A 111,641-nucleotide genomic window follows, 5' to 3' on the forward strand; every position below is an offset into this window, starting at 1 on the left:
GCTTTGAGCGAGAAGCACAAGCAGGGTCTGGTCGGGTGGTGGCAACTCCTCCATGTGAGTTTTGGTATCCATACTTGTGAGAGAGCAGTCTAAGAATAAAAGTTCGGTTCCCGCGAATAAATAATTACGGCTACAAGAGCCGCAGCTGGCGGATGCTCAGAAGGCCGCGAAGAAGAAAACCCGCAAAGTGCGGCGCAATGGAAGAAGAAGCCACCGGCTGAGCGGAACGGGAAAAGCCTAGTGAGATCAATGAATTGGCCCTATACGTGACGCTGTGCATCTAAGCGTCTAAACAGGTGACTTGCGCACAGCTTGCGCGGATTGCCATATAGGGGCCGAGTATTGGACCAGGGAAAGAAATCCTTTTTTCGCAGGCACAGGTGGATTATGTGGCTGGCCGGCGTAGTTGTCGTGGTGCTGATTGCCATCAGCGTGGCACTGACCATAGTGGCGCGGCGGTTTGAGCCGTATGTCCGGGCGCGGATTGTGCAGGGTCTGGAGCAGCGGTTCCATACGCATGTGGAACTGGACGGGTTTCATGTACAGGTGAACAACATCCGCAAGGGCGAGTGGGGCCTTTGGGCCGCAGGACAGGGCTTGCGCATCTGGCCGCCGCATCCGGTCAATGGCGTGCAGCCGTTGGACACGAGCGTCAGCAGTGGATCGCCGCTGATTTCTCTCAATGAGTTCAGTTTTCACGTGCCATTGCGCTGGGACCAGACCAAAGAGATTCACATTGGCGAAGTGCGGCTGAAGGGAATGCACATCGTCGTGCCTCCGCGAGTGAAGAATCCTGAGACCGGAGAGCAATCGCCGGGGTCGCTCTCCCAGCTTGCCAAATCCGCGTCCGGCAAAGAGCCGTCTGTGACGGGCGAAACAGGTACGGCTGAAACCGATTCAGAGCCAGGCGGCAAAAAACCTCACCCGTTGCTGATAGATCGCGTAGTTTGCGAAGATGCGGACCTGCTTCTTGAAACAAACAAGCCGGGCAAGCTGCCGATGCACTTTCCCATTCCGCATTTGACGCTGACGAAAGTAACGCCGGGCGGAGCGATGGGCTATGTGGCGGACGTGCTAAACCCCAAGCCGCTCGGCCCGGTACATGCGGAGGGCAGTTTTGGTCCGTGGGTGACGGCGGATCCCGGCATGAGCGATATCAGCGGGACCTATCACATGGAGAAGGCCGAGATGGGGGTCTTCAAGGGCATTGCCGGGCTCATCACGTCGGATGGAAAGTTTGCGGGAACGATGCGCAATATTTCGATCACCGGCACGGCGAATGTGCCGGACTTCAGGCTGCTGCATTTCGGTACACCCGTGCCTTTGACGACGCGATTTGATGCTCGCGTGGACGGCACAGACGGCGATACCTGGCTGGACCGGGTGGATGCCACGCTCGGCCACTCGCAGTTCGTGACATCCGGCAAGATAGTGCGGGTGCGCCTGGATGTGAACGGCAATGTAACGACGGCGCAGAGCGGCCAGGTGGTGATCGACGGCCATGCCATTGACCTGAACGTGAACGTGGCGCATGGGCAGATGGAAGATTTCATGAAGCTGACGAGCAAAAACGGCACTTCGCTGCTGACCGGCATAGTGCAGACGAAGGCGCATCTGCTGATTCCGCCCGGCCATGACACGGTGGAGCACAAGATCAAGCTGGATGGTACGTTCGATCTGAGCAATGCGCAATTTACCAGTGAAAGTGTTCAGACCAAAATTCAGCAGTTAAGCCTGCGCGGCCAGGGAAAGCCGGGAGAGCTGAAGACAGCTGATCCGACGCAGGTGCGATCCGAAATGCGCGGCACGTTTCACATGGCGAATGCGGTGATTACGCTGCCTGATCTTGATTACAGCGTGCCGGGCGCGGATATTCAACTGAAAGGCAGCTATGCTCTCGATGGCACGCTGGACTTTGGCGGTACGGCGCGCATGGATGCTACGGTCTCCAAGATGGTGGGCGGCTGGAAGGGAATCCTGCTGAAGCCCGCGGATAAGTTCTTCAAGAAGGACGGCGCGGGAACGCTGGTGCCAATCAAAATCAGTGGCACGCGTGAAGCGCCGCAGTTTGGTGTCGATTTCAGCCGCGTGAGCATTAAAGGCACAAGACCTGAACGGCCGGACCAGAAGCAGCCGGACACGAAGGCGCCGGACGCAAAACAACCGTGACCGAGGTTTATTTCGAGCGGGCGGAGTAAGGCAAATTTTGTGCCGACCGCGAAACGCAGGGCGTCCTTCTATCACCATTGCGGTGTAAGAGCCTGCAAGCAGGCGCGGTAAGGGTTAAGTTTCTCCGCGACAGCATTTCAGCAGGCATCTCGAAATCTCCGAGGAAATTGCCATGCCGAACGCCAGTGTCAGAATGCCGTCAGTTTCAACACTCAACCTCCCCGCTGCCTCAAACAGGCTGGCTATCACTGTGTATGAAGGCACGGGCTGCGTTCCGATGCGTTGTCCGACGTTCACGGGTGCTGTTTTTACCACCACGATTGGTGGAGTGGCGGTGGATGATGGCGGCTCGATCATTATTAATGGTGTTCCGCACCCGGTGGACCCGTGGGGTTCCCTGACGGTGGCGCTGGTACGCTCCTCGCTTGTGACTGCGGGTTCCGCGGCGGCGGCTCCGCAACTGGCTGCGGCAGGACGCAGGCTGGCGGCAACTGCGGCACTGGAATCGATCCGCGCCGCGCTGCCGGCGATTGAAAAAGAGGCGGCTGGCGGCGAATAACATTGGATTTGCAAGCCTCGATGGACGAGGTGAAAGGGCCCGCTCGGCATACCAGCCGAGCGGACCCTTGCTTTTATGCGCTGCACAACAGTTACCGGAGTGTGAAGTTATCCTCAGGCAGCGGACGACTTTCAACTTGTATTGATGATCTATTCATAAATTGTTCGCAATAGCTGGCTACGGTTCAGCTATGAAAGTGAAATTATTATCTATTTTCTTTACCGTCATTTGCGTGGCGGTTTTTGGAGTGCCGGCTTGGGCGCAGTTTGACAACGGGAGCCTTGTTGGCACGGTGAAGGATGCCTCCGGCGCGGCAGTATCCGGAGCGAGTGTGACGGCGGCCAACGCCGCCACGGGCATTTCGGCCCACACGGTGACGAATAGCGCAGGCGATTATGAATTTCCCGATTTAAAAGTAGGCAGCTACTCGGTCACGGCCACCTCCGGCAGTTTTTCGCCCGCCGAAGCGCAGAATATCAATGTCTCTGTGGCCAGCCGCGTACGTATTGACCTGACCCTGAAGGTGGGCAGCACGGAGACAACGGTTGAGGTAGTGGGCCTGGAAGTTGCGCCCGAAACGGAAACCAGCGAACGCGGCCAGACGATCTCGAATTACCAGACGGCGAGCCTGCCGCTGGTGAGCCGCAACTATTCTGACCTGCTGGCACTGGTGCCCGGTTCGCGGCAGGCGCCCACAGCCGCAACGACAACCGCTGTCACCAGCCTGGTACGCGCAGGCGCGTACAACGTGAACGGCCAGCGGTCCATGTTCAACAACTTTCTGCTGGACGGCCTGGACAACAACGCCTACGGCGAGAGCAACCAGGGTTTTGACAACCAGATCATTCAGCCGCCGCCGGACTCCATCTCGCAGTTCCAGGTGGTGACGAATAACGAGAGCGCGGAATACGGACGCTCCTCCGGCGCAACGATCAACGTGGCAGGCCGCAGCGGCACAAACAAGTTTCATGCCACCCTGTACGAGTATCTCCGCAATACGGACCTGAACGCCTTTGGATTCATTCATCCCATCAGCGGCTCGCACGTCTTTCCCAAGCCTGGCTTTAACCGCAACCAGTTTGGAGCCAATTTCTCGGGCCCGGCGATCAAGAACAAGTTTTTCTGGTTCCTGGATTACGAGGGCTTCCGGCAGACGCTGACACCGACAGTAGTGTTGACGGTGCCGACCCAGAACGAAATCAACGGCATCCTGGCTGTTCCGGTACAGGACCCGTACACCGGCACGCAGTACGCGGCTGGCACGTCGATTCTCAGTTCGCCGAATATCAGCTCGGTAGCAAAACAGATTCTCACCTATTACGGCCAGCTTCCTTCGCAGTGCCTGACTGCGCCGGGTAACCCGGGCATCAATACGTCCACGGGCATTGCGGTGAACAACTGCGCGACGAACGCGTCGTTCACGGACAACGCCGACAAGGGCGATCTGCGCTTGGATTATCAGCAGAACGAGCGCAACTCGTGGTTCCTGCGCATCAGCGACCGCAAGGAGACGGGCATCAATTTCCGCACGCTTCCAGGCCCGCTCGATGGTCAGACCAATGGCCGCATCAAGATTCTGGATCAGCAGGTTGTGCTGGGCTATACCGGACTCTTCGGCAACAATAAGGTGCTCGACGCGCGGCTGGGCTTGAGCGGCACCCAGGCCGGCAAGTTCACGCTCTCGATTGGCGAGAACGACATTACGATTCCGGGCCTGCCGACGGATCCGACCGTGGCCGGCGGCATTCCTTCCATCGGCGTCAGCGGCGGTTTCAGCGGCTTTGGACGCCAGAGCACCAACCCCCAGTGGCAGAACCCCTCGCTGCTGGACCCCAAGGTGAACTTCACCTGGGTCAAGGGCAGGCACTCATTCAAGTTCGGATATGAGTACGAGAAGATCTGGATGGAAGTGCAGGACTCCAACCCGCTCTTCGGTTCGTTCAGCTTTGGCAAGGGATATAGCGCCGTCGGAACGACAGTCGCTGACAGTTACTGGGCGGACTTCCTCTTCGGCGCATCCAACAACTACGCGCTGGCCACCTACTTCAAGGCCCATCTGCTGGACAGCATGGATAACGTCTATGCGCAGGACGATTGGAAGGTTACGTCGAAGCTGACGCTGAACCTGGGTTTGCGCTGGGAGTATGGCGCGCCCTACTCGGAGAAGTACAACAATCTTTCGAACTGGGTTCCGGGATCGGTCTCCATGCTGACGCTTACGCCGGGCTACACGGGCGCCAGTTTATTCAGCCGTACAAAGGCGGCGGCGTCTACGGCAAAACGCTTGTGAATCCTGATCTGAACGACTTTGCCCCGCGCATCGGCCTGGCATGGCAGTTTCTGTCGCAGACGGTGCTGCGCGGCGGCTTTGGCATCAGCTATGCGCACTACACGCGCGCCGGTTCGGGCGATATTCTGCCCATCAATGCTCCCAACGCGCTGTTCGTCTCCGTCAATCAGCCAGGCACTGCAACCTCTACAGGCTACCGACCGGTGGACCAGGGCTACCCGACGGGGCTGGCGACGAACTTCTCGCCGGGCACCGACAATATCACGTATGTTCCCAAGAACACGCGCGACAGCTACGTGGAGAACTGGTACTTAAGCGTTCAGCGGCAGCTCAGCAAGAACGTTCTGGTTGACCTGGCTTACGTGGGCAATCACGGCCTGAAGCTGCAGGGCTTCTTTAACGCCAACCAGGGCAACCCGGCACTGGGCCTTGCGAACCCGCTCACCGATCAGGCTGCGGGCGCAGGCTTTGTGCGGCCTTATCCCACATGGGGTGGCGACGTGGGTACTACATTTACCTACGGCGACATTACCGAAGCCGGCAACGTCTTCTGGTCGCACTTTAACGCGCTGCAGCTCAAGTACGAGCAGCGGTTTGTCGAGGGGCTGACGCTGCTGAACTCATTTTCCTGGGAGCGCGCGGCAGACAACGCTTCGGCGTCTCTGGAAGGCAACACGCCCAGCCCGCAGGATGCCAACAATCTGGCCGCCGACTACAACCAGAGCGATTACAACCTGCCCGTGTCCAACGTAACCAGCCTTGTCTACGAGCTTCCCGTGGGCCATGGCCGCAAATATCTGGGCTCTGCCAATTCAGTAGTGGATGCGGTGCTGGGCGGCTGGCAGGTGAGCGCGGTCAACACGATGCAGGGCGGCACGCCGTATAACATCGGCTACACGCCGAACTCGGCGCAGGCGGTGAGCCCGCAGATATCGGCCACCTACCGCGGCGCCAACGAATACCGGCCAAACAGAGTTCCCTCGGTAGGCGTTAACAACTGCCATAGCGGCCGCTCGTGCATTCAGAAAGTGAGCGCGGTGAACGGCACTGTGCAGTATGTCAACCTGGCGGCATTCTCACTGCCGGCCATCAAGGATGCAAACGGCACCCCGCTGAATCCCTTCGGCGATGCGTCGCGCAACCCGGCCCGTACGCCCAACTTCTACGAGACTGACCTGGACTTCAACAAGAAATTCCACGTGACGGAACGGGTAGGTATGGAGTTCCGCGCCGAGCTGTACAACATCTTCAACCACACCAACCTCTACCTGCCCTCGAGCGGTTTGAGCGGCACGCAAGGCGGCCCAGCCACCGGCGGCGGTACGGTCTCCGGCACCTTTGAGCCGCGCCTTGTGCAGTTCGGACTGAAGGCCACCTTTTAGTGGTTAGTTGTTCGTGATCGGTGATTCGTAAAAGTATGGGCCCGGCCTCGCCGGGCCCATGCTTTTGCCCCTAAAGCTGTTGGAGATTGCGGAAAGTGATGAAGTGGCCGCTCTGCTGGGCAAGGTCCGAGAGGAACCAGCCGAGAATAAAAAGCGCGGCAATCGCGCCGAGTGACCAGAGATAGAGCCGCACAGGCGGCGTCTGCGAGAGAGCAAGGTCGCGATCGGGATTGGTGCGCGCGGGCACAAGAAAGAGTATTCCGCTGAGCAGGCAGATGCAGGCGGCAAAGGCCAGCCGCACCAGCGCAAATACCAGCCGCTCGCGCCAGTGCGTGCCGGGAAGAAAAAAGGTGTGAATGGCCGCATGGTACAGGCAGACTATGCATAGGAAGAAGGAAGTCGCTTTGGCGATATCCAGAAGCATGGCAGGCCACCGAAAATAGTTTAGTTCCGATTGCGATGGAATGGGAGTATCTGTTCGCTTGTTTCGCGATTAGACTCGTAACTGACTTTTTACCCCTACACGAAGGCTCTGACGAAGGAGAGGCACCCCGATGTTTCCCTACGATGCCGCGCTCGAAACAGTACTACAAACGACGCCGAACTCCATTGCAGATGTGTTGGGCCTGATGAAGACCATCGATTCGATTTGCGCGGCGAGTGATGGCTTGCGGTGGTTTAACTGGCTGTACATGCAGGTGACGCAGGCGGTGGAGCAGGATGTCGCAGCTGGGGGATTCAGCGATGCGGCGTGGCTGACTGCGCTGGATGTTGCATTTGCGACGTACTATTTTGACGCGCTGCGTGACTACCTGAGCGGGGCATCGTGCCCGGGATGCTGGGCAGCGGTGTTTGCAGTGCGTGACCAGGCTCCAATTGCACGGATTCAATTTGCATTGGCTGGCATGAATGCGCATATCAATCACGATCTTCCCCAGGCCATTGTGCAGACCTGCCGCAGCACAAACATAACGCCGAAACATGGCACACCGCAGTATGCGGATTACACGTCATTGAACACATCGATGGATGCGCTGGTAGAAACAGCAAAGCAGACACTGGATGTGCGGTTGCCGGGTGACGCGCTGCCTCCGGTTACGCACCTGGAAGACACGATTGCTGCGTGGAACCTGGCTGCCGCGCGGGAAAGCGCATGGCTGGCTGCGGAGGCGTTATGGCAGGAGGATGCACTGATTGCCGCAGTTCATCTGAGAATCCTGGATGGATTGACGACAGTAATCAGCAAGACCCTGCTTGTGCCGGTGCCGTGAAAGGCGTAGGTTGGCGTGTTTCGGATTGTTGAGATACAAGCTCAATCTGGCGTATCTGCGGCTGAATTGTGTACGTTTACATTGGAGGAAAGCATGAAAAGTTTCGCGGGACGATTGGGCTGGATGGTTTGTCTATGCCTCATGCTGGCGCAAGGTGCAGCGGCTCAGGAGACATCGGCGCGCTGGAGCGAGGCCGATGCCAATGCCTGGTATGCTCGGCAGCCGTGGCTGGTGGGCGCGAATTTTCTGCCTTCCACTACGATCAACGAGCTGGAGATGTGGCAGCCGGATACCTTTGACGCGCCGACGATTGACCGCGAGCTGGGCTGGGCTGAGGGCATCGGCATGAACACCATGCGCGTCTTTCTGCACAACCTGCTATGGGAGCAGGACCCTGCGGGCTTTAAGAAGCGGATGGATGTGTTTCTGACCATCGCGGCGAAGCACCATATCCGTCCGGTTTTTGTGCTCTTTGATTCTTGCTGGGATCCGAATCCCAAGCTGGGCCCACAGCATCCGCCGATCCCCGGCGTGCATAACTCCGGCTGGGTGCAGGCGCCGGGCAACGATATTCTGCGCGATCCGGCACAGTATCCGCGCCTCGAAAAATATGTAAAGGGCGTGGTGGGAGCCTTTGCCAACGATGACCGTGTGCTGGCATGGGATCTGTGGAATGAGCCGGACAACGGGAACGACAGTTCCTACGGCAAGAACGAAGGCCACACCAAGGAGCAGCTTGTGCGGGCGCTGCTGCCGCAGGTCTTTGCATGGGCGCGCAGTGCGCATCCGCGCCAGCCGCTGACCAGCGGCATCTGGCAGGGTGACTGGAGCTCACTGGACAAGATGTCGCTTATGTCGCAGGTACAGATTGAGCAGTCGGATGTGATCAGCTTTCACAACTACGGCTGGCCGGAGGATTTTGAGGCGCATGTGAAGATGCTGGAGCAGTTTCACCGGCCGCTGATCTGCACCGAATACATGGCGCGCGGCGCGGGCAGCACCTTTGACACGATTCTCCCGATTGCAAAGGAGCATCATGTGGCGGCCATCAACTGGGGACTGGTGGTGGGCAAGAGCCAGACGAATCTCCCTTGGGACTCCTGGCAGAGACCGTATGTGAATATCCAGCCGACCATCTGGTTTCACGACGTGTTTTATGCCGATGGGCGGCCCTACCGGCAGCACGAGGCAGATTTGATTCGGCAGTTGACGGGCAGGCCGTAAAGATTTTTCTGGACCCAAAGATTTTTGTGGAATTGCCCGGCGGCATGGGCCTACAGTCTGAGTTATGACTACCAGTAGCCGCCGATCTTTCCTGCGCAGCACCGCCGCATTGGCGGGCGCGTTTTCTTCGAGCAGCCTCTTCCTTGAGGCGCATGCCGCTGAGTTAGCCTCGGCGTCGTCCGCTATTAGTGGCCTGAGCCACGCGGACGCCGCGCAGAATGAAGACTACTGGAGCGTGATTCAGCGGGCGTATTCGGTGGACCCGAACCTGATCAATCTCAACAATGGCGGCGTCTCGCCCGCGCCAGTGGTGGTGCAGCAGGCCGTGGAGCGTTACAACCAGCTTGCCAACGAGGGGCCGTCCTACTACATGTGGCGCATCATGGATCAGGGCCGAGAGCCGCTGCGTGAGAAGCTGGCGCACCTGGCTGGGGCTGATCCGAACGAAGTTGCCATTAACCGGAATTCGACCGAAGCGCTGAACACTGTCATTTATGGAATGGACCTGAAGGCCGGTGACGAAGTCATTGGCACCAAGCAGGACTATCCCAACATGATTAACGCCTACAAACAGCGAGCCATGCGCGATGGGATCGTCTACAAGCAGATCAGCTTCGATTTTCCGATCGAAGATGACGAGGTCATCGTGAAGGCCTACGAGCAGGCCATCACGCCCCGCACCAAGCTCATCCACGTAACGCACATGGTCAATTGGGTTGGGCAGACGATGCCCGTGGCAAAGATCAGCGCCATGGCGCATGCGCGAAATATAGAAGTGATTTGCGATGGCGCGCACTCTTTCGGGCTGATGGACTTCAAGGTTCCCGATCTTGGCTGTGATTACTTCGGCACCAGCCTGCACAAGTTTCTTTCCGCGCCCATCGGCACGGGAATGTTGTGGATCCGCAAGGACAAGATCGAAAAGATTTACCCGCTCACCTGCAACGACCACCCGCACAGCACAGACATTCGCAAGTTCGAAAGCCTTGGCACGCGCAGCTTTCCACTGGAGCAGGGCATTGGCGAGGCGATCAACTTCCACATGGGCATTGGGCCCAAACGCAAGGAAGAGCGCATTCGCTATCTCAAGAACTACTGGGCCAGCCAGGCGCGCGAGGCGAAGAAGGTGAAGCTGCATACTTCGCTCGATGCGCGCTACTCATGCGCCATCTGCGGCGTCAGCATTGACGGCATGACGCCCGGCGAGCTCGACAGCGCGCTCTTCAACCAGTACAAGATTCACACCGTGGGCATTGTGTGGGAGAACATCAGCTGCGTGCGCGTTACGCCGCATGTGTATACATCGATTGCTGATCTCGACAAACTCGTCGGCGCGATTCACACGCTGTCTGCTTGAGGAGCCACATGAACCTCGAATTTTTCTTCAGAATATTAGGAGGGGTATGGCTGGTGGGAGAAGTTCTCATCGCCATCCTCACCTATACACGACAAGGGAAAGGCAAGATATCAGACCGTGGAACGCAAATCCTTCTCTGGATCGTGATCGTTGGATCTAGCTTGATAGACGGATGGATGCACAAGTTTTTCCCTTCCGATATGCCAGGACGAAATAGCTGGTTGCTGCCGGGGGCTCTGGGAATTCTGATTCTCGGTTTGGTCATTCGCGCCGTAGCAATCATTACGCTGGGCAAAGCCTTCAGCGCCAATGTTGCAATGCGTGAGGGGCAGGAGCTACAGCGAAGAGGGCTTTATCGCCTCGTCCGTCACCCCTCTTATCTCGGCCTGGAGCTGATTCTGCTGGCCTATGCCCTACATACCCGCACATGGGCGTGCTTCGCTGTTTTCTTCGTTCCAACGACTCTGGCGCTCTTATATCGCATTCATGTTGAAGAGATAGCCCTCCGCAATGCTTTTGGAGCCGATTACGAAGACTATAGCCGTAGTACGAAGCGGCTTATTCCGGGCATCTATTGAGCGTATTCGCATATCCAGGGCGATCATCAGGATGTGGCGCAGTCATAATTTTCTGCCATGGACCAACTCGCTCGTTTGCGCACCCTCAGAGGTCCAGCTTTAACACGCAACCTATAGAATTGAATCTGGCTACTGCCGCTGAGAGAGCACGATGAGCGAGTTTCCCCATGCCATGCTACGAGAGATTTATGAGCAGCCTGAAGCTATCGGGCGCACGCTCGATCTGTATCTTGAGGGCGACAAGCTCAAGACTGAGGCATTTGGGGCCATTGCCCAGTGGTTGAATCCGCGCGGCGAAGTGCTGATTGCCGCCTCTGGCTCAAGCCGCCATGCGGGCCTGGCGGCCGAGATACTGCTTGAAGACCTCTGTGGTTTGGCCGTGGACGTGGAATACGCCAGCGAGTGGGGCACGCGCGTAAACGCAAACCCGCGACGGCCTTCTGTGCTGGTGATATCGCAGTCGGGCGAAACGTCGGACACGCTTGCCGCACTGCGCGTGGCGCGCGAGGCCGGTGAGCCGACGCTGGCGATTGCCAACGTGCCGGGAAGTTCCATGCTGCGTGAGGCCGCTGCCGCCATGCCGCTGGCCGCGGGCAAAGAGCTGGCGATTCCGGCCACAAAGAGCTTCACGGGGCAGTTAACTGCGCTCTATCTGCTCGCGCTGTATGAGGCCGAGCGGCTTGGAGTGATGGATGCCGCGCAGATTTCTTCCAGCATTCGCGAGCTGCGCGCTCTGCCAGGGCAGATCGCTCGCCAGCTCGATGGCTGGCGCGATACGGCGAAGACTCTGGCCCGCAAATATGCGGATGCGAATACCTTCCTCTACCTTGGCCGTGGTATTCACTATGCCATTGCTCGCGAAGGCGCACTGAAGATGAAGGAATCGAGCTATGTGCATGCCGAAGGCTATCCCACCGGCGAGCTGAAGCACGGGCCTAATGCGCTCGTTGGCGACCACGTTCCGCTCGTGGTGCTGGCCACGGTGGATAGCGGGCTTGAAGACTCGGTGCTTCGCTACGAGAAGACGGTGCAGCTGCTCGAAGACATGAAGAAGCAGGGCGCACGCGTGATTGCGATTGCCAATACCGGCGATACACGCATTGCCGCGCTGGCCACGGATGTTATCGAGGTTGAGCCGACGGGCGAGTATCTGCTTCCGATTGCCGAAGTGATTCCAATGCAGCTTTTCAGCTACTTCATGGCGCTCGAACATGGCGTGGATGTGGACAAGCCGCGCAATCTATCGAAGGCCGTCATCGAAGTTTAGTTAGAGTCCGCGCTTTGCACGGAACTGGCGCACTACGTCGCCGGGATCGCGGTGCTGGCCATCGATGGCTTCATTCATGGTGCGCATATCTTCGGCAGTGATTTTGCCAGCCAGTACATCAAGGGCTTGCTGCATCTGCGGCCAGCGCTGCAGCGCAGCCTGACGTACCAGAGGCACCGCTTGATATGGCGGAAAATAATGGCGGTCGTCTTGAAGCGCTGTAAGACCGAACGCCTGAATCGGGCCGTCCGTTGAATTGCCAGCAATCATATCCACCTGATGTGCATTGAGCGCGCGATACAGCAGTCCCAGATCCATCGTGCGCGGCGGCGCTGCGAACTTGAGCCCATACGCCTGACTCAGGCCCGGCAGGCCATCGGGCCTTTGCTGAAATTCATACCCAACGCCCAGTTGCCATTTTGGCGTGTACGGCGCTGCGTGGCTCAGCATGGTCAGATGCAGTTGCCGCGAATCCTCACCACGAATCACCATCGCGAATGTGTTCTCAAATCCAAGTGGTGCGGCAACGGTGACGCCGTAGCGCGAAGCATAAAGGCTGCGCACCGTATCGAGAACACCCTGCGGGTTGCGATCCACGGGCTGCTTGAGGATGGCCGTGAGCGCGGTGCCGGTGTATTCCACATACGCGTCAATGCGGCCTGAAACCAGCGCCTGGTGGCATATGTAGCTGCCTGCGAGATAAAAACGGCGCTCCACCTTGAGATTTGATTTTGCCTCAATCTCCTGCGCCAGCAATTCACCAAGAACGACCTGCTCGGTGAAGTTCTTTGCGCCGATGACGGGATGATCTGCGCGTGGAGGTTCGCATGCTGTGAGCGCAATCATTAAACAGCACATCAGTGTGTTTTGTAGAAATTGACGCAAGTTTGGATGACTCCGGCTATGTGATCAAGTCAGGTTGAACATTACCCATTTGCCCGCGTTGCGCACAATCAAAGATTCCGAAATCGAATAAGGTTCGGTGCGGCATAACTCTTGTGATTTTGCGCGCATCCCTGAAAGGCCCTCCTCTGATTCCGACCCAGTAAACATAAGCACATCACGAGTCGGCACGGTCGCAACTATGTTACCGGAAACCATATCCGCAACCTGCTCCCAGATGTTGTTGAAAAGAAGCAAGCTTGCTACATAGTCGGCCCCTGCCGTCAATAAATACCAGGGGCCACCTCCGTGGCATTCTGCAGCAGGCAAAATTCTACTCAGGTTCTCCACTGCAAGATTACGAAGCTCGTCTTCTTCGAGTCCAACCGCTGTTATGGATTCGAGCGATAAGGTCTTAATTGTTTCCGGCTCATCTACTGCATAAACAATCCAAAGATCACCGCAAAGATGCTCCGCCATGGTGTTTCCGTTTCCAGGAATCTTTTTCGCGTACTCAGAGTCTTTGATCATCGCCACTATGTTCTGCTTTTCAATGGGCGGATCTGACTTTCCGATATTCTGGACCATTCGCACATGCTTCTTGATTAACTCGGCGCGATCTTCGCCTCCATCCGAGTATTTGAGCCATAAGTTATCCAGGTATGAGAAGGACTCTTTTCCCACTGAATTCACGATTCGAATAACTGACTCGCCCGAAAATTCAATTGTGGAATCAGGCATATTCTCTTGTAATAACTTCACATAGAGAAGGAAGAATATGTCTTTGGTGCATTCTTGTTCAGTGAGCCGTTCTAATGTTGAAGGTTCTGAGTCGGGGCGCTCTATATTAATTTTTGAATCAAAAGGCCAGAATTTCATCGTTTCACCGTTAAGAGTCTTTCAAAAATCCCAAGTACAGCATCCGCTACCAGCGCCAGTCCTGCAGCCGGAATGGCTCCTGCAAGCACCAGTCGATTGTCGACAGAGGCCACGCCGCGGAAGATCAGCTCCCCAAGTCCGCCTGCGCCCACAGCTGCTGCAATTGTGGCAATGCCGATGCATGTGACCGTGGCCGTGCGAAGGCCGGTGAGAATGAACGATGCCGCCAGAGGGAGCTCCACTTTGAAGAGACGCTGCGTACCGGTCAAACCCATGGCGCGCGCCACATCCATTACCGCAGGATCAATGCCGCGGATGCCTGCGTACGTATTGCGGAGAATCGGCAACAGCGCGTATGCCGTGAGCGCCACAATTGCGATGCGCGCCGCGCGGTCTCCGAGCCATGGAAGCGGCAGCAAAAATCCAAACATCGCGAGCGATGGAATGGTTTGCAGAATATTTGCCAAACCGATGACAGGCCGCGCCCATGCTGGCGAGCGCGTGAGCCATACTCCTACAGGTACCGCAATGGCCGCAGCAAAAAGCATGGCGGCTGCGGTCAGCCAGAGATGCTCGATGGTGAGCGAGAGGATCGTTGCGCCGTTCTGCTGAAGAAAGGACGAACTCATGCGCTTCTCCCATGAGCAGCGTTGCCCACTCCACGACGAAAGGCATGTAGATAGGCTTGCACTTCCGGCATTGTGGATTGCATGAATGCTTCCGGCGCGAGATCGGCAATCACTTTGCCGCTGCTTAACAGCACAATGCGATCGGCGAGATACAGTGCCTCGTCCAGATCATGCGTAACAAGCACGACAGTTTTCTGCATACGCGCCATCAGATCGCGCATCATCTCCTGCATCTCCGCCCGCGTGAGCGGGTCCAGCGCGCCGAAAGGCTCATCCATGAGCAGTACCTTCGGTTCCGCTGCAAGCGCGCGCGCCACACCTACGCGCTGACGCTGCCCGCCGGAAAGCTGATGCGGATAGCGACTGCTGAATGTCGTTGGATCGAGCCCGACTGTTTCCAGCAGTGCGTGACTTCGTTGGACGCGCTCCGCTCGCGAATGCCCCTCCGCTTCAAGAACAAGGCCGACGTTGCGCTCAACGGTGAAGTGCGGAAAGAGCCCAGACTCCTGAATCACGTAGCCAATGCCGCGGCGCAGCGCAATCAGGTCTGTATCGCGCACACTCTTGCCGCTTACCAGCACATCACCGCCGGTTGCCTCCACCATGCGATTCACCGTACGCAGCAGCGTGGTCTTGCCGGAACCGCTGCGACCCAGGATCGCGGTTGTGGTTCCGGCTTCGAGCGCGAGCGAGATGCCGTCCAGCAGCAGCCTGCCCTGCCGCGTGGCAAAGAAGAGATTCCGGAACTCGATCGCAGTGCTCATAGCCTCGCCACTTAGTGTACGCGGGCTTCGAGAGCGATCAGGCTGCGCCGCTCAGGCGGATTCAAGAATCACGTTCGAATACTGCGCCGTGCCCGCCGTGCGAATCAGTCCAATCGCCGCAGGCACACGCAGCTTGAATTCGATATGCGGTTCAAATTCAATGGACGGCAAAGCGCTCGCAAATTTTTGAACCAACTCTGGCGGATTATGCTCGCGGAACTCTGCTGCCATCCATGCCTTGCCTATGATGAAGTTCGGCGCAAGGGCCTCAAGCACCTGCAACACCGTCGGCAAATCGTCCACCAGCGTAATGTCCACTGTCTCAATCTGCGGCCAGAAGGGAAACCCGCGGTCCGCAATGACCAGCGCGTTGGTATGCCGCACGCGGCTCAGCAGGGAGTTGATCCGCGGGTTCAGAATTCCTGTACGAAGCATTGCTGTCCTTTCGCGTTATGCCTGCGCTGTTTCCTGCCTTGTTCGATTGCGCAGCGAACCTATGCCATCAATTTCGATGACCATCTCTTCGCCATCGCGCAGCCAGCGCTGCGGCGTGCGGCCTAGACCCACTCCCGGCGGCGTCCCGGTGCTGATAACATCGCCTGCTTCCAATGGGACAATGCTCGAAATGTATGCAATCAGTTCAGGAATGTGAAAGATCAGGTCCCGCGTGTTTGCATTCTGCATTACTTCGCCACTCAGTGTTAGCCGAATGCCAAGCGCATGCGGATCAGCGATCTCTTCGCGCGTGACAATCACCGGTCCCATCGGCGTAAACGTGGGAAAGCTTTTGCCCAGCGTCCATTGCGATGTAGCAAGCTGCACATCGCGCGCACTTACGTCATTCACAATTGTGTAGCCAAAGACATGCTGCTCCCAGTCTTCCGGCTTGATGCGAAATCCTGGCTTGCCAATCACCACCGCCAGCTCCGCCTCGTAGTCCGTCTGCGTTGCATTCGCAGGTAACACCACATCAGCATCCGGACCACAGATCGACGACGTTAGCTTCAGAAACACGGTCGGCACAGCCTGCACTGCCATCTTCGATTCTGCAGCATGCTCGCGGTAGTTGAGGCCGATGCCAAAGATCCTCGGCGGATGCAGCAACGGCGCAAGCAGGGTCACCTCGCTCAACAGTATCGTCGTGCCGTCAAACTTCGGCTCCGCGTTGCCGCTTGCAATGAGCGCAAGCGCATCGTCTCCGCCGGAGCGGATCAGCGGCTTGATCCTCTCGCCCTCGATCACTCCACTCCGCACCTCGCCGTTATGCCGAAATGTGATCAGCTTCACTCGCTTCTCCCTTCCACTCCGCGCCTTCCGGATAGGCGAATCTTTCCAGTGACTCCTTGAGAACGTCGCCGTTGTATCCCGGCGCCTTCGGCAGCATGTAGCGGCCTCTGCGAATCACAACCGGATTCACAAAATGCTCATGCAGGTGGTCCACAAACTCCAGCACACGATTCTCCAGCGTTGCTGAAACGCCGAGATAGTCAAAGATCGCCAGGTGCTGCACAAACTCGCATAGGCCCACGCCACCTGCATGCGGACACACCGGAACGCCAAACTTGGCGGCCATCAGAATGATTGCCAGGTTCTCGTTGATGCCCGCCACGCGGCAGCTATCAATCTGGCACACGTCAATCGCGCCCGCTTGCAGTAGCTGCTTGAACATCACCGCATTGTGGCAGTGCTCGCCGGTGGCAATGCGTACCGGCGCGGCTTCACGCCGAATCCGTGCGTGGCCCAGGATGTCATCGGGGCTGGTCGGCTCCTCCATCCACCATGGGTCAAGCTCGCTCAGCTGCCGCGTGCGGCGAATCGCTTCTTCGACTCCCCACTTCTGGTTCGCGTCCACCATGATGCGGTTCTGCGGGCCAATCTCCTCGCGCACAATGCGCCCGCGCCGCAGATCGTCTTCCGGCTCGCCGCCCACTTTCAGCTTAAAATGCGTCCATCCATCGGCAAGCGCCTCATGGCACAGCCTGCGAATCTTCTCTTCGCTGTAGCCGAACCAGCCCACAGAAGTCGTATATGCGGGGTAGCCGTTTTCTTCGAGAAATGCAATCCGCTCCGCTTGTCCCTGCTTTGCCTTGCGCAGAATTCCCAATGCTTCGTCGGGCGAGAGCGCGTCGGCAATATAGCGAAAATCAATCGCCGCCACAATCTGCTCCGGCGTCATATCCGCCAGCAGCCGCCATACCGGCTTGACCTCTGCTTTAGCGTACAGGTCCCACACGGCATTCAACACCGCGGCCACAGCCAGGTGAATCACACCCTTCTCCGGTCCCAGCCAGCGGAACTGCGTATCGCCAATAAGCCTGCGGTAAAAGCCGTTCATGTCTGCGGTAATTGAATCGAGGGTCCGCCCAACGGCAAAGCGCGAAAGATGCTTGAGCGCGGCGGTCACAAGTTCCGTGCCACGACCCAGCGTAAAGGTCAGTCCGTGACCCTCAAGCTCTGAGTCCGTCTCCAGCACGCAGTAAGCCGCCGAATAATCGGGGTCAGTATTCACCGCATCGGAGCCAATCTGCTCGCGCGATGTGGGAAAGCGCAGATCGACGATGCGAGCCCCGGTGATGGTAATCGATTTCAAAAAGCTCTCCTCAGATTGGCTTGCAGGCTATCGAACGAAGTCTACCGTGTTTGAGCAGATCATGTCAGTTGGCATCACTCTCATTTGACAAGCTCCAAACTTCGCTTTACAACTCAATCGAAGCCGCGCTGAAATCGAGTCGAGGAGCATGCGAGTGTTCAGTCTAACGGGAAGGCGGGTCGTGGTCACCGGCGCCGCCAGTGGAATCGGACTTGCCATTGCCAGGCTCTTTGCTTCTTCCGGAGCCTCGGTTGCGCTCATGGATCTCAACGCTGAAAAAGTTGCCGAAGCCGCTGAATCCATCGCTGCAGACGGCGCCGTCGCTGTGGGCATTGCCTGCGATGTCTCGAACCCGGAAAGCGTCGAGCAGGCTTTTGCGCAGGTGTCGCAGCTTCTCGGCGCTCCCGCGGACACGCTCGTCAACTCGGCAGGAATTGCGCACATCGGCACAATAGTCACCACCACGCCTGCCGATCTCGACCGCCTCTACAACGTCAATATTCGCGGAACCTACCTCACCATGCAGGCTGCGCTTAAGCCCATGCTTGCCGCCGGCCGCGGCGTCATTGTGAATATGGCTTCCATTGCCGGCAGCTCCGGCATTCCGGACCGCTTTGCCTACTCCATGACCAAGGGTGCGGTCCGCTCTATGACTCTCTCGGTCGCCCGCGATACCATTGCGCAGGGCATCCGCTGCAACTGCATCTCACCGGCACGTGTGCACACGCCCTTTGTCGATGGCTACCTGGCGAAGAATTATCCCGGTCATGAAGCCGAGCAAATGAAGGTTCTGGCCGCTGCGCAGCCCATCGGCCGCATGGGAGAACCGGACGAAATCGCACAGTTCGCGCTATATCTCGCCTCTGACGAGGCTGGCTTTATTACCGGCCAGGACTACTACATCGACGGCGGCTTCATGAACCTGCGCTGAACACTCGCGCAGGCAAAAATTATATTTAAACCAGGAGCGACTGTGGACCTCGGACTGGAAGGGCATCTCATTCTCGTCACCGGCGGCGGAGCGGGCATTGGCGCGGCCATCACGCGCGCCTGCCTTGCCGAGGGTACGCGTGTCGTCTCACTCGGCCGGATCTCGGAACATGTTCGCCAGTTTCGGGCTGAGCTTCACGCCGCGGGCAGTCCTTGTGAATTCGTTCACGCAGAGTTGGCGGACACAACGCAATGCCGCCGCGCGGTTGAGCACATTCAAGAGAAATACGGCCGCCTTGATGGGCTGGTGAACAACGCCGGAACCAATGACGGTATCAGCCTGGAACATGGCAGCCCAGACCGCTTTACTGAAAGCCTCCGCCACAACCTGCTGCACTACTATGCGCTGGCGCACTATGCGCTTCCGCTGCTTAAAGCCCACAAGGGCGCAATCGTCAACATCAGCTCCAAGGTGGCACTCACGGGCCAGGGGGGCACCAGCGCCTATGCCGCCGCCAAGGGCGCACAGCTTGCCCTTACGCGTGAGTGGGCCGTGGAACTCTTACCCTTTGGCATTCGGGTCAACTGCGTTTTGCCGGCGGAGGTTATGACTCCACAATACCGCCAGTGGGTCAGCACACAACCTGACCCCGAGGCTGCGCTCAAGCGCATCGCGGAGCGCATTCCACTCGGCCATCGCATGACGGACGCGGCAGAAATTGCCGCCATGACCGTCTTTCTCCTTTCGCCCACGCAATCCGGACACACCACCGGCCAGCAGCTCGTTGTCGATGGCGGCTATACGCATCTCGACCGCGCCATCACTTAACCGTTTGTCATCGCAGAGTGTGTTACTCTGCCCTTCCGTGAGGAGGATATGGGAATGCGTTCCACGAAAACTCTCGCGATTCTTTTTCTGCTTGCTGGGTTCGCCGGATCGGTCGCGGCACAGCAGCCAGGCCAGCCGCAGTTCAAGATCGACTCCACCAACCGCACTCTCTCCGTCTCCGCGTCAGAGACTGTCTCGGTCGAGCCGGAAGTGGCGATTCTGCATATCGGCTTCTCCACGCAGCCCAATGATGCAAAGGCGGCCTATGCCGAGGGCGCGCGTACATCCAACGCCATCATCGATGCCGTAAAGCAGGCCGGAGTTCCGGAGACCGACATTCGCAGCGAGCGCCAGTATCTTGACCGCGACTGGAGCACCAAGCAGCACAAGTACAGGCTCACGCAGCAGTGGACGGTGCGGGTCGCTCCCGAACGCGCCGCCGAGGTTCTCGACATCGCCATCAATGCCGGAGCCACTTCGAGCGGCGAGATCGAGTGGACTGTGAAGGACGAGAAGGCGCTGGAAAAGGACGCGCTCAACAAAGCTGCCGAGCGCTCCCGGGAAAATGCCGCCGTGCTGGCCAAAGGCATGAATGTCCGCCTCGGCAATCTCATCTATGTCACCAATGAGCTGAGTGGCGGCGGCGGGATTCGCCCTCGCGTCATGGCGTTGAACGGCATGGTTTCGGACAAGGTCGCAGCTCCGCCGCTTGCCATTGAACCGCATAAGGTCAGCCGCACAGCCACCGTCTACGCCGTCTTTGCTATCGAGTAGAAATCCATCATGTCTAAGTTGTTGCTCTGCCATTCCAAGAGGAAAGTTTGATGATGCGTGTCAAAAAAGCCATTCCAATTTTGTTGCTTGTTGCCGGATTCATAGGAGTTGCGCCGGCGCAGAACATTCAAGTCAATCGCGACAATAAGACCATTACCATCAACACCTCTGACGAGGCGATTGCCACTGCAGATATTGCCGCTGTGGCCATCGGGTTTCAGATTTATGGAGCGGATTCGCAAAGCACCTATGCGGATGGCGGTAAGCTCTCGCACGGAATCATGGATGCCATGCGGAAGCTCGGCGTAAAAGACGAAAACATTGAAAGCGCAGGGCAGGGCCTGGAACACAACTCGAACTTTGATGACAAAACTCCGGCGGATGAGCGTACGAAGAAGCAGTTCATGTTTCATCAGTCGTGGATCATCTCCGTTCCGCCAGCTAACTCAGCAGAAGTGATTCGCGTAGCCATCGCCGCTGGAGCCAATGAAAGCGGAGGAATCGAGTGGCGTTTCGCAGACAGAAAATCACTACAGGCAAAGGCCGCAGCAAATGCGCTTGTTAAGGCTCGGGCCGTGGCCGCTGAGATGGCTGACGGTCTACACGTAAAACTTGGCGCACTCATCTATGCCAGCAACGAAATGCCCAGGGTTGCAATGTTCCGCCGGATGGGGGTTATGAATACGGAGAGCGCGTCCGTCGCCGCTGCCTCTCCTCAAGTGCCTGCCGCTCCCTTGGAAATCCGTCCGCAGACCATCCGTGAAGAAGCCACCGTCTACGCCGTCTTCGCCATCGAATAGAAATCCCCGAATCCATCTCCTGTGCAGCGCATCTTAAAATAGTCGTTGGAACGATAATCTTCGCCCGAACCTCTCCCGAAGGAGCCGCATGTCTCACTCCACCCCACGCCAGCCTTCCATCTTCCTGCCCCACGGTGGCGGGCCGTGTTTTTTTATGGACTGGACATGGGGGCCGGCGGACACCTGGCACGCAACAGAGCGCTTTCTTGCCGGCCTTGCCGCCACACTTGCACCACCACGGGCTTTGCTCGTCATCAGCAGCCACTGGGAGGAGGCCGCCTTCACTATGAGCACGGCGGCCCATCCTGAGCTGATCTTCGATTACAGCGGCTTTCCCACACACACCTACAAGCTCACCTGGCCCGCGCCGGGCGACCCCGAGCTTGCGAGCCAGGTACGGGCGCTGCTCAAAGACGCAGGCCTACCCGCTGCCGAAAGCTCCACGCGCGGCTATGACCACGGCGTATTTGTGCCGCTCAAGGTCGCATTCCCCCAGGCGCAGATTCCCGTCGTCACGCTTTCATTGGCGTCTTCGCTTGACCCGGCTCTCCACATCGCCGCCGGCCGCGCACTCGCCCCTCTGCGCGACGAAGGCGTGTTGATCGTCGGCAGCGGCATGAGCTTCCATAACCTGCGCGCTTATATGCATCCGGAGACCCGGGATCGCGCCCGCGCCTTTGACCACTGGCTCACGGAAGCCGTCGAGCAGCCGGAGCCTATCCGCTCAACGCAACTCGCCAACTGGCGCACCGCACCTAACGCCGCCTTCGCGCATCCTCGTGAGGAGCATCTGATTCCGCTCATGGTGGCTGCCGGTGCAGGAGGAGACGTACCCGGCAAACGCATCTTCAGCGACGAGCCGATGGGCGCTGCGATCAGCGCCTACCGCTTCGACGGCTGAACTGACCTCAGCCCAGCAACTCCTCAATTTCCTCACGCAGCTTCCCAGGATCCACATTCGGTCCATGTCGGCTCACCACGTGTCCGCTTCGCCCAATCAAAAATTTCGTGAAATTCCAGGGAATCCGTCCGATGCCGAAGAGGCCCGGTTTCTCGTGCTTCAGCCACTTGTAAAGAGGATGCGCGCCTGCGCCATTGACATCAACTTTGGCGAACATGGGAAAGCTCACCCCATAATTCCGTTCGCAAAATGATGCAATCTCTTCCGCTCTGCCCGGCTCCTGCTTGCCAAACTGGTTGCAGGGAAAGCCCAGCACCTCAAATGTTCGGGCGTTGTATTGGCTGTACAGCTCTTCCAGAGCCGCATACTGCGGCGTAAAGCCGCAATGCGAGGCCGTGTTGACCACCAGCAGCACATGGCCGCGAAAATACTCCAGGCTCAGCGGCTGCCCGTCCAGCAGCTCGGCAGAAAACTCGTAAATCGAGCCGTCATCTTCCATCGCCAACTATTATGGACGCCTTCAAGGCGCAGGTCGATAGATTTGCGATGCCCTGTTTGCGGTCGCTGCGTCTAACCGCAAGCAGCAGAAACTATCACAGTGCCGGAGCGGGCCATCCGCCTCTTCCGGCCGGTTTCGCTCCGGTAGACTAGGAGGGTTGGCTTTGTCATTCCTCCCATGCGGTTTGGGCAGGGGGACCGCCGTCCAATATAATCGTCTTTCCGCCTGCGGCCGGACAGAATTTTTGTTTCGTAATGAGGGTGTGCTTATTTTTCCCGTGAAATTGAACTTAGGAACGCAAGACGACGGCATGTGCTCGCCGCAGGGTCCGGGCCCGGTTTCCTTCCCGGTCTCGCATCCGGTGCAGAACCTGCACATCTCCTTTTCTACCCGCGTCGCATGCCGCCTCACGGCGCGCCTGCTCGCGCTCATTCTTCTCGTTTTTGCCGTTGGGGCCGTTTTCGCGCAGAGCACCGGCCAGACCGTCGAACAGATTCGCGTCATCGGTAACCGTCGTATCCCCAAGGAGACGGTTCTCGCACGCCTCTTTACCCACGTCGGCGATCAGTACGACCCTGTCTCCATTGAGCGTGACTTCAATTCGCTTTGGAATACCGGCTACTTTGAAAACCTCCGCATTGAGCGCGAGGATTCCGAGAAGGGCGTCATCCTGAACGTCTACGTGCAGGAAAAGCCCACCATCCGCGAAATCAACTACAAGGGCAACAACTCCGTCTCGAACTCCGACATTCTGGACCGCTTCAAGAAGGAAAAGGTCTCGCTTTCGGTGGAAAGTCAGTATGACCCCACCAAGATCAAGCGCGCTGAGGCGGTTATCCGGGCGCTGCTCGCCGAGCACGGCCACCAGTTTGCGACCATCAAGACGGAAGTGAAGAACATTCCGCCGGCCTCTGTACAGGTCAACTTCAATATCAAGGAAGGCCCCACGGTCAAAGTCGGCCAGATCCGCTTTACCGGCAACACGCACGTCAGCTCGCTGCTGCTGCGTCGCGCCATGGCTAACCTCAAGCCGGTCGGCATTCCTTACTCCATCTTTCTTGAAAACCTCTTCCCCAAGACCTTCGACTCCTCCAAGCTTGAAGAAGACTCCGAGCGCGTTCGCCAGGCATACCGCGACAAAGGCTACGCCAATGCCGCCGTTGAAGAGCCGCACACGCAGATACGCGACGAAGGCGGCCTGAACCTCTTCACCTTCCGCCCCAACAAGGGCAAGCGTGTCGACATCCTCATGCCCATCGAGGAAGGCGCGCGCTACCGGCTCGGCTCCATCACCTTTACAGGCAACAAGGCTGTCAGCAACACCAAAGCGCTCCGCTCCACCTTCGCCATCAAGGACGGAGACTGGTTCAGCGCCACGGTCATGCAAAAAGGCCTCGAGAACCTGAAGAAGGCCTACGGTCAGCTCGGCTACATCAACTTCGGCGCAATCCCCACTCCCAAGTACGACGACACCAATCACACCGTTTCGCTCAACATTGACATCGATGAGGGCAAGCCCTTCTATGTTTCCCGCATCGAGTTCACCGGCAACAGCACCACCCGCGACAAGGTCATCCGCCGCGAGCTGATGCTGGAAGAAGGCCAGGTCTACAACTCCAATCTCTGGGAGTACAGCCTGCTCCGCCTCAACCAGCTTGAATACTTTGAGCCGCTCAAGGTGGAGCAGGACTCTGAAGCGCACCAGGATACCGAGGCCGGCACTGTCGATCTGCTCCTCAAGGTCAAAGAGAAGGGCAAGAATTCTATTGGCCTGAACGGCGGTATCAGCGGCCTTTCGGGAGCCTTCCTCGGCGTCAACTATCAGACCAATAACTTCCTCGGCCTCGGTGAAACACTCAGCCTGCAGGGCAACCTCGGCAACGTCAGCCGCCAGTTCCTCTTCGGCTTCACGCAGCCCTACTTCCGCAACCGCCCGCTGAACTTCGGCTTCCAGGTCTTTGATACCAAGCAGGACTACAACGCCGCTAAGAACTACCAGGCAACGACGGGCCTTTCAGCCAACCTGAGCGCGGCGCAGCAGTCCCTCACGCAGAACTATAACCAGTCATCTAAGGGCTTTAACCTCTCCATCGGCTATCCGCTCAAGCGGCATAACTTCCAGCGCCTGGGCTTTACCTATTCGTTCACCAATTCGGACATCACGGCCTTCAGCACGGCCTCGTCGACCTACTTCCAGACCATCAGCTTCCGGTCCGGCATCCAGGGATCGAATGCGCTCACCGGCATTGTCAACAGCTCTGCCTCGTTCACCTATGTCTACAACACGGTGAACAATCCTCAGAAGCCGCGCACCGGCAAGGAATACACGGCGGCCTTCCAGTTCTCCGGCATCGGCGGCAATCTGCGTTACTTCTCGCCTGCCGTGGCTTACAAGAGCTACCGCTCCATGCACTACCTGACGCCGCGCGCGGATGGCCGCAACGTTCTGGCACTTCGTGCGCAGCTGGCTTACATTCAGGGCTTCGGCGGAGACGTCGCTCCGCCCAACAACCGCTTCTACTCCGGTGGTGAGGCCGACTTGCGCGGCTTCGATATCCGCGGAGCGACGCCCTACGGCTACATCCCCAATCGCGTCAACGTACAGCTCACCAACCCAGACGGTACCTGCGTTCCGCGTGATCCCACAAATCCGCAGCTTAACCAGTGCATTCAGGTGCCCGTTCCGATCTACGGCATCGTCTCCGTCGGCGGCGACACCAATCTCAGCGCCAACGCTGAGTACCGCATTCCCATCGCCGGCCCGGTCACCTTCTCCTTCTTTGATGACTTCGGTATTGACGCAGCCACCAACCGCGGCCAGCTCAAGCAGAGCCCCGAGGGCTTCGCCTCCCTCACCGCTCCGCTGTACGGCTGCCCGGTTTATAACAACGGCTCCTGCCAGGGCGGCATACCGGGCTCGCAGGTCGGCTTCGTCCGCGATATTCACCCCGTTGCCGGAACCAACTTCGTTCCTCGTATGTCGGTCGGCGGCGAGATCTCCGTCATCATGCCGATCATCAACGCGCCCTTCCGGCTCTACTACGCATATAACCCGCTCCGTCTCTATGAGCGGCCTTACTGCAACTCGGTTCTCTCCACCGGAAAGAACATGTCCTGCTCCGCGCAGCTCATCACCCGCGACATGTTCCCGCCGGGCGGCGCGGGCGACTACACCTACTCGGAAGTCATCGCAGGGTACGGCGCGCAGAACCTCTTCCGCGAACCTCGCAAGACTTTCCGCCTGACGGTCTCCACCACGTTCTAAAGGCAGGGACAAGGGAAGAGGGATAAGGCATAAAAAGCAAGGGCGCAGCGAGTGCTGTGCCCTTTGCTTTTGCTTTCTAATTCCCTAATTCCTGTTCCCTATTCCCTGAATTTAACGCTTCCCCCCTTTGACGCCCCTACCTCAGCCTCATATAATCCCCTCAGTAAGTTCTTGCTGTGTGTGCCGTCTGTGTCTTTGCCGTTAGCGTCACTTCTGACGCATCGCCTTCCCTGAAGACCAGCACGTTTCAGAGGCAGTTCGGAGCCTTTTTCGCGCTCCGACGTCCAAACTGCAGGAACGATATAAGGAGTTTTTGATTCGCATGAAGCGTGTATCCGCAATTGCCGCTGTTTTCGGCGCAGCTCTTACCATGGGAGCAGCCGGAAACGTCACTGCCCAGACCCCTGCCGCCGCGCCCGCTCCGGCATCCGCCAAGGTTGCCGTCATCGCCTTCCAGACCGCTGTTACGGCCACCAACGAGTTCCAGCGTGACTTCGGGGACGTGCAGAAGAAGTTTGAGCCTCAGCGCACCCAGCTTCAGACGCTGAGCACGGAAGTGGATACGCTGACCAAGCAGCTTCAGGCCCAGGGCTCTAACCTGAGCGATGCAGAACGCGCGAACCGCGCCAAGAGCATCGATGACAAGAAGAAGCAGGCTCAGCGCCTCGCAGAAGATGCCCAGAACGATTATCAGCAGGCCATCCAGGAGACCTTCGGCAAGGTCGCGCAGAAGGTGGACGAACTCCTGCAGGGCTATTCCAAGCAGCAAGGCTTTACCCTCGTGATCGACGAGTCGCAGGATCAGCAGCAGGCTCCGCTGGTGCTCTACCGCGCTGATACCGTGGACATCACCAAGGTCGTTGTGGATGCTTACAACGTCAAGTCCGGCGTGCCGGCGCCCCCGCCGCAGGCCCCCAACGCCCCGGCACCCACCGTCCGCCCCGCCGCCAAGACGCCGCCGGCCAAGTAACTGTGCCGCAGCTTCAGCGCCGCCCCGGAAAGCCATATCGGTTTTCCGGGGTTTCGCTTACGCGGTTCGCCAAATCTGAGTCCAAGCAGTTTTCAAGGAGTTCTCAACCGAAATGAAGCGTACGATTGCACTTGCCGCGCTGGCGGTTTCCAGCTTGTCTTTCGCCCCCGCTCTAATACAAGCGCAGACGCCCGCTGCCCCGCTTCCAGGCGCCACCGGCTCAGCCGCGGCCATAACTCCCACTGGCTCTTCGCAGATCGCAATCATAGCCTTTGAAGTTGCCGTCAGCAGAACCAATGAGTTTCAGCTCAAGCTAGCCGATCTGCAGAAGAAGTGGGGACCCAGGCAGCAGCAGCTCAAGACCGCCGGCGACGATCTGGACAACCAGACCAAGCAGCTGCAGGCTCAGGCCGACAAGCTTTCTGAAACCGAGCGCGCCACCCGTACCAAGGCCCTTGAAGACAAACGCAAGGAACTCCAGCGCTCCTTTGAAGATGCCCGCAACCAGTATCAGCAGGATATGCAGGGGGCTCTCGCCGGCGTACAGGAGAAGTTCTTTGATGTCATGCGCGAATATGTAGAGAAGAACGGCTACACTCTGGTGCTGAACATTTCTCCTCAGAATTCGCCGGTAATGTACAGCATTGACTCCACCGACATTACCGCTCCCGTGGTCACGGCCTACAACGTGAAATCCGGGGTTCCGGCGCCTCCGCAGCCTGCAGCTTCCGCACCCGCAGCGCCCAGGCCCGCAACTCCTAAACCCGCGCCCAAACAGTAGTTTAGAAACCTATTTGGGTTGATTCAGAGCCGGAGCCGAGACGCATTTTAGCGCCTCGGCTCCGGTCTCGCATTTAGGAGGATTTTTCTCTCTCAGCGCAAGCTCCAGCCTGTGGAAAAATTGTGAATAAGCATTTGGGCGTTCCCGAATTTTTCCTGTAATTTCTTCTTGCCAAGTAATATCAGATTCTGTTAATACACGTAAGTCCTTATTTATCTTAGAAAAATCATCTTTTGCACCTCTGCGCTGGCACTTGTTGCCCACTTTGAGCAAATTCCCACTTTCGGAACGCTTTCCACAGATGGCAATAAACGACTTCTGACGGCAACACGCATCCGCGCGACCGAAAACCGGCTATTTTTGCTGGTCTTCGCCCAGGCGAAGCACGGCCAGAAACGCCTCCTGCGGAATGTCCACCTTCCCAATCCGCTTCATGCGCTTCTTGCCTTCTTTCTGTTTTTCGAGCAGTTTGCGCTTTCTCGATATGTCACCGCCGTAACATTTGGCGAGAACATTTTTTCTCAGCGCGCTCACCGTCTCGCGGGCCACAATCTTTGCGCCGATCGCCGCCTGAATCGCAACCTCAAACTGCTGCCTTGGAATCAGTTCCCGCATCTTCGCCACCAGCGCCTTGCCACGCTCGTAGGCAAAGTCCCGGTGCACGATAATCGACAGCGCATCCACCGGTTCGCCCGAGACCAGAATGTCCATCTTCACCATCGGCGAAACCCACGACCCGGCGAGCTGATAATCCAGCGACGCATATCCACGCGAAACCGACTTCAGCCGATCATAAAAGTCCAGAACGATCTCGTTCAGCGGAAGTTCATATGTCAGCAACACCCGCGTCGGCGTAGCGTACTCAAAGTTCAGTTGCTTGCCGCGCTTCTCTTCCACCAGCTTCAGAATTCCGCCAACATACTCTTCGTTTGTCAGAATCTGCGCCTTGATCACCGGCTCGCGGATGCTCTCGATATTCGTCGGCTCCGGCCAGCGTGAAGGATTGTCGACATCCAATTCGCTTCCATCTGTCAGCGTGATCTGGTACCGCACGCCCGGCGCCGTCGTAATCAGCTCCAGCTCGTACTCGCGTTCCAGCCGTTCCTGAATGATCTCCATGTGCAGCAGGCCCAGAAAGCCGCATCGAAACCCGAAGCCCAAAGCTGCGGAGCTCTCCGGTTCAAAGAAGAAGGACGAATCATTCAGCCGCAGCTTCTCAAGCGCATCTCTCAGCAGCGTGTGCTCATGCGAATCCACGGTGTACAGCCCGGAGAAGACCATCGGCTTGAGTTCTTCAAAGCCCGGCAACTGTGCAAGAGCAGGCTCAGCATCATCCGTTACAGTGTCGCCAATCTTCGTGTCGCTCACGGTCTTGATCGTGGCCACAAAAAATCCGACCTCGCCCGCGCTCAACTGCGCAATCTCAACCGGCTTAGGCGTCAGCACGCCCATTGATTCCACGTCGAATGCCTTGCTGATCGACATGAGCCGAATCCGCTGTCCTTTACGCATCGTTCCCTGCATCACGCGTACCAGCACCACCACGCCGCGATAGGGATCAAACCACGAGTCGAAAATAAGCGCCTGCAGCGGAGCATTCGGATCGCCTGTCGGCGGCGGCAGCCGATGCACAATCGCCTCCAGCACCTCCGCCACGCCCTGCCCAGTCTTCGCGCTTACAGGAATCGCATCCGTCGCATCGAGGCCGACAGCCTGCTCAATCGCCTCCTGCGTACGCAAAATATCCGCGGAAGGCAGATCGATCTTGTTGATCACGGGAATAATTTCGAGCCCGTGATGGATCGCCAGGTACGCATTCGCCAGCGTCTGTGCTTCCACGCCTTGGCTCGCGTCTACCACCAGCAACGCGCCCTCGCATGAGGACAGCGAGCGCGAAACCTCGTAACTGAAGTCCACATGCCCTGGCGTGTCGATCAGATTGAGCTGATACGTCTGTCCGTCCTTCGCCTTGTACATCATCCGCACGGCGTGGGCCTTGATCGTAATGCCGCGCTCGCGCTCAAGATCCATCGCATCCAGCACCTGCGCCTGCATTTCGCGCTGGGTCAGCGAGCCTGTCAGTTCAAGCAGGCGATCAGAAAGCGTCGACTTACCATGGTCGATGTGGGCAATGATGGCGAAGTTGCGTAAGAGGCGAGATTCCATTCTGTAGGTGTGGTGAACATTTCCCGCGGCAGAGACCGCGTCTCAAGTTGTGCGGATTGATTCCGCTCAGCGTCAAATACTGGGGTCGCTCACATCGGGCGGCCGCGTTTTCGGCGCTTTTTCGAGCAGTTCTCCCTTGCCATAGCTTATCATCGGCAGAGGGTCATCCCGCGCTTACAGAGGAAGAGCCACGCAGTACCGAGACGCATGAAGGGGTTTTTTTTGAGCAGGATTTTTGGCGCAGGATCTTTCTTTTTGCCTGCCGTCCGCAGAGCGCTTGTGGCCCTCGCCACGCTTGCATCCCTGTCCGCGGTCCCTTGCTTTTCGCAGCAGGCTCTTTCGCAACAGGCCCTGCATCAGCAGCAGCTCCAGCAACTCATCCAGCAGGTCAATGCAGCGTACGCCGCAGGCGACGCCGATTACCGCAAAGGCCGTCTCGCGGAAGCCAAAGTCGAGTTCGATCACGCAGTGGATATCATGCTCTCCAGCGGCTTCGACATCAAGAGCGATCCCGCGCTTGAGGCCGTCTTCAACCGCATCGTCGATAACATCAACGGCCTTGAGATGGATGCGCTGAAAGAAGGCAACGGTTTTGCTCCCCGCGTTGAACCTACACCCGCCGATGTGGCCAGCGACGTCACCTTCGGCACAGTAGACCCCAACATCCTCGCCAAAGCCAAGACACAGCTCGCGACCACCAAGTCCGATCTTCCGATGGTGGTCAACGACTACGTCGCCACATTCATCAACTTCTTCGCCAACACCACCAAGGGACACAACACGCTTCTGCACTCCTTCCAGCGCGCAGGCCGCTATCGCGCCATGATTCAGCGTGTCATGGCGGAAGAAGGCGTACCGCAGGATCTCATCTATCTGGCTGTAGCAGAATCCAGCTTCAATCCTCGCGCCATGAATCCAAAGTCACGCGCCGGTGGCATGTGGCAGTTCATGCCCGTTGGGGAATACGGTCTGGAGCGCAACACTTTTGTGGATGAGCGCTTTGATCCTGAGAAGTCCACGCGTGCCTATGCGCGCTACATGAAGTTTCTCTACAATCAGCTCGGCGACTGGTACCTTGCCATGGCCGCCTACGACTGGGGTGCGGGCAACGTGCAGCGCGCCGTGCAGAAGACCGGCTACGCCGATTTCTGGGAACTCTACAAGCGCAACAATCTTCCCGGCGAAACCAAGAACTATGTGCCGGAAATTCTTGCCGCCATCATCATCGCCAACAATCCAGTGCAATACGGCTTTGATGAAGTCACGCTCGATCCACCCGTGCTCACCGATACGGTTACGGTGAGCTACTCTCTCGATCTGCGCCTCATATCGGACGTCGTCAATGCGCCCATCGATGAGATTCAGGCGCTCAATCCCAGCCTGCTGCGCATGAGCACGCCACCCGGCGCGTCCTTTGATCTGCGTCTGCCCGCCGGTACCGCCGATCTTTTTCAGAAGCGCATCGCGCTCATTCCCGAGCCGCATCGCAGCGCATGGCGTTACCATCGCGTGGCCGCCGATGATACGCTCGCCACCGTTGCCCACACCTATCGCATCAGCGAGAGCGAGCTTGCCGAAGCGAATCAGTTGCGTGAAGGCCAGACCCTTGCAGGCGTTGATGGATTGGTGGTGCCACTGGCTCCCGTCGTCGAGCGCACTGCTCATGCCTCGCTCTATACAGCGCGTCGCGGTGACACGCTTGTCTCTATTGCCGATCGATTCGGCGTCTCGCTCGATCAGCTTCGGCGCTGGAACAGCATTGCCGCAGGCGTCAGCATTGCTCCCGGCCGCAAGCTGCACATTGCCGAGCCTGCTTCCGCTTCGCAGTCGCACCATGTAGGCACCGCTTCTTCTGCAACCCGAAATGGGAACCCACAGCCGAAGAAGAAGAAGCAGACCCAAAAATAATCAGGACGAAACTCAATACATACTTGTCACTCATGGGTGTTTGAGTGCAAGCTATTGCATGAATGGCTTGTGCATGTTACTGCGAGCCAGAGAATCGGGTACAGCGCCAGACGCTGGAGGCAATGTGATGGATGAAGTGTTGAAGATGTATGCCATGAGCAGTGGCGACGGAGACCTTGAGCCAGCCGAAATCTTCCCGAGCCATGATGAAGAACACGATGAGGATGAAGAGTTCGAATCAGCCATCGTGATTACCTCTTCAGATGACGATGAAGATGATGAAGAGATCGACGAAGAAATTGCCATTATTGAAGTCGTACCGGCGAAGGCCGCTGCTCCTGCTCGCGCTACAGCTAAAAAGGCAGTGAAGAAGGCCGCGAAGAAAGCGCCCGCAAAGAAAGCCGTGAAGAAGACGGCAAAGAAATCTCCCGCGAAGAAGGCTGCCAAAAAGGTAGTGGCCAAGAAGGCCGCGAAGAAGGCGCCCGCGAAAAAAGCTGTGGCTAAGAAAGCCGCAAAGAAATCCGCCCCAAAGAAGGTCAGTACCGGCGTGAAGGGCGGGAAGGCCAAGGCAAAAAAAGCCTCGGTGAAAACAAGCGCCGGCAAACCCACAAAACGAGGTAAAACCGTGGCAGTTAAGAAGGCAGCAAAGAAGGCAGTTAAGAAGGCAGTCAAGAAGGCAGTTAAGAAGGCCCCGGCGAAGAAGGCCGTCAAGAAGGCTGTCAAGAAGGCTGCAAAGAAGAAGTAGTCACGCAGTCAGGCAACACGCAACACAAGGCAAGCAAAAGAGCCCGCCAAACCGGCGGGCTTTTTTGCGTCTGAAATGTCGTCGCTACGCAGCCGTGATCTGCTTCAAATGCCATAGCTGATGCGTAATGTAATCTTCGATTAGAAATTGCAGCGTCACCGGCGCATCATCGCCCACAGTGCACAATGCATCCATGCGCGCCTCGGGAATGTGATCCACCACGCTTGCCAGAATCTCATGCTCCACATCCCACCACTCCAGCAAAGTCTGCCACGGCAACTTTGCATAGCCATGCATAGCCACCCAGGCATCCTGCGCGTATATCGGTCCGGCGTATGAGCCGTCAATCGCCGCGCGCACAAAACGCTGGCGATTGTTCGCAGCGGAATCCAGCAGATGCCCGACGATCTCTTTGCGAGTCCACCCGCCTTCGCGCCACGGCTTGTCGGCCATGTCGATTGGAACTGCGCGTAGCCTTTCGCCAATGTCATACATTGCATTACGAAATTGTTCTTGTATCGTAGGCGCCAAGCAAAAACTCTCCCATGAATAAAAATGCGGCCCCTATCGGGGCCGCATGGTGCGCATCGATCTCAGCTCTTACTTCTTTGCCTCAGCCAATGCTGCCAGGACGTCTTCTGAATGGTGCGAGACGTCTACGTTTGTCCAAACCTTCACGATCTTGCCCTGCGGATCGATCAGGAAGGTATTGCGCTGGGCTACGGGGATGATGTCGTCGCGCTGCGGGAGTTTCAATCCGAAGGAGCCATAGCTCTCGACTACCTTGTGATCGGGATCGGCCAGCAGGTGGAAGGTCAGCGAGTCTTTCGTGCAGAACTGCTTGTGGCTATCGACTGTATCCACACTCACACCGAGAATGACGGCATTGGCGGCGTCATACTTTGGCAGGTCGTCCTGGAATTTGTGAGCTTCAACCGTGCAGCCTCGGGACATGTCCTTCGGATAGAAGTACAGCACCACCCACTTGCCCTTCATGCTGTCGAGCGACACTGGTGTGCCGTCCTGCGAAGGAAGGTTGAACGTCGGCGCAGCCTGACCCGCCGCTGGTTGATCTGCAGAAAGACCGGCCGCATACGCGGTCACACCCGCGCTGGAGAGAGCAACAGCGGCGGCAAGGACAAACGGAGCAAACTTTTTCACGGAGAAAGCCTCCAGGCTTGTAAATCGATCTTTCAAGACAACGGAAAACGTACGAGCTTACGATCTTCAGTATCCGCGCGGAACACCAACAATTGCAATACTTGCAGCGTTCGCTCTTGTCAAAAGATTGTCACGATCGAAGAGCAGCGTGCGTCCCGCTTCCACCGAAAGGCATGTAGCCCCTGCGCGAATCATCGTTTCAATCGTCTCAATCCCAATCACCGGCACATCGAAGCGCATGTCCTGCTTGGGCTTAGCCACTTTTACTACAGTTAGCTTGCGCTCTAACGTGGATGCCGATTCGCCGTTCTCATCATCCATTGTCCGCATCAGCGCCCCGGCTCGCTCAATCGCCGCATCCGTGCCTTCCATTGCCTCCACGGCCACGCACGCCTGTGCCGCAACAACCACCGTCTGTCCAATATCAAATCCCGCCACGCCGCGCGCCACACCCAGCCCGTACTCGATGTTCTTGCGTTCTTCTTCATCCGGTTCGCGGCTCGTCATCACGCCCTCTACTGCCAGCAGCGGCTCCAGAAACGATGTCGAGCTGATCAGCTCAATCCCTTCATCGCCCAGAACCTTCGCTACAGCGCCAAGCAGCATGTCCGTGCTGCGCGTCCGCAAATTCATCAGCAGTTTGGCAAGCCGCCAGTCGGGCCGGATGCTCGAAAAAATCTGCTTGTGCTTCACCTGGCCGGCCATCACGGCCCGCGTGACGCCTTCTTTTTGAAAGGTCTCGATCAGCCGCGATAACTCGCCCAGCCCCAGCCAGTGCAGCGTCACCTGAGCATCGCTCGCCGCGCGCTCCTCCATCTCTGGATCGGTCTCCTGCCGAATCGCCGCCACCACAACGGAGAGCCCCTGCGCCCGCGCCGCATCCAGCAGCAGAAAAGGGAAGCGTCCATTGCCGGCAATCAGGCCGAGCTTCATCGCTTACTTAATCACTCCCCGCTGGCTCTTCTCAATAAACTCCGCCAGAATCATCGCGTCATCCGACTTCAGTTCGCGAATCTTCCCAACAGCTTGCGAAGTATTCATTTTTGCAGCCAGCAGCAGGCGGAAGGCCTTCTGCAGCGTCGCCAGCCGTTCCGGAGAAAACCCCCTCCGCGCAAGCCCAACTTTATTAATCCCAAAGGCCTTGTTCTCGCGCCGCGAAGAGGTCAGCGAAAACGGCAGCACATCCTGCGTCACAATCGTTCCGCCGCCGATAAACGCATACTGTCCAATCGTGCAGAACTGGTGCACCGGGCTGAAAGCCCCAAGGCTCGCATAATCTTCAATCGTCACATGTCCCGCAAGCGTCGCGGCATTCGCCAGTATGCAGTGGCTCCCCACCGTGCTGTCATGCCCGATATGCACATACGCCATCAGCAGGTTGTGCGAACCCACGCGCGTCACGCCGCCGCCCTTATCCGTGCCGCGGCTGATCGTTATGCACTCGCGAATGGTGTTGTGATCGCCAATCTCCGTCAGCGTAGGCTCGCCTGCATACTTCAGATCCTGCGGAGCCACACCAATCGACGTAAATGGATAAATCGTATTCTTCGCGCCAATGCGCGTCCGCCCATCCAGCACCACATGCGAGATCAGCGTACATTCCTCGCCCAGCACAACCTCCGGCCCAATCGTGCAGTAAGGCCCCACGGTGCATGACTCGGGAATCACCGCCCCCGCAGCCACCACCGCGCTGGGATGAACGTTACTCATTCGCCGCCTCGGTGCTCGTGTTTTCTGTCGGACGCGAAACAATCATGCATGTCAGCGTCGCCTCACAGGCTACCTTGCCGTCGATGTACGCCTTGCCTGTCATGCGCCCGGCGCGCGTGCGAAAACTCAGCACATCTACCTCAATGCGCAACTGATCGCCCGGCACCACCTGCCGACGGAACTTCGCATTGTCAATTCCCGTAAACACGGCCAGCTTCTTTTCGCGATCTGGCATCTCGCTCAGCATCAGCACCGCGCCGGCCTGCGCCATGGCCTCAATCACCAGCACGCCGGGCATAATCGGCGCGCCCGGAAAGTGCCCCTGGAAAAATGGCTCATTGATTGTGACGTTCTTTAGCGCCACCACGCGCTTCGTGCGTTCAAACTCCACAATCCGGTCAATAAGCAAAAACGGATAGCGATGAGGGAGGAAGCCCAGGATCTCCTGGATGGTGAAGGTCATTCTCGAGACTCCAAATGCAGGCGCAGTATGGGGAAGCGCCCGAAGCAGATTATAAAGGACGCATAACCTGCTGCCCCCGGCTGTAGTCACGGAAGCCAAAAGACGCCATGCAGCGTCACCCACTTCGCAAGCGCAGTCAACCCGTCAGTTCTTGGTTTTCTTGATGCGCGCAGTCGCCGCGTCCACGCTCCAGAAATCCGCGTCCAGGTTCTCGTTATACGCCACGCGATCAATAAAAAACTGCCGCACCATCTCATCGTTTTTCCATCGCGTAATCGTGTAAGGCGTCGGAAATCCCTGCACCGGATGGTAATCGTCGTACTCCTCGGTATCGGTGTTCTTGTCCTTGTACACCGGGTCGCGCCATTCAAAGCTGCGCTTCAGCGGCAGATGCGTCTGCACATCGCACGAAATCGTAATCGCCTCATTGCTCGGCGAAATCAGCGTCACCTGCTCCGCCAGATGCCGTTCCGCCAGGTGCCGCCCCTCATACAACAGAATCGTATTCGGGTCTTTCAACCACACCTTCACAGCCATCTCAATCGAGTGATCCCGCCGCCGCAGATACTCATTCAGCTGCTCCTCAGGAATCTGCTTCTTACCCCGGTAGGTGACCTCCCAGCCCTCGCGCCCGATAAAAAACTGCAGGTAGTCGCGATGCTTGGTCACATCCATCCGGTCGTGATCCGGCCAGCTATGAAACTCAAAGACCTCTGTCGTCCCTGGGTCAGGATTCCCATGGTAGAACGCCGCAACATGCCCATGCTGCTCGCGATTCTTCATGTCCAGCCACGGCTGCCCGCCCAGCGCCTGCACCATCGCGTCCAGCACGACTCGCGCCTTCTTCGCATTCATCGCCACGTCGTCCTGCGGCGGATGCGCCCCCTGCCCACGCAAAGTGCCGCCCGCACTCAGGGCCACGCAAACCAGAACCAAGCAAAGAATCCGGCGCATCAATCTTGTCTCCCGTCCTATTAGCCGACTAAAACCGCCCCGCCGTTTACATTCACCACTTCGCCGCTGATAAATCCTGCCAGCGGCGTGCACAAAAACAGCACCGGTCCGGCAATCTCTCGCGGAGTCGCAGCGCGCCCCACCGGAATGAGGGCCTTTGCTTTTGGCCCCCGTATGGGATCATTCAGCGTCCCAGCTGACATCTCCGTCTCCACCCAGCCCGGTGCAACGCAGTTTACCTGAATCCCTTTAGGCGCAAGCTCACTCGACAGACTCTTCGTCAGACTGATCAGCGCACCTTTCGTCACGGCATAGTCCGCATGGTACGCCTCGCCGCGCTGCCCCGCCGTCGAGCTGATCAGCACGATATGCCCAGCGAGTCCGTCAGGAGCAGTCCGCCCCTGGCGCTCCATCTGCGCCACAGCCGCCTGTACCAGCCCAAACACCGAGTCCAGATTCACCGCCATCGTCCGCCGCCACTGCGCCTCATCCATCTGCGCAATCGGCGCGTCATCCGGAGGCCAGATGCCATGGTTGACCACAAGAATATCCAGCCGTCCCAGCGCCGCCGCGGCCTTTTGCACCAGCTCGCGTCCCTCTGCCGGCGAGCTTAACTCCTGCTCAATTGCCACAGCACGCTCGGCTTCCGTTCCCCCGCTTTCACTCACCAGCGCGTCAGCCCGCTCCCGCGCCTGCCTGTAGTTAAAGGCCACCCGCGCACCCGCCTGCGTAAACAGACGCACCATCTCCGCGCCAATCCCGCGCGCTCCGCCCGTAATCAGGGCCGTTTTTCCTGTCAGATCGAGACCCACTGCCATAGGCCAAAGCTAAAGCCCGCGCCCCTGCCCCGTAAAGCCGTTTATAAGGTAGGCCGGGGATTTATCCCCGGCAATAATGCTATGCAAAATGAGTCGGGGCTTTAGCCCCGCGGGGGTGTGCGTTTGTATTTATCAGACGGCCTTCAACAGCCGCCCGGGTAAAAAGATAATCCCCTTCACCAGCTCCAGCACGCCCTCAACAGTAATGCCTACAAGCCGGAAGGGAAGCAGCAACAGCCACACCAGTGGATACAGCACCAGCGCCAGCAACGCCAGCGGCCAGCAGAAGAAAAACAGCAGACACCAGAGTAGAAATTTAATCATCGTTCAATCCTTACTCGGCGCAATCTCCGCTCCCGCACCAGCCGGTTTCGCTCCTTTTCCGGCAGCGCCAGCACAGTCTTCACGCGCTTCGGCAGCTTCTCATAGATCAGCGCATGGGCGCGCTTCAGTTCATCCTCAAACTCGCGTGACCTCAGCACATCCCAGCGCTCCACCGTCACCCAGTGCGCCCGCGCCATATACGGAGCAGGAATGATCCCCTCTGTCTCCAGAAGCTCGTGAAATCGCTCGGCCCCGGCATGGAACCACAGCACGCCCGTTCCCGTGCCGTCCACATCGGTTGTGGCAAACATTTTGCCGCCAATCTCGCGCGGGCCCACCCAGTACACCAGCCGATGCCCCCAGTTCAACGTCTCTTCGGCATGCGGCAGAGCCATGCAGATCTCGCGAATGCGCTCGTTGTCCATGCCTGCGAGTATAGAGCCGAATCCGCCGGGATTACGGTTTCAGCGAGCTGTCCTTTGCCACCTTGGGAGTGAAACGCTTAATGACGAACTCCTGCAGGATGTTCTGCGCCGCCTGTGTGGCTTTGCCAATCGCCAGGTTGCGCAGCGTCAGTCCAAACCCATTGCGGTCGTCCGCAGGGTAATAAAGATTCGAAAGTCCCGCCGAGGCAAGATCACCCATCAGGCCGGAGTAATTGAACTGCCGCTGCCCGCTATCTGTTCGGCAGATAACCGCTGAGCTGAGGGCATACCAAATGCGCGACCTGACTGTGCCGGTGCCTTTATAGAAGTAGCGCGGATCCTGGTGGAACAGCGACGGCAAGATAGCGCCCGCAAGGAAGGTATCGGTGAGGCCATCTCCATAGGCGGCAGCATAGCGCTTGGCGAATCCGGATTTGGTCTGTCCCCAGGAGGCAGGCGTGTTGTTGGATTGCTCCACACCGGCTGTAATGCCCGTAAAGACAAAGGACATTGGATCAATCTGGCTGCGCCAGGCAAGCTGGTACTTCTGCTTTGTTGTCAGCGGAGCAGCATTCTTTGCATAGCTTATGTAGAAATTCGGGAACACGCCAAGTATGCGCTGCTGCTCTTCGATCTGCAGCTGCGCTGCCGCAATCTCTTCAAGGTCCGCCGTAACCGTCACCTGGCTCGAAGATGTTACCAGCAGAACCACCGCCGGCAGCTCGCGGCTTTCGCCTCCTGCAAGCACGCCAGTGATCGTCTGAGCAGCAAATCCCTTGCCGGAGACGGTCATCTTGTATGGTCCGGAGGGCAAACTGCCGAAGCTATAACGGCCCTGATCGTCAGAGAGGACACTCTTCGATTCGGAACCGACGGCCAGGCTGACCTGCGCGCCCTCGCAAACACTGCCATCGCGATCGGTCACCACGCCGTGCAGGCTGGCAGTGGCCTCCTGCGCCCGCAATGGTGCCATCAGTACCCATGCAGCAAGCAGCCATGCGGCCAGCGCACCCAAAGTGCGCAAATTTACGCTGCGCTTTGAGCGGAACTGCTCCCCAACAGGGTCACGTGTAGAGATAGGACGCACCATGATTTAGACGCACACTGAAACCTGCTGCATACCCGCTCCATTTCGCGGAATAGGAATTCGCGTTTCCATACTGTACTTCATCATGCAGCCATCTCTCGATTCCCCCAACCCTGTTACCGAAGTACATTGTCCTTTCGTGCAAATCCTCTTCAGAAACTTTGCGTAGAATTAACCTCATTTGTGCTCTACTCATAATTAGGAGAAGAAATTGCGACGGCCCGAACTCTTTTACCGGTTCGGGCCGTCGCCGTTTTGGGGAGGGGATGGGACCCCTCCCCCATCCCCTCTGCACCAATATGTGTGCAAAAGCCACCCAAAGTCCCTCAAAGCTGTATAGCGAAGCTGCACAGTCGACGAATGAGGATCGCATAAAGATTTCTATAAGAACTGTGGAGTATATTGTAAGAAAAACAAAATAAATAACTTAGAGATTAGCCATGCACAGGATAACTCACCCGCCAAATAGCTCCCGTACCATCGCCATCGCTTCATCCTGTGTATGGATCGCACCCTCAAGCTGCGCATCCTCCACCGCGTGTAGAATCTCCTTGAAACGCGGGCCCGGTGCATATCCCGCCGCAATCAGCTCACGGCCCGTAAGCAGCGGATCGGGGCGGACAGTCTCTTCGGGCATCGCCTCGTACTGCTCCCGCACGAAATTCCAGTGGTCCAGGTTGCCGCTCCCAGCCATGCAATCCATCTTGTGCAGCGCCAGGTGCTGCGGAAATTCCTCCAGCCGGAAGAATCGCTTCAGCGTCGAGTGCTTCATGTGCGGGGCATCGGCAAATCGCATATGGTTCTCGATCAACGCCAGAATCTGCTGCGTCTCATCGTTCGAAAATCGAAACCGCTGGCAGATCTCCGCGCCAATCGCCATACCAACCTCCACGTGGCCGTCGAAACGAATTCTGTCCGCCGCAACGCGAAAGGTCGCCGGCTTGCCAACATCATGCAGCAGCGCACCCCACGCCAGCGTCATCGGCGCGCCGGCTTCAAGCTGGTCGAGCAGCATCAGCGTGTGCGTCCATACATCGCCTTCCGGATGAAACTGTGGAGGCTGCTGCACACCTTTCATCTTTGCAATCTCGGGCAGCACTTCCGTTAGCAATCCAGTCTCATCCAGCAACTCAAAAGCTCGTCGCGCATGGCCCTCTGTGAGCATTTTGGTCAGCTCGTCGCGCACCCGCTCACGGCTAACCGATGAAATCTTCGGCGCCATCGCGCGAATCGCAGCCAGCGTCACCGGCTCAATCGCAAATTCAAACCGCGCGGCAAAGCGCACAGCACGCAGCAATCGTAGCTGGTCCTCTTCAAACCGCTGCACCGGCTCGCCAATCGCTCGAATTACACCTGCGTCAAGATCCTCGAGACCATGAACGTAATCAAGCACTGCGTGCCGCAGCTCTTTGGAAGAGAACTGTGGCGCTGCAAGCGGATCAAGCAGCAGACCATTGATCGTGAAATCGCGTCGCTCCACATCCTCTTCAGCACTGAGCGTATAGCGCACCGAATCCGGCCGCCGCCCATCGGAGTAGGCTCCATCGAAGCGAAAAGTAGCTACTTCGGTGACAGTCTCTTCATCGGCCACGAGAACAACACCGAAATGCGCGCCTACAGCAAAGGTGCGCGGAAAGCTGGCAAGTACAACATCCGGCGTAGCCGAAGTAGCCACGTCATAGTCATGCGGCTCGCGACCCATCAGAAGGTCGCGAACGCAACCACCCGCGAGATAGGCTTCATATCCGGCTGCCTGCAATGTGCGAGCGATGTGCAACGCGGCGGCGAATTTGGATGTATGTACAGACATCTGCTTCATTGTCGCGTTTTAGCAAGATCTTCGCAATTAAACTGGAAGCATGGGCAAGGGCCTCATTCTGGGCATTGAAAGCTCGTGCGACGAGACAGCCGCCGCAGTGGTGGAACTCGGCGTGCGGACGCTTTCGTCAGTCGTAGCCTCGCAAATTGATACCCACTCACGTTATGGCGGCGTAGTACCGGAGCTGGCCAGCCGCGAGCATCTGCGCGCCATTGTGCCCGTGGTGGATGCGGCCCTGAAAGAAGCCGGTGTTGGACTCAGTGATCTGGATGCGATTGCGGTCACGAGCGGACCGGGACTTGCAGGCGCACTGCTGGTTGGCATCACTTACGCCAAGGCACTGGCTTTCGCAGAAGATCTGCCGGTAATTGCAGTGAACCATCTGGAAGGTCATATTCATGCGGTGCTCTTGCACGAACATGAAGCTGGAACAGAAAGAAGTCCGCTGGATGCGAAGTCTGCTGCCCTTGCGCTGGTTGTCTCCGGCGGCCACACGCATTTGTATTTAGCCGAACTCCAGAAACAAGGCTGGACGTACCGCTTAGTTGGCCGCACTTTGGACGATGCGGCGGGCGAAGCCTACGACAAGGTAGCGAAGCTGCTGGGCCTCGGCTATCCAGGCGGGCCATGGATCGATGCGCTGGCGAAGTTTGGCGATCCGAAGGCTGTTCCGTTCGCCTTTGCGCGGATCAAGGACAAGGTGCATCTGCGCGGGAAGGCTCCACGCACCAAAGCCGCAAAGACTGCGCCGATTGCCGAACTCGATTCTCGATTTCTGTTTTCGTTTTCCGGCATCAAGACCGCCGTTCTGCGGTATGTGGAGCTGAACAGCCTGCGTGAAGGAGTTGCAGAGCGAAGCGCAAAGATACTGGCCCGGGCCAAACCGCCGAAGACGCACGAAGAAGCACTTGCGCTTTGCCCGCAAGCGGTGCTGGACCTGATCGCCAGTTTTCAGTTTGCAGTCATTGGCGATCTGATGAAGAAAACCTTCGCAGCGGCAGAGTCGCTAGGTGTAAAGCACATCCTGGTGACCGGTGGTGTGGCGGCAAACCGGGAACTGCGTGAGCGCTTTACGAAGGAAGCGTCCCGTCACGGAGTGACAGTGGCATTTCCCACACTGGCGCTATCTACGGACAATGCCGCGATGATTGCGGCTGCGGCATGGCCGCGCTTTCAAGCGGGCGAGTTTGCGGAAACTGCGCTGTCAGCTGATCCATCTCTGGCGCTGGGCGTCCCAAACAAATAGAGTGAAGATCGAACTCATTTCTACCAGGGACCAACCATGACAAAGAGATGGGCAGCAGTATGTGCGGCGTTCGGGCTGGCGCTGACAGCGTCGGGTTGCGGTAGCGAGATGGCCGCAATGCCACCGACTGCGCCTGTGACTTCCTACGTGCTGACGGTCAATTCCATTGATCCGGCAAGCGGCGCGGAGATTACAGCGACACCTGCGGATGCGAACAGCCAGGAAAACGGGACCACTGCGTTTACGCGCAGTTACACCGCTGGCACAACTGTGACACTGACAGCTACGGCTACAGCTGGAGGAAGCAACTTTTCCTCGTGGACAGGTTGTACAAGCACGAACGGCGCGAGTTGCTCGGTGACGATGAGCGCAAACGCAACTGTAACGGCGAATTATGTATCGCCACACACCCCAACAGCCTATTACGTGAGCGGGACCGGCAACGACTCCGCGGATGGACTGACGACTGCGACTGCATTCCTGACGCTGCAGCACGCGGCAAACAAGACGCAGCCGGGTGACACGGTGTATGTGATGAATGGAACGTACACGAATTCCTGCGTGGGCTGTGACGTGCTGGATATTACAACGCCTGGTACAGCGAGCGCGTGGATCACATTTACAGCGCTTTCAGGGCAGACGCCGAAGATCCAGTTCAATGGCTGGCAGGGAGTTCACCTTCTCTCAACGGCGGCATATATCGAGGTAAGCGGCTTTGCAATTGAAGGCAACAACTACAACGTGACGTTAGCGGGCGCACAGAACCAGTCGACGACCAATCCTGACCCGGCATACAACGGCAACTGCATTGCATCGGATGGGCGGCAGGGTACGGCCACGCAGAGGCCGCATCATCTCCGAATCCTGAACAATACAATCTGGGCATGCGGGGGAGCAGGCGTCGGGATCATTCAATCGGATTACACGACGATCAGCGGCAATACGATCTACGACACGAGCTGGTATTCGATTTACGGCTCGAGCGCGATCTCGACCTTTCAGGACTGGAATTCGGATAACTCAACCGCGACGAAGATGGTGATTACGGGAAATCGTATCTTTAATAATGCTCAGCTAATTCCAACGGTGGGTGGAACCATAATTACCGATGGTGAAGGCATCATCGTGGATACAAACCGCAACTCGTCTTACGACCCGACCATTGGTATTCCGGCATACACGGGGCGTACCTACATTGCGAACAATGTGATTTACGGCAACGGCAGCGCGGCGATTGAGGCGTTTCAGAGCGACCACGTGGATGTAGGCTACAACTCGGCGTATCAGGATCTGACGGTTCGAGACGTGACCGGGCGCGGCGAGATGAATGTCAACGCGGCATCGGACGTGAATGTGGTGGGGAACATCTTTTACGCTCCTTCCGGACAGAATCCTGCGACGGTTCTGTCGAATACCAGCGCGATTCTGCTGGACTACAACCTGTACTACAACGGCGTGCTGTATCCGGGTACGGTGAGTGGACCGCATGATCTGACTGCCGATCCGCTTTACGTTGACCCGGCTGACGCGAACCGTTTCAACGTGCTGCTGGCGGTGCAGCCGGCGAGTCCAGCGGTAGGCTCGGGGACTTCACAGCTTGCGCCCCCGACGGATTTTCTGAACCATCCTCGTCCCGGGCCGACGGGATATGACCGCGGGGCGTATCAGCAGCAATGACAAACGAGCAGTGACAAACGGGTGTAAGGTGCGCTGCTACAATCGGTAAGGCCCTCAACCACTCCGGAATTTCCGGGCCGGAATCTACTGTAGAAGCTCTGCTTGATGACCCTCCGCCTCTTTAACACTCTCACCGGACAACTGGACGAGCTCTCGCCTGCTAACGGCGGCGAGCTGCGGATGTACGCCTGCGGACCTACGGTTTACGACTACGGGCACATCGGCAACTTCCGCACATTTCTGCAGGTGGATGTGCTGCGGCGCTTTCTGAAGCTGACCGGAGTGCCGGTTCGCCACGTGATGAACATTACGGATGTGGATGACAAGATCATCCGCAACGCGGCTGAGCTCGGGATTTCGATTGGCGAGTACACGCCGAAGTTTGTGGATGCCTTCTTCGAGGACCTCGATTCACTGCGCGTGGAGCGGCCTGAGTTCATTGCTCGTGCTACCGAACATATTGAAAAAATGGTGCAGCTGATCCAGAGGCTTGAGGCTGCGGGCGCGGCATATAAGACCGAGGATGGAAGCTGGTACTTCCGGCTGAAGTCGTTTCCTGAATACGGCAAGCTGAGCAAAAAAGATCTTACGGGCATTGAGGACGGCGCCCGGGTGGACGTGGACGAGTACGAGAAAGACTCGGCGCGCGACTTTGCGCTTTGGAAAGCTGTGAAGCCGGGCGAGACATCGTGGGATACGGCGATCGGGCGTGGGAGGCCGGGGTGGCACATTGAATGCTCGGCAATGTCGATGGAGTTTCTGGGCGAAAGCTTCGACCTGCACGCCGGTGGTGAGGACCTGATGTTTCCGCACCATGAGAACGAGATTGCACAGAGCGAGACGGCGACGAAGAAACCCTTAGCGCGGCACTGGATGCATGTACGCTTCCTGCTGGTCGACGGCAAGAAGATGTCCAAGAGCGATGGCAACTACTACACGCTGCGCGACCTGCTGCTGAAAGGCTATAAGGCTTCGGCGGTGCGGATGGCGCTGATCTCGGTGCCGTACCGGCATCAGCTGAACTTTACCTTCGACGGATTGACCGAAGCGACGAATGCGATTGACCGGCTGCGAACCTTCCATGAGCGTGTGACTAAAGCCGCGTTGCCCACGGGCGAGAGCGAGGCGATGCAGCAGGCGGCAGCGAAGGCGCGGGCTGAGTACTTTGCTGCGCTGGCGAACGACTTGAATACGGCGGATGCGCGTGCGCCAATCTTTGACCTGGTGCGGGCGGCGAACACGGCGCTCGACAAAAACGAGTTTCTGGCCGGAGACCGCGAGGCGGTGCTGGCGACGCTGAAGGACTTCGACGCGGTCTTTGATGTGCTCGAGGACCGCGATGCTGGGCCGACGGAGCGGGCTGTTGCGTGGGCACAGGCTGACGGCCGCGAGGTGGCTGCGGAGCTGTTGACGCGCCAGGGGCTGAGCGATGGGGAGATTGATGCGCTTGTGGCCGAGCGGACGCAATCCAAGAAGCAGCGGAATTTTGCGCGCGCCGACCAGATTCGCAACGAACTGGCGGAAAAGGGCATCCTCATCGAGGATTCCAAAGACGGAGTGCGGTGGAAGCGGAAGTAGCTCGCTGTTCATTTTCGACCCAGGCCACGAGCAGTAAAATCCTCCTATGGAAGCGAATGAAGCTCAGGAGTTGCAGGAGCATGCCGAGCATGGCGCGAGTGAATCGTCCATGCGGCCGGTGGCGTTTACGATGGCGGTGCTGGCCGCGATAGTGGCGATCACCACTGTGCTTGGTCACCGGACGCACACCGAGGCGGTGCTGACGCAGAACAAGGCCACGGACCAGTGGAATCTCTATCAGGCGAAGAAGATTCGCGCGAGCGATATGGGGTTGATCGCTGATCTGCTGCACGTGGTGACCGTGACGGACAAGGACACGGCGCAGAAGACGCTGAAGGCCTATGCCGACCACGAGGCCAAGTGGGACGCTGACCTGAAGGAAGAGCAGGAGAAGGCCGAGGAGCTCGAGAAGAAAGTGGATAAGGCTGAGAAGAAGGCCAACGGCTTCGACCTGGGCGAGACACTCCTTGAGATTGGCCTGGTGATCACGTCCATAACGCTGCTGACCAAGAGCCGAATCTACTGGTACTTCGGGCTGGCGTTTGCGCTGGCCGGGCTTGTGATGGCTGGTTCGGCGTTTCTGATTCCGTAAACCACGGAAAGTACCGCATAGTAATATGCGCAGGTTGTGAAATGTTCCGATAAAATTAATATTTTCAATTCTTTAGAAGAGATTATGCCGAATTACGCCGTGGACTTTGGGGGAGGGAGTGGGGGTCTGTGTTTCCTATTTCTTCGCCGCCCATGAAATTGCGCAAATCCAGGGAAATTCTACCCCTGAAGCGAATGGTTTCGCTGGAAATTCCGTCACTCTGCTGTGGCTTTTCGGCTTATTCTTAGTTTGGCGTGAGGCGTAGAAATAATGCGCAAAGTGGGCGAACTTTTTGTGTCTCTAAAGTCAGTGGGTTAGAAAATAGTTTTTGTTTTGCCTCTTACAAGATTCGCTGGAGGCGCGGAGAGCGTCTCCGTAGGAACGAGTGACGAGAAGCCGACATCCCGGTTCTCAACCGTTCAGCGAAGGATCGGCCTTGCTTCGCTCTAGACCATCCGTGTAGCCTCTTCACAGCCGCGAAAAACGACAGCCTGACCTTAGCAACCCGCTTGGCAGGTTGTCGAATACACGTCAGCCACACTCTTCGTGGTTCGGCCAGCGTCTCCGAAAAGCAACTGCCTGATATTCCAGTAGGCAATCGCAGCAGCCAGCACTCACGATGCTGGTTGCAACAAAAGGAGCGCAAACATGCAAAATCCAATCACAATCATTGGCGCCGGACTGGGCGGCCTCACACTTGCCCGTATTCTTCATCTTCATGGGATTACAGCCACGGTGTATGAAGCGGAAGCGTCGGTTCATGCCAGAGCGCAGGGCGGACTCTTAGACATTCACGAACACAACGGACAAATTGCTCTCAAGAACGCGGGTTTGTTTGACTCATTCGCTCGACTCGTCCGCCCTGGAGAAGATGCAAAACGCATTGTCGATCAAAACGGATTGGTTCTATTCGATAAAGCCGGTGGTCATTCCGACAAGCGTCCCGAAGTGGATCGGGGCGAACTTCGGAGACTTCTGATCGATTCAATTCCAAGCAGCACAATCCAATGGAACCACAAGGTAACGGACGTGACAGGAATCGACGGCGGAAGATATCAAATCACTTTTTCGAACGGCTCGAAGGTTATCGCTGACGTTGTCGTGGGGGCCGACGGCGCCTGGTCGAAGATTCGTCCACTACTTACCGATTCAAAGCCAGCCTACACTGGCACCTGTTTTATCGAAACATTCCTGTCCGATGGAGATACGCGCTATAAGGCAAGTTCGGATGCTATCGGCAGCGGCACGCTCATGGCAGTGGCTCCGGGCAAAGGCATCCTAGCGCATCGCAATGCGGATGGAAGCCTGCACATTTATGTTGCTCTGAATAAGCCAGAAGAATGGATTGCTTCCATCGACTTCCGCGACGCAAACGCTGGTTTGTCCCGTCTCGCTCAGCAGTTCAAAGGATGGGCCCCCCAACTCACGGCCCTCATTACGAATAGCGAAATCGAGCCCGTGCTGAGACCCATCTATGCTCTTCCGGTTGGACTTCGATGGGACCGGGTGCCCGGCGCAACTTTGATTGGTGATGCGGCGCATCTGATGTCCCCTTTCGCAGGTGAAGGCGCCAACCTCGCGATGTATGATGGCGCGGAATTGGCCCGAGCGATCCTCGCCAATCCTGATGATGTCCAAGCCGCACTTGCTGCCTATGAAAACGACCTCTTCCCCCGAAGTGAGGAGTTTGCTCGAGAAACTGCGGAGAACCTCAAACGGTTTTTCGACGATACCGCGCCCCAGAGCGTCGTGGACCTGTTCAACAAGCATCTTGCATGAATGCAGGTACCCCGTTACTCCTAACAAGCGCGTCCTTTGCTCCCTCTGAAAAGCGGCTATGCTGAGGATGACCCGACTTGCACGGAATAAATAGCCACACGGTGCTGCTGGGATATTCTGATTGACTATGGGACGAAGCTCCCGAAGCGGTTACGGACCCATCGTTAGCCATCGCCGAGACAGTTGAGGACATTCATGAGTCGAACTTCCGCGGAAAAACGTGCTGCTTTCCGTACTCTCCATAGCGAAGGATGCTTTGTTCTACCCAATCCATGGGACGCCGGTAGTGCTCGTGTGTTGCAGCATCTTGGATTCGCGGCCCTGGCCACTACAAGCGCAGGCTACGCCTGGTCTACCGGACGACCGGACTACGCGGTCACTCTGGAAGATGTAGTGGAGCATCTGAAGATTATCTGCAAATCGGTTAATCTTCCGGTCAACGCTGATTTCGAGAATGGCTTTGCCTCAGATCCTTTGGAACTCATGGGCAACGTCACTCTGGCGATCCAGGCCGGAGTTGCCGGCCTCTCTATTGAAGACCGCAAATTCGGTAATGTTAGAAGCCTCTATGAGACTCCTGTCGCAGTTGAAAGGATCAAGGCAGCCCGTAAAGCCATCGACGACTCAGGGGAAGAAGTCATTCTCGTGGCGCGCACGGAAGGCTTGCTCATTGATTCTTCAGAAGTCACCAAGGCGATCGACAAACTTGTAGCGCTTGCTGACGCTGGCGCGGACTGCTTGTATGCACCTGGAGTCCGCAGCAAAGATGACATCTCTGCGATGGTCAGGGCCGTTGCGCCAAAACCGCTGAATGTACTAGCTATGGGATCGGATATGAATCTCGCGGAATTCGCTGACCTTGGCGTGCGACGCGTCAGCGTAGGCGGCGCACTGGCTTTGGCGTCCTGGAATGCGCTGATGGATGCTGCTGAAAAACTTAAAGCCGGGTCGTTTGTCGGCCGTGCTAGTGGAACAACAGGCGGCCAGCTCAACACTATTTTCGCGAAGTGAGCTGTGCCTCGTATCCGCAAGGCGCTTTTGGTAAGCAGAGGAGTGCTGGCGTGCATTTCCAACTTGGGGAGATGTGGGGGTGCCGGTGCGTTGGTTGTGAGGGTGAAATGCAACAGGAAAGCTGGCCTTCGCTCCGCTCATCTCTCCAGGCCTAAGGCCTGATCCTGTCTGACCGGTTATTCCGGGGACTGAAGTCCCCGGCTCCCCCCGCTCAGCAAGTCCTCTAGTGTGCGGGCTTTGATTCTTCCGGCCACGATGGGCTGGCGAGCTGAATCGTCATCATGGGGCCTTCCGCGTAGAGAGGGCCTATTTCCCGGACTAAAGTTGTGGCTACGCCGCCGATGGTCCAGACCTGAATGTCGGGCGGGGCTTTGCCGACCATCGGCGCGATCACGCCGGCGATGCCACCGATGTCGATTTTGATGTTGTAGTGGTTGGCTTTGCGGGGATGGCCGGCGACCGAAGTATCGTCCTCGCCAATTTTCGATATAAATAGCCTTACGATGCGGGGCTTGGGGGCAAACACCACCATGGGGAATGTCAGGTCTGTAGCATCGGATTTGACGTTCTCGAAGATGACGGGGATCAGGCCGTTCACGAGCTCCGGTGGAAGCTTCATCTGGTCAGTCTTTGTGTCTTCCTTGCCGTCTTTGTCTGTGGTGCGGACGGTGACCTGCCCGGTGCGCGCGTTGATCAAGGTGTCCAGTGGATGCGGGAAGTATGGGCCCTTTTGGATGCGGTGGTCGCTGATGAGCTGAAGGGTGCGGTGCTGCGAGTAGATGGTCGTCTCATCGTCGATGGAGCCGTCTTTGAAGGTGAAGACAGTGCGTGAGGTGATGCGGTCTCCGGACACAACGCGTGTGGTGTCTCCTGAAGCGACAATGTGGCCGTCCTCAGAGCGAAGTTCGAGGAAGCCGTGGATAGCGCCACTGACGTGGCGGACAGGCACCGGATCCGCGGAGGCGCACGGTACACCGATCAGGGCTGGGAGCAGCGATGAAGCTACCAGAAGCCGGGTCAATCGATGGCTTAGCGGATAGAAGCACTTGATAAGCATCTGTCAGTAGATGAGATCGATGCCGAGGGAGTTGTAGCCGGAACCGCAACAACCATGAGCCGCTTACTTCTTGTCATCGTCCTTTGGAAGCACGAGTGCCACGAGGCCGAACTTCGTCTTTCCGTCCACGGCGCCGTCCACGCCAACGATCCAGAACTGCTCCGGCTTGCCTGCCCGCAGTTCGTGATCGCTATCGCTTCCATTCACCGTCATATTTCCGCTCTTGTTGTCACCGCAGGTCAGTCCGCTTTTCGTTCTGGTCAACGAACCTACCGGCTTGCCGTGGTTGCACTCCAGCACTTCGCCGAATTTCGCCAGCGGCTTTCTGTAAAACTCAAGCACATGGTCGGGTGAGTCCGGTGTTACAAAGCTCGCGGCCTTCACTCCGAGGTGAAAGCTGTTCAGCAAAAACGACAGGTCCGCCGAGGATGAATCGCTGTCTTTGTCCTTGAACGGAGTCGCTCCCGGATAGTCTGGCAGGCCAATATCCTTTGCCGTTGCATGCGAATTGGCATGCACGTCCAGGTTAAAGTCCGAATTCTGTCCGAAGCTGCGGGCTGGGAACGAAACTATACCCAATAGAACGATTGCCGGTATCAGCGCAAAAAGGGGTCGACGCATAGAACTCCTCCTTTGTTCTATACGCTTGCGATGGCGGTCAGGTTCCCGGTTGATCGACTCGCTCAGCATGGCGGGGAATGGTGATCCCACCCTTGGCCCACTGAGAATGAGGTTACTTCAGCATTTTTCCGGATAGCCGTTCGAGGGCGTCGCAGGCGGTTTTGACGCCATCTTCGTGATTGAGGCGGGCGGGGATGGACGCGGCGCGGCGGGAGTAGAGCGGCTTCTCCAGCATGGAGCGGATTTTGCGGGCTACGCGGACGGGTGTGTAGTCCTTGCGGAAGATGCTGCGCGCGACTTTGAGGCGGCGCATGCGGCGGGCGTTGTCCGGCTGGTCATGCGAATAGGGCATGATGAGCTGCGGCTTGCCGGCTTTGAGGCACTGCGCGGTGGTTCCGACGCCGCCCTGGTGGATGATGAGCGCTGCGTGCGGGAAGAGCTCAGAATAAGGGGCGTATTGCGCGATACAGATGGAGTCTGGAAGAGGGTTGCGCGGGCGATTGCGCTCGTCATTGCCGATGAGCAGGACGGCGCGCATGCCTACTTTGATTGCAGCGCGGGCGGAGTACTCATAGAAACGGCCAGCGGCGAGGACCGCGGCGGAGCCAAGGGTGAAGACGAGCGGCGCAGGGCCTGAGGCGAGGAACTGCTTGAGGTGCAGCGGGAGGTTGGCGTCGCCGTTTTCAGCGTCATAAAAACAGAAGCCGGTGATGAGGGTGTTGGGCGGCCAGTCGCGCTGTTCATGGCCGAGGAGATGCGAGAAGAGTGCGAGCACGAGATACGGAGAGTGTTTGGCATCAAAGAGGGGATTGGGTCCGCGGGGCAGGCCGAGCTCCGCTCTCAGATCATAGATTGGCTGGGGCCACTTGCGGCTGACAAAGCGGGCGAGGCGACGGATGGCGCGGCCCATGCCGGGGACGGTGCGATCGGCACGGGCGAGGCGCGGATACATGGGCAGGACGGGTGGATCGAAGGCGGAAAAGAATGAGAGCGGGGCGAGGACGTAGCTGGCCCAGGGGATGCCGGTGATTTCTGCGACGACGGGGCCAGCATAGTTGAGCTCGCCGAGGAGAAGCAGGTCGGCGCGGACGGGATCGGTGGCGGCGTCGAGGAGGTCGGCGTAGGTATCACGCAGGGAGGGAAAGAGGAATTCGCGCAGGCCGGTCTCTGTGCCTTTTTTCACGTCGTAGACCATGGCGACGAGACGCGTGTCGGCGGGGTCGATGTCGGGCCGGATGGGGCGGAACTCGATCCCGAGGGGCTCGATTTTAGGCCGGTAGACGTTGGGCAGCGCCATGACGGGCGTGTGACCGCGGCGCTTGAGTTCCAGCGCGACGGCGATGAGGGGATGAATGTCCCCGTAGGTGCCTATGTTCGAGAGGACGATGCGCACTGGTTGGGTCCGTGGTACAGGTATGAGATTAACGTATGGGACGCGATTTCAGATTGACTTTAACTGCGGATGGTATTCTGCGTCCGTATTTCAGGAGATCCCGATGCGAATGAGTTTTTGTTTTTCTGTGCTGCTGCGGCGCGCGCTGGCCGGAGCTACTTTGATTGCTGTGCTTGCCGCACCCGCGCTGGTGGCTGCGCAGGGGCCATACAAGGTTGTGGACAAGTGGAAGCTGGGCGGCGAGGGCGGCTGGGATTATCTGACGGCGGATGGCGCGGCGCACAGGCTGTACATTACGCGTGGCATGCGCGTGGATGTGGTGGATACAGGCAGCGGCAAGATTGTGGGCACGATTGGCGGCCTGCATGGTGTGCACGGCGTGGCGCTGGATGATGCAGGCAAATACGGATACATTTCCGATGGCGGCGGCAATGCGGTGGTGGTCTTTGATCGCGGAACTCTGGCCACAATTGCCACCATCCCCGCAGGCACGGGGCCGGATGCAATTCTCTTTGAGCCGGTGACGAAGACGGTGTGGGCCTTTAATGGTCGGAGCAAGGATGCGACGGTGATTGATACGGCGACGCAGAAAGTTGTGGCGACGATGGTGTTGGGCGGCAAGCCGGAGTTTCCCGCAGCGGATGGCAAGGGCTCTGTCTACGACAACATTGAGGACAAGAGCGAGATTGTGAAGATTGATGCGAAGACAAAGACCATTACCGCGACCTGGCCTGCGGGCTGCGAAGGGCCGAGCGGGCTGGCGATCGATCGCGAGGGCGGGAAGCTTTTTGCCGTGTGCGACAAGACGATGAGCGTGATTGATGTGAAGACCGGCAAGGTGTTGGCTACCCCTGCAATTGGCGATGGGCCGGATGCGGCGGGGTTCTCGGCGAAGCATAAGCTGGCGTTTGCCTCCTGCGGCGAGGGTGTGGTTTCCGTGGTGGATGGAGTGAGCCTGAAGACGGTGCAGACGGTGACGACCGAGAAGCGCGCGCGAACGATGGCATACGATCCAGTTGCGGACCGTATTTACACGGTGACGGCGGACTTTGGCGCGGCTCCTGCTGCGACGGCGCAGAATCCGCGGCCAAGGCCGCCGGTGCTGCCGGATAGCTTCCGCGTGATTGTGATTGGGAACTAGCCGTTCAGGCAACGGCGCCTGCGGCACGCAAAAACCAGATGGACAGGAGATGGTGAGTAAGACCTACACTATCTCTTGTCCATTCGTTTTTATGAAGGTGATTCTAGTCATTGTCGTGTTTGTGGTGATTGCGGGGAGCATCTTTGCTGACTGGAAGTGGCGGCAATGGGTGAAGGCCAGGCGGCGCGAGCGCGACTCTGCGGATGGCAACTCTCCCCGCTAGCCTGTGTTGAGTAAAATCATGACGCTAAAATAAGGTCAGGAGTCGTCCAATACTCATGTTTCCGATTTCTTTGACGAGTTCACGATTTTTTGTGCGCCGCGCTGGCGCTTTTGCCTTTGCCGGAGCGCTGCTGATAGCGCCTGTAACCATGCGTGCGCAGTTTGCGCCGCCGCCTACTACGCAGGTTCACGAACCTGCTGCGCTGAAGCCGCCGGCGGGTGCGCGGGTGGCGATTATCGAGTTTGAAGACATGCAGTGCCCGGATTGCGCGCGCGCGAACCCGGTGCTGAAGGACGCGGCGGATAAGTACAAGATTCCGTGGGTGCGGCATGATTTTCCGCTGCCCATGCACCAGTGGAGTTTTCAGGCGGCGGTGAATGCGCGGTGGTTTGACGACAAGGGTGGCAAGAAGGTGGGCGATGCGTATCGCGACGCGATCTTTGCGAACCAGCCGAGCTTTGGCGAAGATCCGGCGCGGATGACGGCTTTTACGCAGCAGTTTGCGAAGGATCATGGGCTGGCGTATCCGTTTGCGGTGGACCCGATGGGCAAGCTGGCTGCAGCGGTGAAGGAAGATTATGCGCTGGGGCAGCGGATCGGGATTGAGCATACGCCGACGATCTGGGTGGTGACTTCGCACTCGAAGGGCGCGCCGTTTGTCGAGGTGGTGGACCGCTCGAAGCTGTATCAGCTGATTGACCAGGCGCTGGAAGATACGAAGGGTGTGAAATAAGGCATCAAGTCAGCGAGTCAGCAAAAAGATGAAAAGGCGCATCCGATGGATGCGCCTTTTGTATTTAGTGGCTGATCTGGATGAGTCCGCCGTGACCGGGTGAGATTTCGCTGGTCTGCGGGGCGCGCCAGTGGTCGATGTGGCTGATGCGGTGCACACAGCCGATGGTGCAGTTGGGCGAGCAGCTCTTGGCGGTGAGGAATTCGCGCTTGACATCGTCGGTGGTGTAGTTGGCCAGGGACACGCCGGGGTAGCCGCGCTGCTGCGAGCAGTAGTGCACCAGGCCGTCCTCGCAGATGTAGAGATAGCGCGAGCCGGCGCGGCAGCGCCAGTCATTGGGCATGCCTTTGACGATGGATTCCTGGAACTTGTCGAACTGCGCGTAGTTGGTCTTTTTGCGGTTCTGCATGGCAAAGTAGACCTGCGCTTCGGCGTCGCCGAGGGGCTTGAGCTGGCCATCGCCGTCGTGGATGATGCCGATGGTGGATTCGAAGCCAAGCTCGAGGGCGCGCTTGCCGATGACGAGGGCGTCATTGGGGTCCTTGAAACCGCCGCCGACGACGGAGTTGATGTTGACGTGGAACTCGGAGTGCTCGGCGAGCATCTGGAGCTTTTTGTCGAGGACCTTGAGGGACTTTTTTGAGACATCGTCAGGGTTGATGTTGTCGATGGAGATCTGCATGTGGTCGAGGCCGGCGCGGTTGAGGCGCTCTATGCGCTCGGCGTTGAGCAGATAGCCGTTGGTGATCATGCCGGCGATGGCGCCGGTTTTGCGGATACGCGCGATGATGAGGTCGAGATCGGGGTGCGTGAGCGGCTCGCCGCCGGAGATTCCGACCATGGCGGTGCCGAGGCGGCCGAGGTGGTCGATGCGGCGGAGCATCTCTGCGGTGTCGACGGGCGGGGAGACCTTGTCGAACTCGTTGCAGTAGGTGCAGGAGAGATTGCAGAAGCGCGCGGGGACGATCTGGACGAGGACGGGGTGCGAGGTCGAGGCGAGGGCGCGCGCGACCATGGCATACTCGCGGGCTTTGCGAGAGGCGCGGATGGCGCGACCACGGACCGTATCTCGGCGGAATTTGGGCATCTTTTCTATTTTAGAGGATTTTGGGGTGGAATTGGGTGCAAGTAGAAGTGTCTTGGGGTGGGTTATGTGGCTTGTGTCGAGATTGCGAGAAATTCGGCTGGAGTCACAATTCGGATTTCGTCGAATTGGCCGATGCGCAGCAGGTGTCTGTCGCCGGTAACAATATAGTCTGAGCGGCCTGCGAGGGCGCATTCGAGGATGCGATTATCGGTAGGATCGTCTTTCACGGCGTCAATGTGGACGGTGGGCGTGACGAGTTCGGCATAGCTCAAAATGTCGGCTTCTGTTTCGCTAATTTCGAATTCCGACCATGAAAATTTACCGCGAAGGATTCGGGATAGCTCTTGCAAGATGGCGTGGGAAATGGCGAGACGAATGTCGTCGGTGTGCGCCAGGTCGAGTACCTTTTCCGGAAGTCCATGATAGTTGAGAGCCGAGATATAGACATTGGTATCCGCCGTCAACCGAATCACGGCTGAGGAGAGCGGAACTCAATCGGACCAAGTTCCTGGCGTGATTCTGCAATCAAACGCTCGACGTCGTCTTCGGTATAACCGAGTTTTTGGGCCTGGCCGCGACCATAGGCCTTAAGGCGTTCCCAGCGCTGTGTGCTCCCGACGTAGTTCTTTACGGCGGAAAGCAGAACTTCATCTACAGATCGCTCCTGCGCGCGCGCAAGATTCTTCACCTCGGCCATGAGGGCGGAAGGGATGATTAGGCTTTGGACTTCTGTAGCAGTAGTTGCCATAAGGGTATTTTGCGCCGATACTCGCGCAAATTCAACCTTCCAGAGCCGCGCAACGGTTACTTATGGCGTTTGTTGTCGACCTGGAGGGTTAGGGTCTGCTGGCGGCTGTCGCGTAGGATGGCTAGCTGCACCTGCTTGCCCTGGTTGGCTTTGAGGGTGCGGTCCCAGTCGGCGGTGGTTTTGATGGCTTCCGGGCCGACGCGGAGGATGATGTCGTATTCGTGCAGGCCGGCGGACTCGGCTTCGGTGTGGCGGGCTACCTGCTTGACGAGCAGGCCGGAGGGGATGCCGAGGTAATCGGACATCTGCTGGGAGAGCGGCTCGACGACTGCGCCGACTTTAAGCTCGCTGCCGAAGAAGGGCACATGGAATCCGCCGGTGGAGGGTACGTCGCCGCCGCTGGCGCCGGAGAGAATGTTGAGGCTGGAAGCCGAGCTGCTGCCGCCGCCAGAGTCCTGGCGGGCGTTGAGTTTGTTCCAGACGTCGCGCTCCATGGAGCGGCGATCTACGAGCAGAACGGAGAGGGTTTCCTGATTGCCTTCACGCATGATGACCAGACTGACCCAGCGGCCGGAGGGTACCTCGTGGAGGGTGGCGTTGAACTGAGTGGCGCTTTCAATGTTCTGGCCGTTGATGGAGAGCACGACGTCATTGATGCGGAGGCCTTTCTGGCCGCCGGCGGGAGCGTCGTGATCGATATTCGTAATGACGGCGCCACGCTTTTCGGTGAGGCGAAGGCGGCTAAAGGACTCATTATCGACATCTGTGACGAGGACGCCGAGGTAGCCGGGCGTGGCTGCATGTGAAGTCATGTGTAGGCGGTCGAGGAGCTCGTGGAGGGTCTGATCCTGTGCCGATGCGCGCGAAGGTGCGAGGGCCACGGCTGCCGCAATGAGTGCGACTGCGGCTAATGAGCGCGAGCCAGAGAACGGATTGCCGAGATGACAGGGCCTCGAAAAGTACTGCATGATTAAATCCCCCGAGTGTTCCCCGGTGCGCTCTCTTTAGACGTTCTGGCGCGGCTTACGGGGTGTTGCAGTTGGGTGAATCCGCTCTTGCTTACTGGACGACGTTACTGGATCTCCGGAGCCTGGCTTAATGCCTGGCGAGAGACCATACGAATCTGCGGGTTAGGGTCGGAACTGGCGACGTTGTGAAGCACCTGGCGCACGCTGGTATCGGCTTCGACGGGAGTGAGCGCGTGGATGGCGTCGGTGCGGACCTCTGCGTCGGAGTCATAGAGAACCGCTTCCAGGATGCCGTTGCGAATTCCGAGATCCTCTGCAACGTAGGGCGCAAGGCCGGCGAGGGCTTTGCGGCGCATCTGCGGGCTGCGGCCGTAGCGGAGGACCATGACCAGAGCATCGCTGAGGCCGGAGGCACGGCAGCTGTGGCCCTTTTGGCACTCGTCAACCACGAGGTCAACAGAGCTATCGTCTTCACCGGAGGCGGCAGCGCGGACGGCGGCGAGGGTGAGAAAGTGGCGAATCTTGGCGTCGTCGAGCGAGCCGGAAAACTGGCGCGGAACGATCTGCTTGTAGCTGACCTCGACCTGTTCGGAGTTGGGTTGGCGCTCAATGCGGGAGATGCTGGCGATTTCTCCGGCGACGGAGGGCGCGGCAGCTTCTACGACGGCCTGAGCACCGGCCTGGTTCTGGGCGGCTTCACCGGCTTTGGCGACGTGGCTCTGCGAGACGTAATAGCCGCCGAGCGAGCCAGCTGCTCCGCCGATGACGAGCATGAGAGCGGCGGCGACAGGGGCGGATTGCAGGCGCGCGAAACTGTTGCCCATGTAGCGGGCGACACGCTCATACCAGCGGCGCGGCGGCAGGGTGTCGAGCGCTTCTTCGAGGCGCAGACGAGAGCGGGCCATGAGATTGGCTTCGGGTTCGGAGATGGGGTGCGAGTCTGCCAGCAGCTTGATGGCGCGTAGAGTTTCGCGCTCGTGGCCGCATTCGGGGCAGATGGCCAGATGCCGGGAGAGCTCGTGGGCTGCGTCGTCAGACAGCTCACCGTATTCGGCCATCACGATTTGCTCGTGCGCCAATTCGCAATTCATGGGTACGTCCTTTTGCCTCACCTGAAAACAATGCAGATCTGAAACTAGTAGTGCTACCGGAGGCCCGCCAGTTGCGATCGGAGTTTCTTTGTCGCACGGAATAATGTGTTTTTAGCGGTTTCTTCGGTGGTAGAAAGCATTTCTCCGATGGTGCGCAGGCGGAGACCCTGGTAGTGCTTCAATTCAAAAACCATGCGCTCGCGGGGAGTGAGCTTAGAGAGTGCGTCCTGAATGCGGATGCCGAGAAGCTTGCGGTCGAGCTCGCGCGCGGGGTTTGAAAATGCGCGGTCGTCGGAGACGGAGGCGAGGATGTCGATCTCGTCGCCGGAGTGGTCGAGGATGACGGCCTGATCTTCGCGGCGGGTCTTGCGGCGGCGGAGCTGATCGAGGCAGAGATTGGTGACGATGCGGTAGATCCAGGTGTAGAAAGAACACTCAAAGCGGAAGTTGCCGATGTAACGGTAGGCCTTGAGGAATGCTTCCTGATAGATGTCTTCGGCGTCATGCTCGCTGCCGGTGAGATGGAGGGCGAGGCGCAGGACCTGATTTTCGTACTGACGGACGAGCGCGTCAAATGCAGTGCGGGAGCCGGACTGCGCGGCGCGGATCAGCTCGATTTCAGGCGCGCGGGAGGCGAGGCGCTCAGTTGCGCTTTTGGGTCCGCCGATGGCGCGGGTCGCAGTCATGCTTGTAGGGGATTGTACGCCCAAAGCGGTAGGCCAGGCCAAGGACGCGGTTTGGTTTGCCGGTGAATCGGGGTATGGAAGCGCTTCCGTAGCCATGATTTGCCTCGAAAATCTCTCCTGAAATGGTGAGGGGAGGGTGAAACCGGGTAAACCGCTGCGATTAGATGGACGTGTAGTTCGTGAGTTAGTGAGCGAGCGATGCGAAACATCGCTCTCAGGGACAAGGGAACAACGACTGGTTACGCAGCTACACTGGGATGGATGACTAGCGGAAATCTTTTTGACGGTGGGGCGGCACAGACTGGTGGGTTGATTACGGCGCATTGCGATGGCGGCGCGCGCGGGAATCCCGGGCCAGCGGGGTATGGCGCGGTGATTGAGGACGCGAACGGGCAGGTGATTGCTCGGCTGAGCGAGTTTCTAGGCATGCAGACGAACAATTATGCCGAGTATTCAGGCCTGCTGGGGGTGCTTAAGTGGGCGCTGGAACATGGGCACTCGCGGCTGAAGGTGGTTTCAGACTCCGAGCTGATGGTGAAACAGATGCAAGGCAAGTACAAGGTGGGTAGCCCGGTGCTGAGGCCGCTTTGGGAGGAGGCTCGCGGGCTGACGCGGAAACTGGAGAAATTTGAGATTGGTCATACGCTGCGCGGCGGAAATAAAGAGGCCGACAAGCTGGCAAATGAGGCAATGGACAAGGGCATGGGGAAGATGCCGAAGGCGATTCCGGCGAGCGCTCCGATGCCGACGAAGCCGGAGCGGGTGGTGCTGGAAGGGTATGTGAAGGATGGCGTGGTGCATTTGCTCGGTGGCGAGCTGCCGGATGGGGTGTTTGTGAAAGTGATGAAAGATTAAGGCGGACAACCATTGCAGGGATCAATTGAACAAATGATTTCGTTAACTTGTTTTGGCAACGCTGCATTGCGCGGAATTCCCATCGGCAAGTTCTTTCCCAATCACTCCAGCTGCAAATTTTGTGAGTCGGTTACTTTCACGGCTGGTAGAAAAAAGCGAAATGGCTCTATTGAATCATTCAATTTTGCCGATTCGCCTGATCAATGGTTTGAAAACTTGATAAAGCGAAAAATTCGCACGTTGCGATTGCACTGGCAACCGAGGGAGAATCCGCCACTTCCCGACCACATTTCAGCAGGATTTGTAGGTGGTGGAAGAGTCTGGAAGATTGAAGCGGTCCGCAAAGACGGGAGCAGTGAGTTCTGGCTTGAAAAATGGGTCATTGGAAATCGTGAAGATGCAGATCGTCGTATCTGGCGCGTGACGTATGGACTGCGCGAAGTAGCAAAGACACAAGCAGTGCAAGATGTATCGCTGGATGCTGTGATACAGAATTTGCGCAAGGCGCTGAAAGAGATTAAAGATGCTTCTGCTTTGTACGCGAATGGAGCTTTTGTCGAGCTATTTGATCGAGGACTCAATGCGCTTGATAATCCATCAGCCGATGCACCCCGAGGTAATCTGTTTCCACCGGGCGTTCTTCCATCAGAAGCCGAAGCGCTCTTGAAAGCCGCGCAATATGCATGGGTTTTTGGAGGGATGGGATCGTGGAACGATGGCGGATTCCCGAAAGGTTTGGAAGTGGAATATGAACGCGTTTCTACTCAGCTTTACGATGCTCTAAATGAAGCCATTGCGAAAGCTGTGAGTTCAAGCGAAATTATAGAAATGGAAATGTCCTAGATTATTCAACTTTCCTGCAACAATCCCTCGGTATACTCAGCGCAAATTGATATGAACGCCGCCGCGTTATCTCAAGCCCACGGTATCCCAAGGAGCTCATCTACTCATGGCCACTCGCCGCGATTTCCTGCGCCTTACCGCCACCGCTGCCGGCGCAGCAATGATTCCTGCCAGCATTCGCAAAGCTCTCGCCATCCCAGCTAATCGCGCCACCGGGACCATCAAAGATGTGGGGCACGTGGTCATCCTCATGCAGGAAAACCGCTCCTTCGACCACTACTTTGGGACGCTTCGCGGCGTCCGTGGCTTCAGCGATCCTCGTCCCGCGCTTTTGCCCAGCGGCAAGCCCGTCTGGTATCAGCCGACTGCCGCTGTCAAGACCCACCACTACAAGGACCGCGGCCTGCACCCGAGCGCCGAACACGTTCTGCCCTTCTACCTCAATCCGAAGCTCACCACCGAATTTCAGGCCGGCACGGACCACGGCTGGAGCAGCGGTCACCAGGCCTGGAATCACGGCCACCATAACCAGTGGGTTACCCAGAAGCAGGACGTGCTGACGATGGGCTATCTTCAACGCGAGGACGTTGCTTTTCACTACGCGCTGGCTGACGCCTTCACCCTCTGCGATGCCTATCACTGCTCCGTGCATGCCAATACCGCGCCCAACCGCATCTACCTCTGGTCAGGCACGATGGATGCTGCCGGCAAGCTCAGCAAAAAGCCCAACGGCCCCGGCTTCGGCGAACGGCACATCGTCAATGGCTTTACCTGGACTACGTATCCCGAGCGCCTGGAAAAGGCCGGCATCAGCTGGAAGCTCTATCAAGGCGGCACCGGCATTCCTGGAGACCCGACCGACAACTACACTGACAACTCGCTCGAGTTCTTTGCGCAATACCAGGTGGATGAGGGTGCGGACCCTCATGGACCGCTCGTGCAAAAAGGCGTCACCGACCGCTCTCTCATCGGATTTCGCGAAGACTGTCTCAGCGGCAAACTCGCCCAGGTGAGCTGGGTCGTAGCTCCTTACAAGTATTCCGAACATCCTGAAGCTTCGCCGCGTGACGGGGCATTCTATGTGAACACTATCCTGGAAGCGCTGACCGCCAACCCGGAGGTCTGGAGCAAGACCGTCTTCCTGATCAACTACGACGAAAATGATGGCCTCTTTGACCATATCGTTCCGCCGATGCCGCCTGCCGTGATGGGACAAGTTCAGCGGCAGAATGCGCAGGGACTGGTCTCCGACGATCTGCTGGAAGCCATGGAAGACGAGTTCCTCAACATGGACAATTTTCCCCATGACCGCCGTCCTTTAGTACCGGGCACCGATCCCGGGGGCCTGCAACCGATCGGCCTCGGCCCTCGCGTGCCTATGCTCGTTGTTTCTCCGTGGTCGACGGGCGGCTATGTCTGCTCGCAGGTCTTCGACCATACTTCGGTGCTGCAATTTCTGGAAGCCCGCTTTGACATTCCCGAGCCGAACATCAACCCATGGCGCCGCGCGATCTGCGGAGATCTCACTTCTGCCTTCGACTTCGCCGGCACGGCCAAGGCGGCCTTTGCGCCGATTCCGGTCCCCGCAGTTCTGGCCTCTGCAAAGCAGCCCTACAGCGTACCCGAAGTGCAGTCCATGCCGAAACAAGAGCCGGGCACCCGACCCGCGCGCGCACTGCCTTACTCGCTGACAGCACGCAGCCGTATTGACGCAGCTGCGGGTAAAGTATGGATCGAATTTCGCAACGAAGGCAAAGCGGGAGTGGCCGTTTACGCGCGCAACAACCGAATCCCTCTTGAGGCTCCGCGCCGATACTCCATCTCGGCTGAGCAATCTCTCTCGGACTACTGGCTGCTCTCGGATATTGGTTCCGACATGCATCCCAAACAGCCAAGGACGGAGCCGGATTACGATATCTCATTCCACGGCCCGAATGGCCACTTCAGCCACTTCCGGGGAGTGGTTGTCGCGCCAGCCTCTCCGGATCCCGAGGACAATACCGGCGTCAAAGCTCAGCCCAATCCCGAACTGATCCTCCGCTACGATCACCAGAACGGCGACGTGCACCTGACCGTAGCCAACCGGGGCGCAGCTCCCTGCACGCTAATCGTGACCAACGCTTATGCGAAGTCCGAGGCTCCACACAGTTATCCTCTGAAACCCGGCGGCTTTGCTGAAGATCACTGGTCCCTGGCTGCCAGTAACAGCTGGTTTGATATCTCCGTCACGACTGCGGAATCTCCGACGTTTCTGCGGCGGTTTGCCGGGCATGTGGAGACAGGGCGGCCGAGTACGAGTGATCCGGCTGTTTTTAGCGAAGATGCGTCGTTGTCCTGAAGCCTTCTGAGGGCGGCAGGGATTCATGTCGCACGAAACACACGGGCCGCATCGACAACGATGCGGCCCGTGGTTTAGGTGCCGATGGTGAGGGGTAGAGTTACTCGGGTTTGCCGAGGGAGTTTTTCCATTTGCGGCCGTCTTTTTCGAGCAGGCGGTCGCTGCAGTCGGGGCCCCAGCTGCCGGCGAAGTAGTTGGGGAAGACTTCGGGCTTCTTTGCTGCCCATGCCTGCAGGATGGGGGTGTAGTGCGCCCAGTTGATCTCGACGCCATCGCGGTGCGAGAAGAGGGTCTGGTCACCGAGCATGGCGTCCAGCAGCAGGCGCTCGTAGCCGTTGGCGCGCTGCTGGCCGAAGGCCTGGGCGTAGCTGAAGTCCATGTTGACGGGGCAGACGGTCATGCCGGGCGTGTTGGGAACCTTCGTTCCGAAGCGCAGGGCGATGCCGTCATCGGGCTGAATGCGGATGGAGATAATGTTGGGCTGAATCTCCGGGCAGGGGGCGCTTGAGGACTGCATCCGATTGAAGATGAGCAGCGGGGGCTGCTTGAACTGGATGGTGATCTCGGTGGCGCGCTTTTTGAGACGCTTGCCAGCGCGGAGGTAGAACGGAACGCCTGCCCAGCGCCAGTTTTCGATTTCGAGTTTCACGGCGGCGTAGGTCTCCGTGCCGGACTCGGGGTTGACGCGCTCTTCTTCGCGGTAGCCGATGACCTTCTGGCCGCCGACGATGCCGGGGCCGTACTGGCCGCGGACGGCATTCGTGATGGGAATGGAGGGGATGGCCTGCCAGACCTTGACTTTTTCGCGGCGGACGGCTTCTGCTTCAAAGCTCGAAGGCGGCTCCATGGTAACGAAGCCGAGCACTTCCATCATGTGATTTTGGATGATGTCGCGGAGGGCTCCGGCTTTTTCATAGAAGGGGCCGCGGCCTTCAATGCCGATATCCTCGGCGGCGGTGATCTGGATGTTGTCGATGAAGTTGCGGTTCCAGACCGGCTCAAAGATGCCGTTGGCGAAGCGGAAGGCCAGTACGTTCTGGACCGTTTCTTTGCCCAGGTAGTGGTCGATGCGGAAGACCTGGCTTTCAGGGAAGACTGCGTTGACCTGGCGATTGAGCTCGCGGGCGGAGTCGAGGTCGTGGCCGAAGGGCTTTTCAATGACGACGCCGATTTTGCCCTGCTCGGGATGCGCCATGCCGCTTGCACCGAGGTTTTCAATGATGGGCGCGAAGTACTCGGGCGCGGTGGCGAGATAGAAGAGCCGGTCAGGGCCGATCTTCTTTTCGGCGGCGAGCTTGTCGAGGGCGTCCTTGAGGCCGGGATAGCCGGAGGCGTCGTCAAACTGCAGCGCGTGGTAGCTGATTTTGGCGACGAACTCTTCGAGCTTGGGGTCAGTGGCGTCGACCGAACCGAATTTGAGGATGCCATCCTTCATGTCTTCGGCAAACTCGTTGCCGAGGGGCCGGCGGGCAACGCCCACGATGGCGAAGTCTTTCGGCAGGAGGTTAGATTGCTCCAGATGAAAAAGGGCCGGGAGCAGCTTGCGCTTGGTGAGGTCACCGGAGGCGCCAAAGATGACCATGATGCCGGGGCCGGGAATCTTTTCCGCAGCATCGTGCCCCTGGGGCAGGTCTGAAGGGTTCACGCTCATTTGTACAGTGGTAGCCATTTCTCGATCTCCGATCGATTTAAGGACGAATGACGAAGGGCGAAAATTTACCGACACAGTTTGGATGATTTGCCTGAGTGATTCGATCCCACCCTAGCGGCAAAAACAACCGTACCGCTAGAGTGGGATACCCAACTCGTCCTTTGTCCCTAGTCCTTTGTCCTTCGAATTAGTCTTTCTTCACTGCGTGGCCGCCGAAGGCGTTACGCATAATGGAGAGCATACGGTCGGTGAAGTTGTTTTCCTCGCGCGAGCGGATGCGGCGGATGAGCGATTCGGTGATGATGGGCGCGGAGACGTTGAGGTCGATGGCCTCAAAGACCGTCCAGCGGCCCTCGCCGGAGTCGGCGACGTAGGCTTCCAGACCGTCGAGCGTGGGGTTCTTCTTGAGCGCGTCGGCGGTGAGGTCGAGGAGCCAGGAACGGACGACGGAGCCGTAACGCCAGACTTCGGCGATCTGCGCGAGGTCAAGGTGGAACTCTTCCTTGGCCTGGAAGATGGAGAAGCCTTCGGCGAAGGACTGCATCATGCCGTACTCGATGCCGTTGTGGACCATCTTGACGAAGTGGCCTGAGCCGGCAGGACCCATGTGTCCCCAGCCCGTGTCCTTCGAAGGGGCGAGCGTTTCAAAGATGGGCGTGAGGTACTCGACCGGCTCTTTGTCGCCGCCGAACATGAGGGAGTAACCCTCCTTGAGGCCCCAGACGCCGCCGGAGGTGCCTACGTCGATGAACTGGAAGCCCTTGGCGGTGACTTCCTTGTGACGGCGTTGCGAGTCCTTGTAGTTGGAGTTGCCGCCGTCGATGAGGATGTCGCCGGGCGCGAGGTGCTGCTCGAGCTGGGCGATGGTGTCATCGACCGGTTTGCCGGAGGGAACCATGATCCAGATGGCCTTGCGGCCGGTGAACTTCTGGGTGAGCTCTTCGAGCGAGGTCACGCCGACGTTGCCTGCTGCGGTGAGCTTATCGACGGCTTCCTTGTTGAAGTCGAAGCCGATGACCTGGTGGCCGCCGAGGCGGAGGCGCTCCGCCATGTTGCCGCCCATCTTTCCGAGACCGATCAAACCGAGTTGCATAGTCTTCTCCCTTTTACGTGTGTGTCAGAAAACGGTGAGTTCGTTGAGCTGGCGGCGAAGATCCTGCTCGCCGATGAAGCGAATGGCCTTGAGGCCGGTGCTGGCGGCAGCGTCTACGTTACTCTGCCGGTCGTCAATAAAGAGTATCCGCTCGGCGGGCCGGCCGAGAATATCAATGGCGCGCTCGTAAATTTCCAGATGTGGCTTGCGCAGACCAACGTAGCAGGAGCTGAAGGCGATTTCAAAATGCTTTCGGAGGCCGTAACGTGCGAAGCGGTAGTCGTTAGGCTCACGGGCTTCGTTGTTAAGCGAGCCGACGAGGTAATTCTGCGAGGCGGAGAGATCCTGAAGAACGGGAATGGCGGAGTCTTCGAGAGGGACCGACTGCGCGAAGATGGCATCGAGGAATTCTTTGTGCGTGAAGCTGCGCGGCTCGTAGAAGACGGTTTCGTCGAGGTACTGCTGCGCGTTGATCTCGTCTTTTTCCCAGCGCTCGTTTGCATCTGGATGGCGCGCTTCGAACTCGGAGAGATCGAGCTGGAAGCTCTGGATCACAGTGGCGCGTTCCTTGTGGTCCCAGCCATTGGTGAGCAGGACTCCGCCAACATCGAAGAGTATGACGTCGAAAGGGGGCAATGGAACCTCTCGTTGCGCTGGCGGGGAAGCCGTGGTTGTAATGCCGGGCTTAGAGCCCCGGCGCGACATTATGCCTTACTGTTGGAACCGTCTCCGCATTGATACCTGGCCTCAATGGCCAGAACCTTGTTGTAGCGTCGAGTGAAGCGCTCTTCGTTGGAGATGAACTTGGCGGCGAGGAAGCTGTCGACGAGTTCGTTGGCTAGAGCCGTGCCGACGATGCGTGCGCCGAGGACGATGACGTTCATGTCGTCGTGCTCCACGCCCTGATGCGCAGAGTAAGTGTCGTGGCACATGCCGGCGCGGATGCCGGGAATCTTGTTGGCGGCGACGCAGACGCCTACGCCGGAGCCGCAGATGAGAACACCCTTTTTGGCCACGCCGGCGAGGATGGCTTCGCCTAGCTTTTCGGCGAAGTCGGGATAATCGTCGGGCTGATCGCCGGTATATGCGCCGAGATCGACGACTTCATGGCCTTTCGTTTCGAGATAGGCGCGCACGTCCTCTTTGAGAGGGAAGCCGGCGTGGTCGGCGGCGATGACGAGCTTCATAGAGCACTCCTTTGGAGTGAGGGACTAAGGGGACTCAAGGGACTATGGGACTGAAAAACCGCTTGCTTTTGTGTAGTCCCTCAGTCCCTTAGTCCCTGTTTCTGCTACTTGATCAGCTTCTTTGCGCGAGCTGCGATGTTGGCGCCGGTGAAGCCGAGTTTTTCATAGACGATGGGGCCGGGTGCGGAAGCGCCAAAGTGATCGATGCCGAGGACGTCGCCGGTTGAGCCTACCCATTTCCCCCAGGCGATGGGCGAGCCAGCTTCGACTGCGAACTTGGGAACGTCTGCGGGCAGGACGGAGGACTTGTATTCGTCGGACTGCTTTTCAAAGAGCTCCCATGAAGGGAAGCTGACGACGCGGGCGGCGATGCCTTCGGCTTCGAGCAGCTTCTTAGCATCGACGCAGAACCAGACCTCGGAGCCGGTGCCGATGAGGATGACCTTGGGGCTAGCCGCGTCTTCCAGAATGTATGCGCCCTTGCTGACGCCGCCGTAGACGTCGATTTTGGCGGTATCGATGATGGGTAGATCCTGGCGGCTGAGGGCCATGAAAGCAGGCTCATTGCGCTCGAGCGCTAGACGCCATGCGGCAGCGGTCTCATTTGCGTCGGCAGGGCGGTAGTCGGTGAGGTGCGGGATAGCGCGCAGCATGGTGAGCTGCTCGATGGGCTGGTGCGTGGGGCCGTCTTCGCCGAGGCCGATGGAGTCGTGCGTGAAGATGAAGAGCGAGTGCGACTTCATCAGCGCAGCCATACGAATGGCGGACTTAGCGTAATCGGAGAAGGTGAAGAAGGTGGAACCGAAGGGAATGAGACCGCCGTGCTTAGCCATGCCATTGACCGCGGCGCACATGGCGAACTCGCGGACGCCGAAGAAGACGTTGCGGCCAGCGGGATCAATGTGGAAATTTGCGCCGGGTTTGAAGATGGTCTTGGTGGAGGCGGTGAGATCGGCTGCGCCGCCAAAGAGCTCCGGCACATCGTTGGCGACGGCGTTCATGACAACCTGGCCGGCGTTGCGCGTGGCGACTTTCTTCTCGATGGGGAAGGTGGGAATGGCCTTCTCAAAACCGGCCTTGAGCTCGCCCGCGAAGGTGCGCTTAAACTGCGCGGCGAGTTCGGGGAACTCCTTTGCGTAGGCTTCAAAGAGCTTGTTCCAGTCAGCCTCTTCAGCTGCGCCCTTGACGCCGGCCTGTGCCCAGTTGGCAGCGGCTTCTTCCGGCACGTAGAAGCTCTGGTCCTCAGGGAATCCGAAGAACTTCTTGGTGGCCTTGACGTTGTCCGGCCCGAGAGCCTCGCCGTGGACGGCATTGGTGCCGGCCTTGGGGCTGCCGTAGCCGATGACGGTGCGGACGGCGATGAAAGAGGGCCTGGTGGTTTCGGCTTTGGCTGCTTCGATAGCTGCTTCAATAGCGGCCAGATCGTTGCCGTCCTCGACGATCTGCACATGCCAGTGATAAGCCTCGAAGCGCTTGAGGACGTCTTCGGTGAAGCTGAGCTCGGTGGGGCCGTCGAGCGAGATGAGGTTGTCGTCGTAGAGCCAGGTGAGCTTGCCGAGACCGAGGGTTCCGGCGAGTGAGGCGGCTTCATGCGAGATGCCTTCCATCAGGTCGCCATCGCCGCAGAGCGAATAGGTGTAGTGATCGACGATTTCGTGGCCGGGCTTGTTGTAGACAGCGGCGAGGTGCTTTTCCGCCACGGCGAGGCCGACGGACATGGCGATGCCCTGGCCGAGTGGGCCGGTGGTGACTTCGACGCCTTCAGTGTCCGTGGACTCGGGGTGGCCGGGAGTGATGGAGTGCCACTGGCGGAAGGACTTCAGATCGTCCAGCGTGAGCTTGTATCCGGTGAGGTGCAGCACGGAATAGAGCAGCGCCGAGGCGTGGCCATTCGAAAGTACAAAGCGGTCGCGGTCAGCCCACTTGGCATTGGCCGGGTTGTGCTTCATCAGCTTATGGAAGAGCAGGTAGGCGATCGGGGCGCAGCCGAGGGGCGCGCCGGGGTGGCCGCTGTTGGCCTTTTGCACGGCATCGACGGCGAGAAGCCGGAGTGTGTTGATCGAAAGCTGATCGAGCTGGGCGGGAGAGAGTGAAGCAGGGGGTGTCATCTGTTTCTAAATCCTTTCGTCTGGGAATCCGCCGCGTCCGCAGGTTTTATGCGCTTTCAACGGCTCAATCGGGTGGGTTCGTAGAGTCAATCTGTACATCCACATTGTATCCAAGCCACTTGCCAGAGTCCGTCCAGTGCAGGGTCCACGAGATCTTGCGGGATGCGCCGTCCTGATACGGAGCCGGGGCGGGAATGTCGAACCAGAAGCCAGCGCTGCATGCGCTGGGGCTGTTTGCGATCTGTACCGTCTTCCAATCGTCGATGGACCACCTGATCTCAAAGCGGGTTGCGTCGATGATCCGTAGCGTGTCTGTTGATCGGATGCGCTGGATGGGCCGTTGGAAGGTAAAAATCTCAAGATTACGGCGCGGACGGAGGCCTTTTTCCGTGCAGTAGCGCTCGTATACCGGGTCCACGAGGTCAAAGACCTGTCCGTCGCGGGCAGAGCGAAGCAGCTTGAGGTACTCGGCGTGCGCCCAGACGAGCGGCGTGGCTGCGCCTGCTGGACCGCCGAGACGCAGGCCGCGACCGGGAATGTCGGCTTCGTCCCAGACCTGCTCCGGCATCATCTGGCCGGGCGTGGCGAACTTTTCATAAGTCCGGATGAGGTCGGTGATGTCGTTGCCCAGGGCCAGCTCGTAGTGCGCCCGCTCGCCGGTGAGCAGCGGCCAGACACGGCCCTGACCGTAGCCGGTGAAAGGCGCGCCATGATCGCCGTTGCCATAGCCGTCCCAGTTGTAGCGCAGCCAGCCGGGGCCCTGCGGAAGATCGCGCTTGAGCGCGATGTCCACAACCTTCACGCTGTCGACGATCAGTGGATCGTCGGCTCGGCGGACGCCGTACCGGACTAGCTCAAGGAAGCCGCCGTCGACGATTTCGCGCGCTGCAAAGTCGTCCGGCGTGCCGGGAGGGCGGTTATTGATGTGGATGCGTTCGATTCCCGCGCTCTCTCTGTCGTATGCGGGACCGGTTTCCGTCGGGCGGATGCGCATGTAATGTCGTTTGACCTGGGGGTGGATGACACCGTCATTCGTGACGGTCCAGTCTTCAAGATGCCCCTCAATCCAGTCGGCGTACTCTTCGACGAAGGCGGCGAGCTCGTTAGAATCATGCGCGCGCAGAATTTCGCTGGCGCAGATGAGTCCGGAGATGACGGCGGCGAGCGTAGATGGCGAGTAACCGGAGTTTTCTTCCCAGCGCTCCTGGTGGGTGACGGGCGCATGGCGAATGAGGAAGCCTGCGGCGCGCTCGACAAAGGGAACGACGTTGAGCTCACCCAGGCCATTGGCCTTCCAGAGCCGCCAGGAAAGAATGACAGGGAAGGCGACTTCGTCAAGCTGCATGCCGTACCAGTAAGGCCGGCCATCGACCCAGAAGTTTTGTGCAAAGCCGCCGTCCGGCTCCTGTGTGCAGGCGAGATAGACGAGGGCGCGGCGCGCGGTTTCAGCGCGGCCACAGGCGATCATGGCTGTGGCTGTCTGCACCATGTCGCGGGTCCAGACCAGGTGATAGCCGCCGAGATCGTCGTCGCCTTTGGCCTGGCCCCACGGAATGGATGCGGACGCAACAAATGCGCCGGAGTAGGTCTTGTCCTCATGCGCGAGCAGAACGTTATGGCTGGCGCGCATGAGGCGTCCGCCGTCCTGGGCTTTTTCGCCAAGCCACTCGGGGTTGGCCACGCGCTTCCATTGCTCTATGAATCGCTTCTGGTTCTGCTCATAGGGCATGACCAGCGAGTTCAAGGTCTTTTGCAGCGAGGTGTGAATGGTGTTGCCGACGCCGATGGCGAGCGTAAATCCGCGGGTGCCGTCCTGGCCGGCGTTCGACATATCGAGCTCGCCAAAGAGCGCGATATTGCCGTTTGAGGCCGAGCCGAACTCCCAGTCCATCTGGTAGTTGTCTTTGAGGTCGCGCCAGCCGTCACTGGTGCCGACGAAGCCGCAGCTTACGCGCGAAAAACCGCAGGTGGCGCCCATGGCGAGCGACCAGCCATTGCGCCATGCGAGCAGCATTTTGTAGCCTGCTACATCCACGGCGCGGCCGTAGTTGTGCGCGCCACCGCCGTCTAGATGCGGAGCGAGCAGGGCGTATACCTTGAGCCGGCTGACGAGATCATGATGGCCGGAGAGTTTCACGTTGACCAGCAGGACGGAGTGGTGCGGGTCGCAGATGATTTCCTTGGTGAGCGTATAGCGGCCGTCGGGATCGTTGTTGATATAACGCACGCCGAGCGCTTCCGGGTTGATGTACTCGAAGGTCGAGATCAGATCGCGTTTTTCTTCGTGAGCGAAGGATTCGCCGTCAGTGACCATGAATTCGAAGTCGCGGATCTGCGGCTTGTCGATGGTGGGGTGGTAGATCTCATTCACGACGCCGTGGGAACAGGTGAACCACATGCGGCTGGAGGCGGAGTAGGCAGTGCCTACGGCATCCTTGACGCTGGAGGTCCAGCGCGGAGGCAGGCCTGGCGTGCCAAAGGCCTCGCCCTGCTGTGGAAGCCATCGATAAAGGGGCTGATCACTCATGAGAAAAGAGAAAGCTGAATCCGAAAACGAATTCTATCGTATCTTCATTGATGGTTTTATGTCCGTTAAAGTTCCATAACTGCGGAAGATAGTTCCCGTTTTATCCCACGTGATGCCGACCGGGACTATTATGGACCTCATAACTGTCCCGACCATCCTGAGGTTTCTCATGCGCCGATCCCGCGTTCTTCGTTTTGCGCTACTGTCGCTGGCTGTAGGGCTTGCCTGTTCTTCGGCTGTCTCGCAGGGGGCGAATCCCTGGGATTCGGATTCGCACGATCCGGCTCATAACGAGCTGAATGCGGGTGTGGAGGCTTTCAAGGCCGCTCAATACGGTGAGGCTGTGGCGCACTTCCGGCGGCCCGTGGAACTAGACCCGAAACTACCGGTGGCAAAGAGTTATCTTGCCACTACGCTGGCGCAGCAGGTCGTTCCTGGAGTGCAGACGCAGGAGAATCTGAAAACGGCTCAGGAGGCCGTGGGATTATTCGAACAGGTGTTGGATGGTGATCCGCACGACGTGAACAGTATGAAGCAGATTGCGGCGATTGATTTCGCCCTTCAGCAGTGGGACAATGCCCGCCAGTGGCAGCAGAAGGTGCTGGGGGAGAACCCGGGCGATCCTGCTGCTGCTTATACGATTGGGGTCATCGACTGGACGGTGGCCTACCATAACGTCAAGGACATGCTGCGCGAGAGCGGCCTGACCGACGATGGGCAAGGCAACACAAAAGCCTCCCACGATGTGCTCGCAGCCATTCGCGAGAAAAATGCCGCGTTGGTGGAGGAGGCGTTGAAGTATCTCCAGACGGCAATCGAGAACCAGCCTGACTACGCCGATGCGATGGTGTATCTAAATCTGACGTACCGGCGGAAGGCCGACCTGGACTTTGCCGACCCGGCTGCGCGCCAGGATGATATTGATAAGGCGAAGATGTGGGCCGAGACGGCGGCAAAGACGCGCAAGGCAAATGAAGGGCCGGCTCGCGCAACGTCTCAGCATTAGATTTCATAATCCGCCGCACCCTTCCGCTGTTGATTCGCATCCAAGTGGCCGTGAGGTATTGAAGCGAATTTAACGTTTCCAATGGTTCCTGGTCGGCTTTCCGCCGAAACCGGCCCACTACAATCTTCAACTGAGGAGAATTAAACGATGGCTTACGAATTGCCCCCGCTCCCTTATGACTATGCGGCTCTGGAGCCCCACATTGATGCCGAAACGATGAAGCTTCATCACGACAAGCACCACCAGACCTATATCACCAAGCTGAATGGCGCGATTGAGAAGCATCCTGAACTGGGCTCGAAGAAAGTGGACGAACTGCTGGCAGACTTGAACGCGATTCCGGAAGATATTCGCGGGGTGGTACGCAATAATGGCGGCGGCCACTCGAATCACACGATGTTCTGGACACTGATGGCTGCGGCCGGCGACGGTGTTGGCGGCGAGCCGACTGGCGCGATTGGCGAGCAGATCACAAAGGACTTCGGCAGCTTCGAGGCCTTCAAAAAGACCTTCAATGAGACGACGGCCAATCAGTTCGGCTCCGGCTGGGGCTGGCTGGTGTTCAAGGACGGCAAGCTGACGATTGTGACGACGCCGAACCAGGATTCGCCGCTTTCGCAGGGGTTTTACCCGATCCTGGGCAACGATGTGTGGGAGCACGCCTACTACTTGAAGTACCAGAACCGCCGTCCTGATTACCTGGCCGCGTGGTGGAGCGTTGTGAACTGGTCGGAAGTGAATAACCGCTTCGCTAAAGCGAAGAAGTAAGAATTAAGGACGAATGACGAGGGACGAAAACTGCTTTGTTAAAAGGTAACCGCATTTTCGTCCTTCGTTCTTCGCACTTAGTCCCTCGTCCGTCCTTCGTGTCCGCAACCATGTTGCGGATTCCGGGTCTATACATACGATGAAGCTTTTGCGCGTCACATTGATCTATGCGGGGCTGGTTCTTGTCGGTTCGATTGCGGCTTTGGCCCAGAGTGCCAGCTTTTCGGTGAGTCAGAATGGCAAGTCCGTGGGGACGGCCAGCTATGCATTCACCAGTACGCCCGCCGGCTATAACTCCGAGTCGCTGGTACGGATTTCGATGCAGGGGCTGGATTACTCGCTTTCCAAAACCGAACAACTTGATAAGGCGAACCGGCTGACGCATGTACTGGTTAGCGGCACGGTAAATGGCACGGCGGTGAACATCGTCGCCAAACCGGACGCGACGCAGTTGCTGCTGAATATTTCGGCGAATGGAAGAGCTTCGACGACACGGCTGGATGCCCATCCCGCATCGGTTTTCCTGGCAGATTTCGACCCTGGAGCGCTGCAGACGTTGCTGGCGCTCAACGTGACCCAGCAGGGCCGCGGACTGTGGGCGGTGATTCCCAAGAAGGCGGGCTCGGCGGCTCCCGTGGAAGTGGCGACCTATGCGCCGGAGCAGGGAACGCTGGACGGCAAGCCGATCCAGGTGCAGCATCTGACGGCGACGGTGTCGGGTGAGAGGACGGAGCTCTTCGCCGGGCCGAAGAATGAGCTTCTGCAGGCGGAGCTGCCGGAAGAGGGTTTTGCGCTGGTTCGGACAGGCTTTGTGCTGACGCCGCCGAAGAAGCCGATCGCGCCGCCGGAAGGCTTCCCGCAGCAACAACAGCAGACGGGACAACAGCAACAGCAGCCGGCTCAACAACAGCCCGCTCAGCAGTATCCGCAGCCCGCGCCGCAGGAATAGAAAATGCCCTCGGGTATAATCGAATAGGAAAGCCGTAGTAGTTCTTTCAACCTAGATCAAGCCGTACACACCCTCCGGCCATCAGCGCCGCAAGGCATCGTAGCCGTAAAGCATTCGCATATGAGACTGGATTCGTTTCCCGCTGCGGAAAGCATGTGGGACATCTGTATCGTGGGCACAGGTCCTGTTGGTATGGCCATGGCGATGGAGTTCGACCGCCTGGGACGTGATGTGCTCGTGCTTGAATCGGGCGGGTTGGAAATCGATCCCGCCCTGACTTCAGCCGCCCGTGCCGAAATTGCCGATGAACGCCGTCATGCCGGAATGGAACTGGCTGTCTGCCGAGTACTTGGAGGCACCTCCTGGACGTGGGGCGGGCGCAGTGTTCCATATGACGACGTGGATCTGGCCGAGCGGCCTTTTGTGCCGGAGTCGAGCTGGCCGATTACGCATGAGGAGATTAGGCCCTGGTACCGGCAGGCCACGGAATACACCTTGTGCGGCGGCGACCGCTTCACAATTCCTTATGAGCGCAAGCTGAGCGGCGGTCTGGCGCTGGATTTTGTAGAGCGTTGGGCGACCGAATCCAAGCTGATTTTGCGCCACCGTCAGCGTTTGTTGGATTCGCCTCGGATTCATCTGAGCCTGAACAGCACGGTCACAGGGATTCGCTTAGACAAGAATGGAAATGTCGCAGAAGCGCTTGAGGTGGCTACGCCTTCGGGTCCGCGTCTTGTTCGTGCGCGGCAGATTGTTCTGGCGCTGGGCGGCGTGGAGACCACACGTGTACTGCTCAATGTGCAGGAACGTTATCCAAATCTCTTTGGCGGGATCGATGGCCCGCTTGGCCGCTACTACATGGGCCACATCTCGGGAAAAATCACGAGTATCGTTTTCGATACGCCTGCGGCCTTCGCCGATCTGGACTACAAGCTGGACACGAACCAAAGCTGGTTCCGGCGGCGCTTTATGCTCACCGAGGCCGCGCAAATTGAACATCAGGTGTTGAACACGGCCTTCTGGCCGGATAATCCGCCTTTTTACGACCCTGCTCATAGGAGTGGCGTGCTCTCATCGGTCTTTCTTGCGCTGGCCTTTCCGCCGACTGGACGCAGGCTTCTTTCGGAAGCGATTCGGCTGGCGCATACAGGACCAAGGCCCTATCCACTGGGGGCGCATTTGCGCAATGCGATTCTGGGAGCGCCGCGCGGCGCCGCGGATATGTATCGGATTCTTCGCGACCGCTTTCTGCGCAAGCCAAAGAAGCCGGGATTTCTTGTATCCAACCCCGGTGGCCGTTATGCGCTGCATTATCATGCGGAGCAGATTCCGCAGGCTGAGAGCCGTATCCGCCTGACCGGAGAGACAGATCAGTTTGGCCTGAAGCGCGCCGCGATCGATTTGCGTTTTGCCGAGCAGGATGTAGATTCCGTAATCCGGTCGCATGAGCTTCTGGACCAGTCGCTGCGCGCGAACGGGATTGGCAGGCTCGAGCCGTGGTATTCGCCGGAGAAGACACGCAGCAAGGTGTGGGAGCAGGCAGCAGATGGCTTCCACCAGGTGGGCTCGATCCGTATGGGCGAGGATCCGGGTGCGAGCGTTGTGGACCGCGACCTGCGCACGCACGATCTTGCAAATCTTTACGTTGCGTCTTCCGCTGTTTTTCCGACTTCCGGGCAGGCCAACTCCACGCTGCTTGCAGTGGCGATGGGAATGCGGCTGGCGCACAGGCTGGCTGTGCCGGCGAGCGAGTCTGAATCCGCTGGTGTGGCGGCAACGCATGGAGTTCGTCCTTGAAGCGCATCCTGCACGTTACCCGTACTCTGAATCCTGTTTTTGGCGGGCCGCCGGATTCCGTGCGGATGTTCTGCGCTGCGCATATTCGGGCCGGGAACGAGGTAGAGGTGGCGACGACGGACGATCCGGCGGCGGATTTCAGCCGTATCCCCGGCGTCGAGGTTCATGCCTTTGGACCGACCAAGCCGAACTACCACTACACTCCACAGCTTGAGCCGTGGATTCGCGCAAATATTGACCGCTTTGACGGCGTGATTGTGAACGGTATCTGGCAGTATCACACCGTGGCTGCGCGGAAGGCTGTTTATGGCCGCCGGCCGTATGTGGTGTTCTCGCATGGAATGTTGGACCCCTATTTCCGCACGCGCTATCCGCTGAAGCACATGAAGAAGCTTGCCTACTGGTTGCTGCGAGAGGCGAAGAATCTCAACCTTGCCAATGCTGTGCTGTTTACGAGCGAAGAAGAGAAGCGAGTGGCGGCGGAAGGATTTCTGTTTCGCAACTTTCGGCGCATAGTGATTCCATATGGGACGATGGGGCCGCCGGAGGGCGATCCGCAGCAGATGAAGCGGGAGTTTCTGGCCGCGTTTCCCGCTGTGCAGGGGCATCCGTACCTGGTTTATCTGAGCCGCATTCATCCCAAGAAGGGCTGTGATCTGCTCTTTGAGGCTTTTGCGCGCACGGCTCCGCCGGAGATGCACCTTATGATGGCTGGTCATGATGAGACGAATTGGCGGCCTGAACTGGATGCGCTTGCTGCGCGGCTTGGGGTGCTGGAGCGTATTCACTGGACAGGCTCGATTCGCGGCAACGTTAAGTGGGGCGCGCTGTATGGCGCAGAGGCTTTCATTCTGCCTTCACACCAGGAGAACTTTGGGATTGCCGTGGCGGATGCGCTGGCGGTGGGACTGATTCCCCTGATCTCTGACAAGATTAATATTGCGCCGGATATTGCTTCAGACAATGCGTGCCTGATGGAGCCGGACACGCTGGAAGGAACCATTCGACTGATTGAGCGGTTCAAGGCCATGTCTGCCGAAGAACGCGGGGAGATGCAGACGCGGGGCATAGAGTGCTATCAGCGCCGCTACGCGCTGGCCAACTCCGCGCATGAAGTTTATAAAGCGTTGGGAATCGCGTGAGTCCGCAAGGCAATTTCGCATTCAGAAGGCAGGTCTCGGCATGAACTCGATTCCTCTTGGCACTACCGGACTTTCTGCGCCCAGAATTGGTTTTGGCTGCGCTGCATTGCTTGGACGCACTGGCCGCAAAGACTCACTGCGTGCGCTGGAAGCCGCGTGGGATGCAGGGGTTCGTTTTTTTGACACGGCCCGCATGTATGGCTATGGCGAATCAGAGGCGCTGCTGGGTGAGTTTCTACGCGGACGCAGACAGGAAGCGGTGATTGCTACCAAGTTTGGCATCCAGCCGGCGAATCAGGCGGCATGGAAGGGTGTGGCGAAATCCGCGGCGCGCAGTTTGCTGAAGCTGGCTCCTGGAATGCACAAGACCCTGCAAAAGACGGCTGCCAGCCAATTCACTCACGGTCAGTTCACGATTCCGGTTCTGCAGCAGAGTATTGAGGAGAGCCTGCGCAAGCTTGGCACGGAAACCGTGGACATGCTCTTTCTGCATTCCGCGCCGGCGAGCGTGCTTGAGCAGCATGACCTGCTGGATGCCATGCAGCGGCTTGTGGAGCAGGGAAAGGTTCGTGTGGCGGGCCTCTCCGGCGACCCTGCGACGGTGGCGGTTGCACTCAAAAGCAATCCTCCGCAGCTTGGAGCGATGCAGTTTCCGTGCAATGTTTTTGATATTTCAGCCGCGACGGGTTTTTCTCAGATTGCGGGCGGCGCGCATGCTCTGGTGGCAAATCATCCATTCGGCGGAGTTTCGCGTGTGGGACAGACACGGGCTGCGCTTGCCTCTGTTGCCGCCAGCAGCAGAATTCCGGCGGCGGTCCGCGAAAAGCTTTCCGGAACCGATGATGGCCTCCTTGCGGATGTCGTGCTGAACGTGATTCTGCGCGACACGGGGATTCATGTGGTGATTCCGGCGATGATGAAGCCGCACCATATTCAGCTTAACGTGGACGCTGTTACGCACTCGCGCTTTACGGCGGAGGAGATTGCGCTGCTACGGCAGGAACTGGCTACGGCGGCCCGGCAGACTACGGCGCAGGGGTAGCTAGAGGCTGTTGGCGGCGGCGACGGCTGATGCCCAGGCCCACTGGAAGTTGTAACCGCCGAGGTGGCCAGTGACGTCTACGGCTTCGCCGATAAAGTAAAGACCCGGAACGGAGCGCGACTCCATGGTGCGGGCCTGCAGGTCGCGGGTGTCGATGCCGCCGGCGGTGACTTCGGCTTTCTCGTAGCCTTCTGTGCCGGTGGGATGGAAGGCATAGCGGCGGAACTCTTGTTCAGTGGCTTCGAGGGCAGCATTGGTCCAGCCTGCCGGTGTGGCGGCCACTGCGAGGTGGTTGGCTAGACGCTGGGGGAGTATGGCGCGAAGAGCCTGGCGGAAAGCTTGCGAATCGCGGCGAGCGTTCGTTTCGAACAACGGAGCAAAAAGGCGGTTGTCCTTTGCGAATTGCGGAGCGAGGTCGATATAGATTGGTTCGCCGGGCTTCCAGTAGGACGAGGCCTGCAGAATGGCCGGGCCGCTGAGGCCGCGGTGCGTAACGAGCATCTTCTCGCGGAAGCGCGGTGGCGGCTGGCGGTTGGGTTTGCCGGATGAGGCTTCGGCCCATGCAACGACTTCTGTGGAGACGCCAGAGAGTGCGGTCCAGCTTGCTTCTTCGCTGCCGAGTACGAGCGGCACGAGCGCGGGGCGCGGATCAATAATGCGCAGACCGAACTGGCGAGCGAGATCGTAGGCGAAGCTGGTTGCGCCAAGTTTGGGGATCGACAGGCCACCGGTGGCGACTACGAGCGCGCCGCAACGGAATTCGCCCTGTGATGAGCTGACGCGGAAGGTTGTTGAGTCACGTTCGACGGCGATGTTGCGGGCATTCAGGATCAACTCAACTTTGCCGCGCTCGCACTCGGCTAACAGCATGTCGAGAATCTGGCGTGCGGAGTGGTCGCAGAAGAGCTGTCCGAGGGTTTTTTCATGCCAGGCGATGCCGTAGCGCTCGACGAGCTCAAGAAAATGCGCGGGCTGGTAGAGCGCGAGCGCGGATTTTATGAAGTGCGGGTTAGCAGAGAGATAGCGGTCGGGTGCGGTATGGATGTTGGTGAAGTTACAGCGTCCGCCGCCGGAAATGAGGATTTTACGGCCCGACTGGGTGTTGTGTTCGAGGAGCGCTACGCTACGCTCGCGCTGGCCTGCGACAGAGGCGCACATGAGGCCTGCCGCACCTGCGCCGAGAACGATGACGTCGAACTCGCGCACGGCTTTACTGACCCCTGATCTCTGATCCCTGATCCCTGCCCCGACTAATCCACCAAGCTTTGATGAACTTCCAGTGGATGTAGACCGAGTGATTGATGTGGAGCAATAATCCTTCGCGGCCATCCAGGAAGCCGAGGCGGAAGATGTAGTTGTAGAAGAAGGTGGCGACGGGGTTGAGAACGGCGTTCCAGACGAAGGCCAAGAGCGAGCGGCTGTTACGATTGCGCGCCGCGAGCAGCATGGCGATCTCTGAGCTGTAGCGGTTCATGTGCTCGAGATAGACCGCGAGGTTGGGATAGGCATAGTGCAGCATGTCGCACTTGAGCGTGCCCTTGTGGCCCCATTGGTGCTCATCGTGCTGAGGCGTGGAGTGCGGGCCGACGCCTTCACTGAGACGCGCTGTGCCGCGCTTGAAGAGGCGCAGCTTGTGGTCAGGATAGAAGCCGCCGTGGCGCATCCAGCGGCCAAGGATGAGGTTGAGGCGCGGAATCCAGTAGGCAGTGAAGGGCGGCTCGGCGGCCAGGGTCCGTTGGACTTCCTTTTGCAACTCGGGCGTGAGCTCTTCGTCGGCATCGAGCAGCAGGATCCAGTCCTGGGTGCAGAGATCGAGCGCGACATTCTTCTGCTCGCCGTGGCCGTCAAAGGCGTGATGGCTGGTCTTTGCACCATAGGATTCTGCGATTTCAAGAGTGCGGTCCCGTGATCCTGAATCGACGAGGATGATTTCATCGGCCCACTTAACGCTTTCGAGCGTGCGGGGCAGATTTGCCTCCTCATTCATGGCAATCATGGCGACGGAGAGAGTTTGACGCATCCGTTGCAGGATAAATCACGCGCTATGTTGCACTATTTTGCGCCCACGTGGAGTGTGCCGCCGTAGGATTCTGCGAATGCTTTTAATACGGGGAGTGCGCGGTCAAACGCCTGACGATTACGGGCGCTGAGTGTAAGAGTTAGTACCTGGCCGTCATCGGCGATATAGACGACCTGCTCAAAAGAATTGTGCTCTTCGCCGCTTTCGAATGTGTAGACCCTGGCATCCTGTTTTACGCGAGGAAGCGTGAGAGATTTTTCTTCGCGGACAGTACCATTTTTGAAGCGTTTTCTGAACTCTGAGATATCAGACTCGATGGCGGATACGGTGTTTTTTGCGTCTTCCTTTGCTCCAACGGGCATTCCGGCGAGATAAATCCAGACGTCTGCTTTCGAAGGGTCGGTACCTTTCGGAAGGAAAAATGCCAATCCAGGCCCATCTGCTCGCTCCCATCCTTCTGGAGTATCCACTGCAATGAGTCCGGCTTCCGTCATCAGCATTTCGCGGGGTTTGTCAGAATGTACGGCAGGCTGCTGCGCGGTGCAAAAATGCATAAGCGCAAAGGCAATAAACACAGCCAGAACACTGAATCGGCGATAGGGTCTGCAGGCGCTCATAGTTCGTTTGTGAGCATCGAAGAGTGAAGTAATTGGGTCGCTGCTCATGATACATTGAGATTCCACGGGAGACAGCGTATGGCGGCTGAGGTCCAGCTGACGGATCAGACGATAGACCTGCAGCAGCAGGTGGCGCGGCTTCAGGCGCTTCTCGAAGCCTCGCGCCAGGTTCACTCCACGATTCACGAAGAAGATGTGCTCAGGTCCGTGCTGCGGCTGGTTGTGCGCGAACTTGAGATGGCCGGAGCGACCTTCACGGGGCCTGAATTAAGCCAGGACCTGACCTATGGCAGCGTAGACGCAGAGGCCGGCACAGCGCAGCGCTTCCCTTTGTATGACCGCGATGGCCAGCGCATGGCCGATCTGCTGGTGATGCCGCCGGATGGGCGCACGCTGACACTGTACGAATCGGACTTTCTGGAAGGGCTTACCTTGCAGGCTTCTGTTGCGCTGGAAAACGCGCGCAACCACAAGCGCAATGTGGAGTTTGCCCGCGTGCAACAGGACCTGGATGCGGCGCGCAGTATTCAGCGCTCGCTCTTGCCGCAACGCCTGCCGGATATTTCGGGCTACTCCCTTGGCTTCAAATCGAAGACCTGCTACGAAGTCGGCGGCGACTATCTGGACATTGTGGAGATGCCGGACGGAACGATTCTGCTGGTGGTGGCGGATGTGGCGGGCAAGGGACTGGCCTCGGCGATTGTGTCGGTAAGCTTCCGCTCCGCTTTTCGAGCTGCCGCTTCTACCGGATTGGCGTTGCATGAGATTGCCACGCGCATGAACCAGAGCCATTGGGAAGAGGGCGACGAGACGCGCCGCCGCTACGTAACCGCAATTTTTGCCCGTCTCGACCCGAAGACCGGTGAGCTGGAGGCCGTGAATGCGGGCCACAATCCCGGTTATGTTCTACGGCCGGATGGCTCGCTGAGCCAGTTGGACGCAGCCGGCACGCCGCTGGGACTGCTGCCCGGTATGAGCTACTCCTCGGAGCGCTGCGCCTTTCCGTCAGGCTCACGCCTGCTGCTTTATACGGATGGTCTGACTGAGGCTTTCTGCGGGGACGAAGAATTTGGCTCAGAACAACTTATCGACCATTTTTCCCGGTGCCAACCGCAGATGGCCGATGCTATTCTCGATACGTTGTGGCGCGCGATTGAAGATTTTTGTAAAGGCGGGCCGCAATCGGACGATATGACAGCATTGGTACTCTCGCGCATCGGGGAGCCTTGTACGGCAGACTCTGATTTGGTTGGGGAGAAAGCTGCTTGAGCGGAAAGTCAACATGCGTTGAAGTTCGGCTGCCTTCGCGGCTCGGCTACGAGAAGGTGGCCATGAGCACCGCAGCATCCGTCGCCAAGCTGATGGGCTTTCGCCCGGAGCGCATCGAAGACCTCAAGACGGCGATTGCCGAGGCGTGCATCAACGCGATTGAGCACGGCAACAAACTGAACGATGGCCTGCAGGTGGGCGTGCTGCTGAATGCCGGCGAAGATGCACTCGAGATTAAAGTGATTGACGATGGCCGCGGAATGAAGACCCTGCCTCCCAAACCGGACATCGACAAGAAGATTCATGGTGAGGAAGATCCCCGAGGCATGGGGATGTTTTTGATTCAGGCCCTGGTGGATGAGGCCGAGTGGGTGGCGGGCGCAAACGGAAAGAGCAGCTACGTCCGCCTGTTGGTACGGCTGGACCCGCCAATTGAGTAAAGTTCTTATACGGAGATATTGATCGTGCAGAGTGAAACCAAGTCGAAAGTGGACCAGATTTCTTCGTCCGCGGGCCATTCGGTCAGCGTGCTCCGCTATGAGGGCGATATCGCCAGCACCTCGAAGGACGCCGTTCTTGGCGCCTACCAGGCTCTCTCGAAAGAGACTGTCAAGCTGATTCTGCTGGACTTCACGAAGGTGGATTACATCAACTCAAGCGGCATTGCGCTGGTGATTCAGCTGCTGATTGAAGCCTCGAACTCCGGGCAGAAGGTGGCGGCTTTCGGCCTTTCGCCGCACTTCACCAAGGTCTTCACGATGGTGGGCATCACCAAGTACGCCGGGTTGTATCCAGATCAGGCGACGGCGCTGGCGGCGCTGTAAGGACTTCTCCGTCCAGACAACTGCATGGCTCAGCGACAGGCGACTCCTGAGCGGCTCGCCGCATTCTCGGATGGCGTGATTGCCATCATCATCACAATCATGGTGCTGGAGTTGAAGGTTCCTCATGAAGCCAGCCTTCAGGCCCTGATCGTACTTTGGCCCGTTTTTCTCAGCTATGCATTGAGCTATCTCTTTGTAGGCGTCTTCTGGGTCAATCATCATCATCTGCTGCACCATGCGAGGATTGCCGAACCCATGATTCTCTGGGCGAATCTTCTGGTGCTTTTCTTTGTTTCGCTGATTCCATTCTTCACGGAATACGTGGCTGAGACGCATCTGCATCCGTTCGCAACGGCGCTCTATGCGGGCATTTTTCTGCTGGTCACTGCGGCTTTCATGCTCCTGCAGAAAGTTGTTGCCGTCCAGTTCGGGGCGGACCCGGAATTGAAAGCGATGGACCGGGCCGCAAGCAGTCGGAACTGGATCACCCTTGTTGCATATGCCTTGGCAATCCCGGCGGCATGGCTACATCCGGCAGTTACTCTCTTCATCATTCTCTGCAGCGCTGTAGCATACTTCATCCCGGATGCGTTTTCCCGCAGATGAGTTCTTGCGTCGAAGGCGCGTGCTAGTCCCTATTCGTAGCGCAGCGCGATCATGGGGTCCACTCTGGAGGCACGCCGCGCAGGGAAGTAACCAGCGATCAGCCCTACGACCAACAGCACGCCTACGGCCAGTGCAATGCTTGCCGGGTCGTTATCCTTCAAGCCGAAGAGCATATGCGTTACCAGCCGTCCACCGGCAAGCGTGGCGGGCACGCCGATGGCGATTCCGACGAGCACCATGACGGCAATCTCGCGCAGTACCAGCCAGCGCACATTCGATTGCGGCGCGCCGAGCGCCATGCGGATGCCGATCTCGTTGGTTCGCTGGCTCACGATGTACGACATCAGGCCATAGATGCCGATGCAGGAGAGAAAGACGGCCAGCAGCCCGAAGAAGATGGAAAGCTGCGCTACGACACGCTGATTTGTCACCGATCGTTGCACCTGCTCATCGAGCGTGGTCACATCGGTAATCGGCAGGCTGCGGTCAATCGAGTGAATCGTCTGCTGCACCGCATCCGCAATCGCGTTGAAATCGCCGGTGTAGCGCACGCTCAGGTCGTCCACATACTGCGGATGCTGCAGGTAGGGAATGTAATCAATCGACTGGGGAGTTTCATCCAAGCTGCCGAACTTCGCGTCCTTCACCACGCCGATGATCTGAACGGGCGAATCATTGGTGCCCATGTGGTAGCTCTTGCCAATCGGCGAGCCTTCGGGAAAGAACGTCTTCGCCATGTGCTCGTTAATGATTGCCACATGCGGCGATTTCGCAGTATCCTGCGGCACAAACGTGCGCCCTGCAATCAGCGGAATCTGCATAGTGGCAAAGAAGCTATTGCCAACCACGTCGTGCTTGACCTGTACGTCATAGTTCACCGGAGCACCCGGCACTACAATCCATCCGTTCCAGCTTCCTTCGTGAAAGACGAAGTCAGAAAAACTGGCGGCATGCACGCCCGGCAGCGCGCTCACCTTTGCTTCGATCTCCTCGAACATCGTAGTCAGCCGAGGCTCACCATCCTTGTAGTCTACGGAGCTTGGGTCAATGTTGAGCCGCAGCACGTTCTCGCGGTTGAATCCTGTGTCCACGTTCGTCAGGTTGATCAGGCTGCGCAGGAACAAGCTCGCGCCCACCACAAGCGCCAGCGAAAGCGCCACCTGCAGCACCACCATCGTGCGTGCCAGCAGGTTCTTCGTGCCGCCCTTCACCATGCCGCGTCCTTCTTTCAGTGTCTCCGTCAGCTCCACCCGCGTCGCTCGAAAAGCTGGAATCGTTCCAAACAGCAGCGCCGTCGCTACGGTAATGCCAAGCGTAAATAGCAGCACCGTCGTATTCAGTCCCACGTTAAGCGGAGTTACCTCCGGCCCGCTTGAAACCATGCGCAACAGCAGCCTGCTTGCGCCCATCGCAAAGGCAATCCCCAGCGCGCCGCCCGCAAACGACAGGACCAGGCTCTCCGTCAGCAGTTGCCGAATAATCCTGCCGCGCTGCGCTCCCAACGCCTGCCTTACCGCCAGCTCTCGTGCGCGAGCCGTCGCCCGCGCCAGCAGCAGGTTCGCAATGTTCGTACACGCAATCAGCAGCACCAGCGCCACAATTCCCATCAGCATCTGCAGCGGCTCGGAAAACTGCCGCCGCAGCCGCGAAAGCCCAGTCCCCATCGATGTCAGCGGCACATGAGTGTTGTTCAGGTTCGCCAACTCGCGCTGGTCCGGCTTCCTGTCCGTAAAGCTCAGTAGAATCAGCCGGAACAGCACATTCACATTCGCTGTTGCCTGTTCCGGCGTCACGCTCGGCTTCATGCGGCCAAAGATGTAGAGCGACTCGGCAAAGTTGTTCTTATATCCGTCGAAATATGGCGGTACAGCTTTCACCATCGAAAATGGAATCCACAAATCCGGTGCATCACCCACCATCGTTCCAAAAAACTCCGCCGGAGCTACACCCACAATCGTAAAAACCGTTGGGCCAATCTTGAGCGTGCGTCCCAGCACTGCCGGGTCTTTGCCCATCGCGCGCTTCCACCACGCATCGCTTACCACCACTACGGGATGATCGCCTTCCGTGCTGTCATCCGCATCGCTCAGCAAGCGCCCCATCCCGGCCTCCATGCCCAGCGTGGAAAAATACGTTCCCGAAACAAGTTGGGCCTTCATTAGTACGGAAGATGTCTCGTTGCCAATGAAGCCATGTATATCGCTCTTCATACTGAACATCGCCGCCGTATCGGAAAACACCGAGTTCTGCTTCTGCAGCTCGCGATAAAACGGGTACGAAAAGAGCTCTGTAAATCCATACGCATCCGAAACGCCGTTTGTGCGCGCCGTTCCCAGCAGCATCAGCCGCTGCGGCTCCTTCACCGGCAGCATCCGCAGCAGCACCGCATCCAGCAGACTGAAGATCGCTGTATTCGCCCCAATCCCCAGCGCCAGCGAAAGCAGCGCAACGCCGATCAGCGCCTTACTGCGCAGCATCGATCGCACGCCATAAGCCGTATCCTGCACAAAGCTTTCGAGCCACCCCGCCACGCGAATCCCATGACTCGTCTCGCGCTGCTGCATGATGGGGCCGAAGGAACGGCGCGCCTCTGCTGGATCGCGGCCTTCGGCAATTGCTTCTTCGATGTGCGACTCGAACTCTTCTGCGATTTCGCGGTTTATCCTGTCCCCGCGAAAGACATTTCCGATGCGCGACCAGAGCGACATTTCACGCCTCCCGCAATACTCGATTAATGGCTGAGCTAATGGCTGCCCAGCGCGACTCTTCCGCGCCAAGCTGCTTTTTTCCTGCCGCTGTGAGCTCGTAGATGCGAGCACGGCGGCCGTTTTCCTTCTTGATCCACTCGGCGCGAATCCAGCCCGCCTCTTCCATGCGGTGAAGCGCAGGGTAAAGCGAGCCCTCTTCGGCCCGCAGGACTTCATCGGAGATATTCCCGATGGCGGTCATGATGGCATAGCCGTGGAGATGCGGCCTGCGCGAAAGAATCTTCAGCACAAGCAGGTCTAGGGAGCCTTGAAGGGAATCCGTTTTCGTCCGCGGTGGATACTGGGCCATACTCAGATGTCTTTATATAGATGTCTAAGTATGGTGTCAAATCGAATTCACCTGCCCACGCAGCCGGGCTAGAATTTCGCTATGAACTTAACTGCGATTCAGGCGGCACTGCGCGAGACCGGTTACAGCGGCTGGCTTTTTTACGATCATCATCACCGTGATCCGATTGGCGAGCGGATTCTGGGGCTGGATCCAAAGGCGCACATCACGCGGCGGTGGTATTACTTTGTGCCGGCGCAGGGTGAGCCGCACAAGCTGGTGCATCGCATTGAGCAGCTGCGACTGGATTCGCTGCCAGGCAGCAAGACGCTGTATTCGAGTTGGCAGGAACTGGCCGCTGGACTGGAAGCGATGCTTTCCGGCGCGACGAAGCTGGCCATGCAGTACTCGCCGAACAACGCCATCATGTATGTCTCGATGGTGGATGCGGGGACAGTGGAGTTTCTGCGATCGATTGGCAAGGAGATCTTCAGCTCCGCGAACCTGGTGAGCCAGTTTGAGGCTGTGCTGAGCGAGGAGCAGAAGTTCACCCATGCGGCGGCGCAAAAGGCAATTGATGCGGTGCTGGCCGAGGGCTGGAAAGAGATTGGGCGCAGGCTGCGGCCGGCGAATGGGCAGCCCGGATCGTTCACAGAGTTCGATATGGTGCAGTGGCTGAGTGAAGGGATGCGCCGCGAGGGACTGATTTGGGAAAACGGGCCGAATGTGAGCGTGAATGCGAATAGCTCGGACTCACATTATGAGCCGACAGCGGAGAAGTCTTCGCCGATCCGCGAGGGCGATTTTCTACTGATCGATATCTGGGGCAAGCAGGACAAGCCGGAGGCGATTTTTTACGACATTACGTGGACGGGCGTAATTGGCCGCGAGCCGAGTGAACGCGAGCAACTCGTCTTTACCACCGTTCGCGATGCGCGCGATGCGGCGGTTGCTACAGTTGAGTCCGCATTTACGGAGGGCCGCACGATTCATGGCTACGAGGGCGATGATGCGGCGCGTGCGGTGATTCGCAATGCCGGCTTCGGCGAATACTTTACGCATCGCACGGGGCACAATATTGCGGTGGAGATTCATGGGCCGGGTGCGCATCTGGACAACCTCGAAACGCACGATGAGCGGTTGATTCTGCCGAATACCTGCTTCTCGGTTGAGCCGGGAGTTTATCTGCCGGAGTTCGGCGTGCGAAGTGAGATCGACATGCTGACGGAGCCAGGTAAAGCTTGGGTAACGGGTAAGATTCAGCGTGAACTCGTGAGGATTTAACGCATACTTCGATGAGCATGTCACTGGCCAAGGCGAAGCGATTCATCATAGACCGCATTCTCGATCAGGCGAAGCGCGATGGAATATCGCTTAGCGATGTTGAAACTCAAATGCTCGGTTTTGCAGAAGAATCCGCAAGCGCGACGGATATGGCAGTTGCGCAGACTTTTGAGCGCGAAATCGATGACGAGCGCTATGAGAAGACTGTTGCGGAGTTGATTCGACGGGCATATCGGCGGGATAAGGAAAATAACGCAATTGAAGCCTGGGAACAGCCACTCGATGCACTGGCCGACAAGGATCTGTATCTGGGCGTGATGATTCAGCGAGCTGGCATTTCCGGCGCGTCAGGCCTTGCAAATTTATTTGATTGGAGACTTTTGGTTGGAATTGCTCCAGCATTGGTTTTCGTTGCATTCGGTTCTTTCATTGCTTTTTCTCGAACTGGCGAAAAGTTGATTCCCAATGATTTGCTACGCTTGGTAATTCTCGTTATTTGTTTAACCGCCCCGTTGCTAGTGCACAGAATGCGCAGCAAAACGCGGCTTTGATCTACATCTGCCTTCACGCCAACGCAAAGGTTCTGATCGTTCTTCTTGCCTGCCCCTATGCGATATAGTCAAAACAGCATGGCAAGCCCGCAAACCCCTTCTAACGCCGCACGGAAACCCTCCGCGAATTCAGTCGCGGGTTCAGGCTTCGTCTATCTGCCGCTAATTGCCGGCTGGCTGGTGCCGGGCGCTGGGCATTTTCTGCTCGGCAAGTGGGGTCGCGGTGCGCTGCTGGCCGCTTCCGTGGTGGGCATGTTCGTCGCAGGGCTGGTAATGCAGGGCAAGCTTTTCTCAAATGTGCATGACATTCTGGATCTGCTGGGCCTGGTGGGCGACCTGGGCAACGGTCTGCTGTTTCTCGTGGGCAGGGTCGTGGGGCTTGGCGCCGACCAGGTGCAGATCACATCGCAGGACTGGGGTACGCGCTTTATTGAGGTGGCCGGCCTGCTAAATGTCATTGCCGCAGTGGACGCGCATAATATTCGCACCGGGAGAAAGGCAGCCTGATGCAGATCTCGCACTTTGGCGCGCTGGCGCTCTTCTCACTCTTCGCTTCTACGGTCTTCGGCATCACCATGCGCGACACGCCAAAGAAGATGCTGCGTTACGGCATCTACTGCTTTGCGCTCTTTGTCGGCTCGGGAATTGTGGTGAGCTGGCTGATGTACTTTATTGCCCACTAGGACAAGCCTGATCCCTAGCTCTTCTCCCACACGCCTGCGTCGAAGGTGTGCGCTACCTGATATCCCTCACGGCGGTAGAGATCGACGGCGGTCGAGTTGGCTTCGGTGACGGTGAGCGAGATCTCGCGGATGTCGTGCTTCAGGAAGCCCTGCGCGGCAACAGCCAGCAGCATCTTTCCAAGCCCGCGTCCGCGGTCCTGGGGTCGCACGCATAACTGGGTAATGTGGCCGCTGTGCGTGCTGACACGCGAGCCCAGCATGAGCGCCACCGGCTCGCGACCGCCATGCTCAAAGACCAGATGCGAGACGCTCGGTGAAAAAGTTCCACAGCCGGAGAAGCGGACAATGTTCTGCAGGAACCGGAGTGATCCGATGGGCGTACGGTACTGATCGTTGATATGGCTGTCAGGATGGCCGGCGTAGCACTCGCTGATGAGACGGCTGGCAGGCTGCATGTCATCGTCGCGCCAGGAGCGCATCTCGAAGCCAGTGGGCAGTTCGATCTGCGCCCACTGGTCAAATCCGTCCAGATTGCGGATCATGAAAAGCCGGCGGTAGAGATCGAAGCCTGCCGTGCGAAAGCCGGCCTCATGTCTTCCGGAGGGATGTACCAGCAACTGTGACTCGATGCGGTTGACGTGCGGAGAATGCTGCAGGGTTTCGAGCAAATGACGCAGCAGAGTCTCTTCAATTTCAAGCGGTGACTGGCCTGTAAAACTGCTAGCCGGCGGCTTCCAGTGTTCTATATCGGGATCGGCAAAGACATCGCCCACCACGGCTTTGGTGTCCTCATAGACGCAAAAGGCATAAGCTGCCACGCGCCCCGGGCCTGGTCCCGGCCCGCTGTCCACGGCGGCATAGCCGGGCAGCATACGGCTATCCAAATATTGCAGCAACAGTTTTGCGGAGGGGCGGTAATCCCAATGCAGGCGCGAAGTCCACACGCGCTCCTCGGCCTCCAGCAGCAGGCGCAGCGCGCGCCCCATAAAGTGCCGCAGATCGAGAACCTCGTAGGAAACCCCTGACGTCACGCGCACCGCCGCATATTGCATAGCCTTCCGGTTACTTTTACATGACTGGCGCGGGACTGCAAGATATTCCAAGGTTCTGACGGGGCAGAGATGCCCGGAATTTGTGAATTGAGGCGGATATGAGAGCAGGCCAAAGGGAACGAGAGGCCCTAGAAAAGATAAATGCCGCGGGGATGAAAGGTAGCTCTGATAGGGATACAAGTTGTTTATAATAAACAATTTATCGTCTAATACAGGAAACATATAATGTTTACTATTTAAATATATGAAACAGGTTACCAAAAAAATAAAAAAATTTACACATTTCCATGTAACCGATTGATTCTCAAAATGTTGCAGGTGGTTTTAGGTGCGCCCCAGTATGTTCGCCTTCTCTACGCTTTTTTGGGGTAGATATTCGCTTTAAGCCAGGATGCGAAGCTTCGAATACGGTGCAAATCCGGAGCCTTTTCTTCTGCTGATTATGAGTGTGGCATACGAGGGGGTAATTCTGTGCAAATTATCTGGGAGACAGGTTGATTACGAAAGGACAATGGACTTTGGTAACAGACAACGCTTGGGAAGGTGAGGGCGCCTGGTGGAAAGGTGATCACGGTCTGGAGAGAGGTAGTTCGGGGCCGGGGTTTGGCGTGGTAGTGGGCGTTTTTCCGGGCACTGCATCCAGGCGGGGGCTTTCAGCCTCGCCGACGAGGTAAACCTCCAGCCCCTGCTCGGGCCAGCTGAAGAGCGCTTCGTAGTGTCGGCCTTCGAGATATTGTTCGAGCGCGGCGGGGGTGTGCAGATCGGCTCCGTGGCTGCCGGTCACACGCGCTACCAGCAGGTGCTGTCCGGCGGGCACGCCGCTTTCCTCGTAGTTCGCTACTTCATGATTGCGATAAAAGCCGAGGCCGTATTCCATGTCGCGGCGCACCTGAAAGACGGCCACAGTCTCGCTCTCCGGCGCGTAGCCGGTCAGCTTTTCCGCCAGGGGGCGGGCGGAGTAGGTTCTGTCCAGCTCATGAATCACATGCTTAGTGCGCGCCCACGCGGGAATCACGACGAACGGACCGATACCGTAGAAGAAGAGCAACAGGACGACGAGCACGCATGAAGTGGCCAGTCGCAACCGCGCCACGCCAAAGCCATTGACCACGATGACGATGAGCAACGCAGCGCCGATGGCCGCCAGCAACGCGACGATGAGCGGCCGCGACGGGGGCATCTCCGCGCCATGCGCCACGAACCACGGCAGCAGCAGCCCGACGAAGGCGAGAAGACCGGTGAGTGCCGCATGTCCGGCCAGCACCCAGCGGTTCAGGCCCGGGCCGCGCCGGCGGAAGAGATAGTCGCCGGTGAGGATGGTGATGGGTGGGATCGAGGGAAGAACGTAGCCGGGCAGCTTGGACCTTGAGAGCGAGAAGAAGATGATCGGGATGATGGCCCAGAGGACCAGGAACTCAGGGAAGCCGTCACCGGGCCGCGAGACCTTCAATTTGGGATTTTTGGAGTGCCTGAGCCGCCATTCCGCTACGGAAGTCTGGACGCCATCGATAAAGGCCGGTACGGCTAAAACCGTCCATGGCATGGTGGCGAGGATGACGACCGGAATGTAATACCAGAAGGGCTGCATGTGCTGGTATTTATTGGTGGCAAAGCGCTGCAGGTTTTGCTCGAGGAAGAATTCGCGGAAGAAGGTAGGGTTTTGATGCTGCACGGCAATGAACCACGGCAGCACAATGGCGAAGTACAGTCCCACGCCGGGCCACCAAAGGGATTTCTTCAGGACGGACCACTCTTTGCGAAGGAATGCGAAGGCGACAAGGATGACCAGCGCCAGAAACGGCGCTACCGGTCCTTTGGCCAGCGTGGCTACGCCGGTGAAGAAATAGATATCGAAGAGCCAGAATTTGGATTTGGTCTCATACCAGGCGTACCAGCCCAGCAGGCCGATAGAGAGCGGTGCGGCCATCTGCATGTCCGTCGAGGCGCCGCGGGAGAAACCGATCACACCCGCGCAGGCCACGGTAATGAGCGCGGCATCGAGATGGCCACCGGCGCGGAAACGGCGCATATGCAGATAAATGAGCGCGGCCATGATGAAAGCGAAGCTCACCGATGGCAGGCGCGCGCTCCAGTCATGCACGCCGAAATCCTGGAAGACGAACATGGCGCGCCAATAATAGAGGGCTGGCTTCTCCAGCCACGGCTGGCCGTACAAAAAGGGCGTGACGCAGGCGCTGAGGCGCTCCTTAATGGTGTGCGCGGCGTCAAAACGCGACAGCATCTCATGGGCTACCTGCGCGTAGCGCGGCTCATCAGCACCCACGAGGCCCAGGCCGTCGCCGCCCAGCATGGGAGTGACGCCATAGATCAGGAAGAAGACTGTGAAGACAAGAAAAACCGCCGCTTCGCAGACTGTGGACCACGTCGGGAGCCGCTTGCGCAGCGGCTCGGGCTCCACAAGTTCATGCCCAACCGGATCGGAGGGGTTCTGGAACGCTTCCACGTTCAGTAAATCTCCAGAAGTGCGGGGTTCTACAACGGACAAAATCGAGAACATCCTTATTCACCACCTGGTTTTGCTACGCGTCATTACGCGGAGCGCAATCCAGCTGGCAGGTGTGCGGCAACCGGGGCGGGGGGAGCCTTCCGACGCCGCATCAGGGACAAGGCTAACATGCCCGCCCGGTTTCTCAAGCCCCGCTGTGCCCGGCTTTCTCATCTGCGATACGTAAGACGCCTAGAATCTGCTCGATAGCGCGATCCATGGGGCCGTCGAGTGTGACGCCCGCCGCATTTTCATGGCCGCCGCCGCCGAGGCCGACGGCAATGGCAGCCACGTCAAGGCGGCCCTTGCTGCGGAGGCTGAGCCGGATGCGCCCTTCGGGTAATTCGCGGAGAAAGGCCGCCGCATCCACGCCGGCAATGCCGACGGCATAGTTCACAATGCCTTCGCAGTCCTCTTCTGAGGCAGCGGCCCGCACCATGTCTTCATGCGTGACCCAAAGCCAGGCCAGCGGCCCCTCGCGGTGCAGGGTGCTCAGCGCCGCGCCCAGCAGGCGCAGTCTGGATTCGGCCGTGGAGAAGTAGATCTCACGCGCTATTGCAATGGGATCCGCGCCTGCGTGAGCCAGCTCCGCAGACAGCGCAAAGGTGGACTCCCGCACCGCACCGAAGATGAAGCCCCCGGTATCCGTAAGTATGGTGGTGTAGAGGCAGCGAGCCATCTCCGGCGTAACTGTGGCCCCGGCGGCTTTGACCAGCCTATGCACCATCTCGCCGACGCTTGTGGCGTCGCGGTCAATCCAGTTGAGATGCGCGAAATTACGGCCAGTGGAGTGGTGGTCGATATTGATGTGAAAGTACGGTTCGAGCCCACGAACCCGTGAGCGCTCAAGGCTGTCGCACTCCAGCAGAATGGCTGCGTCAAAAAGCCCGTGCACGCGCAGAAGATGCCGGATTTTGTCCGCACCGGGCAGGAAGCGGTAGATGGCGGGCACGCGGTCGGAGGCGACGAGATAGGCGCGCTTGCCCATCTGTTCTAAAAGCATTCCCATGGCCAGCATGGAACCGACAGCATCGCCGTCCGGCCGGGTGTGGGAGCAGACCAGGAATCGCTCGCCCTGCCGTAGCACGTCCAGAATGGCAGCAGCGGGATCCTGCGGAGTGGAACCAACAGGATATGCGGCGGGACTAAAGCCCTCCCGGGCCTCCTGTTCGGTTCCGGAAGCCTGCTTGTGTGCGGCGTCATCCATGCGCGCTTACTCCGCCTTAGCCTTCTGCCGCTTGCGGCCACGGGTCATCAGCTCGTCGATGCGCGCGGTAAGGCGCCCGGAGCGGTCGGCCAGGAATGTCAACTCCGGCACGTGGCGCTTGCCCATCCGCTCTTTGAGCTCGAAGCGAATGTGGCCCTTTGCAGCCTCAAGTCCCGCAACGGTCTCGATCTCCGCCTTGTCGATCTCCGGCGTGCCCTTGTCCAGCTCCACGTAGATGCGGGCCGATTTTCCTCCGGGATTGAGCACGACTTCGCTTATATGGCAGGAGGCGATGCGGGGGTCCGTCAGCTCACCGCCGATCATGGCGCCGATCTCCTCGCGCAGCGTTTCCGCTACGCGGTCCTGATGATGTTTTCTTCCCCTGTGCTCTGGCATCGGCGCAATCTCCTCATCCCGCATCCGGTGCGTCCGCCGTGGAGTGCACATGCCACCTGGTGCGAGGGTAAACCACTTAGCATAACAGGCAGTGCGCGGGATTTGCGTCGAGACAGAATGAAAGGTAATGGATAAGTTTGAACCCAAGATTCCGACTAACAGAAATTGAGGTCTTTGGGTTATGAGACGACGAAAACTCAGGTAAGTCATAGATAACAAAGGACACAAGTGGTAACCCATAGGCACAATCGGGAATGGCTCTAACTGGCACATTTGGAAAGGTTTAGAAACGAATAGGAACTTTCGGGAGTGGGTCAATGGGGACTTAACGGGGACTTAAAATTCCCGTGCCCAAATGGCGTTTAGGTCCCCATTGGGGACTTAAAGAATGCCAGAAGTCGGCCAATCTCAGGAATGTCCGTTCAGTTTTTGGCGTTGGGCCTATTTCCCAACGGTCCTACGCCCAAAGGCCCTTATCCCTGCCCAAAGGCCGTTTGTGACGACATAGTTGCTGTCGTCTTAGCCCGCGCGAGAGTCATCCCGCGCCCGGAGCCGCCATGGATTCACACCCCGATATAACTTGCGAACCGACGAGTCTATTGCTCGAACTCGCCAGTCTTCCACCCAAGCCTCCACGCTCAAAGCTCGAACCGTACCGCGAACTGATCCGGGAACTCCGCCGCAAGGGCCGGACGTATCGGGAGGTGGCCCGACTGTTTGAGGAGCGAGTCGGCTTCCACGTCGCTCCGAGCACCCTGCACTCCTTCGTCAAGGTCCGCGCCCGTCACCGGAAGCAAGTTCAGTTCGAGCTGCCACCAGTTGATGTCGTGCGCGAATCCGCGCCACCTTCAACCAGTCGCGTAGCGGCGTTCAAGGCAAAGCCCACAGTTCAGGAGGAGAAGCGGTCGCGCTTCGTCTTCCGCGAAAACGAACCTCTCACTCTCAGCTCTCAGGGAGGTGCTCAATGACGAATTCCAAGCGCGTAGTTTTCACGATGGGCGGCAAAGGCGGCGTCGGCAAGACGGGCGTCATGGTCGCTCTTGCCGAATGGTTTGAAGCGAACGAAATCCCCGTTACTCTGCTCGACCTCGACACAGAGAACAAAGCTCGTGGCTCACTCAAGCACTTCTTTAACGGCACGGTCACAAAGGTAAACATCCATACACCAGCCGGCCTCGACGCCTTTGTCGATCATCTCGACAGTGGCTCGGAGATCATCCTGGCCGATATGGGTGCTGGAGCTGGACAGGTGGCCGCCGATTGGTTCGAGTCGATGTACGAGGACGTGGCCGCAACGGGCGTCAGCTTCACGGCGGTCGGCGTGGTCACTCCTGATCCGGCCAGCGTGGAGAGTATTCTTGCCTGGGCAAACCGTCTTCAGGACCGTGTGGAGTACGTGGTTGTAGAGAATGCCACGAGCACTCTTTCCGACTTCACTTATTGGAGATCAACCGAACAGGCGAAGAAGTTCCGCGACGCTTTCTCCCCGATGGTCCTACAGATGGAGTTCCGGCTAGCGGAGTTGGAGAACCCCGTGCGTCAGCACGGCATCAAGCTCGGTGATGTGGCGGATCGCAAGTCGCCGGTGTCCGAGCTTAAGAGAGCGTCCCTCATTATGCGAGCGCAAAGCTATCGTCGCCGCCTCTTCTCCGAGTTCGACCGCACGAAGGAGGTCTTCCTGCCATGAGTACCTCACCGGCATTGCCACAACTGGATGAAGCGGAGGCGGGAGAGTCGACTTTGTTCGACTCTCTCGCCCGCCTTGTGCCGTCCGAACTGCAAACGGCCTATTACCGGGTCCTGGCACACACACAAACCCTCGGCCCGGATGACGAGATGCTCCGTATCCTCGAAGCAATGGGCATCCTGGCGCTGGTGACTCGGCATACCCCGAAAGACATAGCCGATGAGCGCGAGCGCATTCAGGAGATGTTGGATCTTCATCTTCAGTTCTCCGATGAATCTCAACAGAAAATGTTGGAATATGTCCATTTCATCGAAGGCCGTTTGGCTGAGCTGCCATCGGAGATTGAAGCGGGCCTCGATCCTCAGCAGATTGCCAAAATACTAGGCGAGAGCCTGCGTCAGCACTTCATGCAGTCGGGCGTACCGGATACTGTTGCCGGTCTGCAAGCCACAACGGCTGCAATGGGAAATGTCCAGAAGCAACTGAGCGGGGTTCTTCGTGAGCTGACGGACAGAGACGGTGGAGTCGCTGCTAAAGTCGAATCCGCAAATAGATCTCTCACTCAGTCCCTTGAACGACGAACGAGGACGCTCGATGAACTATTGCACGAATTCAAGACAGACTTACTCCGCATCTGGATTCCTTTAGCAACGGGCGGGGCGATGTTAATCGGAATGTTTGCGGGTATGGAGATACAGGGCTGTAGAGACTCGGGACCTCCTCCGTTGACTCAAGCATCACCCCTCGCCCCTTCTGTCCCGGCGTCACTTGAACAGCCCACAGTCAACACTTCCGGCCTACGCACACAAAGACGATCATCCAAGCGGGAGCAGCATGTCGATAGGTAATTTCCCATGCAAAGGCCCATTGGCCCACGTCGCAGTCAGAGCAACTGCGCTAGTAAACCCAGTTTTCGTGGCGAACCGGAAGCTGGTTCAAAAGTTGCCTATACAAACGCCAGTTGGGCATCATCCGGTCTAGTAATGCTGTGAAACGGTCATTGTGCGTCGGCTCGATAAGGTGAGCCAATTCGTGCACAACGATGTACTCCAGGCACTCAGGCGGCTTTTTTGCCAAATCCGTGTTGAACCTTACGCTCGCTGAGCTCGGGCTACAACTTCCCCATTTTGTCTTCATGCGACGTACGAATACCTTCTCCACGTTGACGTCCATAGCCCGCTCCCACTTCGATATCAGTGGTTGAACCGCTGCTCGGAGTTGAGTGCGGTACCAGTCTTCAAGCAGTTCACGTCTGCGCTCCGCGCTGGATGCTGGACGAATCTGAAGGACTATTTTTCGGTGGCGGATGTCTATTCGAGACGGACAGTCTGCCTCTACAACTTCCAGCAAGTAGCGTTTGCCCCAAAGATAGTGACTCTCGCGCTGCAAATATTCACGAGGTGTCTCTCGTTCCTGATTGATGATTTTCCCTTGCTGAATCCGAATCCATTGCAGTTTAGAGATCGCGAACAAGCGAATATTTTCACTGCTCATGCGCAGCGGGGCAGAGATGCGCACCTTGCCTTCGGGGGGATAAACGCTGAGGTGGACATTCTTGATGTCCTTTTTCACCACGTCTATCGCAAGAGAGCCGAGCTTCAGCGTAGTTCCCATCGAATCAGTATTCCTTCTGCTGCTTGATGATGAGAAACATTCGCTCCACTTCATCCACATCGTGAAGCTCTTCGAATAAGGCCTGCTTTATCGCTTGTTCGCGAGCTGGGACACCACGCCATGCATCTGGACGGACCCGCCTGATCGCATCGTCGATCTTCATGGCCAGCTCCTCGTTCTGATTCAAATTGCTATAAAGCGCTCGTCGTCCCGGCGTGTCGATATGTTCCGGTGTTTCCTCTCCGTGACCTGCTTCTACTCTCTTTGCAAGCTCGGCTATCCGCTTCAAGTACTCTTCATATTCAATCGCCTTGGCTTTTCTTGTAGCTATGATCTCGTCTAGCAGCGCTGACATGTTGCTAAAGTAGGCCGGGTCCGTAAGCTGCTCTTTGATGATCTTGCGCCGAACGTTGTTCTCGATTGTTTCCGCAATAGCATCCTTGTTGCCCTTCAACCCACCGAGCTGCGATGTTATGGCCTTGGCGATCCCCGTATTCACTATCAGGTCAAGAAGTCCCATGCCATCGAAAGGCGAAATCTTGCGGGGCTCATCCGCCTCGATATATGTGTCGATCAAGTGCCGCATATCCGCTTCATACGCCTTCACGTCCAAGCTCTCACCGCTTGCCAGTCGTATGGTCTCCCGTACATCCAAGTAGTGACCCACCTGCTGCTTGATACGGGAAACGTCGGCGCTGCTGTACCCGGCTGGTTCCATTTCATCAGCAATATTTGCATAAGCACGAACAAGAGACGCGGTCGCCTTATAGAGCGCGACACGCTGCGGTTCGCGTTCCTGCAAATCGGTCTCGATCTCTGTATTGCCGCAGAAGTAATGAATATGTTCAAGCTCTCCCTTTGGCGGCTGAACGGGTTCGCACAGAAGATCGAGCGCCTCCAGCGCACTGTCCAGGCGCTCTTTCCCTATCTTCAGGCGGTCTTTCAGCAGCACTTCCGGACTCGATTCCCCGGCGCCGGAATCGATCTCAGACGTGTAGACAGCGATCGCGTTCTCAACCCGCTTGAACAAGTCTTTGTAATCGACAATATAGCCGAAGTCCTTATCTTCGCCGTCCAAGCGGTTGGTGCGGCATATCGCCTGGAAGAGACCGTGGTCCTGCATAGACTTGTCGATATAGAGATAGGTACATGGGGGAGCATCGAAGCCCGTCAGCAGCTTATCCACCACGATCAGCAGCTTCATCTTCGCTGGTTCCTTGATGAACTGCTGTTTTGCCCGCTCCTCATACGTCTCCGTCGGAGACATTCCCGGTCGTGGATCGACGCCTTTCAGTAGCTCCATGTAGGTGCTGTAGATGAACTGCTTGTCCGTCTCCGTATTGGCACCGACTTCTTCCTTTGATATGTCCTTCGCCAGCGGATTGTAGGAAGTGACAACAGCGCATCGGTCACGAAAGACCGTCTTCTGGAACAGTGCAAAGTACTTCGCCGCCTCGTAGATGCTAGACGCAACAAGAATGGCATTCCCTCGTTCGCTCGAAAGCCTCGGCTTCACGCTGAAATCGAAGATGATGTCGCTGACGACGCGGTCCATCCTAGAGCGGGAACTCAACACCGCCTGCATCGTGCCCCACTTCTTCTTGAGCTCATCCTTCTGCCAATCGTTCAGGGCCTTCGTTTTTGCTTGAAACCACTGGTCAATCTTGTCTTCAGAACCAAGGCGCTGGTCGATGTCCCGTGCCTCATAGACCAGGTCGAGCACGACACCGTCGTCAACGGCCTCGTTGAACTTGTAGGTGTGAATGTAGCCGCCAAAGATTTCCATGCTGGTTGCCTTGTCCTTTACCAGCAAGGGCGTACCGGTAAAGCCGACGAAGACGGCATTTGGCATCATCGCCTTCATCACCCGATGCAGCTTGCCGCTTTGTGTGCGATGGCATTCGTCCACGAACACAAAGACTTCGCCCATCGTTACGCTAGGTTTGGCTTCCAGTTCTTTGATGTAGGCATCGAAATCGTCCACGTTCTTGCGACCGAACTTGTGCACGAGGGAGCAAAGCAATCTCGGCAGAGGCTGGCTGAGGTCATACATAAGTTCGCGTCCGCTGGATGATCGCTTGATCGTCTCCCCGGCCTCGGTGAAGACGCCTTCAATCTGCTTGTCCAGTTCATCGCGGTCGGTGATGATGGCCACGCGGGCGTTGGGATTGTTTTCCAGAATCCATTTCGCCAGAAGCACCATGACAATGCTTTTGCCGCTGCCTTGCGTATGCCAGATGATGCCGCCCTGGTGCTGAAGCACATGGTTCTGCGCAGCCGTGATGCCGACGTACTGATGCACTCGTGGAACTTTCTTAACGCCTCCATCGAAGAGCACGAAGTCGTGGATCAGTTCCAGCAGCCGCTTCTTGTTACACATCTTGAGCAGGTACTTGTCCAGCTTGAAACGGCTGTTGTCCTGCTCGTCTTCCTTCCACTTCAAAAAATACTTTTCCTGCGTGCCGATGGTTCCGTATTGCAGGCCCTCTGAGTCGCTCCCAGCAAATACGAGCTGCACGGTCGAGAAGAACCATGGATGAAACATGGGCTCTTGGTTCGAAAGAAGCTGGCGGATGCCGTCGCCAATGGAAACACGGCTGCACTTCAATTCAATGACGGCGATGGCGATGCCGTTCACATAAAGGACCAGGTCGGGCCGCCGTTCGTAGTTGCCCTTGAGGGTCACTTCTTCGGCGATGGCGAAGTCGTTCTCTTGTGGGTGCTCCCAGTCGATCAGCTTGACCTGATCGGTGACCTTGCCGGCATCCGTCTTTGCCTGCACTCCATAGCGCAGCAGGGAGTAAACGGCCTTATTGTTCTCGTAGAGGCTGCGATTGGGGTTGTCAGCCTCGGTGCGAAGCTTGTGGACAGCGATGGCGATTTGGGCAGACGTGTAGCCGCGATTCGCAAGGTTATCCGTCAGCAAGCCGGTTTCGATATTGCTGTTGCCGTCCCGATCGGTCCAGTCGCCCAGGCAGCGATAGCCCAGCTCTTCATGAAAGAGCGCGACAACTCGATCTTGTGTTGCGCGTTCCGGCTTGCCGATGTCGCTCATCTTTATTCCTCTTCAATGGGAAATAACTGGCCGCAGGACTGGATTGTTGTTGCGATGTTGTCATCGGAGAAGACCGCGCGATTGAGCTTGGCCTTCCATTCCGGGCTGTCTTGGATAATCTGTTTCACTGCGGAGAGCGTGGCTGCTTTGCCCGCACGGGAGAGGTCTTCGCAGGCCATGTCTACGGTCGTCAGCAATTCAAGTGCATCATTCTTTTGATAGCGAAACTGTTCGAGCCAGGTAAGGGCCTCTGCTCCATACCACTTTTCAAAATAACCTTCGGCCTGAGCGATGTTTTCATCCGCAATGAATCCTTCGCTCTTTCCATTAGAGAGAACCCGGACGTATCGGTTTTGAAGTGCGATCTTCTCTGCACCGCCGTATCTCGTGCGTGGATTGTAAGGGCCTGCGGCTTTCTTCATGAAACCAGCTGCCTCGTGCTCAACATGACGATGCAGCAAATAGGAGAACTTCGTGCGGCGGAATCGTCCGAACGGAAACTTCTCCGATCCGAATTTGGCGGACAACACTGCAATCACAACCGCTTCGTTGAAGTGCGTGTTGTGAGAGATGTCGGCTGCAGAATCACTTTCTTTCATGGGGAATGACAGAACTTGCGCTGACTGTCGAACCAATCGAATCCGTCCCGTGAGGAGTTCCTGCATCAGGCCCTGCTTGAGTTGGCAGGCCTTGAAGAGCTTTGCTTCCAGCGCTGCGATCTCTGTATCCATCTCCATTAGAATCGTGGCTATGGCCGCTTGCTCCCCGAGGGAGGGTAATAGGATAGGAACTTCACCGATTTGCCCCATATTGATTTTTTTAGGTGAGGCATTCATCAGAGATCTAGCTTCGATATCCATTACGAACTGGTCAGACTTGCTGTAGCAAAAGAGATAACGCGCGTCGACACTTTCATTTAGCTTCAGGAGCGCCAGGCTCACATATATGCTTGCATCTACCTCCCAATCGATGAGTTTTGTATCTCCAATCGAGCCTATGCGTGTGAGTAGGATGTCGCCCTTTTCCAACTTGCACCTCTTCGATAGGACGATATGGTCCGCGTAAGAGATAAATTTCGTATTTACAAAATCATCTGATGTCAAAGTTTCAACGCTATAAAACGGAACCCCCGAATCTACATAAGACGGCGTGAAATGCGTTCCATCGACGATTGACCGACAAACCTCCGCGAGTCGCGTCTTTGCCCATTTCGTGGTGAAGCCGGGGAGGCGCTTCCTGCCGTTGAGTAATAGTTGCATGGCGCCTTGTTTCATTTGGCGTTTCTTGACGAGAAGCTGTTCCAGCGATTCGATGAGCGCATCCGCATCGCTCAACGCGTCAGCGATATCACTCTGCTCGAATTTGTTGGTTGGAAAGCATATGGGGATATCGTCTAGCTTTCTTCGCTGAATGCCTATTGCTGTCGAGCCGCTGGAATTCTGAAACAATCGGCTTTGAAAATAGCTACCCCTCATAAAGTGTGCAAGGAAGTTTCGAAGCAGTATCTCCTTCGGCTTCAGCAGCAGTACGCGTTGGCTGAGGATGTATTCTTTCGAGTCCGGGACTTGTGCAATATTTCCAAGAGGTGCTTCCGTGGTGATCAGAACGTCTCCGAGCTCACAAGGGCCACGAGTCATCCACCGCCGGTACAGCTCATCGCTGCCAAAGTTGGCTTCCTTGGCAAGATCAATCCGCCCCATCTGGACATTGTTTGCAGATAGGGCAAGGATGTTTCCACCTCCCCATGAAAGGCCGAGCTTTCGAGGTGTGCGTCCGCGATAATCGATGTAGTGCTCCACAGCGGTTCCAAGAGCCATCACTGTCCAATTCTCCGGTATCACCCCCGCTTCAGTCTGCTTGTATCCCCGCTTCAGCTCCATTCGAATCCCATCCTTTCGAGATGGCGATTTACCTTTGTCTCCAGTTCGGCTACCCGATCGATCATCTGCGGCATGGGCATTTCATAACGCTCCGCCAGCTCCTTCACGCGCTGCGTGAGCGTCCGGCTAATGCGGTCCATCTCGCCGTGAACGACCTTGTCGAGCGCTGCAATCCACTTGTCTTCGACTACAAGCGTCTTGATCTCAATCTCGGTAAGCTTCGGATAACGCGCGTAGCAGGTGGCATCGAGCGTGGCCTCAGCCTCCTTCAGCTTCTTCATGGTTGTACTCTGCTCATCATCGAGCTTGATCCAGCGTGAGAGGAGCGCGGGTTCTTCCCCGGCGTCTTTGTCGCTTTTGATCTGTTTGAGCCGCGCCGTGATCGTGGCCCTCGTGACCTTACCCTCTTTTCCCTCCTCCGCTTCGGTGCGGGCATCGGCAAAGGCGTCTTCGTCGTTGATCTGCTGCTGCTCCAGCTCATCCAACGTAGCGCCGATACTCTCCACCCTGGCCATCAACTGCTCAATGTCTTTCTGGTCGCTGGCATAGTACCGGGCAACCAGAAGCTCCTTCGGAACGAGATCGCAGGCCCATCCCTTGTCGACCTGCTTACCCGGCTTACCGTCTTTGCCCTTCTTCGTCTCGATCACCCGATAAGTCTCAGCTTTCCATCCGTCAGCGGCGATCAGGTAGCAGTCGTCCTGCATCGTCTCATCCCAGAAGTCCATTAAGAGCTGGTAGACATCGTAGGCGTCGATGAGTAGCTGGTCCTCATAGTGATGGAGCAGCCTTTCGGCCAATTCTGTAATGACCTGTTTGGGATGGCAGTTGACCGCGAGTGCCTTGAGCTTCTTCTCGTTCTTGTCCCGCCACGCGGCAAAGTGTGCGTTCATCTGGTCGATGAACGCGGTGAACTCGGGATGCTCGTAGATTGTGGTCTTGATAGCCTGCTTCTCAACGCGTAGATCAACATACCCGGGTCTGTTGCGTTTGAACAGCGCTTTGCGCAGGCCGGGGCAGACGCTCCAGTAACGTTCAAGCGCGTTCACATCACGCTCGGGTATCCCGCCGCACAGATGGCCCTCAATGTCCTGAAGGTCTTCCTCCTGCTGGCTGTCGATGTAGCGGGGCAGATTGAGGTTGAAGTCATTCTTTTCAATCTCCTCGACAGAGACTATGCGGGAAAACCTGGGGACCTCCGCTCGCCGGTGAAAGACATCGACAATCTTGTGAATGTCCTGAGCGCGAAGACGATTCTTGGGTCCATCCTTCATGTAGCCTGCGCTGGCGTCGATGAGGAAGATTGCCTTGCGGGTATGGGCATCGTGCTTGTCGACGACAACGATGCAGGCAGGGATGCCGGTGCCGTAAAAGAGATTGGCAGGCAATCCAATGATGGCCTTGATGTATCCCTTACGAACGAGATTGCGGCGAATGTCACCCTCGGCGTTGCCCCGGAAGAGCACGCCGTGGGGCAGGATGCAAGCGCCCTTGCCAGTGCTCTTGAGCGAACGGACGATGTGCAACAGGTAGGCGTAGTCGCCTTGTTTACCGGGCGGGGTTCCGAACGGCTTGAAACGGTCGTACGGGTCGTTCTCCAGATTGACGCCTGTGCTCCAGCGCTTGTCAGAGAACGGCGGATTGGCGACAACGTAGTCGAAGGTCTTGAGGGTGTCTCCCTCAGTGAACTTGGGATCGGCGAGCGTATTGCCTGGCAGGATGAGCGCCGTGGGGTTGTTGTGCAAGTACATGTTCATGCGAGCCAACGCGCTGGTCGCCGCATCCTTCTCCTGCCCGTACAGGGTGGGCTTGGTTGTCGCCTCATCGGCCACTTTGAGCAAAAGCGATCCCGAGCCGCAGGTCGGGTCATACACCGTGGTGTCGGACGTAGTCCGAGCCGTGCGGATGCCGAGAATCTGCGCCATGATGCGACTGACTTCCGCCGGGGTATAGAACTGGCCTTTGCTCTTGCCGCTCTCCGTGGCGAAGTGACGCATCAGGTACTCATAGGCATCGCCGAGGATGTCGTCACCGTCGGCGCGATTCTTCGAAAAGTCTAGGGCCGGGTTCTCAAAGATTCCAATGAGATTGGTGAGCCGGTCCACCATCTCCTTGCCGCTGCCGAGTTTTGAAGCCTCGTTGAAGTCGGGGAAATCGGAGAGATTGTTGGCTTTCGCCAGCGGGGCGATGATCTTCTTGTTGATCTGGTCGCCGATGTCGGACTTGCCCTTGAGCGCGACCATGTCCTGAAAACTCGACCCCTCTGGAATGGTCACAGGGGCAAACCGGATGCCGGCGTACTTGTCGCTGACGTACTTAATGAAGAGCAGGACGAGGACGTAGTCCTTGTACTGGCTGGCATCCATGCTTCCGCGAAGCTCGTCGCAACTGGCCCAGAGCGAGCTGTATAGTTCAGATTTCTTGAGCGCCATTCCTGAGGTTCCCGATGAGTTCTGCCCGAAACACGGTGGTGGCAGGGTTTAACTGCAGAACTGCCATCACACAGCCGGGAGATGCCATTATCTCTTATCGGATCAAGCCGATGCGTGCCTGCTCCGATGTGCGAGGCGATTCCGAGCCAATCCGCGTAGTTGGGCCTTCTGGTGTGGGTAAGTGGATGCGAATGGCCCGTTGTCAAGGATTCTCCAGCGACGTAGCAGATCCATCCCCCGTTCCACTGGCTGACCTATGGCCAAACGTGGCGGGAGTATAGCCCATCATCACCTGGGTGGCGACGATGGCGGCGAGGGAAGCCGGGGCCTGCGCTTCGGACTAGAGCGCCCAAACGTGCCGCAAAATTCTATGACTAGGACAACTGACAGAGTTCAACACGGATTCACATACGCGCAGGAGGATACTTCCAGATATTTTCCTTCTCTTCTTTTTTAGGAACGATCTTCGCCGTGGTCTTGCGCGCGAGATATGCGGCGATGTCCTCAATCTCCAGAAAGGCGATAGAGGCTTGTGGCTGGCCGTGTAAATGAAAGACTTGACGTTTGTAGGCCAGTCGGTAGGGGATGTACGCGTTACTGCCCCCAAAGGTACCGTTGTTGCTCACAATCACGAGTTGGAACATATGGTAGTGCAACGCGGACGCCATCTGATCGAACGTATTTACATCCTGATTCAGTGCGGGGATGGCTAAGACGTCGGACACATTTTTCAAGTCCGCTGCCAGGCCAATGTCCGTCGCGTCGTAACATACGGACGCAGTCAACCACAGGGGCCTTTCCTGAGTAGGAGACCAGTCATATCCCATCAGCCACTGACAAGGACGGTGTCCACGCAACACGGGTGTCACAGCGTTTAATCGCTGCTCTTCGGCAGAGAGATGTTGTTTTCCCTGCCGCCTGGTCAGAATTCGCATACCCGCACTCGGAGACAATGATGGATAAATCCAGTGGGCCGAGTTCACTAACAACCCGCCTCCTGGAGGTTGTTGGTAGGTGATTCCTGCAAGAATGATCGTTCGGTGTTTCCGAGCAAACGGTACGAGATGAGTTTGGATGTCTCTGGGATGAACCGCAAGCTCCGGGAGAATTAGCCAGTCCAGCCGCCCCTCTCCTCCCTTATGGGTTTGCCGAAGGTCAAGCATCCGTTCGATGGCCGCTAAGGCAGCGGATAAATGAGCCCGATGTCGAACGCGCATGGCGGGAGCAGAGAGCGTCAGATCGGTTGCGCTGAAGTCGCCCGATGTTGGGATGACGGTTTGCATGACACAGGCTCGGAGAGGCCGCACGTCCTCGCTCCGAATCGGCCGAGGCATAAGAACTGGCAAAATCATGCAGCCGGTTGCCTGCCCCTGGATCGACAGGAGTTCTTTCAAACGATCTTCTATGGCTACACGCGCTTGCTTCGCTCCGTCTAGATTCCAGCCTGCAAGCGCCCAGTCGCCAGAGCCCGGAACGCGTAACAAAGCCGTCAAGAATCCTTCGATCCAATCAGAGACAGCCAACCAATCGTCCTCAAACGCGGAGTGCTCGTTATAGAGGCCGTATAAGCGTTCATACCAATGGCTGTACGGGACGCGATATCCTTCCGCATGGTCCCGCCAGCTCGCTTTCCTTCCGACCTTCGCAAAGTCAGGTTCTCCGGCCAAGATGAATCGAAGAAGGTATCCGAGTTGAAATCTCCAACGGTCCCGGTCAGCGCTCCATGGAGGTGGCGCATAGATAGATTCCCCCTGCTGCCCCTGTCCTTCAGTGACGCGAAGCTTGAGAGGCGTCTTGCAATTCGTCCAATCCTCTCGCCTTTCAAGAAAGACCTGATCCGGGGTGATGGCCGTGACAATCGCCTTCGGAGACAACAGAGCAAGGAATGCGGAGGAGAATTCGAGCAGGAAGAGCTCGTTTCTCACGGATGGCCTCAATGCCGCGTCCAGAACCAGATCACTCAGGCAAATCCAATCCGTTTCGCTGACTCTTTCACTCACACAAAGATCCTGCTGCAGCCGACGGCTCATTAGGTCACGCAGGTCAGGTCTAGATTCCAGGATCTCCACCGCAAATGCCGGATCGCGAGAGGCTATCTGTTCGAGGCTTGCTCCGCCAAGTCCAGCGACAGCAAGAGCACCAGCCGGATCACGGTGCAGGAAGGATCTTCTCGTCAAAATCGCAAGTGTGGCGAACTGATCAGGATTCTGCTCGGTGGATTTCCCGTTCAAATACCTGAGGAGGTCTTCGTAGATGGTCGAAGTTTCGTCTAATTCTTCTTGTATGGCCGATGGCTCGAAGACGGCCAGGAACAGGAGGATTTGTTGTTTCAGGTACCACGGAAGAAGCGAGGCTGGTCGCGTCATGAGGTCGATCGCTTCATGGACCAGTAGCTTCCGATAGGCAATCAAGTCAACGCTGTCGGGGAGCATCTCTTCATCTTCGACGATGCCAGTCTCGGTGGCCGCAGCGCGGAATAGTTCCGCAAGACAGTAAAAAGCGATCCACCGATTTGGGCGGCTACGGCGAACGTTCTCGGTGTATGGCAAGAGCCGAGCGAGCACGAGAGTCAGGAAATCGACGGATGGCCAAACATCTAGACCGATTCGAAGAAGCCGAACATTCGACGGGTCTTCCATCCAGCTCTCAATGAGACCCATAGCGAAGACCCGAGCTTCTTCATCGAGTTCACTTTGCGTTCGAACCATGCCTCGATGTGTGTCCACCTCTTCCGAAGGAGTTTCTCGGAGATCGTCTGGCTGGCGGAGTTTTGTCAGGAGCGGCCTGATTGATCGATACGTCGTTCTAAAACGACCTGCTGCAAATCTCGCTACGGTCGCGTCCTTCGTATCTGGGACGGGTGCGAGCGAGCTTGAACTGGCTGCACGCCCTTCTTGCGAAAACCTCTGTTGTGATCGAATGAGGCCCTCGATAGCATCGAGGATTTCCTCTCCCGCAATCACGTCGAAGCCCCCAGAAATGGCAGTCTGTACTCTGGCCATTCTTCTGCTCTGCAGAATGATCGGCCTGTCATCGTCCCCGAACGCAGCTGCACGCGTCTTTGAGGCCGATATCTGCAGGCCAATCGCCTCAAGGTTGAGACAACTCTGAAGCCAGCCTGATGCAATGGCTTCCACTTCCTGCGTGGGAAGGCTCGAAGGAACCTTGAGGACGACACGGAAATCGTCCACGTAGCGACAGATATCGTGCAACACGATGCCGGGTCGAATTTCTGTACGTAGTTGATCTCGTACTCGAACATCAAAATCAAGTAGCACGATGTTTGAAAAGAAACCCGCAGCAACGAGGCCCTGCGGAAGTGCGATCCGACTGAAGTCGCGAATGCTTGCTGCTTTGGCATACATCTTTGCCCCTGAAGCAGCGTCTCCTGCAAGCCATTTCCAGTCGAAAATCTTGCTGGCCAACGCAAAGAATTGCTTCTCTTCAGGGCCGGCCTGAAGACGACCGAGTTTCTCGCGAAGGAGGTGGGGTGTGACACGATCAAAAAATTGGCTCAAGTCGGACTGGACGATCACCGTCTTGGATTCACCCTCACTCGCGACTTCCTGTGCCACAACTTCAGGACGGCGAAGAAAGGATTGATAGTCCTGAAAATATTGCCGGTAGAGCTTTTTGGACGCCCAGCGATGGTGGAGGCGGTCGCCACTTCTCGAACAATACAGCCGGTTCCCATAGGACTGTACAGTCTGCCTTTGGAGAAGGTCGGTTAGATCAATACGCGGATCGCCCTGCGCGGTCTCAACCCGGTCTGCGAGACACAACATCATCGCCGTTGCTGCGACCTGATCTCGGAGACTTATATGCGCAAGAGGCCTGATCTGTGCGGCCAAACTTTCCCGATGAACCGGCTGCCAGAGTTTGGATTTCGGAGAGACATGCCAACTCTTGCTTTTCGGCGCTGGAACTAGCTTTATGGGATCACTCCTCCATGCGTCAGGATTTCGCAGATCGTCCGCCAGCTTTGCTAGAAAATCGGGGAGGTTGGTTGCGACTCGATCCAGCTCCAACGTATCGGAGTACCAATTGTGATAGCGAATATAGGTGGCGGTCTTTCTCCAGGCTTGAACGAGGACGAACTCCTCGGAGACTTGGCCGATTTGAGGCTGCAAGAAATCTATGGGCATGAGTTGAGACCTACCGCTCGGCAAGGATGGTCGAATGTGTTCGTTGATATCCGCCCTTTATATCAGATCGGCTAGGGCCAAAAGGGGATCGCCAGTCAGGGTTCTGTGAGGCGTTGGCCATATGGATCAACTCTTCTTCCACGCTTCTCTGGAGCAAAAAGGCTTCCGCTGATTCTCTCGAAGTCAATTGGCGATTCCCCATGTCAGTTTGCGAAAACAGGCCAATGCGCTCAGTGGGAGCCTTGCAGATATAAGCCAAAGTATCAGGCCTGCTAACGGCGCTTGTTCGAAGCGATGGCACACCTGATCGGTTGGCATAGCTCCGCTTAATAAGTTTCCTTTGAACGCCTTCTGGAGACAAGGGCGTTCTTCCGTCCTAATGAGAAAACGTTCGCCTAACGGTTTCTTCGGACACATCTCAAACGGGCCTCGAACATCCTTGAACCGCGTTCGAGCCTGTTCGGTAACTGTTCGTGTTTTGATTTTGTAACGGCACTCCTAAGCCGACAGGCTTAGGGATGGTGTCTCTCTCTACTTCCTTCCTTCTGCTTTTCGCTTGAGCCATTCCGCCACTGCGCAGAATCGGACACGCTACGCATCTCGCCAGCGTAAGCCTCGTTTCCGGCTACGGCGACCGTCGCAACGCACCCTGTATCCAAAGGGGAAGAAGGGATGCGTGATTCTGCAGTCGATGGATAGCCCTTTCAGGAACTTTTTCGGTGAGCTGGCGGAGAACGTTGCCTACCTCGGTGGGGCCAGCCCACACCAGCGCCCGTAGCAGCTCTCCCTCGGGCTCATTCCAGAGGACAAGTTGCCAGTCGGGAACATGCTGAAGGTAAATCACCAGTTTGCCCATCTTGTACGAACGAGTTCTACCGGAAGTCCAAAAGACCATGTGCATCGGAACTTGAGTGGTCAAGCCAAGTCCGTTGGCGCAAGTCGCCCCAAAGGGCGCGATAGCTTTTCCTGATTGGTTGGCAAGCTGTTCGATGAAAAGGTGGACTCCGGGTCCATGGCGGCCAAATCGACTGATAACGGTGGCTACATAGACTCCGCGAGAAACTCTAAAGACTTCGCCGCATTTTGCTAAGGCGCAGAGCGTCCGAGATATATTTTCTCTATCTGCGAGATGGAGGAATGCCGCTGCCGTCACGGATGTCCCTTCGGGCATCTTCGCGAACTCCGCAATGATCGCTTTGGTTAGTTCTTGCATACCAGCGGAAGTATAAAGATGCGGTCGGTTCTGGTGACAGTCTGGGTCGATGTTTAGCCCGTCGGGTGGGCGGATTTAGGCGCTCTCGCTCCTCTGAGAGCGACCTTCAGGGCGGGAAGACAGGCGCTTAGCGTAAGAGAGAGGCAGGGAATGTCTACGAGGCCTCTACGGCACCCGAGAGGACACCCAATTACACCCGTTTGATTCGCATCCTTAGAGGTAAAGCGGGCGGCGGAAGCCGCCCGCCGATTTTTCTTTAGCTTGCTTCCGCTAGTCGAGGGGCATCAGAGAGAGCAGTGTCGGCCTTGATCTCAAGAGCAGACAGGATCACGGCAGAAGTCTTCTGGATAACTTCGAGGCTTTCGGTGAGAAGTGCAGCATTGCCGTGATACAGGTGGATGTAGTCGGCGGATGCCCTGCCTGTGGTGAGACCAATGGTCTTGCCCACAACAAATGCGATGGCCTCGGCCTCAGTTTCTCGAACGGTCTTGGTTGTCGCAGTGTGCCGCTCAGCCTTATGAAGCATTTCGTGTGAGAGTTCGTGAACAAGCGTGCTGAACTCCTCGGCTTCGCCCTGTCCAGGAAGGATGGCAATCCTGCCGCCGTAGCTCATCCCCAAAGCAGGGGCAATGCTCTCCTTGAACTCAAGCTGGATGTCCTGGGCGATGATGAAATCAATCAACCGCTCCCGGTATTCTCCAACGGTGCCCGTGACGCGCTCGGAAAGTGCGGGAAGCTCTTTCCCTTCGGTCTGCGAAACATCAAAGACGTAGGCCGAGCGAAACCCGACCAATACAGCTTGGTTCTGAGTGCGGATGTCTTTCTCGGCTTCGGCATCCTTCTTTCGCCGAACTCCGATCACAGGAGCAAGGATGCGGATTCCGCGCTCTCCCTTCCTGACCTTCCGGCCAAGCTGGTTCCATGCGTAGAGTCCAGTAACACGGGTTGCGTCCGGCTTCTGCCGCGCAATCTCAAGGATGTTGCCAAAGCTGTAATTGTGAAAACGTCCCATCGCTGTAAGGTATGCGGTGAGTCCGTCTGAGTGGCCCTGTTCCAACTGCTCGATAAGGGCTAGGACGTTGGCCGCTACAGCCTCTTTCGCCGTCTGTTGCTTTGGCTGCGGCTGTTTGAGGTTCTGGGTGAATGGGGTGACAGTGGATGCGGTGGTGATAGCTGCGGTGTTCATGGGTGTTTCCTCCTTGCGGTTGCCGTTGCTTTTCATGCCATGCGTGGCATGTACCTACATGCCGAACGCCTCCTGGCGAAGGCGGGGCGGCAAGGCGCAAGGGAGGGGTATCGCCCACCCGATGGGCGAGCGTAGCGAGTGATTTTTACGCAGGGAAAATTATGGGGATACCCTTGCGCCGCGCCAGGGCAGCGCCCTCAGTAGGTACCGAGGACATGGTTTACACGAAAGACCGGAGACATCGTTTACAGATACGGAGGTCTGAGGGCTC

At 57.8% G+C, this 111,641-nt stretch carries 102 protein-coding genes (1 of these 102 running past the window's edge); 48 read left to right on the forward strand and 54 right to left on the reverse strand.

The window, feature by feature from the left end; all coding sequences use genetic code 11:
* Window positions 1–72, reverse strand: partial view of an RNA polymerase sigma factor gene (locus VO84_RS11010; RefSeq protein ID WP_058187656.1) — the 5' end (the start) only. Its footprint begins 492 nt before the window's first position; 72 of the gene's 564 nt are visible here — the first part of the coding sequence; its start codon is at window positions 70–72; the stop codon falls past the left edge of the window.
* Window positions 73–387: 315 nt separating this feature from the next.
* On the opposite strand from VO84_RS11010, the gene VO84_RS11015 reads away from it, so the two are divergent.
* The 4 genes from VO84_RS11015 (at window position 388) to VO84_RS23045 (ending at window position 6,400) form a co-directional block, all read left to right on the forward strand.
* Complete coding sequence (locus VO84_RS11015) at window positions 388–2,169, forward strand: AsmA family protein (protein ID WP_058187657.1); 1,782 nt, start codon at window positions 388–390, stop codon at window positions 2,167–2,169.
* Window positions 2,170–2,341: 172 nt separating this feature from the next.
* Window positions 2,342–2,728 (forward strand): hypothetical protein, encoded by a 387-nt coding sequence (locus tag VO84_RS11020; protein ID WP_058187658.1) that lies wholly within the window; start codon window positions 2,342–2,344, stop codon window positions 2,726–2,728.
* 190 nt (window positions 2,729–2,918) lie between these two features.
* Window positions 2,919–5,018: a TonB-dependent receptor gene (locus tag VO84_RS23040; RefSeq protein ID WP_231737885.1), complete on the forward strand. Its 2,100-nt coding sequence runs from the start codon at window positions 2,919–2,921 to the stop codon at window positions 5,016–5,018.
* Window positions 5,015–6,400 carry an outer membrane beta-barrel protein gene (locus VO84_RS23045; RefSeq protein WP_058187660.1) on the forward strand — a complete coding sequence of 462 codons (1,386 nt, stop codon included), beginning with the start codon at window positions 5,015–5,017 and terminating at the stop codon, window positions 6,398–6,400. The genes VO84_RS23040 and VO84_RS23045 overlap by 4 nt, the downstream gene beginning before the upstream one ends.
* 70 nt (window positions 6,401–6,470) lie before the next feature.
* Here VO84_RS23045 and VO84_RS11035 read toward each other — a convergent pair whose 3' ends face one another.
* Complete coding sequence (locus VO84_RS11035) at window positions 6,471–6,824, reverse strand: hypothetical protein (RefSeq protein ID WP_058187661.1); 354 nt, start codon at window positions 6,822–6,824, stop codon at window positions 6,471–6,473.
* A gap of 130 nt (window positions 6,825–6,954) precedes the next feature.
* Here VO84_RS11035 and VO84_RS11040 point away from each other — a divergent pair, with 130 nt between their 5' ends.
* The 5 genes from VO84_RS11040 (at window position 6,955) to VO84_RS11060 (ending at window position 12,097) form a co-directional block, all read left to right on the forward strand.
* Entirely contained in the window at window positions 6,955–7,671 is a 717-nt protein-coding gene (locus VO84_RS11040) for a DUF5995 family protein (protein WP_058187662.1), read from the forward strand.
* Between the two features lie 93 nt (window positions 7,672–7,764).
* Window positions 7,765–8,895, forward strand: coding sequence for a cellulase family glycosylhydrolase (locus VO84_RS11045; protein WP_058187663.1), 1,131 nt, complete (start codon window positions 7,765–7,767; stop codon window positions 8,893–8,895).
* Window positions 8,896–8,959: 64 nt separating this feature from the next.
* Window positions 8,960–10,252, forward strand: a complete 1,293-nt coding sequence (locus VO84_RS11050) for an aminotransferase class V-fold PLP-dependent enzyme (protein WP_058187664.1) — start codon at window positions 8,960–8,962, stop codon at window positions 10,250–10,252.
* A gap of 8 nt (window positions 10,253–10,260) precedes the next feature.
* The gene (locus tag VO84_RS11055) at window positions 10,261–10,830 is read left to right on the forward strand and encodes a methyltransferase family protein (protein ID WP_058187665.1); all 570 of its coding nucleotides are present in this window, start codon (window positions 10,261–10,263) and stop codon (window positions 10,828–10,830) included.
* Between the two features lie 151 nt (window positions 10,831–10,981).
* Complete coding sequence (locus tag VO84_RS11060) at window positions 10,982–12,097, forward strand: SIS domain-containing protein (RefSeq protein ID WP_058187666.1); 1,116 nt, start codon at window positions 10,982–10,984, stop codon at window positions 12,095–12,097.
* Here VO84_RS11060 and VO84_RS11065 read toward each other — a convergent pair whose 3' ends face one another.
* From VO84_RS11065 to VO84_RS11095, 7 genes are all read right to left on the reverse strand, one after another.
* Entirely contained in the window at window positions 12,098–12,943 is an 846-nt protein-coding gene (locus VO84_RS11065; protein WP_331458407.1) for a glycine betaine ABC transporter substrate-binding protein, read from the reverse strand.
* Window positions 12,944–13,006: 63 nt separating this feature from the next.
* Window positions 13,007–13,858: a DUF1444 family protein gene (locus tag VO84_RS11070; protein WP_058187668.1), complete on the reverse strand. Its 852-nt coding sequence runs from the start codon at window positions 13,856–13,858 to the stop codon at window positions 13,007–13,009.
* The gene (locus VO84_RS11075) at window positions 13,855–14,487 is read right to left on the reverse strand and encodes an ABC transporter permease (RefSeq protein WP_058187669.1); all 633 of its coding nucleotides are present in this window, start codon (window positions 14,485–14,487) and stop codon (window positions 13,855–13,857) included. The genes VO84_RS11070 and VO84_RS11075 overlap by 4 nt, the downstream gene beginning before the upstream one ends.
* On the reverse strand, window positions 14,484–15,251 hold the full coding sequence (locus VO84_RS11080; protein WP_058187670.1) for an ATP-binding cassette domain-containing protein: 768 nt from the start codon (window positions 15,249–15,251) through the stop codon (window positions 14,484–14,486). The genes VO84_RS11075 and VO84_RS11080 overlap by 4 nt, the downstream gene beginning before the upstream one ends.
* Window positions 15,252–15,302: 51 nt before the next feature.
* On the reverse strand, window positions 15,303–15,686 hold the full coding sequence (locus VO84_RS11085; RefSeq protein WP_058187671.1) for an RbsD/FucU domain-containing protein: 384 nt from the start codon (window positions 15,684–15,686) through the stop codon (window positions 15,303–15,305).
* Window positions 15,687–15,701: 15 nt separating this feature from the next.
* Complete coding sequence (locus VO84_RS11090; RefSeq protein WP_058187672.1) at window positions 15,702–16,538, reverse strand: fumarylacetoacetate hydrolase family protein; 837 nt, start codon at window positions 16,536–16,538, stop codon at window positions 15,702–15,704.
* Window positions 16,513–17,841 (reverse strand): L-fuconate dehydratase, encoded by a 1,329-nt coding sequence (locus VO84_RS11095; RefSeq protein ID WP_058187673.1) that lies wholly within the window; start codon window positions 17,839–17,841, stop codon window positions 16,513–16,515. Before VO84_RS11095 ends, VO84_RS11090 begins: the two co-directional genes overlap by 26 nt.
* 148 nt (window positions 17,842–17,989) lie before the next feature.
* Between VO84_RS11095 and VO84_RS11100 the strand changes: the two genes are divergently transcribed.
* From VO84_RS11100 to VO84_RS11120, 5 genes are all read left to right on the forward strand, one after another.
* Complete coding sequence (locus VO84_RS11100; protein WP_197413988.1) at window positions 17,990–18,772, forward strand: SDR family NAD(P)-dependent oxidoreductase; 783 nt, start codon at window positions 17,990–17,992, stop codon at window positions 18,770–18,772.
* A 42-nt stretch (window positions 18,773–18,814) separates the two neighbouring features.
* Window positions 18,815–19,600, forward strand: a complete 786-nt coding sequence (locus VO84_RS11105; RefSeq protein WP_058187675.1) for an L-fucose dehydrogenase — start codon at window positions 18,815–18,817, stop codon at window positions 19,598–19,600.
* A 54-nt stretch (window positions 19,601–19,654) separates the two neighbouring features.
* Window positions 19,655–20,374, forward strand: a complete 720-nt coding sequence (locus VO84_RS11110; RefSeq protein WP_197413989.1) for an SIMPL domain-containing protein — start codon at window positions 19,655–19,657, stop codon at window positions 20,372–20,374.
* Between the two features lie 50 nt (window positions 20,375–20,424).
* Window positions 20,425–21,174 (forward strand): SIMPL domain-containing protein, encoded by a 750-nt coding sequence (locus VO84_RS11115; protein ID WP_058187677.1) that lies wholly within the window; start codon window positions 20,425–20,427, stop codon window positions 21,172–21,174.
* Window positions 21,175–21,262: 88 nt separating this feature from the next.
* Window positions 21,263–22,075, forward strand: coding sequence for a DODA-type extradiol aromatic ring-opening family dioxygenase (locus tag VO84_RS11120; protein WP_058187678.1), 813 nt, complete (start codon window positions 21,263–21,265; stop codon window positions 22,073–22,075).
* A gap of 7 nt (window positions 22,076–22,082) precedes the next feature.
* Here VO84_RS11120 and VO84_RS11125 read toward each other — a convergent pair whose 3' ends face one another.
* The gene (locus tag VO84_RS11125) at window positions 22,083–22,574 is read right to left on the reverse strand and encodes a glutathione peroxidase (RefSeq protein ID WP_058187679.1); all 492 of its coding nucleotides are present in this window, start codon (window positions 22,572–22,574) and stop codon (window positions 22,083–22,085) included.
* A gap of 277 nt (window positions 22,575–22,851) precedes the next feature.
* Here VO84_RS11125 and bamA point away from each other — a divergent pair, with 277 nt between their 5' ends.
* From bamA to VO84_RS11140, 3 genes are all read left to right on the forward strand, one after another.
* The gene (gene bamA, locus VO84_RS11130) at window positions 22,852–25,839 is read left to right on the forward strand and encodes an outer membrane protein assembly factor BamA (RefSeq protein ID WP_231737886.1); all 2,988 of its coding nucleotides are present in this window, start codon (window positions 22,852–22,854) and stop codon (window positions 25,837–25,839) included.
* Between the two features lie 322 nt (window positions 25,840–26,161).
* Window positions 26,162–26,809, forward strand: a complete 648-nt coding sequence (locus VO84_RS11135) for an OmpH family outer membrane protein (RefSeq protein ID WP_058187680.1) — start codon at window positions 26,162–26,164, stop codon at window positions 26,807–26,809.
* Window positions 26,810–26,921: 112 nt separating this feature from the next.
* On the forward strand, window positions 26,922–27,590 hold the full coding sequence (locus tag VO84_RS11140) for an OmpH family outer membrane protein (RefSeq protein WP_058187681.1): 669 nt from the start codon (window positions 26,922–26,924) through the stop codon (window positions 27,588–27,590).
* Between the two features lie 9 nt (window positions 27,591–27,599).
* Here the strand turns inward: VO84_RS11140 and VO84_RS22510 are convergent, their stop codons facing one another.
* Both VO84_RS22510 and lepA read right to left on the reverse strand, forming a co-directional pair.
* Window positions 27,600–27,863: a hypothetical protein gene (locus tag VO84_RS22510; protein ID WP_157439830.1), complete on the reverse strand. Its 264-nt coding sequence runs from the start codon at window positions 27,861–27,863 to the stop codon at window positions 27,600–27,602.
* A gap of 81 nt (window positions 27,864–27,944) precedes the next feature.
* Window positions 27,945–29,756, reverse strand: a complete 1,812-nt coding sequence (gene lepA, locus VO84_RS11145; RefSeq protein ID WP_058187682.1) for a translation elongation factor 4 — start codon at window positions 29,754–29,756, stop codon at window positions 27,945–27,947.
* Window positions 29,757–29,978: 222 nt separating this feature from the next.
* On the opposite strand from lepA, the gene VO84_RS11150 reads away from it, so the two are divergent.
* Window positions 29,979–31,664, forward strand: a complete 1,686-nt coding sequence (locus VO84_RS11150; protein ID WP_197413990.1) for a lytic transglycosylase domain-containing protein — start codon at window positions 29,979–29,981, stop codon at window positions 31,662–31,664.
* Between the two features lie 127 nt (window positions 31,665–31,791).
* Entirely contained in the window at window positions 31,792–32,409 is a 618-nt protein-coding gene (locus VO84_RS22515; protein ID WP_058187684.1) for a hypothetical protein, read from the forward strand.
* Window positions 32,410–32,493: 84 nt separating this feature from the next.
* Here VO84_RS22515 and VO84_RS11160 read toward each other — a convergent pair whose 3' ends face one another.
* The 11 genes from VO84_RS11160 to VO84_RS11210 form a co-directional block, all read right to left on the reverse strand.
* A complete protein-coding gene (locus tag VO84_RS11160) occupies window positions 32,494–32,940 on the reverse strand; it encodes a DinB family protein (RefSeq protein WP_058187685.1) in 447 nt (148 codons plus the stop codon).
* 69 nt (window positions 32,941–33,009) lie between these two features.
* Entirely contained in the window at window positions 33,010–33,570 is a 561-nt protein-coding gene (locus VO84_RS11165) for a peroxiredoxin (protein ID WP_058188725.1), read from the reverse strand.
* Window positions 33,571–33,636: 66 nt separating this feature from the next.
* Complete coding sequence (locus tag VO84_RS11170; protein WP_058187686.1) at window positions 33,637–34,503, reverse strand: LpxI family protein; 867 nt, start codon at window positions 34,501–34,503, stop codon at window positions 33,637–33,639.
* 3 nt (window positions 34,504–34,506) lie between these two features.
* Window positions 34,507–35,280 (reverse strand): acyl-ACP--UDP-N-acetylglucosamine O-acyltransferase, encoded by a 774-nt coding sequence (gene lpxA, locus VO84_RS11175; RefSeq protein WP_058187687.1) that lies wholly within the window; start codon window positions 35,278–35,280, stop codon window positions 34,507–34,509.
* Complete coding sequence (fabZ, locus tag VO84_RS11180; protein ID WP_058187688.1) at window positions 35,273–35,743, reverse strand: 3-hydroxyacyl-ACP dehydratase FabZ; 471 nt, start codon at window positions 35,741–35,743, stop codon at window positions 35,273–35,275. Before fabZ ends, lpxA begins: the two co-directional genes overlap by 8 nt.
* A gap of 144 nt (window positions 35,744–35,887) precedes the next feature.
* Entirely contained in the window at window positions 35,888–36,697 is an 810-nt protein-coding gene (locus VO84_RS11185; RefSeq protein ID WP_058187689.1) for a hypothetical protein, read from the reverse strand.
* Between the two features lie 20 nt (window positions 36,698–36,717).
* Window positions 36,718–37,515: an SDR family NAD(P)-dependent oxidoreductase gene (locus VO84_RS11190; protein ID WP_058187690.1), complete on the reverse strand. Its 798-nt coding sequence runs from the start codon at window positions 37,513–37,515 to the stop codon at window positions 36,718–36,720.
* 132 nt (window positions 37,516–37,647) lie between these two features.
* On the reverse strand, window positions 37,648–37,839 hold the full coding sequence (locus VO84_RS11195; RefSeq protein WP_058187691.1) for a hypothetical protein: 192 nt from the start codon (window positions 37,837–37,839) through the stop codon (window positions 37,648–37,650).
* Window positions 37,836–38,264 carry an MmcQ/YjbR family DNA-binding protein gene (locus VO84_RS11200; RefSeq protein ID WP_058187692.1) on the reverse strand — a complete coding sequence of 143 codons (429 nt, stop codon included), beginning with the start codon at window positions 38,262–38,264 and terminating at the stop codon, window positions 37,836–37,838. Before VO84_RS11200 ends, VO84_RS11195 begins: the two co-directional genes overlap by 4 nt.
* A gap of 31 nt (window positions 38,265–38,295) precedes the next feature.
* Window positions 38,296–39,288 carry a carboxypeptidase-like regulatory domain-containing protein gene (locus VO84_RS11205; RefSeq protein ID WP_197413991.1) on the reverse strand — a complete coding sequence of 331 codons (993 nt, stop codon included), beginning with the start codon at window positions 39,286–39,288 and terminating at the stop codon, window positions 38,296–38,298.
* Window positions 39,289–39,805: 517 nt separating this feature from the next.
* The gene (locus tag VO84_RS11210; protein WP_231737887.1) at window positions 39,806–41,161 is read right to left on the reverse strand and encodes a CCA tRNA nucleotidyltransferase; all 1,356 of its coding nucleotides are present in this window, start codon (window positions 41,159–41,161) and stop codon (window positions 39,806–39,808) included.
* A gap of 49 nt (window positions 41,162–41,210) precedes the next feature.
* Between VO84_RS11210 and tsaD the strand changes: the two genes are divergently transcribed.
* From tsaD to VO84_RS11240, 6 genes are all read left to right on the forward strand, one after another.
* On the forward strand, window positions 41,211–42,416 hold the full coding sequence (gene tsaD / locus VO84_RS11215) for a tRNA (adenosine(37)-N6)-threonylcarbamoyltransferase complex transferase subunit TsaD (RefSeq protein WP_058187695.1): 1,206 nt from the start codon (window positions 41,211–41,213) through the stop codon (window positions 42,414–42,416).
* 36 nt (window positions 42,417–42,452) lie between these two features.
* Window positions 42,453–44,093: a NosD domain-containing protein gene (locus tag VO84_RS11220; RefSeq protein ID WP_157439831.1), complete on the forward strand. Its 1,641-nt coding sequence runs from the start codon at window positions 42,453–42,455 to the stop codon at window positions 44,091–44,093.
* Window positions 44,094–44,198: 105 nt separating this feature from the next.
* Window positions 44,199–45,671 carry a cysteine--tRNA ligase gene (cysS, locus tag VO84_RS11225; RefSeq protein WP_058187697.1) on the forward strand — a complete coding sequence of 491 codons (1,473 nt, stop codon included), beginning with the start codon at window positions 44,199–44,201 and terminating at the stop codon, window positions 45,669–45,671.
* Between the two features lie 46 nt (window positions 45,672–45,717).
* On the forward strand, window positions 45,718–46,263 hold the full coding sequence (locus VO84_RS11230) for a DUF4337 domain-containing protein (protein WP_058187698.1): 546 nt from the start codon (window positions 45,718–45,720) through the stop codon (window positions 46,261–46,263).
* Between the two features lie 648 nt (window positions 46,264–46,911).
* Window positions 46,912–48,042, forward strand: coding sequence for an FAD-dependent oxidoreductase (locus VO84_RS11235; RefSeq protein ID WP_058187699.1), 1,131 nt, complete (start codon window positions 46,912–46,914; stop codon window positions 48,040–48,042).
* A gap of 195 nt (window positions 48,043–48,237) precedes the next feature.
* Window positions 48,238–49,053: an isocitrate lyase/PEP mutase family protein gene (locus VO84_RS11240; RefSeq protein ID WP_058187700.1), complete on the forward strand. Its 816-nt coding sequence runs from the start codon at window positions 48,238–48,240 to the stop codon at window positions 49,051–49,053.
* Between the two features lie 223 nt (window positions 49,054–49,276).
* Here the strand turns inward: VO84_RS11240 and VO84_RS11245 are convergent, their stop codons facing one another.
* The 3 genes from VO84_RS11245 to VO84_RS11255 form a co-directional block, all read right to left on the reverse strand.
* A complete protein-coding gene (locus VO84_RS11245; RefSeq protein WP_058187701.1) occupies window positions 49,277–50,110 on the reverse strand; it encodes a hypothetical protein in 834 nt (277 codons plus the stop codon).
* Window positions 50,111–50,173: 63 nt separating this feature from the next.
* Window positions 50,174–50,731: a hypothetical protein gene (locus VO84_RS11250; protein WP_058187702.1), complete on the reverse strand. Its 558-nt coding sequence runs from the start codon at window positions 50,729–50,731 to the stop codon at window positions 50,174–50,176.
* Window positions 50,732–50,843: 112 nt separating this feature from the next.
* Window positions 50,844–52,124 (reverse strand): glycosyltransferase, encoded by a 1,281-nt coding sequence (locus VO84_RS11255; protein ID WP_058187703.1) that lies wholly within the window; start codon window positions 52,122–52,124, stop codon window positions 50,844–50,846.
* A 109-nt stretch (window positions 52,125–52,233) separates the two neighbouring features.
* On the opposite strand from VO84_RS11255, the gene VO84_RS11260 reads away from it, so the two are divergent.
* The 3 genes from VO84_RS11260 to VO84_RS11265 all read left to right on the forward strand — a co-directional run bounded on the left by VO84_RS11260 (window position 52,234) and on the right by VO84_RS11265 (window position 54,221).
* Window positions 52,234–53,265 (forward strand): YncE family protein, encoded by a 1,032-nt coding sequence (locus VO84_RS11260; protein WP_157439833.1) that lies wholly within the window; start codon window positions 52,234–52,236, stop codon window positions 53,263–53,265.
* Window positions 53,266–53,356: 91 nt separating this feature from the next.
* On the forward strand, window positions 53,357–53,488 hold the full coding sequence (locus VO84_RS23155; protein WP_269431410.1) for a hypothetical protein: 132 nt from the start codon (window positions 53,357–53,359) through the stop codon (window positions 53,486–53,488).
* A 55-nt stretch (window positions 53,489–53,543) separates the two neighbouring features.
* The gene (locus tag VO84_RS11265; RefSeq protein ID WP_058187705.1) at window positions 53,544–54,221 is read left to right on the forward strand and encodes a DsbA family protein; all 678 of its coding nucleotides are present in this window, start codon (window positions 53,544–53,546) and stop codon (window positions 54,219–54,221) included.
* Between the two features lie 64 nt (window positions 54,222–54,285).
* On the opposite strand, the gene VO84_RS11270 is transcribed toward VO84_RS11265, so the two are convergent.
* From VO84_RS11270 to VO84_RS11295, 6 genes are all read right to left on the reverse strand, one after another.
* Window positions 54,286–55,308, reverse strand: a complete 1,023-nt coding sequence (locus VO84_RS11270) for a radical SAM protein (RefSeq protein ID WP_058187706.1) — start codon at window positions 55,306–55,308, stop codon at window positions 54,286–54,288.
* 62 nt (window positions 55,309–55,370) lie between these two features.
* On the reverse strand, window positions 55,371–55,781 hold the full coding sequence (locus tag VO84_RS11275; RefSeq protein WP_058187707.1) for a putative toxin-antitoxin system toxin component, PIN family: 411 nt from the start codon (window positions 55,779–55,781) through the stop codon (window positions 55,371–55,373).
* Window positions 55,778–56,056: a hypothetical protein gene (locus VO84_RS11280; protein ID WP_058187708.1), complete on the reverse strand. Its 279-nt coding sequence runs from the start codon at window positions 56,054–56,056 to the stop codon at window positions 55,778–55,780. The genes VO84_RS11275 and VO84_RS11280 overlap by 4 nt, the downstream gene beginning before the upstream one ends.
* Window positions 56,057–56,112: 56 nt before the next feature.
* On the reverse strand, window positions 56,113–57,024 hold the full coding sequence (locus VO84_RS11285; RefSeq protein ID WP_058187709.1) for a PDZ domain-containing protein: 912 nt from the start codon (window positions 57,022–57,024) through the stop codon (window positions 56,113–56,115).
* 104 nt (window positions 57,025–57,128) lie between these two features.
* Window positions 57,129–58,115 carry an anti-sigma factor family protein gene (locus VO84_RS11290; RefSeq protein WP_058187710.1) on the reverse strand — a complete coding sequence of 329 codons (987 nt, stop codon included), beginning with the start codon at window positions 58,113–58,115 and terminating at the stop codon, window positions 57,129–57,131.
* A gap of 53 nt (window positions 58,116–58,168) precedes the next feature.
* On the reverse strand, window positions 58,169–58,801 hold the full coding sequence (locus tag VO84_RS11295; RefSeq protein ID WP_157439940.1) for an RNA polymerase sigma factor: 633 nt from the start codon (window positions 58,799–58,801) through the stop codon (window positions 58,169–58,171).
* Window positions 58,802–58,999: 198 nt separating this feature from the next.
* Between VO84_RS11295 and VO84_RS11300 the strand changes: the two genes are divergently transcribed.
* The 3 genes from VO84_RS11300 (at window position 59,000) to VO84_RS11310 (ending at window position 62,837) form a co-directional block, all read left to right on the forward strand.
* Window positions 59,000–59,656 carry a ribonuclease HI family protein gene (locus VO84_RS11300; protein WP_331458409.1) on the forward strand — a complete coding sequence of 219 codons (657 nt, stop codon included), beginning with the start codon at window positions 59,000–59,002 and terminating at the stop codon, window positions 59,654–59,656.
* A gap of 33 nt (window positions 59,657–59,689) precedes the next feature.
* Window positions 59,690–60,499 (forward strand): hypothetical protein, encoded by an 810-nt coding sequence (locus tag VO84_RS22825; RefSeq protein WP_058187712.1) that lies wholly within the window; start codon window positions 59,690–59,692, stop codon window positions 60,497–60,499.
* Between the two features lie 106 nt (window positions 60,500–60,605).
* The gene (locus VO84_RS11310; RefSeq protein WP_058187713.1) at window positions 60,606–62,837 is read left to right on the forward strand and encodes a phosphocholine-specific phospholipase C; all 2,232 of its coding nucleotides are present in this window, start codon (window positions 60,606–60,608) and stop codon (window positions 62,835–62,837) included.
* Window positions 62,838–62,937: 100 nt separating this feature from the next.
* Here the strand turns inward: VO84_RS11310 and zwf are convergent, their stop codons facing one another.
* The 6 genes from zwf to VO84_RS11340 form a co-directional block, all read right to left on the reverse strand.
* The gene (gene zwf / locus VO84_RS11315; RefSeq protein ID WP_157439835.1) at window positions 62,938–64,506 is read right to left on the reverse strand and encodes a glucose-6-phosphate dehydrogenase; all 1,569 of its coding nucleotides are present in this window, start codon (window positions 64,504–64,506) and stop codon (window positions 62,938–62,940) included.
* 169 nt (window positions 64,507–64,675) lie between these two features.
* Window positions 64,676–65,581, reverse strand: coding sequence for a phosphogluconate dehydrogenase (NAD(+)-dependent, decarboxylating) (gene gnd / locus VO84_RS11320; protein WP_058187714.1), 906 nt, complete (start codon window positions 65,579–65,581; stop codon window positions 64,676–64,678).
* Window positions 65,582–65,605: 24 nt separating this feature from the next.
* Window positions 65,606–66,217 carry an HAD-IA family hydrolase gene (locus VO84_RS11325; protein WP_197413993.1) on the reverse strand — a complete coding sequence of 204 codons (612 nt, stop codon included), beginning with the start codon at window positions 66,215–66,217 and terminating at the stop codon, window positions 65,606–65,608.
* Between the two features lie 68 nt (window positions 66,218–66,285).
* Entirely contained in the window at window positions 66,286–66,768 is a 483-nt protein-coding gene (locus tag VO84_RS11330; protein ID WP_058187716.1) for an RpiB/LacA/LacB family sugar-phosphate isomerase, read from the reverse strand.
* A gap of 104 nt (window positions 66,769–66,872) precedes the next feature.
* Window positions 66,873–68,876 carry a transketolase gene (tkt, locus tag VO84_RS11335; RefSeq protein ID WP_058187717.1) on the reverse strand — a complete coding sequence of 668 codons (2,004 nt, stop codon included), beginning with the start codon at window positions 68,874–68,876 and terminating at the stop codon, window positions 66,873–66,875.
* A 64-nt stretch (window positions 68,877–68,940) separates the two neighbouring features.
* Window positions 68,941–71,403 carry a glycoside hydrolase family 15 protein gene (locus VO84_RS11340; RefSeq protein ID WP_058187718.1) on the reverse strand — a complete coding sequence of 821 codons (2,463 nt, stop codon included), beginning with the start codon at window positions 71,401–71,403 and terminating at the stop codon, window positions 68,941–68,943.
* A 169-nt stretch (window positions 71,404–71,572) separates the two neighbouring features.
* Between VO84_RS11340 and VO84_RS11345 the strand changes: the two genes are divergently transcribed.
* From VO84_RS11345 to VO84_RS11370, 6 genes are all read left to right on the forward strand, one after another.
* Window positions 71,573–72,409 (forward strand): tetratricopeptide repeat protein, encoded by an 837-nt coding sequence (locus tag VO84_RS11345; protein ID WP_058187719.1) that lies wholly within the window; start codon window positions 71,573–71,575, stop codon window positions 72,407–72,409.
* A 147-nt stretch (window positions 72,410–72,556) separates the two neighbouring features.
* Window positions 72,557–73,177, forward strand: a complete 621-nt coding sequence (locus VO84_RS11350; protein WP_058187720.1) for a superoxide dismutase — start codon at window positions 72,557–72,559, stop codon at window positions 73,175–73,177.
* A 139-nt stretch (window positions 73,178–73,316) separates the two neighbouring features.
* Window positions 73,317–74,126 carry a hypothetical protein gene (locus VO84_RS22830; protein WP_058187721.1) on the forward strand — a complete coding sequence of 270 codons (810 nt, stop codon included), beginning with the start codon at window positions 73,317–73,319 and terminating at the stop codon, window positions 74,124–74,126.
* 120 nt (window positions 74,127–74,246) lie between these two features.
* Window positions 74,247–75,923 carry a GMC oxidoreductase gene (locus tag VO84_RS11360; RefSeq protein ID WP_082661903.1) on the forward strand — a complete coding sequence of 559 codons (1,677 nt, stop codon included), beginning with the start codon at window positions 74,247–74,249 and terminating at the stop codon, window positions 75,921–75,923.
* Window positions 75,920–77,065 carry a glycosyltransferase gene (locus tag VO84_RS11365; protein WP_058187723.1) on the forward strand — a complete coding sequence of 382 codons (1,146 nt, stop codon included), beginning with the start codon at window positions 75,920–75,922 and terminating at the stop codon, window positions 77,063–77,065. Before VO84_RS11360 ends, VO84_RS11365 begins: the two co-directional genes overlap by 4 nt.
* 40 nt (window positions 77,066–77,105) lie before the next feature.
* Window positions 77,106–78,107 carry an aldo/keto reductase gene (locus VO84_RS11370; RefSeq protein ID WP_058187724.1) on the forward strand — a complete coding sequence of 334 codons (1,002 nt, stop codon included), beginning with the start codon at window positions 77,106–77,108 and terminating at the stop codon, window positions 78,105–78,107.
* Here VO84_RS11370 and VO84_RS11375 read toward each other — a convergent pair whose 3' ends face one another.
* The 3 genes from VO84_RS11375 to VO84_RS11385 are packed head-to-tail and all read right to left on the reverse strand — an operon-like array spanning window position 78,108 to window position 80,702.
* On the reverse strand, window positions 78,108–79,313 hold the full coding sequence (locus VO84_RS11375; protein ID WP_231737888.1) for a BaiN/RdsA family NAD(P)/FAD-dependent oxidoreductase: 1,206 nt from the start codon (window positions 79,311–79,313) through the stop codon (window positions 78,108–78,110).
* Window positions 79,314–79,317: 4 nt separating this feature from the next.
* On the reverse strand, window positions 79,318–80,127 hold the full coding sequence (locus tag VO84_RS11380) for a glycosyltransferase family 2 protein (RefSeq protein ID WP_058187725.1): 810 nt from the start codon (window positions 80,125–80,127) through the stop codon (window positions 79,318–79,320).
* Between the two features lie 32 nt (window positions 80,128–80,159).
* Entirely contained in the window at window positions 80,160–80,702 is a 543-nt protein-coding gene (locus VO84_RS11385; protein WP_058187726.1) for a hypothetical protein, read from the reverse strand.
* A gap of 120 nt (window positions 80,703–80,822) precedes the next feature.
* Between VO84_RS11385 and VO84_RS11390 the strand changes: the two genes are divergently transcribed.
* Genes VO84_RS11390 through VO84_RS11405 form a run of 4 tightly spaced genes read left to right on the forward strand, consistent with a single transcriptional unit; the run spans window position 80,823 to window position 83,443 of the window.
* Window positions 80,823–82,013, forward strand: a complete 1,191-nt coding sequence (locus tag VO84_RS11390) for a PP2C family protein-serine/threonine phosphatase (RefSeq protein WP_058187727.1) — start codon at window positions 80,823–80,825, stop codon at window positions 82,011–82,013.
* The gene (locus VO84_RS11395; protein WP_058187728.1) at window positions 82,010–82,453 is read left to right on the forward strand and encodes an ATP-binding protein; all 444 of its coding nucleotides are present in this window, start codon (window positions 82,010–82,012) and stop codon (window positions 82,451–82,453) included. Before VO84_RS11390 ends, VO84_RS11395 begins: the two co-directional genes overlap by 4 nt.
* A gap of 24 nt (window positions 82,454–82,477) precedes the next feature.
* The gene (locus tag VO84_RS11400) at window positions 82,478–82,837 is read left to right on the forward strand and encodes an STAS domain-containing protein (RefSeq protein WP_058188729.1); all 360 of its coding nucleotides are present in this window, start codon (window positions 82,478–82,480) and stop codon (window positions 82,835–82,837) included.
* A 24-nt stretch (window positions 82,838–82,861) separates the two neighbouring features.
* On the forward strand, window positions 82,862–83,443 hold the full coding sequence (locus VO84_RS11405; RefSeq protein ID WP_058187729.1) for a TMEM175 family protein: 582 nt from the start codon (window positions 82,862–82,864) through the stop codon (window positions 83,441–83,443).
* A 29-nt stretch (window positions 83,444–83,472) separates the two neighbouring features.
* Here the strand turns inward: VO84_RS11405 and VO84_RS11410 are convergent, their stop codons facing one another.
* Together VO84_RS11410 and VO84_RS11415 are read right to left on the reverse strand one after the other, a co-directional pair.
* Entirely contained in the window at window positions 83,473–86,151 is a 2,679-nt protein-coding gene (locus VO84_RS11410) for an ABC transporter permease (RefSeq protein WP_058187730.1), read from the reverse strand.
* A gap of 1 nt (window position 86,152) precedes the next feature.
* Complete coding sequence (locus VO84_RS11415) at window positions 86,153–86,500, reverse strand: PadR family transcriptional regulator (protein ID WP_058187731.1); 348 nt, start codon at window positions 86,498–86,500, stop codon at window positions 86,153–86,155.
* Window positions 86,501–86,581: 81 nt separating this feature from the next.
* Here VO84_RS11415 and VO84_RS11420 point away from each other — a divergent pair, with 81 nt between their 5' ends.
* The 4 genes from VO84_RS11420 (at window position 86,582) to VO84_RS22835 (ending at window position 88,997) form a co-directional block, all read left to right on the forward strand.
* Window positions 86,582–87,763, forward strand: a complete 1,182-nt coding sequence (locus VO84_RS11420; RefSeq protein ID WP_058187732.1) for a M24 family metallopeptidase — start codon at window positions 86,582–86,584, stop codon at window positions 87,761–87,763.
* Window positions 87,764–87,780: 17 nt separating this feature from the next.
* Window positions 87,781–88,314, forward strand: a complete 534-nt coding sequence (locus VO84_RS11425) for a hypothetical protein (protein WP_058187733.1) — start codon at window positions 87,781–87,783, stop codon at window positions 88,312–88,314.
* Between the two features lie 78 nt (window positions 88,315–88,392).
* Window positions 88,393–88,821 (forward strand): DUF6677 family protein, encoded by a 429-nt coding sequence (locus tag VO84_RS11430; RefSeq protein ID WP_157439838.1) that lies wholly within the window; start codon window positions 88,393–88,395, stop codon window positions 88,819–88,821.
* Window positions 88,821–88,997: a hypothetical protein gene (locus VO84_RS22835; protein WP_197413994.1), complete on the forward strand. Its 177-nt coding sequence runs from the start codon at window positions 88,821–88,823 to the stop codon at window positions 88,995–88,997. Before VO84_RS11430 ends, VO84_RS22835 begins: the two co-directional genes overlap by 1 nt.
* A gap of 14 nt (window positions 88,998–89,011) precedes the next feature.
* On the opposite strand, the gene VO84_RS11435 is transcribed toward VO84_RS22835, so the two are convergent.
* The 4 genes from VO84_RS11435 to rbfA form a co-directional block, all read right to left on the reverse strand.
* The gene (locus tag VO84_RS11435) at window positions 89,012–90,049 is read right to left on the reverse strand and encodes a GNAT family N-acetyltransferase (RefSeq protein ID WP_058187734.1); all 1,038 of its coding nucleotides are present in this window, start codon (window positions 90,047–90,049) and stop codon (window positions 89,012–89,014) included.
* A gap of 568 nt (window positions 90,050–90,617) precedes the next feature.
* The gene (locus tag VO84_RS11440) at window positions 90,618–92,513 is read right to left on the reverse strand and encodes an ArnT family glycosyltransferase (protein ID WP_058187735.1); all 1,896 of its coding nucleotides are present in this window, start codon (window positions 92,511–92,513) and stop codon (window positions 90,618–90,620) included.
* Between the two features lie 187 nt (window positions 92,514–92,700).
* The gene (locus tag VO84_RS11445) at window positions 92,701–93,762 is read right to left on the reverse strand and encodes a DHH family phosphoesterase (RefSeq protein WP_082661907.1); all 1,062 of its coding nucleotides are present in this window, start codon (window positions 93,760–93,762) and stop codon (window positions 92,701–92,703) included.
* 6 nt (window positions 93,763–93,768) lie between these two features.
* On the reverse strand, window positions 93,769–94,158 hold the full coding sequence (gene rbfA / locus VO84_RS11450) for a 30S ribosome-binding factor RbfA (protein ID WP_058188732.1): 390 nt from the start codon (window positions 94,156–94,158) through the stop codon (window positions 93,769–93,771).
* Window positions 94,159–94,715: 557 nt separating this feature from the next.
* Between rbfA and VO84_RS11455 the strand changes: the two genes are divergently transcribed.
* From VO84_RS11455 to VO84_RS11465, 3 genes are read left to right on the forward strand one after another with little or no spacing between them, the layout of a single operon-like run.
* The gene (locus VO84_RS11455) at window positions 94,716–95,126 is read left to right on the forward strand and encodes a hypothetical protein (protein WP_157439839.1); all 411 of its coding nucleotides are present in this window, start codon (window positions 94,716–94,718) and stop codon (window positions 95,124–95,126) included.
* A complete protein-coding gene (locus VO84_RS11460) occupies window positions 95,123–95,845 on the forward strand; it encodes a nucleotide-binding protein (RefSeq protein ID WP_058187737.1) in 723 nt (240 codons plus the stop codon). Before VO84_RS11455 ends, VO84_RS11460 begins: the two co-directional genes overlap by 4 nt.
* Complete coding sequence (locus VO84_RS11465; protein ID WP_058187738.1) at window positions 95,842–96,693, forward strand: hypothetical protein; 852 nt, start codon at window positions 95,842–95,844, stop codon at window positions 96,691–96,693. Before VO84_RS11460 ends, VO84_RS11465 begins: the two co-directional genes overlap by 4 nt.
* Before the next feature lie 49 nt (window positions 96,694–96,742).
* On the opposite strand, the gene VO84_RS11470 is transcribed toward VO84_RS11465, so the two are convergent.
* The 7 genes from VO84_RS11470 to VO84_RS11500 all read right to left on the reverse strand — a co-directional run bounded on the left by VO84_RS11470 (window position 96,743) and on the right by VO84_RS11500 (window position 111,370).
* Window positions 96,743–97,459: a M48 family metallopeptidase gene (locus VO84_RS11470; RefSeq protein WP_058187739.1), complete on the reverse strand. Its 717-nt coding sequence runs from the start codon at window positions 97,457–97,459 to the stop codon at window positions 96,743–96,745.
* 4 nt (window positions 97,460–97,463) lie between these two features.
* Window positions 97,464–100,514, reverse strand: coding sequence for a type I restriction endonuclease subunit R (locus VO84_RS11475; RefSeq protein WP_058187740.1), 3,051 nt, complete (start codon window positions 100,512–100,514; stop codon window positions 97,464–97,466).
* A 2-nt stretch (window positions 100,515–100,516) separates the two neighbouring features.
* Entirely contained in the window at window positions 100,517–102,394 is a 1,878-nt protein-coding gene (locus tag VO84_RS11480; protein ID WP_058187741.1) for a restriction endonuclease subunit S, read from the reverse strand.
* Window positions 102,385–104,826: a type I restriction-modification system subunit M gene (locus tag VO84_RS11485; RefSeq protein ID WP_058187742.1), complete on the reverse strand. Its 2,442-nt coding sequence runs from the start codon at window positions 104,824–104,826 to the stop codon at window positions 102,385–102,387. The genes VO84_RS11480 and VO84_RS11485 overlap by 10 nt, the downstream gene beginning before the upstream one ends.
* 404 nt (window positions 104,827–105,230) lie before the next feature.
* The gene (locus VO84_RS11490; protein ID WP_058187743.1) at window positions 105,231–108,971 is read right to left on the reverse strand and encodes an RNA-directed DNA polymerase; all 3,741 of its coding nucleotides are present in this window, start codon (window positions 108,969–108,971) and stop codon (window positions 105,231–105,233) included.
* 625 nt (window positions 108,972–109,596) lie between these two features.
* Window positions 109,597–110,184: a DUF6088 family protein gene (locus tag VO84_RS22840; RefSeq protein ID WP_058187744.1), complete on the reverse strand. Its 588-nt coding sequence runs from the start codon at window positions 110,182–110,184 to the stop codon at window positions 109,597–109,599.
* 256 nt (window positions 110,185–110,440) lie between these two features.
* On the reverse strand, window positions 110,441–111,370 hold the full coding sequence (locus VO84_RS11500) for an ArdC family protein (RefSeq protein ID WP_058188733.1): 930 nt from the start codon (window positions 111,368–111,370) through the stop codon (window positions 110,441–110,443).
* Window positions 111,371–111,641: the final 271 nt, after the last annotated feature.

The sequence above is a fragment of the Occallatibacter gabretensis genome (assembly GCF_001449115.1).
Taxonomy (GTDB): domain Bacteria; phylum Acidobacteriota; class Terriglobia; order Terriglobales; family Acidobacteriaceae; genus Telmatobacter; species Telmatobacter gabretensis.

Bases quoted from the DNA above. Each gene is read 5' to 3' on its own strand.
- VO84_RS11015 (WP_058187657.1), top strand. From the start codon at position 388: ATGTGGCTGGCCGGCGTAGTTGTCGTGGTGCTGATTGCCATCAGCGTG.
- VO84_RS11020 (WP_058187658.1), top strand. From the start codon at position 2,342: ATGCCGAACGCCAGTGTCAGAATGCCGTCAGTTTCAACACTCAACCTC.
- VO84_RS23040 (WP_231737885.1), top strand. From the start codon at position 2,919: ATGAAAGTGAAATTATTATCTATTTTCTTTACCGTCATTTGCGTGGCG.
- VO84_RS11035 (WP_058187661.1), bottom strand. From the start codon at position 6,824: ATGCTTCTGGATATCGCCAAAGCGACTTCCTTCTTCCTATGCATAGTC.
- VO84_RS11040 (WP_058187662.1), top strand. From the start codon at position 6,955: ATGTTTCCCTACGATGCCGCGCTCGAAACAGTACTACAAACGACGCCG.
- VO84_RS11045 (WP_058187663.1), top strand. From the start codon at position 7,765: ATGAAAAGTTTCGCGGGACGATTGGGCTGGATGGTTTGTCTATGCCTC.
- VO84_RS11050 (WP_058187664.1), top strand. From the start codon at position 8,960: ATGACTACCAGTAGCCGCCGATCTTTCCTGCGCAGCACCGCCGCATTG.
- VO84_RS11055 (WP_058187665.1), top strand. From the start codon at position 10,261: ATGAACCTCGAATTTTTCTTCAGAATATTAGGAGGGGTATGGCTGGTG.
- VO84_RS11060 (WP_058187666.1), top strand. From the start codon at position 10,982: ATGAGCGAGTTTCCCCATGCCATGCTACGAGAGATTTATGAGCAGCCT.
- VO84_RS11065 (WP_331458407.1), bottom strand. From the start codon at position 12,943: ATGATTGCGCTCACAGCATGCGAACCTCCACGCGCAGATCATCCCGTC.
- VO84_RS11070 (WP_058187668.1), bottom strand. From the start codon at position 13,858: ATGAAATTCTGGCCTTTTGATTCAAAAATTAATATAGAGCGCCCCGAC.
- VO84_RS11075 (WP_058187669.1), bottom strand. From the start codon at position 14,487: ATGAGTTCGTCCTTTCTTCAGCAGAACGGCGCAACGATCCTCTCGCTC.
- VO84_RS11080 (WP_058187670.1), bottom strand. From the start codon at position 15,251: ATGAGCACTGCGATCGAGTTCCGGAATCTCTTCTTTGCCACGCGGCAG.
- VO84_RS11085 (WP_058187671.1), bottom strand. From the start codon at position 15,686: ATGCTTCGTACAGGAATTCTGAACCCGCGGATCAACTCCCTGCTGAGC.
- VO84_RS11100 (WP_197413988.1), top strand. From the start codon at position 17,990: ATGCGAGTGTTCAGTCTAACGGGAAGGCGGGTCGTGGTCACCGGCGCC.
- VO84_RS11110 (WP_197413989.1), top strand. From the start codon at position 19,655: ATGCGTTCCACGAAAACTCTCGCGATTCTTTTTCTGCTTGCTGGGTTC.
- VO84_RS11115 (WP_058187677.1), top strand. From the start codon at position 20,425: ATGATGCGTGTCAAAAAAGCCATTCCAATTTTGTTGCTTGTTGCCGGA.
- VO84_RS11120 (WP_058187678.1), top strand. From the start codon at position 21,263: ATGTCTCACTCCACCCCACGCCAGCCTTCCATCTTCCTGCCCCACGGT.
- VO84_RS11125 (WP_058187679.1), bottom strand. From the start codon at position 22,574: ATGGAAGATGACGGCTCGATTTACGAGTTTTCTGCCGAGCTGCTGGAC.
- VO84_RS11135 (WP_058187680.1), top strand. From the start codon at position 26,162: ATGAAGCGTGTATCCGCAATTGCCGCTGTTTTCGGCGCAGCTCTTACC.
- VO84_RS11140 (WP_058187681.1), top strand. From the start codon at position 26,922: ATGAAGCGTACGATTGCACTTGCCGCGCTGGCGGTTTCCAGCTTGTCT.
- lepA (WP_058187682.1), bottom strand. From the start codon at position 29,756: ATGGAATCTCGCCTCTTACGCAACTTCGCCATCATTGCCCACATCGAC.
- VO84_RS22515 (WP_058187684.1), top strand. From the start codon at position 31,792: ATGGATGAAGTGTTGAAGATGTATGCCATGAGCAGTGGCGACGGAGAC.
- VO84_RS11170 (WP_058187686.1), bottom strand. From the start codon at position 34,503: ATGAAGCTCGGCCTGATTGCCGGCAATGGACGCTTCCCTTTTCTGCTG.
- lpxA (WP_058187687.1), bottom strand. From the start codon at position 35,280: ATGAGTAACGTTCATCCCAGCGCGGTGGTGGCTGCGGGGGCGGTGATT.
- fabZ (WP_058187688.1), bottom strand. From the start codon at position 35,743: ATGACCTTCACCATCCAGGAGATCCTGGGCTTCCTCCCTCATCGCTAT.
- VO84_RS11185 (WP_058187689.1), bottom strand. From the start codon at position 36,697: ATGCGCCGGATTCTTTGCTTGGTTCTGGTTTGCGTGGCCCTGAGTGCG.
- VO84_RS11190 (WP_058187690.1), bottom strand. From the start codon at position 37,515: ATGGCAGTGGGTCTCGATCTGACAGGAAAAACGGCCCTGATTACGGGC.
- VO84_RS11195 (WP_058187691.1), bottom strand. From the start codon at position 37,839: ATGATTAAATTTCTACTCTGGTGTCTGCTGTTTTTCTTCTGCTGGCCG.
- VO84_RS11200 (WP_058187692.1), bottom strand. From the start codon at position 38,264: ATGGACAACGAGCGCATTCGCGAGATCTGCATGGCTCTGCCGCATGCC.
- VO84_RS11210 (WP_231737887.1), bottom strand. From the start codon at position 41,161: ATGTCTGTACATACATCCAAATTCGCCGCCGCGTTGCACATCGCTCGC.
- tsaD (WP_058187695.1), top strand. From the start codon at position 41,211: ATGGGCAAGGGCCTCATTCTGGGCATTGAAAGCTCGTGCGACGAGACA.
- VO84_RS11220 (WP_157439831.1), top strand. From the start codon at position 42,453: ATGACAAAGAGATGGGCAGCAGTATGTGCGGCGTTCGGGCTGGCGCTG.
- cysS (WP_058187697.1), top strand. From the start codon at position 44,199: ATGACCCTCCGCCTCTTTAACACTCTCACCGGACAACTGGACGAGCTC.
- VO84_RS11230 (WP_058187698.1), top strand. From the start codon at position 45,718: ATGGAAGCGAATGAAGCTCAGGAGTTGCAGGAGCATGCCGAGCATGGC.
- VO84_RS11235 (WP_058187699.1), top strand. From the start codon at position 46,912: ATGCAAAATCCAATCACAATCATTGGCGCCGGACTGGGCGGCCTCACA.
- VO84_RS11240 (WP_058187700.1), top strand. From the start codon at position 48,238: ATGAGTCGAACTTCCGCGGAAAAACGTGCTGCTTTCCGTACTCTCCAT.
- VO84_RS11245 (WP_058187701.1), bottom strand. From the start codon at position 50,110: ATGCTTATCAAGTGCTTCTATCCGCTAAGCCATCGATTGACCCGGCTT.
- VO84_RS11250 (WP_058187702.1), bottom strand. From the start codon at position 50,731: ATGCGTCGACCCCTTTTTGCGCTGATACCGGCAATCGTTCTATTGGGT.
- VO84_RS11260 (WP_157439833.1), top strand. From the start codon at position 52,234: ATGAGTTTTTGTTTTTCTGTGCTGCTGCGGCGCGCGCTGGCCGGAGCT.
- VO84_RS23155 (WP_269431410.1), top strand. From the start codon at position 53,357: ATGAAGGTGATTCTAGTCATTGTCGTGTTTGTGGTGATTGCGGGGAGC.
- VO84_RS11265 (WP_058187705.1), top strand. From the start codon at position 53,544: ATGTTTCCGATTTCTTTGACGAGTTCACGATTTTTTGTGCGCCGCGCT.
- VO84_RS11270 (WP_058187706.1), bottom strand. From the start codon at position 55,308: ATGCCCAAATTCCGCCGAGATACGGTCCGTGGTCGCGCCATCCGCGCC.
- VO84_RS11280 (WP_058187708.1), bottom strand. From the start codon at position 56,056: ATGGCAACTACTGCTACAGAAGTCCAAAGCCTAATCATCCCTTCCGCC.
- VO84_RS11285 (WP_058187709.1), bottom strand. From the start codon at position 57,024: ATGCAGTACTTTTCGAGGCCCTGTCATCTCGGCAATCCGTTCTCTGGC.
- VO84_RS11290 (WP_058187710.1), bottom strand. From the start codon at position 58,115: ATGAATTGCGAATTGGCGCACGAGCAAATCGTGATGGCCGAATACGGT.
- VO84_RS11295 (WP_157439940.1), bottom strand. From the start codon at position 58,801: ATGACTGCGACCCGCGCCATCGGCGGACCCAAAAGCGCAACTGAGCGC.
- VO84_RS11300 (WP_331458409.1), top strand. From the start codon at position 59,000: ATGCGAAACATCGCTCTCAGGGACAAGGGAACAACGACTGGTTACGCA.
- VO84_RS22825 (WP_058187712.1), top strand. From the start codon at position 59,690: ATGATTTCGTTAACTTGTTTTGGCAACGCTGCATTGCGCGGAATTCCC.
- VO84_RS11310 (WP_058187713.1), top strand. From the start codon at position 60,606: ATGGCCACTCGCCGCGATTTCCTGCGCCTTACCGCCACCGCTGCCGGC.
- zwf (WP_157439835.1), bottom strand. From the start codon at position 64,506: ATGGCTACCACTGTACAAATGAGCGTGAACCCTTCAGACCTGCCCCAG.
- gnd (WP_058187714.1), bottom strand. From the start codon at position 65,581: ATGCAACTCGGTTTGATCGGTCTCGGAAAGATGGGCGGCAACATGGCG.
- VO84_RS11330 (WP_058187716.1), bottom strand. From the start codon at position 66,768: ATGAAGCTCGTCATCGCCGCCGACCACGCCGGCTTCCCTCTCAAAGAG.
- tkt (WP_058187717.1), bottom strand. From the start codon at position 68,876: ATGACACCCCCTGCTTCACTCTCTCCCGCCCAGCTCGATCAGCTTTCG.
- VO84_RS11340 (WP_058187718.1), bottom strand. From the start codon at position 71,403: ATGAGTGATCAGCCCCTTTATCGATGGCTTCCACAGCAGGGCGAGGCC.
- VO84_RS11345 (WP_058187719.1), top strand. From the start codon at position 71,573: ATGCGCCGATCCCGCGTTCTTCGTTTTGCGCTACTGTCGCTGGCTGTA.
- VO84_RS11350 (WP_058187720.1), top strand. From the start codon at position 72,557: ATGGCTTACGAATTGCCCCCGCTCCCTTATGACTATGCGGCTCTGGAG.
- VO84_RS22830 (WP_058187721.1), top strand. From the start codon at position 73,317: ATGAAGCTTTTGCGCGTCACATTGATCTATGCGGGGCTGGTTCTTGTC.
- VO84_RS11360 (WP_082661903.1), top strand. From the start codon at position 74,247: ATGAGACTGGATTCGTTTCCCGCTGCGGAAAGCATGTGGGACATCTGT.
- VO84_RS11370 (WP_058187724.1), top strand. From the start codon at position 77,106: ATGAACTCGATTCCTCTTGGCACTACCGGACTTTCTGCGCCCAGAATT.
- VO84_RS11380 (WP_058187725.1), bottom strand. From the start codon at position 80,127: ATGCGTCAAACTCTCTCCGTCGCCATGATTGCCATGAATGAGGAGGCA.
- VO84_RS11390 (WP_058187727.1), top strand. From the start codon at position 80,823: ATGGCGGCTGAGGTCCAGCTGACGGATCAGACGATAGACCTGCAGCAG.
- VO84_RS11405 (WP_058187729.1), top strand. From the start codon at position 82,862: ATGGCTCAGCGACAGGCGACTCCTGAGCGGCTCGCCGCATTCTCGGAT.
- VO84_RS11410 (WP_058187730.1), bottom strand. From the start codon at position 86,151: ATGTCGCTCTGGTCGCGCATCGGAAATGTCTTTCGCGGGGACAGGATA.
- VO84_RS11415 (WP_058187731.1), bottom strand. From the start codon at position 86,500: ATGGCCCAGTATCCACCGCGGACGAAAACGGATTCCCTTCAAGGCTCC.
- VO84_RS11420 (WP_058187732.1), top strand. From the start codon at position 86,582: ATGAACTTAACTGCGATTCAGGCGGCACTGCGCGAGACCGGTTACAGC.
- VO84_RS11425 (WP_058187733.1), top strand. From the start codon at position 87,781: ATGTCACTGGCCAAGGCGAAGCGATTCATCATAGACCGCATTCTCGAT.
- VO84_RS11430 (WP_157439838.1), top strand. From the start codon at position 88,393: ATGGCAAGCCCGCAAACCCCTTCTAACGCCGCACGGAAACCCTCCGCG.
- VO84_RS22835 (WP_197413994.1), top strand. From the start codon at position 88,821: ATGCAGATCTCGCACTTTGGCGCGCTGGCGCTCTTCTCACTCTTCGCT.
- VO84_RS11435 (WP_058187734.1), bottom strand. From the start codon at position 90,049: ATGCAATATGCGGCGGTGCGCGTGACGTCAGGGGTTTCCTACGAGGTT.
- VO84_RS11445 (WP_082661907.1), bottom strand. From the start codon at position 93,762: ATGGATGACGCCGCACACAAGCAGGCTTCCGGAACCGAACAGGAGGCC.
- rbfA (WP_058188732.1), bottom strand. From the start codon at position 94,158: ATGCCAGAGCACAGGGGAAGAAAACATCATCAGGACCGCGTAGCGGAA.
- VO84_RS11455 (WP_157439839.1), top strand. From the start codon at position 94,716: ATGGATTCACACCCCGATATAACTTGCGAACCGACGAGTCTATTGCTC.
- VO84_RS11460 (WP_058187737.1), top strand. From the start codon at position 95,123: ATGACGAATTCCAAGCGCGTAGTTTTCACGATGGGCGGCAAAGGCGGC.
- VO84_RS11465 (WP_058187738.1), top strand. From the start codon at position 95,842: ATGAGTACCTCACCGGCATTGCCACAACTGGATGAAGCGGAGGCGGGA.
- VO84_RS11470 (WP_058187739.1), bottom strand. From the start codon at position 97,459: ATGGGAACTACGCTGAAGCTCGGCTCTCTTGCGATAGACGTGGTGAAA.
- VO84_RS11475 (WP_058187740.1), bottom strand. From the start codon at position 100,514: ATGAGCGACATCGGCAAGCCGGAACGCGCAACACAAGATCGAGTTGTC.
- VO84_RS11480 (WP_058187741.1), bottom strand. From the start codon at position 102,394: ATGGAGCTGAAGCGGGGATACAAGCAGACTGAAGCGGGGGTGATACCG.
- VO84_RS11485 (WP_058187742.1), bottom strand. From the start codon at position 104,826: ATGGCGCTCAAGAAATCTGAACTATACAGCTCGCTCTGGGCCAGTTGC.
- VO84_RS11490 (WP_058187743.1), bottom strand. From the start codon at position 108,971: ATGCCCATAGATTTCTTGCAGCCTCAAATCGGCCAAGTCTCCGAGGAG.
- VO84_RS22840 (WP_058187744.1), bottom strand. From the start codon at position 110,184: ATGCAAGAACTAACCAAAGCGATCATTGCGGAGTTCGCGAAGATGCCC.
- VO84_RS11500 (WP_058188733.1), bottom strand. From the start codon at position 111,370: ATGAACACCGCAGCTATCACCACCGCATCCACTGTCACCCCATTCACC.